A 115343-nucleotide genomic window follows, 5' to 3' on the forward strand; every position below is an offset into this window, starting at 1 on the left:
TCATGCCATCGCCTGGCGTCAGGAGGGGAAGGAGAACTGCGCGCCCTCGCGAACCCCGGCTGACGGCCAGCGCTGGGTGACGGTCTTGCGCTTGGTATAGAAGCGCACGGCATCCGGCCCGTAGGCGGCCAGGTCGCCGAACAGCGAGCGCTTCCAGCCGCCGAAGCTGTGGTAGGAGACCGGCACCGGCAGCGGCACGTTGATGCCGACCATGCCCACCTGGATATTGTCGCTGAAGTAACGGGCCGCTTCGCCGTCACGGGTGTAGAGGCAGGTACCGTTGCCGTACTCGTGGTCGTCGATCAGCTTCATGGCTTCCTCCATGGAGCCGGCGCGCACCACCAGCAGCACCGGCCCGAAGATCTCCTCCCGGTAGCAGGTCATCTCGGCGGTCACGCGGTCGATCAGGGTGCCACCCACATAGAAGCCGCTTTCGAAGCCCGGCACCTCAACGCCGCGGCCATCGACCACGATCTCGGCGCCCTGGGCCTCGGCGCTGTCGATGTAGCCGCACACCTTCTGCTGATGAGCCTGGGTGATCACCGGGCCGAAATCGTTCCCGGCGTCGGAGAAGGGGCCGACCTTGAGGGACGTCAAACGCTCGCGCATCTTGGCGACCAGGGCGTCGGCGGCAGCGTCGCCCACGGCCACCGCCACGGAGAGGGCCATGCAGCGCTCGCCCGATGAGCCGAAGGCGGCGCCGGTGAGCGAATCGACCACGTTGTCCATGTCGGCGTCGGGCATCACGATGGCGTGGTTCTTGGCGCCGCCAAGCGCCTGGCAACGCTTGCCGTTGGCGCTGGCGCGGCCGTAGATGTATTCGGCGATCGGCGTGGAGCCGACGAAGCTGACGGCCTGGACGCGCGGGTCGTCGAGCAGGGTATCGACGGCTTCCTTGTCGCCGTTGACGACATTCAGCACCCCGGCGGGCAGGCCCGCTTCCAGCGCCAGTTCGGCGATGAACAAGGCCGAGGTCGGGTCGCGCTCGGAGGGCTTGAGCACGAAGGTGTTACCGCAGGCGATGGCCATCGGGTACATCCACAGCGGGACCATGGCCGGGAAGTTGAACGGCGTGATGCCGGCCACCACGCCCAGCGGCTGGAACTCGCTCCAGGAGTCGATGCCGGGGCCGACATTCTTGCTGTACTCGCCCTTGAGCAGCTCCGGCACGCCACAGGCATACTCCACGTTCTCGATGCCGCGCGAGAGTTCCCCCTTGGCATCGTGGACGATCTTGCCGTGTTCCTGGCCGATCAGGCGGCAGATCGCGTCGGCATGCTCTTCGAGCAGCTGCTTGAAGCGGAACATGACGCGGGCGCGCTTGGCCGGCGGCGTGTTGCGCCAGGCCGGGAAGGCAGCCTGGGCGCTAGCGATGGCCTGTTCGACGGTGGCTTTGCCGGCCAGACTCACCTGGCCGCTCACCTCGCCGGTGGAGGGATTGAAGATGTCCTGGGTGCGTCCTTCGCCGGCGACGCGTGCGCCGTCGATCAGATGGCCGAGCGTGGTCATTTGCATTGCCTCTAGATAAAACGAGTGTCTGTTGTCTTCAGTCGAGTTCGCCGAGGGTCTCACCCAGCACGTTCACGAGACGGTCGATCTCGTCGCGCTCGACGATGAAGGGCAGGCCGAGCTGAATGGTGTCGCCGCCGTAGCGCACATAGAAGCCCTTGTCCCAGCACTTCATGGCGATCTCGAAGGGGCGCCGGGCCGGCTCGCCGGGGTAGGGCTCGATCTGCAGGGCCCCGGCGAGCCCGTAGTTGCGAATGTCGCTGATATAGCGGCTGCCCTTGAGCCCATGCAGGGCCTCCTCGAAGACCGGGCTCATCTCGCGTACGCGCTCGATCAGGCGATCGTTCTCGAGCACGTCGAGTGCCGCCAGCGCGGCGGCACAGGCCACCGGATGCCCCGAGTAGGTGTAGCCGTGGGGCAGTTCGAGCAGGTAGTCGGGGCCGCCCTGCTCCATGAAGGTGTGATAGATCTCTCCCTGCACGATGACTGCGCCCATGGGCACCGCGCCATTGGTCAGCTGCTTGGCCACGTTGAGGATATCCGGCACCACGCCGAACTCCTCGGCGCCGGTCATGGCGCCCATGCGGCCGAAGCCGGTGATGACCTCGTCGAAGATCAGCAGGATGTCGTGCGCATCGCAGATTTCTCGCAGCCGCTGCAGGTAGCCCTTGGGCGGCGGAATCACCCCGGCCGAGCCGGCCAGCGGCTCGACGATCACCGCGGCGATGTTGGACGCATCGTGCAGTGCAATCAGCTCCAGCAGTTCCTCGGCCCGCTCGGCGCCACGCTCGGGCATGCCCCGGGTGAAGGCGTTTTCCGCGAGCAGGGTGTGGGGCAGGTGGTCGGCATCGACGCCCTGTCCGAAGAGGGCGCGGTTGGCGCCGATGCCACCCAGGCTGAAGCCACCGAAGTTGACCCCGTGATAACCCTTGGCGCGACCGATCAGCTTGGTCTTGGTCGGCTTGCCCTTCTTGCGCCAATAGGCGCGGGCGATCTTCAGTGCGGTGTCGGCACTCTCCGAGCCGGAGCCGGTGAAGAACACATGGTCGAGGCCCTGGGGCATCAACCCACGGAGCCGATGGGCCAGCTCGAAGGCCTTGGGGTGGCCGAACTGGAAGGCTGGCGAATAGTCCAGCTCGGCTAGCTGGCGGGCCACCGCCTCGGTGATCTCGGGGCGACAGTGACCGGCACCGCAGGTCCAAAGCCCCGACAGGCCGTCGAAGACCCGGCGGCCCTGGGCATCGGTCAGGTAGCTGCCCTTGGCGCCGACGATGATGCGCGGGTCGCGCTTGAACTGGCGGTTGCCGGTGTAGGGCATCCAGTAGGCGTCCAACTGCTCCTGGCTCAGGCCGGCGCGCAGCGATTCATGAACAGACATGTCAGCACCTCGGTTGGCATTGCCGTTATTGGTGGCATTTAGTAGCAGGCTAGGTCGAACTGAGGATAAGTTAAATCCAGATATTTTGAAGCTTACGCAAGCGGTTGGTTAACTTTTCAGTCGGGCGGCGATATGCTCGAAGGCGAACGTCATGAACGAAGGGAGCGGCCCATGTCACGCCGCAAGGAGGCCCTGTCGGCCCAGCCCGGCGATGCCGATCTGCGCCTGCTGAAGATCTACCGCAAGGTGGTGGAGTGCGGCGGCTTTTCTGCTGCCGAGGTAGAGCTGAACATCAGCCGCGCCGCGATCAGCATGGCGATGAACGACCTCGAGACGCGGCTCGGCCTGCGGCTGTGTCAGCGTGGGCGCAGTGGCTTCTCGCTGACCGATGAAGGCGCGGAAGTCTACCAGGCGACCTTGCAGCTGCTGGCCGCGGTCGAAGGGTTTCGCACCCGGGTCAATGGCCTGCATGCCTGGCTCAAGGGCGAGCTCAACATCGGTATCACCGACAACCTGGTGACCATGCCGCAGATGCATATCACTCATTCCCTCAGCGCACTCAAGGAGCGCGGTCCGGACGTGCGCATCAACATCCGCATGATCCCGCCCAGTGAAATCGAGCTGGGCGTGCTCGATGGTCGCCTGCATACCGGCGTGATACCGTCGCTCAAGACCCTGCCGGGACTCGACTATCTCCCGCTGTACGCGGAAACCTCCCAGCTCTACTGCGCCTCGGGCCACCCCTTGTTCGAGGTCGAAGACGTGACCGAGCACCAGTTGGCGAACTGCGACGCGGTGGTGCCGGCCTATGCCCAGACGCCAGAGGTCAAGGCGCTGCACGAGCCGCTCAGGGCCGCTGCCTCGGCCACCGACCGGGAAGGGATCGCCTTTCTCATTCTCTCCAACCGCTTCATCGGTTACCTGCCGACCCACTATGCCGAACGCTGGGTGGGAAGTGGCCGGATGCGGGCCCTGAACCCCGCGCGCTGGCACTATCTCACCCACTACAGCGCCATCACCCGTAAGGGCGCCCCGCCCAACCTGGTGCTGGAAACCTACCTCGAAGAGCTGCGGCGGTTGCAAAAAGGCGAATGAAAAAAACCGGCAGGCCTGGCCTGCCGGGTGGCTGAACACAATCCCACCGAGGCGAGAAGCGGGTCAGCTGGTTCGTGTCGCCGGGGTGGCGCTCACGGAAGCCTCGCCGGCGGCGCCGAGGTCGGTGGCGATGGCTTCTCCCTGCTCCTCCCAGAGCTGGCGCTCCTCTTCGGTGGCGCGGGGTGAGAACATCCCGATCTGGGCATAGAGCAGGCCGATCACCGGCGACAGCCAGCAGGCGAAGGCCAGCGGAATGTAGAGCAGGTTCTCGACGTTACCGTCGGCGATTCCCAGCGCCAGGGCGCTGATCACGAAGGCACCGCCAGCGTTCCAGGGGATCAGCGGCGAGATGAGCGTGCCGCCTTCCTCGATGGCGCGCGACAGGTTCAGGGTCGAATAGCCCATGCCGCGATAGGTGGGGGCATACATGCGGCCGGGCAGGGCGATCGAGAGGTAGGGGTCGCCGGCGACCAGGTTGGTGGAGACCGAGGTCAGCACGGCCGAGGTCTGCAGCCCGGCGAAGCTTCGCACCTTGGTCATGATGGCGCGGATGATCGCCTCCAGGCAGCCGGTCTTCTCCAGTGCACCGCCGAAGCCCAGCGCGATGAGCACCAGCGAGATGGTCCACATCATCGACTGGATGCCGCCGCGGTTGAGCAGGCTGTCCATGGCCGCGACGCCGGTGTCGATCGAGTAACCGCTGTTGGCATAGGTCAGCACCTCATGCACGCCGGCCCCCTGCACGAGCATGGCGGTGACCGCACCGGCCAGGGCGCCGGCGAACAGCGACGGGATGGGCGGCATGCGCTTGACCGCGAGCACGATGACCAGCACCGCCGGCAGCAGCAGCCAGGCGGAAATGGTGAAGTTCGCCTGCAGCGCCGAGGTGATGGCCTCGATCCGCTCGAAGGAGGCGGAGTTGTCGTCGATCAGGGCGAAGCCGGCACCGAGATAGATGGCGAAGGCGATCAGCATGGCCGGCACCGTCGTCGGCATCATGTTCTTGATGTGCGAGAAGATGTCGGTGCCGGTGACCGCCGGGGCGAGGTTGGTGGTATCCGACAGCGGCGAGACCTTGTCGCCGAAGAACGCGCCCGAGACCACCGCGCCGGCGGTCCAGTACATCGGGATGTCGAAGCCGGCGCCAATGCCCATCAGGGCCAGGCCCACCGTGCCGACGGTGCCCCAGGAGGTACCCAGTGCCAGCGAGACGATCGAGCACAGCAGCATGGCCGCGGCCAGGAAGATGGTCGGCGAGAGGATCGTCAGGCCGTAGTAGATCAGGGTCGGCACGGTGCCGCTGGCGATCCAGACGCCGATGATCATGCCGACGCAGATCAGCACGGAAACGGAGGGCAGCGACACGTGGATGACGTGGAAGATGCCCTCTTCGATCTGCTTCCAGCGGAAGCCGAGCTTGACGCCGACGAGCGACGTGATGGCCAGGCCGATGGCCAGGGGGATATGGGGCGTGAAATCGCCGAAGTAGAACAGCTGAACTGCCAGTACCAGCAGTGTCAGGACGACGGGAGTCAGCGCCAGCGCCAGACTTGGCTGCTGGTACTGGATGGGCGTTGAACTTTTCATATTAAACTTTACCTTGGGACCAATGTGCGTTGTTCTTGGTTTGCTTATTCATCGATAAGCACGACTTAATCGATAAGCATTACGCAGTTTCCCAACCCTCATCGCCATGGGCAGGCGGCAGGGCCGATCACTGGGTTCGCTCCTGGAGTCGTCTTGGGCTCACCTCCTCGGGTCGTTGTCGCTTGTTGTCATGAGCACCGTCCTTCAAGCCTAATTGTTGGCCAATCTTGATAGGAATTGGCTCCAAATAACGCTAGATTGTTTTACCTTTGTCCTTAAAAACAAATATGAGTAGGCAATATGGCTGCCAAGCTGGACCGCATAGACCGTCGGATCCTGAACCAGCTGCAGGAGAATGGGCGGCTTTCCATCGTCGAACTCGCCAGCCGGGTCAATCTGACCAAGACGCCTTGCGCTCAGCGGGTGCGTCGGCTCGAGCAGGCCGGCATCATCCGCGGCTACCGTGCCGACCTCGACCCCGAGCAGCTGGGGGCGGGCCACGTGCTGGTGGTGCTGGTGACGATGGAAAAGACCAGCGAAGACGCCCTGGATCGTTTCAACGAGGCCGTGCGCCTCATCCCCGAGGTGCAGGGCTGCTACATGGTGGCGGGAAACTTCGACTACATGCTCAAGGTGAGAACTCACGATATCTCCCATTACCGGGCCGTGCTGGTCCAGCAGATCGGCCGGTTGCCGAATGTCCATCAAACGCACTCCTTCGTGGTGATGGAGCTGGTGAAAGACGAAGTGACGGTGCCGGTTCCCATCGATAACTACTTTCAGCCGTAAGCAGCTCAACCCAGCACTCTCAGGCATTGCCCCGTGTGATAGAGCGTGAAGCCGCTTTCGTAACCGGAGCTGCGTAGCGCCCTGGCCCGTATCGGCCGGGGTGTGCGAATCGGCAGGGGCAGGGCGCCCTCCTCGCCGGTCATCAGGTATTGGGCGAACCCCTTGCCCACCACGGTGCCAGTGGTGATACCGCGCCCGTTGTAGCCGGAAACGCCCAGCACACCCGGGGCGAGTTCGAAGAGGCGCAGCGTATGATCGGGCGTGAAGCCGATTCGCCCCGTCCAGCTGTATTCCCACTCGATGCTGCCCAACCGAGGGAAATAGTGACGCTGGATGCGATTGGCCCAGCAGCGCAGGAAGGCGGCAGGCTTGCCTTCCCCCTTGCCAAGACTACCGAGAATCAGTCGGCCTTCTGCATCGCGACGGAGGCTGCTCAGCACCATGCGGGTATCCCAGGCGCCCTGGCGCCCCGGCAGGATCTCATCGGCTGCCGCGCCGGATAGCGGTCGGGAGGCGACCTGGTAGAAGTGGCCGACGAAGAAGTGGCGGCGGACCTCGTTCCAGCGATCCTCGGTGTAGGCATTGGTGGCAAGTACCAGGCGCTGGGCCTGGACGCTGCCGTGAGCGGTGGTGATCCGCCAGCCGTCTCTCGCCCGGGCGACGGCGGTGGCGGCGCTATGGGTGTACAGGCGTGCGCCGGCCGCCTGCGCGGCACGTGCCAGGCCGCGGGTGTAGGCGGCGGGGTTCAGGGTCCCGGCACGGTGGTCGAGCAGGGCGCGGCGGATGCGCCGGGTGCCCACGTATTCCCGGCAGGCCGTTGCCTCGAGCAGTTCCACGGGTGCCCCACGCCGTTGCAACTGCTCCGCTCGTCGTGACAGTTCCTGCTCGCCCTTGCCATTGTGTGCCAGGTGCAGGGTGCCGGTACGGGTCGCCTGGCACGCGATGCCGTGCCGTTCGATCAGCGAGAAGACGACCGCGGGTGCGCCGCCGAGGATGGTGTTGGCGCGCTCGCCGATCTCCTCGCCAAGCACCGCGAGAATATCGTCCGGTGGAATCCACAGTCCCGCATTGACGAGGCCGACATTGCGTCCCGAAGCGCCGCTGGGTAGATCGCCCGCTTCGATCAGGGTCACGCTGACGCCAGCCTCGGCCAGGTGCAGGGCGGTGCTGAGACCGGTAATCCCTCCTCCGATCACCAGCACATCGGTGCGGTGATCGCCCTGCAGCATGGTCAGCTCCAGGGGCGGCTCCGGAGAGGTGTCGTGCCAGAGACAGCGTTCCTTCATTGTGCCTCCCGTACATGAAGTATTGGGGAAGACCTCGGCGAGCCGCTGCGCCGAGGCCGAGGGTGCCCTGCCGGTCAGTCGAACTTGATGCCCTGGGCGAGCGGCAGCTCCCTGGAGTAGTTGACGGTGTTGGTCTGGCGGCGCATGTAGCTCTTCCAGACATCGGAGCCCGATTCGCGGCCGCCGCCGGTCTCCTTCTCGCCACCGAAGGCGCCGCCGATCTCGGCGCCGCTGGGGCCGATGTTGACGTTGGCGATACCGCAATCGCTGCCTACCGCGGAGACGAAGGTTTCCGCCTCGCGCACGTCGGTGGTGAAGATGCAGGAGGAGAGCCCCTGGGGTACGTCGTTATTGAGTGCGATGGCTTCGTCGAGCGCTTCGTAGCCGATCACGTAGAGAATCGGTGCGAAGGTTTCGTGCCGCACCAGGTCGCTCTGGCCTTCGACCTCGACGATGGCCGGCGCCACGTAGTAGCCCTCGGGATACTGCTCGGCGAGCTGGCGCTGGCCGCCGAATACGTTGGCACCCTGCTCGCGGGCCTGGGTCAGCACCGCCTGCATGGTGTCGAAGGCCTGGCGGTCGATCAGCGGGCCGATCAGGTTGCCTTCGAGCGGGTCGCCGATACTGATGCCGGCATAGGCCTGCTTGAGCCGGGCGACGACCTCTTCCTTGATGGAGTGATGCACGACCAGGCGGCGCAGCGTGGTGCAGCGCTGGCCGGCGGTCCCCACCGCCGAGAAGAGAATGGCGCGCACGGCCATGTCCAGGTCGGCGCTGGGCGTCAGGATCATGGCGTTGTTGCCGCCCAGTTCGAGGATGCTGCGACCGAAACGGGCGGCCACGCGCGGCCCCACTTCACGGCCCATCCGCGTGCTGCCGGTGGCGCTGATCAGGGGAATCCTGGCGTCGTCGGTCAGCTGCTCGCCCGCGGCACGTTCGCCGATGATGACCTGGCTGAGGTGCTGAGGCGCGTCGTCGCCGAACTCGGCCATGGCGCGCTCGAGCAGCGCCTGGCAGGCCAGGGCGGTGAGAGGGGTCTTCTCGGAGGGCTTCCACAGCAGGCTGTCGCCGCATACCAGGGCCAGTGCCGCGTTCCAGGCCCAGGGGGCGACCGGAAAATTGAAGGCGGTAATCAACCCGATCGGGCCGAGCGGGTGCCAGCTCTCGCGCATATGGTGCCCGGGGCGCTCGGAGGCGATGGTAAGGCCATAGAGCTGGCGGGACTGCCCAACGGCGAGGTCGCAGATGTCGATCATCTCCTGCACTTCACCGAGCCCTTCCTGGAGGATCTTGCCGCACTCCCAGGTGACCAGTGCGCCCAGGTCCTCCTTGTGGCGGCGCAGCTGATCGCCGAACAGGCGCACCAGTTCGCCGCGACGCGGGGCGGGCACCTGGCGCCACGCTTCAAAGGCGCGCTGGGCGTTGGCGATGGCCGTGTCGATCTCCTGGGCAGTGGCCGTGCGCACACGACCGATCTCGCTGCCGTCGATGGGAGTGGCGACCGCGATATCGCCGTTTCGGTACTGTTCAGGCGCCACGCCGAGGCGCTGCATCAGGGAGTCGATCATTCTTTCTCCTATCGTTATCATCAGAGAATGTCGTGGCGCCCAGTATCGCTACCGCTGCCGAGCGGCAACAAGCGACGATTACGACACATATCATTCCTTAATTTCATGCTAGGCGGGCGAAATGAGTCGTCGACACCTTCCTTCCCTGGCCGGGCTGCAATGCTTCGAGGCGGCGGCCCGCCATCTGAGCTTCACCCGCGCGGCAGATGAGCTGAGCCTGACCCAGAGCGCCGTGAGCAAGCAGGTCGCACAGCTGGAGTCGATCCTGGAGCACCCGCTGTTCCGGCGCATTCGTCGGCGCCTGCACCTCACCCCCGAGGGGGCGATCTACCTTGGCGAGGCGCGCAAGATCCTCGCCCAGGTGGAGATGTCGACGCGCTACATGCAGTCCTACGGCGGCGAGGCGGACGTGCTCAACGTGGCGACCCTGCCCACCTTCGGGGCGCGCTGGCTGATCCCGCGGCTCAACGGTTTTCGCTTTCGCCACCCCAACATCAACCTCAACATCAGCAACCGGGTCGAGCCGTTCGACATGCAGCAGGAGCGGGTGGAGGTGGCGTTCTTCTTCGGGCACGGAGCCTGGCCCAAGGCCGAATGCATCCGATTGCTCGAGGAGGAGATCGTGCCGGTCTGCTCGCCGCAGGCGCTGGAGGGCATGAGGGTGGAAGAACCGCTGGCGCTGACGCGGCTCGTGCTGCTGCAGAGCGCCACCCGGCCGGAGGCATGGCACGACTGGTTCGATGCCCAGGGCCAGTACACCGAGCACAGCTATCATGGGCCGCGCTTCGATACCTTCTATATGGCGCTGCGAGCGGCGCAGGCCGGCTGCGGCGTGGCGCTGGTGCCGCGCTTCCTGGTCCAGGAGGAGATCGACGAGGGCAAGCTGGTGGTACCCTGGCCGTTCAGCCTGAAGAGCCGGGACGCCTATTACATGGCCTACCCGGAGCACATGGCGGACCTCTACAAGGTGCGTGCCTTCATCGACTGGATACGCGAGCGCATCGTCTGACGGCGAAACGCAAGCGCCCCTGCCGGGGCAGGGGCGTGACGGTCGTCAAGGCGTCGCCTGGTCAGCGGTTCAGGCCAGGCCCAGCTCGTGGGTGGCTTCCTCACGCATCTTGAATTTCTGGATCTTGCCGGTGACGGTCATCGGGAACTCGTCGACGAACTTCACGTAGCGCGGGATCTTGTAGTGGGCGATCTTGCCCTTGCAGAATTCCTTGAGCTCGTCGGCGGTGAGCTTCTGGCCATCACCGAGCTTGACCCAGGCCATGACCTCCTCGCCGTACTTCTCGTCGGGCACGCCGATCACCTGCACATCGGAGATGGCCGGGTGGGTGTAGAGGAAATCCTCGATCTCGCGTGGATAGATGTTCTCACCGCCGCGGATGATCATGTCCTTGATGCGGCCGACGATGGCCACATAGCCTTCCTCGTCCATGGTGGCGAGATCGCCGGTATGCATCCAGCCGGCGCTATCGATGGATTTGGCGGTGGCCTCCTCGTTGTTCCAGTAGCCGAGCATCACGCTGTAACCTCGGGTGCACAGCTCGCCGGTCTCGCCGCGGGGCACTACCGCGCCGGTTTCGGGGCTGACCAGCTTGACCTCGAGATGGGGGTGGATGGTGCCCACCGTGGTCACGCGTTTGTCCAGCGGGGCGTCGGTCTGGGTCTGGAAGCTGACCGGGCTGGTTTCGGTCATCCCGTAGCAGATGGTCACGTCCTCCATGTGCATCTTGTCGATGACCTTGCGCATCACCTCGATGGGGCAGATCGAGCCCGCCATGATGCCGGTGCGCAGGGTGGAGAGGTCGTACTGGGCGAAGTCGGGGTGTTCCAGCTCGGCGATGAACATGGTCGGCACGCCGTAGAGCGCCGTGGCCTTCTCGTCGGACACCGCCTTGAGGGTGGCCTCCGGGTCGAAGCCGTCGCCCGGATAGATCATGGTGGCACCGTGGGTCATGCAGCCCAGGTTGCCCATCACCATGCCGAAGCAGTGGTAGAGCGGTACCGGGATCACCAGGCGGTCCTTCTCGGAGAAGCCCATGGTGCGGGCGACGAAGAAGCCGTTGTTGAGGATGTTGTGGTGGGAGAGGGTGGCGCCCTTGGGCGCCCCGGTGGTGCCCGAGGTGTACTGGATGTTGATCGGCTCGTCGAACTGCAGCGTGGCCTGGACGTCGGCCAGGTGTTCTTCCGAGACCTCGTCGGCATGGGCCAGCATGCTCTGCCAGCTGAACATGCCGGTCAGGGCGCGGTCGGCGTCGAGGCAGACCACGCGCTTGAGCTCGGGCAGCTTGGCGCAGGAGAAGGTGGAGGGGGCGCCGTCGCGCAGCTCCGGGGCCAGCTCCGCCAGCGTGGCCACGTAGTCGGAAGTCTTGAACTTGCCCTGCAGAATCAGGGTGGAAGTGCCGGACTGCTTGAGCGCGTAGTCGAGCTCATGGGTGCGGTAGCTGGGGTTGATGTTGACCAGGATGGCGCCGATCTTCGCCGTGGCGAACTGGGTGATGGTCCACTCGGCGCAGTTGGGCGACCAGATGCCCACCCGATCGCCTTTCTTCACGCCCAGCGCGAGCATGGCCCGGGCGGCCTGGTCGACCGCCTGCTGCAGCTCCTTCCAGGTGTAGCGCAGCCCCTGGTGCAGGCTGAGCAGGGCCTCGCCATCGGGAAAGCGTGCCACGGTCGCGTCGAAGCAGTCGCCGATGGTTTCGCCCTTGAGAGGCGTATCGCTGATGCCGCTGACGTAACTGTTCGGGACGCGTTCTTGCAGTGCTTGGCGTGTCATCGTATTACCCGTCTTGTTGTGCAGTTGGCTGCGGTAGTCGATTGCCGATGGGCGCCGTGGCCGGGCGCCCATCCGTTGAACGGCGTGTCGGGACGTCAGGTTGCGGCGGCCCAAGCCCTACGCCTGGCCGAGGCGCTCGAGTACCTCGCGGGCGCGCATTTCCACGTCATCGAGTTCGCGTTGCATCAGGCGAATGTCCTCCAACTGACGCTCCATGTTGTTGCGCTTGTCGGCGAGGATCTCCAGCAGGCGCTTGAGCTGTCGAGCGTTGCCATCGGGCATGGCGTCGTACATCTCGATGACCTCGCGGATCTCGGCCAGCGAGAAACCCAGGCGCTTGCCGCGCAGGGTCAGCTTGAGGCGAACGCGGTCCTTCTCGTGGTAGATGCGGGTCTGGCCGCGACGCTCCGGTGCGAGCAGGCCCTCCTGCTCATAGAAGCGGATGGTGCGCGGCGTCACCTCGAACATCCGGGCCAGTTCGCCTATCAAATAGGTACGGCGCTGCCGGGGCAGGCTGCTGCCGTTGGCCGGGGGGGTGACTTCCGCTTTGGATATGCTCATGTCATTCGCTTCCTATGAGTTGGGCGGGGCCCTCAGGCGGTGTCCCTCCACTTATCGCAACACTAGACGACGTTAACGTTAACGTAAAGTGGTTGTCGACCAAGGGAGGTATGCGATAAAACCTAGCAAGTGCTAGGTTGGTTGGCGATGAGGTGCGGCCTCGACGACCCTGCCAGCCGGTTTCTGCTGGACGAACGGACCGCCAAACTTCTTGAGGACAGCGCAATGGATTTCTCCCTAACCGACGATCAGAAGGCGCTGGTGCAGGCCGCCGCGGATTTTTCGCGGGCGGAACTGGCCGAGCACGCCGCCGAATGGGACGCCACCTCCCACTTCCCGGTCGATGTCATCCGCCGGGCGGGCGAAGCGGGACTGCTCGGCATCTATATTCCCGAAGAGCGCGGCGGCCTGGGGCTGTCGCGTCTCGATGCCTCGCTGATCTTCGAGCAGCTCTCCCAGGGCTGCATCTCGACGACCGCCTATCTTACCATCCACAACATGGTGGCCTGGATGGTGGCCAGCTGGGGCAGCGAGGCGCTGCGCGAAAGCTGGGTGGAGCGGCTGATCAGCGGCGAGTGCCTGGGCTGCTACTGTCTGACCGAGCCGGGTTCCGGTTCGGATGCTGCCAGCCTGCGGACCAAGGCCGTGCGCGAGGGCGACGAGTATGTCATCAGTGGCTCCAAGATGTTCATCTCCGGCGCCGGGGCCAACGACGTGCTGGTGGTCATGGCGCGCACCGGTGCGCCCGACAGCGGTGCCGGAGGCGTGTCGGCGATCCTGGTGCCGGCGGATGCCGCGGGGATCGAGTACGGCAAGAACGAAGAGAAGATGGGGTGGAAGAGCCAGCCCACGCGGCTGATCAGCTTCGACGGCGTACGCGTGCCGGTGGGCAATCGGCTGGGCGAGGAGGGTGAAGGCTTCAAGCTGGCGATGAAGGGGCTTGACGGCGGCCGGCTGAATATCGCCAGCTGTTCGCTGGGCGCCGCTCAGCATGCGCTGACCCTGTCGCGCAACTACCTGCAGGAGCGCAAGCAGTTCGGCCGTGAGCTGGCGCAATTCCAGGCGCTGCAGTTCAAGCTGGCCGACATGGCGACAGAGCTGGCGGCGGCCCGGCTGATGGTGCGCCATGCCGCCTGGCGACTCGACCAGGGCGACCCGGAAGCCACGGCCTATTGCGCCATGGCCAAGCGTTTCGCCACCGACATGGGCTTCAACGTCTGCAACGAGGCGCTGCAGCTGCATGGCGGTTATGGTTACCTGAGGGAGTTTCCCCTGGAGCGCATGGTGCGCGACACCCGCGTGCACCAGATCCTCGAGGGCACCAACGAGATCATGCGTGTGATCGTGGCTCGCCGCCTGCTGGCGGACGGCGTGATCGAAGCGTTGCAATGAGCATTAGCGGCTATGAGCATAAGGAGAAAGCAGGCATGACGGAGCTAGCGGTCATCTTCGATGAGCTGCCGACCCGCGACGGCGGGCGGATCGGTGTCGCCACCCTCAACTCGCCCAAGTCGCTCAACGCCCTGTCGCTGGAGATGGCGCGACAGCTCGACGCCAAGCTCGCGGCCTGGGCGGTGGACCGCAGTATCGTCGCGGTGTGGCTGGAGGGGGCCGGTGAAAAGGCGTTCTGCGCCGGCGGCGACGTGGTGGCGCTGTACCGTTCGATGACCGAGGCGGGCGACGATCCCGGCGCCGGGCGCGACAGCCTCTTTGCCGAGACCTACTTCACCACGGAATATCGCCTCGATTACCGCATTCATACCTATCCCAAGCCGATCCTGGTATGGGGCGACGGCATCGTCATGGGCGGCGGCCTGGGCCTGATGGCCGGGGCGTCGCGGCGCCTGGTGACGGAGACCACGCTGATCGCCATGCCCGAGATCACCATCGGCCTTTATCCGGACATCGGCGCCAGCTGGTTCCTCAACCGCATGCCGCCGGGCGTTGGCGCCTACCTGGGCATCACCGGGGGCCAGCTCAATGCCCGCGATGCGCTCGACCTGGGGCTGGCGGACCACTTCGTGCCGCGCGAGCGGCGTGAGGCCCTGCTGGAAGCCCTGGGTGAGACCGATTACGGCACGCGCAGCCCCCGCGAGCTGCAGGCCGGGGTGCAGCGGGTTCTCGACGAGCTCGAGGCGCGCGACCGGGCTCCTGCGCCGCAGGTGGCGCCGCTGCTCGATCATCTTCAGGCGCTGGTCGGACAGGTCGATGCCGTCGCCGCGGTCGAGCGTATCCTCGAGGATCGCCGTGACGACGCCTGGCTCGTTGCCAATCGCAAGCGGCTGGCGGCCGGTAGCCCACTGAGCGCGCACCTGGTCTGGCGCATGCTCGAACGGCACCGTCACTCCAGCCTGGCCGATGCCTTCCGCGAGGAGCTGAACCTCTCGGTGCAGTGCTGCCGACGGGGCGATATCGCCGAGGGGGTCAGGGCGTTGCTGATCGACAAGGACAAGAGCCCGAAGTGGCAGCACGAAAGCGTCGCCCGCGTTCCCGAGGCGGACCTCCAGGCACTGCTGGCGCCGCTGTGGAGCGAGGAGGAGCATCCGCTTCGCGACCTCGGTCGCGAGTGACTCCTTGGACCCAACCGCATTCTCTTTCATAACGACAATCAGGAGCAGCTCGCATGAAAATCGCCTTTATCGGCCTGGGCAACATGGGTGCCCCGATGGCCCTCAATCTGGTCAAGGCCGGCCATGAGGTCAGCGTCTTCGACCTGGTCGATGCCGCCATGCGGCGCCTCGAAGAGGCCGGAGCCCGGGCCGGTGCCAGTGCCGAGGACGCGACCCGCGGGGCCGAGGTGGTCATCTCGATGCTGCCGGCCGGCCAGCACGTTCGGCGCCTCTACATCGGTCAGCCGGAGGCGCCGGGACTGTTCGGTGCGCTCGAAGGCAAGCCGCTGATCATCGACGCTTCCACCATTTCGCCGGAGGATGCACGCACTGTGGGCGAGGCTGCCGCCGAGCGCGGGCTGACCTACCTCGATGCCCCGGTCTCCGGCGGCGTGGGTGGCGCCCAGGCCGGCACCCTGACCTTCATCGTCGGTGGCAGCCAGGCCGGCTTCGAGCAGGCCAGGCCAGTGCTCGAGGGCATGGGCAAGAACATCTTCCACGCCGGTGAGATCGGCGCCGGGCAGGTGGCCAAGATCTGCAACAACATGCTGCTCGGCATCCTCATGAGCGGCACCGCCGAGGCCCTGGCCCTGGGGGTCAAGAACGGCCTCGACCCCGCCGTGCTCTCGGAGATCATGAAGCAGAGCAGCGGCGGCAACTGGGCGCTCAACGTCTACAACCCCTGGCCCGGGGTGATGGAGGGTTCCGCCGCCTCGCGCGACTACCAAGGCGGCTTCCTCACCGACCTGATGGCCAAGGATCTCGGGCTGGCGTGGGAGCTGGCGCTGGGCTGCAAGGCCACGGTGCCGATGGGCTCCCAGGCGCGCAACCTGTTTGCGCTGCACGCGGCCCAGGGCAACGGCGGGCTGGACTTTTCCAGTATTCAGAAGCTTTACCGCTCGGGCGAGGAGAGCTGAGCCCCCTTTTGGCAGCTTGGCGAGAAACGGGCACAATCTTGTGCCCGTTTCTCGTTTCGAGGTCCCATGCCGACGTCCCCCTCCACGGCTGACGGTGGCTCGCGACGCCCCATGCGGCGTGAGCTGCTCGAAGGTCCCATTGCCCTGACCCTGCTGCGCAAGTGCCTACCCGTCGTGGGCGGCATGATCGCCATGATGAGCTTCAACCTGGTCGATACCTGGTTCATCGCGCGGCTGGGGCCGCAGCCACTGGCGGCGGTGTCGTTCACGTTTCCCGTCGTATTCGCGGTGATCAGCCTGGCCATCGGCCTGGGCATCGGCACCTCGGCAGTGGTGGCGCGGCTATTGGGGCGGGGCGATCACGACACGGTGCGGCGAAGGGCGACGGATGCCGCGCTGCTGGCGCTGGCGGTCGGCGTGCTGCTGAGCGTGCTGGGCCTGGCCACCCTCGAGCCGCTGTTCCGCCTGCTGGGGGCCGACGCCGCCCTGATGCCGCACATCCGCGACTACATGGGCGTCTGGTACCTGGGGGCGGCCGCGGTGATCGTGCCGCGGGTGCTCAACAGCGTGCTGCGCGCCCAGGGCAACACCCTGATCCCCGGGCTGATGATGGCACTGGCCGCGCTGCTCAACGGACTGCTCGACTGGCTGCTGATCTTCGGCGTGGGGCCGCTGCCGGCGCTGGGCGTACAGGGCGCAGCCCTGGCCACGGTGCTGAGCTGGAGCGCCATGACCGCGGCGCTGTTCTGGCAGCGCGAGCTACGCGAGTGTCTCGACCTGCGCCATCTCACGCCGAGCGGGTTGATGGCGTCGTGGCGGGAGCTGGGCCGTATTGCCGTGCCGGCGGCGATCACCAGCGTCTTCACACCGCTGGCCCTGGCGCTGGTCACCCGCATCGTCGCCGGGCATGGCCACCATGCGGTGGCGGGCTATGGCGTGGGCACGCGTATCGAGGCCATCGCACAGATCGGCGTGCTGGCGCTGTCGATGACCCTGCCGCCGCTGGTCAGTCAGAACGCCGGGGCTGGGCAGCACGAGCGTGTGCGGCGGGCCATCTTCGGCTGCTTCGCCTTCGTGCTGGCGTGGCAGCTCGGCGTCTGGCTGCTGCTGCAGCTACTGGCCCCCTGGCTGATGGTCAGCTATGCCACGGGCGACGAGATGGCCGAGGTACTGCGCAGCTTCCTGTGGTGGGTGCCGCTGGGCCTGGGCGCCCAGGGCGTGGTCATTCTGGCGGTATCGTCCTTCAACGCGCTGCATGAGCCGGCCCGCGCCATGCGGCTCTCGGTGATCCGGCTGTTCCTGCTGACCGTGCCGCTGGCCTGGCTGGGGGGAGTGCTGGCCAGCACCCGGGGCATCTTCGTCGGCCTGTTCCTGGCCAACGCACTGGTGGGGATGGTGGCGTGGCGCGCGCTTCGCCGGCGGCTCGATGCCATGCGCGCGGAGGCACCAGCTCACGCTCACGATGGGTGAGAAAAAAGCGCGACAGGGGGTTGGCATTACGATTCCTGTGGTCTACATTTGCTTAAAATGTAGAAATTATTAGAGGAGAGTCACCATGAGCCAAATCACCCCCGTTACCTGGGAAGACCCGTTCCGCCTGATCGACCAGCTCGACGAAGACGAGCGCATGGTCCTGCAGACCGCCCACGACTACTGCCAGGACAAGCTGATGCCGCGGGTGCTCGAAGCCAACCGCCACGAGCGCTTCGACCGCGAGATCATGAACGAGATGGGCGAGCTGGGCCTGCTCGGCGCCACCATCGACGGCTACGGCTGCGCCGGCATGAACTACGTCAGCTACGGCCTGATCGCCCGCGAGGTGGAGCGCGTCGATTCCGGCTATCGCAGTGCCATGAGCGTGCAGTCGAGCCTGGTGATGTATCCCATCCATGCCTTCGGCAGCGACGCCCAGCGCGATAAGTACCTGCCCAAGCTGGCCAGCGGCGAGTGGGTGGGGGCTTTCGGCCTCACCGAGCCCGACCATGGTTCCGATCCGGGCAACATGTCCACCCGCGCCGTGCGTACCGACAGCGGCTGGCGCCTCAATGGCACCAAGACCTGGATCACCAACTCGCCCATCGCCGACGTGTTCGTGGTCTGGGCGCGGGACGAGGAGGGCGTGGTCAACGGCTTCATCCTCGAGAAGGGGATGAAGGGGCTCTCGGCGCCCAAGATCGAGGGCAAGTTCAGCCTGCGCGCCTCCGTCACCGGGCAGATCGCCATGCAGGACGTAGAGGTCTCCGACGAGCAGCGCCTGCCGGGCGTGACCGGGCTCAAGGGACCGTTCTCGTGCTTGAACCGCGCGCGCTACGGCATCGCCTGGGGCAGCATGGGTGCCGCCGAGGCGTGCTGGCATGCCGCCCGCCAGTACACCCTGGATCGCAAGCAGTTCGGCCGCCCGCTGGCCGCCAACCAGCTGATCCAGAAGAAGCTCGCCGACATGCAGACCGAGATTGCCCTGGGCCTGCAGGCCGCACTGCGAGTGGGCCGGATGATCGACGCCGGCCAGCTGGTGCCGGAGGCGATCTCGCTGATCAAGCGCAACAACTGCGGCAAGGCGCTCGACATCGCCCGGGTGGCCCGCGACATGCACGGCGGCAACGGCATTGCCGACGAATACCATGTGATTCGGCACGTGATGAACCTCGAGGCGGTCAATACCTACGAGGGCACTCACGACGTTCACGCGCTGATTCTCGGTCGCGCTCAGACAGGCATCCAAGCCTTCGCCAACTGATTCACCGAGATCCAAACGCTACCTCTAACGAGGAGCGACGGGGCAAGCCGAAGAAGAGGGTCCGATGCCATGGATGGCGTCGGTAGCGTACAGGGATGTATTCACAGCGCCTCTTCGAAGGTCCGACACTTCGGGGCTTGCCCACCGCAGCGACGAGTGTGGAAGGAGTCAAGATGAGTCGACCGCTGGAAGGCATCACGGTACTCGACATGTCGCGAGTGCTGGCCGGCCCCTGGGCCGGCCAGCTGCTCGCCGACCTCGGGGCGCGGGTGATCAAGATCGAGCATCCCGAGCGCGGTGACGACACTCGCGGCTGGGGGCCGCCATGGCTGGCCGCCGAGGATGAGGTCGAGCGCGTGGCGGCCTACTTCCTCTGCGCCAACCGTGGTAAGCAGTCGCTGGCCGTCGATATCGCATGCGACAGGGGGCAGGCGCTGGTTCGCCGGCTCGCGACGGGCGCCGACATCGTGCTGGAGAACTTCAAGGTCGGCGGCTTGGCCAAGTACGACCTCGACTACGCCAGCCTCAAGGCCCTCAACCCGCGCCTGATCGGTTGCTCCATCACCGGCTTCGGCCAGGACGGCCCCTATGCCCACCGCGCCGGCTACGACTTCATGATCCAGGCCATGGGCGGGCTGATGAGCATCGGCGGCGAGCCCGACGGCATGCCGATGAAGACCGGCGTGGCGATCACCGACGTGATGACGGGGCTCTACGCCACCATCGGCGTGCTGGCGGCACTGCACGAGCGCGAGCGCACCGGGCAGGGGCAGCACGTGGACGTGGCGCTGCTCGACGTGCAGGTGGCGGCGCTCGCCAACCAGGCGCTCAACGCCCTGGTCAGCGGCGTTTCGCCCGAGCGCCACGGCAATGCCCACCCCAACATCGTGCCTTACCAGGCCTTCGCCTGCGCCGACGGCCACCTGGTGCTGACCGTGGGCAACGACGGGCAGTTCTCGCGTCTGGCCGAACTGCTGGGCCACCCCGAATGGGCCACCGATACCGCCTACGCCACCAATGCCGCCCGGGTGGGCAGCCGCGAGGTGCTGGTGCCGCTGATCCAGTCGATCCTGCTGACCCGCGGACGTGACGAATGGCTGGCCGAACTGGAGGCGCGGGGCATTCCCGCCGGGCCGATCAACACCATCAGCGAGGTGTTCGACGACCCCCAGGTGAAACACCGCGGCTTGCGGCGGTCGCTCAGGCGCGGCGACCTCGAGGTACCCCAGGTGGCCTGTCCGCTGCGCTTCGACAGCGAGCCCGCCGTCAGCGAGGTGGCGCCGCCCCGGCTGGGCCAGGACAGTGACGCGATTCTCGCCGAAATGGGCCTGACCGCCGACGACATCGACCGCCTGCGGCGTGAGGGGATCGTCAACTGAGGTCTTCGGGCCGAGCGGGAAGTCGGCGGCCGGGCACGAGCCCGGCCGCCTTCGTTTAGGCGACGGGTGTCAGCGCGGCGAGAAGCGTCGCGTCAGTCCCGTCTCGGCGATCATGCGGGTGGAGATCTCCTCGATCGAGAAGCGCGTGGTGTCGATGTAGGGGATGTGCATCTGGCGGTAGAGCCCTTCGGCCTGTTCCACTTCCTGAACGCACTGGTCCAGCGAGCTGTAGCGGCTGTTGGGCCGTCGTTCATGGCGGATGGCGGCCAGCCGGCGCGGGTCGATGGTCAACCCGAACAGCTTGTGACGATACTGGGCGAGGGCGCGGGGCAGCTTGAGGGTTCCGTCCTCGTCGAGGTCGTCCTCGGTGAGCGGATAGTTGGCGGCGCGGATGCCGAATTGCAGGGCGAGGTAGAGCGAGGTGGGCGTCTTGCCGCAGCGCGACACCCCGACCAGAATCACGTCGGCCTGGTTGTATTGGTGGGTGCGGGCGCCGTCGTCGTTGTCCAGGGCGAAATGGACCGAGTGAATACGATCCATGTAGACCTCGTCCTGGCCGATGGAGTGGGTGCGGCCCACGGTATAGCTCGAATGGGTGCCAAGCTCCTTTTCCAGCGGCTTCAGGAAGGTCGAGAAAATGTCGATCTTGAAGCCGGGGGCACTGCGGATCACCTCGCGGATGGTCTCGTCGACGATGGTATCGATGATGATCGGCTCCTCACCGTCACGCACGGCGGTATCCGTGATGATCTCGACCAGGGTGCGGGCCTTGTCGACGGTGTCGATATAGGGCTTGGTCAGCATGCGCAGCTCGACGTTTTCGAACTGTGCGAGCAGGCTGCGTCCCAGGCTCTCGGCGGTGATGCCGGTGCCGTCGGAAATGAAAAAGGCGGTACGGGACATGGCGTCGGCGGTATCCGTATAGGGTTCGATGGCACATTGTCAGGGCTCGTGGCGCCGTCGGCAAGGCGCGGTTCCGCGGCTCTCGGGTGCTCCCGACTACAGAAACCGCCCGAAACGGTCGATTGTTGTAAAAAACCTCCAGTGACTTCGATGTTAGACCAATGGCGAATATGGCCGCTTGCGTTTAAGGTGGGCAGCATTGCGTTTTTCGCCTGAGGCGGCCCTGCCCGAAGAGCTGCAAGCGCAAGCGGTGCAACGACGGTAGGGCCTCGGCAACGAAGATCAAGGGGGTTACGTGGAAGACTATATCCTGTGGTTCGATCAGCTCGGCATGGACGATGTGGAGCGGGTAGGCGGCAAGAACGCCTCGCTCGGCGAGATGATCTCCAACCTGTCGGGAGCCGGCGTCACCGTCCCTGGCGGCTTTGCCACCACCGCCCATGCCTATCGTGAGTTCCTCGCCCACGAAGGGCTCAACGAGCGGATCAACCAGGCCCTGGCGCGGCTCGACGTCGATGATGTCGGCGAGCTCGCCCGGGTCGGTGCCGAGATCCGCCAGTGGGTGATCGACACTCCGCTGCCGCCCACCTTCGAGACGCACCTGCGCAGCGCCTACGACAAACTGGCTAGCCAGCACCCCAACCTCAAGGTCGCGGTGCGCAGCTCAGCCACTGCCGAGGATTTGCCAGACGCGTCGTTTGCCGGGCAGCAGGAGACCTTCCTCAACATCGAGGGTTTCGACAACGTCAAGCGCGCCGTGCATGAGGTGTTCGCTTCACTGTTCAACGACCGCGCCATCTCCTATCGCGTGCATCGCGGCTATGCCCACGAGAACGTGGCGCTGTCGGCGGGCATCCAGAAGATGGTGCGCTCCGAGACCGGCGCCTCCGGCGTGATGTTCACCCTCGACACCGAGTCGGGCTATCGCGATGCGGTGTTCGTCACCGCTTCCTGGGGCCTGGGCGAAACGGTCGTTCAGGGCTCGGTCAATCCCGACGAGTTCTACGTGCACAAGTCGACCCTGGCGGCGGGGCGTCCGGCCGTGCTGCGCCGAAACCTCGGCTCCAAGCTGATCAAGATGGTCTACGGCAGCGATGCCAGCGCCGGCAAGTCGGTCTCCACCGTCGACGTGCCGCTCAAGGATCGCGCGCGCTTCTGTATCAGCGACGAACAGGTGATGGCGCTGGCGCGCCAGGCGGTGACCATCGAAGAGCACTACGGCCGGCCGATGGACATCGAATGGGCGCTCGACGGCGACGACGGTGAGCTCTACATCGTCCAGGCGCGTCCGGAAACCGTGGTCTCGCAGCAGGAAGGAGGCAAGCTGGAGCGCTTCCACCTCAAGGAGAAGGGGCGCACCCTGGTGAGCGGCCGCGCCATCGGCCAGCGCATCGGTCGTGGCGCGGTGAAGATCGTCTTCACGCCCGAGGAGATGGACAAGGTCAACGCCGGTGACGTGCTGGTCACCGACATGACCGATCCCGACTGGGAGCCGATCATGAAGCGCGCCTCGGCGATCGTCACCAACCGCGGCGGCCGGACGTGCCATGCGGCGATCATCGCCCGCGAGCTGGGCATTCCCGCCGTGGTCGGCTGTGGCGATGCCACCGAGATCCTCGAGGACGGTCGCGACGTCACCGTCTCCTGCGCCGAGGGCGACACCGGCCATGTCTACGAGGGGCTGCTCGACTACGACCGTCGCGTCACCAGCGTCGACTCGATGCCCGAGATCCCGTTCAAGATCATGATGAACGTAGGTAACCCCGACCGCGCCTTCAGCTTCGCCAGCCTGCCTCACGCCGGCGTCGGCCTGGCGCGCCTGGAGTTCATCATCAACCGCATGATCGGCGTGCATCCCAAGGCGCTGCTCGAGTACGACACGCTGCCGCTGGACTTGCAGCAGACCATCAACCTGCGCACCGCCGGCTATGCCAGCCCCGTGGACTTCTACGTCGACAAGCTGGTCGAGGGCATCTCGACCCTGGCGGCGGCGTTCCATCCGCAGCGGGTGATCGTGCGGCTCTCCGACTTCAAGTCGAACGAGTACGAGAACCTGATCGGCGGCAAGCTCTACGAGCCGGGCGAGGAGAACCCGATGCTCGGTTTCCGCGGCGCCTCGCGCTACATCTCCGATGCCTTTCGTCCCTGCTTCGAGCTCGAGTGCCGGGCGCTCAAGCGGGTGCGCGACGAGATGGGGTTCGACAACATCGAGATCATGGTGCCGTTCGTGCGCACGACCGACGAGGCGCGCGAAGTCGTGGAGCTGATGGCCGCCAACGGGCTCAAGCGCGGTGACAATGGGCTCAAGGTCATCATGATGTGCGAACTGCCGGCCAACGCGCTGCTGGCCGAGGAGTTCCTCGAACACTTCGACGGTTTCTCGATCGGCTCCAACGACCTGACCCAGTTGACGCTGGGCCTGGATCGCGACTCGGGCATCGTGGCCCATCTGTTCGACGAGCGTAACCCGGCGGTGAAGCGCCTGCTGGCCATGGCCATCCAGGCCTGCAAGGCCCAGGGCAAGTACGTCGGCATCTGCGGCCAGGGCCCATCCGACCACCCCGACCTGGCCAAGTGGCTCATGGAGCAGGGTATCGACTCCGTTTCGCTCAATCCCGATGCGGTACTCGAGACCTGGTTCATGCTGGCCGGGGAAACGCTCGCGTAGTTAAGTTCTCTTAAGTTACAAACTTGCCCGATTGATGACTCTCAATCGGGCTTTTTTTCGCCTATGCTGTACACCTCTTACATGGAGTTACCGAGGGGCCCGCTCATGGACTTCCGATCAGTTTCCTTTCGTCGATACTGGTTAGTTACCGTTGCTTCAGTGTGCGTGCTGGGCACGCCGCTGCTGGCAACTTCCGAGGTGGCCTTTCAATACGAAGCCCCGGCCATCGCGCCGGAGGCCGCGTCCGGCTACAACGAAAAACCTGGCTGGGCCACCGAGCGCTTTGCCGTGGCGGCAGCCAACCCGCTGGCCACCGACGCCGGCTATCAGGTACTCAAGGCGGGCGGTTCGGCCGTGGATGCCGCCATCGCCGTGCAGATGGTCCTGACCCTGGTGGAGCCGCAGTCGAGCGGCATCGGCGGCGGTGCCTTCCTGATGCACTACGATGGCAGCGAGGTAAAGGCCTACGACGGTCGCGAGACGGCCCCGCGTGCCGCCAGCGAGTCGCTGTTCCTCAACGGTGGGGGCGAGCCCCTGGAGTTCATGGAGGCGGCGGCCAGCGGTCTCTCGGTCGGCGTGCCGGGAACCGTGCGCATGCTCGAGATGGCCCACGAGAAGCACGGCAAGCTACCCTGGGCGGATCTCTTCGCCCCCGCCATCACTCTGGCCCAGGATGGTTTCGAGGTCAGCCCGCGCCTGCATGCCAGCCTGGCCGCCGAGGAGCGGCTGCGCGACGATCCGCTGGCCAGCGTCTTCTACTACACCGATGAGGGCGAGCCGCTGCCTGCGGGGCATCGCCTGCAGAACCTGGCCCTTGCCGAGGTGCTGCGCAAGATTGCCGAGAACGGCAGCAAGGCGCTGCATACCGGGCCGGTTGCCGAGGACCTGGTCCAGCGGGTACAGGGACATGACGGCCGGCCGGGGGCGATCAGCCTGGAGGACATGGCCACCTACGTGGCGAAGGCTCGTGACCCGCTGTGCACCGACTGGCAGGACTACCGCGTGTGTGGCTTCCCGCCGCCGTCCTCGGGCCACCTCACCATCATGCAGATCCTCGGTATCCTGGAGCAACTGCCGGCCCTCGACGAGCCACTGGAGGAGGGGCGGCCCGGTACCGAATGGCTGCACCGCTTCCTCGAGGCGTCGCGTCTGGCCTTTGCCGATCGTAACAAGTTCATTGCCGACCCGGATTTCGTCAATCCTCCCGGTGGCGACTGGAACAGCATGCTGGACGAGGAGTACCTGGCCGAGCGTGCCGAGCTGATCGGCGAGCAGAGCGTGGGAGTCGACGGCGCCGAACCGGGCAATCCCGGCGAGGTGGAAACGGCCTGGGCCGTTCAGCCCATCCAGCCCGAATACGGCACCAGCCATATCAGCATCGTCGACGAGGAGGGCAATGCGGTGGCCATGACCACCACCATCGAGGCGGCTTTCGGCTCCCGCATCATGGCCGATGGCGGCACCGGATTACCGGGCGGCTACCTGCTCAACAACGAGCTCACCGACTTCTCGTTCCGTCCCCTCGACAGCGATGGCTCGCCGATCGCCAACCGCGTCGAGGCCGGCAAGCGCCCGCGCTCAAGCATGAGCCCGACGCTGGTGTTCGACCGCGAGAGCAATGAGCTGATCGCCAGCCTGGGCTCGCCGGGCGGTGCGGCGATCATCCACTACACCGCCAAGGCACTGGTGGCGATGCTCGACTGGGGGCTGGATGCGCAGGAGGCGCTCGACCTGCCGCATGCCATCACCCTGGGCGGCCCGGCCTATCTCGAAGAGGGGCGTTATCCGGCCCACGTGATCGAAGCCCTCAACGAGCTCGGCCACGAGGCCAGTGAGCGCGAGCTGGTGAGCGGCCTGCAGGCGATCCAGCGCACCGAGGAGGGCTTCTTCGGCGGTGCCGATCCACGTCGTGAGGGCGTGGTGATGGGCGACTAGCCCGGGCGGGCGGCGCCGTCAACGCCGCAGCCAGTTGCGCAGTTTCACCAGCAGGATTGCCCCGTCGCTCAGTTCGCGGCGGTCGCGGATGAGTTCGGCGAGGCGATCCGGATGATCGGTGATGATGGCATCGACGCCCAGATCGATCATCTGCGACATGCGCGAGCGGTCGTTGACCGTCCAGGCGTGCACTTCGTAGCCCAGCTCCCGTGCCAGCCGGATCTCGTTGTCGGTGATGCGGTTGTGGCGTAGTCCCAGCGCATCGAAACTGCGGCGATCCAAGGTGCCCGGCATGACCAGTTGGGCCAGCAGGGTCACGCGCAGGTCCGGCTCGCGCTCCTTGAGCATCTCCAGTACGCCGGTCGACATCACCGCCAGCCTGGTCTCGCCGCTGACGTCCGGGCTGCCGCAGCGGGCGGCCTGAGCCGGCGTCACGTGGGCCAGGCATTCACGCCGCGCTTCGGTTTCCCGCTGCAGTGCATCGAGCACGGCCTCCACCAGGTCGGCTTCCCTTCCCGGGTCCGGCTTCATGTCGATCATCAGCGCGCTCTTGCCGCGCACTGCGGCAAAGGCTTCGTCGAGGGTCGGGATGCGTTCGCCGACGAAGGCATCGCCGAACCAGCTGCCGACGTCGAACTGACGCAGCTCCTCCAGGGGTGTTTCGTGCAGCAGGCGCGGGTCGCCGGTCAGGCGCTGCAGGCTGCTATCGTGGTAGAGCACGACCTCGCCGTCGGCGGTCAGGCGAACGTCGATCTCCACGTAGTGAGCACGGTCCGCGGTGGCCCGCTCGATGGCCGGTAGAGTGTTCTCGGGCGCGGCGACCGAGCTGCCACGATGGGCGATGATGGCGACGTCGTCGCGCAATTCGAAACTGTTGACGATCCACCAGGCCTGGGCCACGGCGAACAGGAGCACGGCCAGTTCGACGCCCCAGGCCAGGCGTCCCGGGTGCGCATCGGGGGGCGGTGGGGCGGGGCGGGGCTCACGGTGGGCCAGGCGCAGGTAGAGGCAGGCCGAGAGCAGTGCGTTCGCCGCGATGCCGACGAAGGTAATGGCCAGGGTCGCCAGCACGTAGCCGGTCACGTAGGCCAGCATGGCGGGGATCAGCACGGCGTTGCGTTCCGGCAGCCACCACAGCATCGGGGTGAAGACGTGGTCGAACAGCGCGCTGGCCAGTAAGGGCAGGGCAACGATGACCAGCAGGACCGAGATCACCACCAGGGCGACCTTGCCGCGGTGGCCACGGGTCAGCTCACGGCTGCGCTTGAGCGCGGCGGTGGCCGGGAGGTTCTCCAGCGTGGCCACCGGCAGCGCCAGGATCCAGCGCACGTAGAGCCACCCCGCGGTAAGGGCCCAGGCGAGGGTCAGCGGCGCCGCGGTGGCGAGGAAGTACCACAGGGCCGGCGGACGCATGCGCAGCACGTAGTAGGGGTCGAGTCCGCCGATGATCATCTCGTAGAGCCAGCCGAGCAGCAGGGCGACGGGAATCAGCAGCAGCAGATGCGTGCCTACCTGAAGCACGACCAGGCCGGCCAGCACGGGGAGCCGGCGCAGGGTCTGCCACAGCGCGATGAACGCCAGCTGATAGTGGTTGTCGCGACGCTTGACCGCCACCAGGATCATGCCGGCCTGCTGCAGGTAGAGCACCAGGAAGGTCAGGCCGATGGCCGCCAGGAGCCACAGAACCCCGCCCGGGCTGAGCAGCAGGTCGAGCAGCGCGGCATTAGTGACGACGGGACGATCGAAGCGCCGGAGCAGGCTGGTCAGTGACCAGGCCACGCCCGGCAGCAACAGGCTCGAGGCGAGCAGGGTGAAGAACAGATGGTACGCCACCAGCGGACGCAGGTGCTCTCGCAGGCTGCGCAGCACATCCACGCCTAGCGTCGTCATCGATGCGAGGGGTCAGGGTGCAGGTTCATGCCCTTAGCGTGGCACCGCGGCAGCCAGCTGGGCAAGTTCCGTTGCGATGACGATGGGCTCAGGTGTCGATGGGCAGGCGCTGGTGCGCCACCACGATGCCGTTATTGTCGGCGTACAACCACTGGCCAGGGCGCAGGGTCACGCCGGCGAAGGTGACGGCGACGTCGCGACTGCCCTCGCCGCGCTTCTCGCTCTTGCGCGGGTGGGCGCCGAGCGCCTGGACGCCCAGGTCGGTCTCGGCCAGCACGTCCACGTCGCGCACGCAGCCATACATGACGACGCCCGACCAGCCGTTGTTCGCCGCCTGCTCGGCCAGCATGTCGCCGAGCATGGCGCAGCGCTGGGAGCCGCCGGCATCGACCACCAGTACGGCGCCCTCGCCGGGTTCGCCGACGGCCTGCTTGACCAGGGAGTTGTCCTCGAAGCACTTGACGGTGCGAATCGGCCCGCAGAAGGCGTCCCGACCGCCAAAGTTGATGAAGATCGGATCGAGAACCTGTACGTCCGGATGGGCGTCGCAGATATCGGGCGTGATGATGGCACTCATTCGAAGGCTCCTTGCCTGGGCGGATGTTGCCCCCATGATGCCATGGCCTGCCTGGCACGGCCTTCGTCGATTCGTCTGAGGCCGGGCCGGCCCCGGGTGGGACCGGCTCGGCGAGGTGGAGCGGCTAGAAGCGCAGCCCCACCGAGGCGGTGAAGGTATCGATGGTGTAGTCGCTGTCGAAGTCGTAGCGCTCGTATTCGGCGCGGATCAGTACCGGGTTGAAGTTGAACTGGGCGCCGAGGCCGTAGACCGGATCGAAGCCGTCGTTGTCCTGCAGGTCGAGTTCGGCATCGCCCAGGTTGCCTTTCACATCGGTTTCCCAGCTGGCCGCACCGACCTTGGCATAGGGCGTGAACCAGCTCGTGACCGGCAGCTGGCCGATCAGGCTGGCGCCATAGGCGGTCGATTCCAGATCGGTGCTGGCGCCATCGGTTCCACGCAGGCGCACACGGCCAAGGTCGGCATAGAAAGCTTCGGCGGCCAGGTAGCGGTTGAACTGGTAACCGGCGAAGCCTTTCCAGACGTTGTCATCGTCGTCGAGATCGAAGTCGCTGCTGCCGCTCTCGATGAAGTTGTCCACCTCTTCGCGGTCGTTTTCCAGCGAGCTGAAACCGGTGCCCAGCCCCAGGTAGGCATACTGCTCATGGGGCTGGCCGGCCTGGGCCTGCGCGACGCTGGCCGTGAGCAGCGAGGCGGAGGCGAGCGCGATGGTAAGAAGCGTTCTGTTTGGCATGTTCTGTCTCCTTGAATCCCTTAGGCTTTGCCCGACGTCTCAAGCAAGTCCTTGCCTTAAATCCCTCTTTTTTCTATGCGCCTTGTCGCCGCCCAGAGCGGCGGAATCGGCGCACTCAGGCTCCTTAAACGTAGCCTTGGCGTTAACCGCGCTCAAGGCAGGGAGGGTAAAAAAACGTAGCGAGGCGTCGCCGGTCGACGACGGGAGATTAGTCAGTTCAGACACTTACAAAAAAAGCGCCCCATTCGGGGCGCTTCGATCATCGGCTCAGGTACCGGGTACCAACGATGTTGCGAGCATCGGAGTCGAACCTGAGGCTATCAGAACTCAGGATATCAGGCTTCCTGGGCGACCGGAATCACGTTGGAAGCGGCGTTCTGATACTCCTCGATCTCATGGAAGTTCATGTAACGATAGATCTCGCCGGCCATGGCGTCGAATTCGCCCATGTAACGCTGGTACTCCTCGACGCTCGGCAGGCGACCCTCCACCGCGGCCACGGCGGCAAGCTCGGCCGACGCCAGGTAGACATTGGCGCCGTCGCCCAGGCGGTTGGGGAAGTTGCGGGTGGAGGTGGAGACCACGGTGCTCTTGGCGGCAACGCGGGCCTGGTTACCCATGCACAGCGAGCAGCCGGGCATCTCCATGCGCGCGCCGGCGCGACCGTAGATGCCGTAGTAGCCCTCTTCGGTCAGCTGGTGCTGGTCCATCTTGGTCGGTGGGGCGAGCCACAGACGGGTCTTCAGGCTGCCGGCGGGCTGCTTTTCGAGCAGCTTGCCCGCGGCGCGGAAGTGGCCGATGTTGGTCATGCACGAGCCGATGAAGACCTCGTCGATCTTCTCGCCGGCGACCTCGGAAAGCAGGCGGGCGTCGTCCGGGTCGTTCGGCGCGCACAGTACCGGCTCCTTGAGTTCGGCCAGGTCGATCTCGATGACTTCCGCGTACTCGGCGTCCTTGTCCGCGCGCATCAGGCTCGGGTTGGCCAGCCACTCCTCCATCGCCAGGATGCGGCGCTCGATGGTACGACGGTCGCCGTAGCCGTTGGCGATCATCCACTTGAGCAGGGTGATGTTGGACTTCAGGTACTCGGCGACGCTCTCCTCACCCAGGGTGATGGTGCAGCCCGCGGCGGAGCGCTCGGCGGAGGCGTCGGAGAGTTCGAAGGCCTGCTCGACGGTGAGATCCTCGAGGCCCTCGATCTCCAGCACGCGGCCGGAGAAGGCGTTCTTCTTGCCCGACTTCTCGACGGTCAGCAGGCCCTGCTTGATGGCGTAGTAGGGGATGGCGTGGACCAGGTCGCGCAGGGTGACGCCGGGCTGACGCTTGCCCTTGAAGCGCACCAGCACCGATTCCGGCATGTCCAGCGGCATCACCCCGGTGGCGGCGGCGAAGGCGACCAGGCCCGAGCCGGCCGGGAACGAGATGCCCAGCGGGAAGCGGGTGTGCGAGTCGCCGCCGGTGCCCACGGTGTCGGGCAGCAGCATGCGGTTCAGCCAGCTGTGGATGATGCCGTCGCCCGGGCGCAGCGAGACGCCGCCGCGGTTCATGATGAAGTCGGGCAGGGTGTGGTGGGTCTCCACGTCGACCGGCTTCGGATAGGCGGCGGTGTGGCAGAACGACTGCATCACCAGGTCGGCCTGGAAGCCCAGGCAGGCGAGGTCCTTGAGCTCGTCACGGGTCATCGGGCCGGTGGTGTCCTGGGAGCCCACGGTGGTCATCTTCGGCTCGCAGTACATGCCCGGGCGTACGCCCTCCATGCCGCAGGCCTTGCCGACCATCTTCTGGGCCAGGGTGAAGCCCTTGCCGGTGTCCTTGGGCTGCTCGGGCAGGCGGAACACGTCGGACTGGGGCAGGCCCAGCGATTCGCGCGCCTTGCCGGTCAGGCCGCGGCCGATGATCAGCGGGATGCGGCCGCCGGCGCGCACCTCGTCGAGGATCACCTGGGTCTTGAGTTCGAAGGTGGTGAGCACCTCGTCGGTGCCGTGCTTGCACACCTTGCCCTCATAGGGATAGACGTCGATGACGTCGCCCATCTCGAGCTTGGAGACATCCATCTCGACCGGCAGGGCGCCGGCGTCTTCCATGGTGTTGAAGAAGATCGGGGCGATCTTGCCGCCGAAGCAGAAGCCGCCGGCGCGCTTGTTGGGCACGTTGGGGATGTCGTCGCCGAAGAACCACAGCACCGAGTTGGTGGCGGACTTGCGCGAAGAGCCGGTGCCGACCACGTCGCCGACGTAGGCGACCGGGAAGCCCTTGGCCTTCACTGCCTCGATCTGCTTGAGCGGGCCGGTGGTGCCGGGGACTTCCGGCTCGATGCCGTCGCGCTCGTTCTTGAGCATGGCGTTGGCGTGCAGCGGGATGTCGGGGCGCGACCAGGCGTCGGGCGCGGGGGAGAGGTCGTCGGTGTTGGTCTCGCCCGGCACCTTGAATACGGTGAGGGTGATCTTCTCGGCCAGCGCCGGCTTGGACAGGAACCACTCGGCGTCGGCCCAGGACTGCAGCACGTCCTTGGCCACGGCGTTGCCCGCCTTGGCGCGCTCTTCCACGTCGTGGAAGGCATCGAACATCAGCAGGGTGTGCTTGAGCTGCTCGCCGGCCTCCTTGGCGAGTTCGCTGTCGTCCAGCAGCTCGACCAGGGTGGCGATGTTGTAGCCGCCTTGCATGGTCCCCAGCAGCTTGACGGCGTGCACCTTGTCGACCAGCGGCGACTGGGCCTCGCCCTTGGCGACGGCGGTGAGGAAGCCGGCCTTGACGTAGGCGGCCTCGTCGACGCCGGGGGGCACGCGATTGGTCAGCAGGTCGAGGACGAACTCTTCTTCGCCAGCGGGCGGATTCTTCAGCAGTTCGACCAGCGCGGCGGCCTGTTCGGCATTCAGGGGCTTCGGCGGGACGCCCTCGGCGGCGCGTTCTTCGACATGTTGGCGATAGGCTTCAAGCACGTTGGGGCCCTCATCTGGTGTGTTGCCCAGGGCGGCTCGGTACGGCGACGAACATCGGCGAAATGGCCGCCCTGGCAGGAAAACAACCGTAGTCACTGGGTGGCGCGATTCTACGGGAAACTGTCGACAATGTTAAGTTGGGCCGCCGCGGCGAAGCCTAGACTTTGGTCGTCGCGCTGTTTGCTTAACTACAGCGTGCCAGGCAGGGCAGGGCGCGTTACCATTGGCCGAACGACCAACGGGGAGAGTGGGATGTGCGCACGTATCGCCTCACCCTGCGTGGGGCTCTGTTCGACCACGTTGGGCGACCCGGTGTGCCGGGGCTGCCAGCGAACGGAAGATGAGATCTGCGCATGGATGGCGCTTTCCGCCGAGCAGCGGAACCGCCGCATCGCGCAACTGGACGCCTTGCGCGAGCGGGTTGCCGCGCGGTTCCTGCGTGTCACTGACGAAGCCTGCCTCGAAGCGCAACTGCGCCGTCACCGTATCCGCTTCCGTCCGGAGCAGCCGCCGCTGTCGCGTGCGGTGGAGTTGCTGCGGGTCGGGCGCGACCGCATCCACGAGCTGCCTCGCTATGGCCTGGTTCCGCTGGGCAGTGCCGCCGCGCTCAGCGCCGCCGACCTGCATGCACGGCTCAGCGAGCAGCTGCGGGTGGAGGCTGACGAACGCCGGCGCGCCGACCGGGTGCCGCTCCCCCGCCATTGACCGCACGAGCAGAATACCGAGCCTGAATCATGCCTGAGACCATCGAAGCGCCCCTCCACGACGTCGAGCTGCCAGCGGGGCTGCTCGCCTTCCTTGCCTGCCCCACGCCTGACACCTGGGTCGAGTGGGCGCTGGACAATCCCGAATTGCTGTTGATCGACCACGCCCAGTGCGAGAAAAAGGCCGCCTCGACCGCCATGAGCCTGCTCTATCGCTACGTCGACCAGCCGCTGCTGCTGACCAAGATGTCGCAGCTGGCCCGCGAGGAACTGCTGCACTTCGAGCAGGTGGTGAAGCTGATGGCGGCGCGGGGCATCGAGTACCGGCACCTCAGCGCGTCGCGCTATGCCGAAGCGCTACGTCGGCACGTCCGCTCTCAAGAACCCGGGAGGCTTGTCGATATTCTCATCATAGGGGCCTTCATCGAGGCGAGAAGCTGTGAGCGTTTCGCCAGGCTGATCCCGCACCTGGACGCCGAGCTGGCCCGGTTCTATCGCTCGCTGGTGAAGTCGGAAGGCCGACACTACGAAGACTACCTCCTGCTGGCGCGGTATCTTTCGTCGGATGCCATTGACAAGCGGGTGGATTTCTTTGCCGAATGCGAAGCACAACTAATAGTCACGCCGGACACGGCGTTTCGTTTCCATAGTGGCGTGCCGGCCTGATGCCGCCACTTTGCCATGCAGGGTTCCGTCATGCAGGACGCTTCAGTAACCGAGCATAACAGTGAAGAGGGTGATCATCTGGCGCTGTTCGGCCAGTTCTCGCTGGCACTGGGTGATGATGTGTTGACCCAGTTCAGCTATGACAAGGTCAAGGCGCTGCTGGTCTACCTGCTGTTGCACCACCAACCGGTCAACCGGGCCAGCCTGGCCGAACTGCTGTGGCCCGACCAGGGGCTCTCCTCGGGGCGCACCAACCTGCGCCATGCGCTGCACTGCCTGCGCCAGTCGCTCGGTGAGCAGGCCGAGCGCGTACTGGTCGTCTCGCGTCAGACCATCGCCTTCCGCCGCCCCGAGAGCTGGCGCTTCGACCTGCACGAACTCCAGCAACTGCTGGAAGGCGCGCAGGATGTCGTGACGCTCGAACGGCTGCTGCGGCGCTACCGCGGCGACCTGGTGGAGGAGCTTCAGCTTCCCGCCTGCACCGAATTCCAGCGCTGGCTGGTGCAGTTGCGCAACGAGTGGCGCCAGCGCGTGATTCGCTTCGCCGAGGGCGTACTGGAGCGCAACGAGGAAGTACCCGATGCGCTGCTGCAGACCCTGGTCAGCCGCTTCTCGGGCTATGGGCCCTTCCATGAGCGCCTGGTGCGCCAGCTCGCCGAGCAGGGCCAGCTGGCCGCGGCGCACGAGCAGTACAACGCCTACCTGCAGCTGCTGGCGCTCTCCGGCCAGCAGCCCGAACCCAACTTCCTGCAGCTGGCGCGCTACTGGTCGGATGGCAGCCCCGACCTGCAGAGCCTGTCGCCGCAAGGCGCCTTCTCGCGCACGCTGGCGGCCGGCAGCTCACCGCTGCGCGAGGACGAGATCGAGCAGCGTCAGCTGTCGGTGATGGCGATCCGCCTGCGCGTCAAGGGTGAGTTCTCGGCCCGCGACGAGATCCGCGCCTGCCTGTCGCTGCAGATCGAGCTGATGCGTTGGCTGGAACAACAGTGCCACCATCTGGGAGGCTTCTGGCTGCCCGGTGCCACCGGCGGCCTGGGCCTGGCCTGCTTCGGCACCCACGGCCCGGCCCATCAGCTGGCCGAGCTGGTGGCGCTCTACGAGCACTGTCGGCGCGTGCTGCCCGACGAGGTGGCAAGGCACTGGAGCGGCGAGGACGAGCCACCACGCATCGAACTGGCGGCCGGCCTCAACAGCGGGCGTGTCGTCTATCTGCCCGAGCGGCAGCTGGTCGACCCACTGGGCCAGGTCACCCAGGGGGCGCTGGACCTGATGTGTACCGCGGAAGGCAGCGAGCTGGTCATCTCTCAGGAAGCCAGCCAGCACATGCCGCCGGCGCTGGACCTGCAGCCGCGACTCTCCTCGCGGCTGGTGGCGAGCGACGGCCGGGTACGGCTGCGGGCGCTGGTGCTGGGCCACAACGAAGGCGGCCGCGATGCCATGCCGCCGAGCCTGGTCGGCCGCGAGGCCTCGCTGCGCGTGCTGCGCGACGCCCTGGCCCGTGCCGGCATCGGCCTGCGCCAGAGTGTGCTGGTCAGGGGCGCTTCGGGCATGGGCAAGTCGGCGCTGATGGTGGGGTTTCGTCAGCTCGAGCTGAGCCGCGACGCGGCGATCTGCTGGCAGCCCACCACGCGCCTGTCGGTGCTGGAGCCTTACGGCGTGGCGCGCACGCTGCTGCGCTGGCGGCTCGATGGCAAGCTCGACCAGGAGTGCCTCGAGGAGCTGGTCGACCAGTGTGAACTCGCGCTGACACCGGAACAGCTGGGGTTGTTGGAGGAGGCCCTGGGCGTCAGGGAGTCGCCCGAGGTGGCGCAGCTGGCCAAGAGCGGCGAGGCGGTGGACCTGGTCGTGGCGCTGCTGTGCCGGGCCATCGAGCGCCAGGCCATCGAGCGCACCCAGGTGCTCATGATCGACGACCTGCAGTGGCTCGACGAGCCGTCGTTCCGCGTATTGGCGGGGCTGCAGGCACGCCTGCCGATCAACTGCGCCTTCCTGCTGGTCGCCAGTCATCATGGGCGCGAGACCCTGCCCACGCGCCTGCATTGGGATCAGCAGGTTACCCTGAGTCATCTCGATGCGATGCAGTCGTCGCGGCTGCTGTCGCAGCTGGCCAGGCGCTACCGCCTGCACCTCAGCCCGCGCCTGCGGGGCCAGATCATCGAACGCTGCGATGGCGTACCGCTCTACATGCAGGAGATCTGTCGGCGCCTGGAGATGGATCGCCGCGAAGGGCGCAGCGTCCAGCTCGATGAACTGCCTCGCGGACTCCTCGGCCTGCTCGCCGGGCGCATCGACCAGCTCGACGGCGACCGCGAGGTCGCGCATGTCGCCGCGGTACTGGGGCGCCGTTTTCGGTTCGACTTCCTGGCCGAGTGCAGCGGCTGGGAGATGTCGCAGCTTCACCGCGCCCTGGAGCAGATGCGCCGGCTCGAGATCATCGAGCCCGCCGGCGGTGAGGGTGGCTGTCGCGAGTACCAGTTCAGTCACCAGCTACTGCAGGAAGCCGCCTATCTCTCCTGTCCCCGCGACGTGCGGGTACGTATCCACCGCCAGGTCGTCAGCCTCATCGAGGAGCGCTTCCCGATGTGGATCGGCCGGCATCCGGGTGATTTCGCCACCCACCTGCGGCGCAGCGGGCACTATGCCCGCGGCGCCCGTTACTTCGAGCTTGCGGCGCGCGAGGCGCTCAAGGTCAGCGCCAACCGTACCGCGCTGAAGATGGCCGACTTCGGTCTTGCCAGCCTGCGCCACGTGGAGGGCCAGGAGGAGCGCGAGATCAGCCTGCTGACGGTACGTGGCCAGGCCGCCTTCGCGCTCGAGGGGCACGGTTCGCCGACCGCCCACGAGAGCTTCGTGCGCGCCCGCGAGCTGCTGGTGGAGCATGGCGGCTGCCACGCCGAGGACGCCGAGGATCTCGAGCAGGCCTTCCTGGTCAAGTGGGGGCTGTGGGTCGGTTGCAGCCAGCGCCATGCCCACGCCGATGCCTTCTCGCTCGCTGCCAGCCTGGCTTCGATCGCCGGTCGTCTCGAGGACCCTCGCTACCAGCGTCTCGCCGACTACGCCCGGGCCAACTGCGAGTACTGGGCGGGCCGCATCCGCCAGGCCTTCGAGCACCTCGACGAGATCGCCCCGCTGGAGCAGGCGATGCTCATCGAGTGGCTGCCGTTCTCCGAGCATCCTCAGGTGGCCGCGGCCTGCTTCCAGGGCTGGGCGATCTGCCTGCGCGGCGACTACCGGCGTGCCGAGCAGCAGGTCGAGGCGGCGATTCGCCTGGCCGAGCGGATCGGGCACCCCGGTTCGCTGGCCATGGCGCTGCTGTTTGCCGCAGCGCTCTATCGTCAGCTCGGCCACGTGCACCTGGCGGCGCGGCGCGCCGAGCAGGCCGTGGCCCTGACCGAGACGCCCGACCTGCATCTGTGGCAGGTGTCGGCCCAGGCCATCCTCGGGTGGCGCCGGGCGCTCTCCGGCGATCGCGATGGCCTGACGATGATGGAGCTGGCCCAGGAGGAGCTGGGTGAGATCACCGGCCGCGACCGCTACCATCGCCCGACGCTGTGGTACAGCGACGCCTGTCTGGCGCTGGACGAGCTTCCCCGGGCCGAGGATTACCTGGATCAGTGCCTGATGATCGCGCGTGAACGCAGCACCCTGTTCGTTTCCGAGCTGGCTGTCCAGCTGGCGCGTGTGCGTCATCGGCTCGAGCGTCCGGCGAGCGAGGTGAGGCGGCTCGTGGAGCAGGCGCTGGAGTGCGCACGCCTGCACGAGAACCGTCATCAGGAGCTGTGCGCGCTCGAGGCCTGGCTGACGTTGGTCGATGGCCAGGACGAGAGCATGCGCGAGCAGTTCCGGTTGCTGCTCGACAGCGTGAGCCACAGCGATGCCCCGGTACTGATCCGCTGGCGCATGCTGCTCGACCGGCAGCTACCTCAGCGGGACACCGGTGGACGCGTGGCCGTCGGCAACGGCTGAGGCTTCACGCAGAGGTGCCGCATTCGAGCACGGCAATTCGCTGCAGTGCCTGATTGCGGTCCTCGCCGCACAGCTCGCTATCGAAGGCGAAGCGCAGGCATACCGCGGGGCGGCGGGGGTCGCCGAACAGGCGGCAGAGATGGTTCTCGTCGAGTTGTACGCAGCGTACGCCGGCCGGCTTGCCGTGGGGCATCCCGGGTATCGGTGAGCTGATCGAAGGCGCAATGCAACAGGCGCCGCAGCCGGGGCGGCATTGCGCGCGGGTGGGTGTGTCCCCGGCCGCCCGTGCGGTCCCGGTGCTCACGGTCGCGCCTCGGCAATCGCCCCCTTGTCGATCCCCTCGAACGCCTGTACGCGCGTGGGCCTTCCCGTCTCTTCGGCAATCTGCCGGGCCAGCCAGCGGGCGATGTGCTCGACCGTGGTCGGCGAGTCGAGCACGATGCAGCGCTCCAGCGGCAGCCGCAGCTGGAAGCGGCCCTGTTCGGCACGATAGCGGCTGGTCAGGCTGGGATGCATCTCGGGTTCCACCTGGTCGATGATGTCGCTCTGGTCGACCAGGTAGCGATCGTCCAGGTAGCCGGCCCACTGTGCCTCCAGCGCCGGACAGCGCTCGCCGCGCTGCCAGACGTGCAGGCGCGAGCGATGCCCGTGGGCGATACGCTGACAGTTGCCGCCGTGGTGCTTGAGCCCGTGGCTGTAGGTGTAGACGGCACCATCGACGACCTCTGGACGCAGGCGCAGGCGGATGTCGCTGACCCGCGGCGGTGGCCGCTTCATCAGCTCCCGGGCGAGGAAGTCGGCGAGCCGCTCGGGGGTGATCTCGGCCCAGGGCAGCAGGGTGAAGGCCTGGCGCGGGGCGCGAACCACCAGCGGGTAGGGCAGCGAGGTGCGAATGCAGATTCCCTCGCTGCACTCAGCGATGCTGATGCCGGCGGCACGCGTCGGCACCAGCAGCGTGTGGTCGGCGCCGGCGTCGAGGCGCGACTTGATCCATGGCTTGACCTCACCGAAATCGAACAGCATGCCATCCTCGCCGAGTTCGCCGTCGAGCTCGGCATCGACGAACCAGCTGACGCCGATGAGGCCGCGCTGCGGGCACCAGAGTGAGGCGTCGAGCTGGGTCAGCCGGTTGACGAATAGGGTCATCAGTCGATTCCCGTGATCTTGTGGGTTTGCAGCGAGAGCCGCCACTGCGGGTGAGCCAGGCAGTAGGCCACTGTCGCGTCCAGATGGTGGCCGCCGGCAGCCAGCGGCGCGGTATCCATGGGTTGCAGGAAGAAGTGCCCGAAGTCGAGGTCGATGAAGCGCTCGGGAGGGGCTTCCGCCTGGGGGTAGACCAGCTTGAGTTCGTCGCCGTGGGTCAGTACCAGGGACGTGGCGGCCTTGGGGCTCACGCACAGCCAGTCGATGCCGGCCGGGACGGGCAGGGTACCGTTGGTTTCCACCGCGACTTCGAAGCCCCGCGCATGCGCAGCTTCGATCAATGCCTCGTCGAGCTGCAGCAGCGGCTCACCGCCGGTGAACACCACGTAGGGTTTCGCCCGCGTGCTGTCCATGGGCCACAGCGCCACCAGGTGGTCCGCCAAGGCCTCGGCGGAGGCGAAGCGCCCGCCGTGCTGGCCGTCGGTGCCGATGAAGTCGGTGTCGCAGAAGCGGCAGGCGGCGCCTGCCCGGTCCTGCTCGCGCCCCGACCAGAGATTGCAGCCGCTGAAGCGACAGAAGACGCTGGCGCGCCCGGCACGTGCCCCTTCTCCCTGCAGCGAGTAGAAGGCTTCCTTGACGTGATACATCAGACCCCTCCGCCGGCAAGGTCGGGGCGCGGCGCATCGGCGGCATACGCGAGCGGGTCGCTCACGCCGTTGGCGGCGAAGGCGGCGAGTCGTTCGCGGCAGCTGCCGCAGCGGCCGCAGGCAAGCGCCTCGCCGCGATAGCAGGTCCAGGTCTCGGCGTAGTCGAGCCCCATGGCCAGGCCATCGGCAAGAATCTCCGCCTTGCTCGAGCGCAGGAAGGGCGCATGAATCTCGACCGGCGCAAAGTTGGCGATGCCGGCCACCGCGCCCATGGCTTCGACGAACTCGGGGCGACAGTCAGGGTAGAGCACGTGGTCACCACCGTGGGCGCCGTAGTCGACACGCCCGGCGCCGACGTTGACCGCCTTGGCGATGGCCAGCGAGAGCAGGATCATGTTGCGGTTGGGCACGACCGTGGCGGTGAGGTTCTCCTCGCCGTAGTCGCCTTCGGGCATGTCGCGGCTGGCATCGGTCAGCGCCGAATTGTCGATCAGGCCATGGATGGCGCGGATGTCCACCACCTGGTGCGGTACGCCGAGCGCGGCGCAAACGCAGGCGGCCACCTCGAGTTCGCGGGCGTGGCGCTGGCCGTAATCGAAGGAGAGGGCATGGACCTCGAGCCCTGCGCGCAGGGCGCGGTGCAGCACGGTGAAGGAGTCCATGCCGCCGGAGTAGATCACCACGGTGGCGCTGGGGGAAGATATCGGGGGCATAGTGAGACTCTGTATCGGAGAATTTGTCGTTCCCGCCTTGGGCGGGCGCCGGGATCCGGTCCGGCGCGCATCATTCTACTTGACCGGAAAGCCTAGTGCACGTCGCTCGGTGGTGCTGGCGAGGTGCCCGTGCTGTTATAATGCGGCCCCTATCAGCGCCCGAGCGCTGTCTGAAAAGTCGGCGAACGCAGCCAGTTTTCAGGCAGTGACCCGCCATCGTCCTGAAAACGGTGACCCCAATGAAAGCTCCCGAACTGCTCTCCCCCGCGGGAACGTTCAAGAACATGCGCTATGCGTTCGCCTATGGCGCCGATGCCGTCTATGCCGGTCAGCCGCGCTATTCGCTGCGCGTGCGCAACAACGACTTCAAGCTCGACAACCTCCATCGTGGCATCGCCTATGCCCACGAGCGCGGCAAGCAGTTCTACGTGGCGTCGAATATCGCGCCGCATAACAGCAAGCTCAAGACCTACCTGCGCGACATGGAGCCGGTCATCGAGGCGGGGCCGGACGCACTGATCATGTCCGACCCGGGGCTGATCATGATGATCCGCGAGCGCTGGCCAGAGCAGGTCATTCATCTCTCGGTGCAGTCCAACGTGGTCAACTGGGCGGCGGCGAAGTTCTGGCAGCGGCAGGGCATCAGCCGCATCATCCTGTCGCGGGAGCTGTCGCTCGAGGAGATCGCCGAGATCCGCGCCGAGTGCCCCGACCTCGAGATCGAGACCTTCGTCCATGGTGCCCTGTGCATCGCCTATTCGGGGCGCTGCCTGCTCTCCGGCTACTTCAATCACCGCGACCCCAACCAGGGTACCTGCACCAACGCCTGCCGCTGGCAATACAACACCGTGGCCGCGGCCCAGGACGAGACCGGCGACCTGGTGCCGGCCAACTCGGCGGCGGCGCATGCGGCAAGCGGTGTGTGGACGCCCGGCCAGGGCGGCCTGATCGCGTCGGGCGGCGGCAGTACCACCCTCAGCACGGCCACCGCCGGCGGCGTGGAGGGGCAGGACGAGCTTTCGGCGCTGATCGAGGACGCCACCCGGCCGGGCGAGCTGATGCCAATCTTCGAGGACGAGCACGGCACCTACATCATGAACTCGAAGGACCTGCGCGCCGTGCAGCACGTGCCCAGGCTCGCCGAGATGGGGGTGACCTCACTCAAGATCGAGGGCCGCACCAAGTCCCACTACTACGTGGCACGCACCGCCCAGGTCTATCGTCGTGCCATCGACGATGCGGTGGCCGGCAGGCCCTTCGACATGCGCCTGATGGATGAACTCGACAACCTGGCCAACCGTGGCTACACCGAGGGGTTCTATCGGCGCCACGTGCACGACGAGTACCAGAACTACGAGCGCGGCAATTCGGTCGGCGTGCACCAGCAGTTCGTCGGTGAGGTGATCGGCTACGATCCCGATCGCGGCGTGCTCGAAGTCGACGTCAAGAACCGTTTCGAGGTAGGCGACGGCATGGAGCTGATGCTGCCCGGCGGCAACCGGCGCTTCAAGCTCGAGCACATCGAGAACAAACGAGGCGAATCGGTCCAGGCGGCGCCGGGCTCGGGTCATGTGGTGCGCATTCCCGTGCCGGGCGAGGCCATCGCGGCGGAGCGAATCGAATTTGCTTTGCTGATGCGCGATCTGCCGGGCTAGTCCCGGGGCGGCCGGTGGCCGGCACTCTATCACGACGAAGGCGGCCAGATGGCCGCCTTCGTCGTCTTGTTTGGTTCGCTTGGCGGCGACTGAATTGCCGCCTGGTGAATCGTGATTCAGGCGGAGGGATCTGACTCCTCGTAGTGGCCCACGCCGTCGCGGCCGCCATGCTTGACGCGGTACATGGCGTGATCGGCCGCGTCGACGAGGGCGGCGGCATCGTCGAATTCACCGTCCTCCAGGTCGGCGATGCCGATGGAGGCGGTCACGTGCAGCGGCTTGCCGTCGGCCTGGGCCAAGGGCTGGGTGGCCAGGTATTCGCGGATGCGATCGGCCAGGATGCCGGCATGCTGGCGCCGCGTGTTGGGCATGATCACGAGGAACTCCTCACCGCCGTAGCGCCCCGCGATATCGCTCTCGCGCACCATGTTGTTGAGCGCGGCGGCGAAGTGGATCAACACCTCGTCGCCGAAACGGTGCCCGAAGCGATCGTTGATGCGCTTGAAGTGATCGAGATCGATGAACATCACCGACAGCGGCTGCCGGGTCTGGCGGGCGCAGTCGAAGTGCTGCGCGAGACGTTTCTCCAGCCAGGGACGATTGGCCAGCTGGGTGAGGTGGTCGGTGCGGTGCTGCTCGTCGAGCACGACGTGGCTGGCGTGGAGCGCCTCCAGTTCACGCTGTTGCTCGGCCAGCCGAATGGTCATGCGCAGGTTCTGCTCGAAGAGCAACTCCTTGGCTTCTGCCAGCAGGTGGGTGCTGTCGATGGCGGGCGGGCAGGTAATCTCGAACAGGCGGGCCAGCGAGGGCAGGCGATGCTGGAGCTCCTGCATGACCGTCATCAGCATGACGATGTCCAGCGAAGCGACGGAAGCGAGCTGGCGCAGCAGGGCGCTGAAGGCGGAGGCCGAGTCGGCGGCGAGCCAGCAGTCGGCGATACGGCAGGAGAGGCGCAGGCAGAGCTTGCGCGCATCGCCGTCGGCGAGCTGGCCATGGCTGTCGATGATGCCGAGCGCGATGGGGGCGGGCACTCCCCAACTGGCGGCCAACCAGGCGCCCACCAGGGCGTGGTCGCAGCCGTAGCGTTCATGCTCGGCCTCGCTCAGCCTGTGGTGCTGGCGAAGTTCGGGGATGTGGGAAGCATAGGCATCGCCATCCAGCGCCTCGAACGCCAGGATGCCGATGTCCTGCAGCAGGGCGGTGGTGAACAGCTGCGAGGCTTCCTGGGGACAAAGGTGCTGGGCCAGCTCCTGCGTGGCGCTAGCGGCGATGATGGCGCGCTGGCATAGGTATTCGTGGTCGAGCACGGTGCCGGCGCCGGGGCGGGGTAAGCCGAAACTCAGGGCGATCGCCAAGGTGGCGTCCAGGCCGATGCGCGAGACGCCATCCAGGCAGGTGGAGACGGCATTCCCGCCGCGCGAATAGGAGGCGCTGTTGGCCATGGAGAGGAGCCGCAGGGTGAGCGCGGGATCCTGCTCGATGGTGCGGGCGTAGTCGGCAAGACAAGGGTCGGACGAGCGGGCGATGGCGATCACGCGCGCCGCCGCTGCCGGCAGGCTGGGCAGCGTGCGGCATTCGGCCAGTCGGGTGCGCAGGGCTTCGGGCAAGGGCGGTAGCTGTAGATTGGCGAGGCCGGCCACGCCAGATGATTCCGCTATCGATATCCTATCGATCGGCATATTGTTCCCGCCCATGCTGGTTCTTGTTGTCCCCGGCCAAGCCTAGCAGAACGGTTAGCTGCCAAGCGTTTGAGACACTAGGGCTTCCTCAACGATGCATCGAGGTGGTCGACGACTTCCGCCCAGTCGGCATCCTCCTCCAGCGCCGTATACAAGAACTCGGCCTGGCTGGGGTTCCAGAAGGGTGCCTGGTATAGGGCCATCTCGGGCGGAAGCGGAGCGTGGCGCTCGAGAAATGCCTTGATCGAGGCCTCATCGGCCGCAAGGCCCAGCTGTTCGAATAGCTCGCTGAAGGGGTGGTCGGGATGCTCCATGTCACAGCTCCTTACGCCTGGGATTCCGGTTCGTTACGTTCACCTTAGCCCGGCTGCGGGGGGACGCCAGCCGGTATGCCGGGCATGGCCGGCCGCTGCCGCAGGGGTCAACGCTCGCCCACCAGCGGGGTGAGAAAGCGTCGGCGACGCTCCTGCTCATCGAGGGGTTGGGCCAGGAGATGCACCAGCTTGGTCAGGGCGGCCTCCGGGGTCATGGCATCCCCCGACAGCACACCGGCCTGCAGCAGACCCTGTCCGGCTGCATAGTGGCCCGGGGCGATGCTGCCGATCGGGCACTGGCTGATCGCGGCGATCAGCTTGCCCTCGCCGCTGGCCTTGGCCAGCACGCCGATCAGTTCAGGGTCCGCTGGGATGTTGCCCCCACCCCAGACTTCGAGCAGCGCGCCGCGAACTCGCGCGTCGCTGAGCCAGGCGTCGAGCTGCCAGGCCTGGATGCCGGGCCAGAGCGCGAGCCTGGCCACGCCGCCCACGGCCAGTGCCGTGTAGTCGGGAAGTTCGAAGCGGGGAGCGCCGCGCTGCTGGGTTTCTAGACCGCGGCCGGGATAGAGGATCACGTCGTCCTCGACACGCTCGCCGAGAATCGGGTAGTTGGGGCTGGCGAAAGCGTCGTCGGCCTCGCTGTGGGTCTTGCGGGTGCGTACGCCCCGCAGCAGGCGCCCACAGAAGGCCACGGCGACTTCCTGCAGCTCCGGCCTGGCGGCGAAGCGCAGGGCGAGCTCGATGTTGTCCAGGGCATCGCTGCCCTCGGCCTCGAGCGGATGCATGGCCCCGGTCACCACCACGGAGCGGTCCAGGCCCTGAAGCTGATAGGCCAGGCTGGAGGCGGTCCACGACAGGGTATCGGTGCCGTGCAGTACGACCACGCCGGCATATTCACCCACTTGGGCGGCGATGGTCCCCGCCAGGCGCTGCCAGTCACGCGGTGTCGCCGCACTCGAGTCGATGGGATCGTCCGCCGCCTGGACCGCGAAACTGGGCAGGCGGGCCTGGCGCGTGGGCGGGAGAGTGGCCAGGGCGCGCCGCAATCGAGCCTCGATGTCTCCACCGGGTGCCAGCCCCTGGTCGCTGGGCAGCATGCCCAGGGTGCCTCCCGTGTACAGTACCAGCACGGGGCGATCGGCGAAGGGGGACTCGTTCATGGCGGCTCCTGCATTGTCGTGTTCGAGGGCGCGGCTGGGCGCGCGAGCGACATGATAGCGGGACTCGCCGGGGAACTCACTCGTCGGCGCTGACTCTGACGCCCTCTGCGACTCGTTCGCCGGGATGGGTGATCACCGTGTCGCCCGCCTCGAGCCCCGAGAGTACTTGGCTGACGAGCCCCTGGCGTCGCCCCGGTTCCACTGACCGGCGCACGGCACGCCCCGCTTCGATCACGAAGACGCTCCACTCTCCCTGGTGGCGAAACAGCGCGCTGGTGGGCATCTGCAGGACCTCATCGGCCGCCCAGACCAGGAATTCGGCATCGACGCGAAAGCCGCTCCCCAGGCCCAGCGTGGCCAGATCGAGCCCATCGGCGAAGTCCACAATCACCGGGACCCGCTGTTCGTCCACGCCGAGCGCCGAGGTGCGGGTGAAGCCGGATGGCGCGATGCGCCTGACGTGGCCTGTCAGCGGTTCGCCGCCCCAGCCGGTGATGTTCACGCTCATGCCGGGACGAAGGCGCACGGCGTTCATGGAGAGCAGGTCGACCTGGATCTCCAGGTCGTCGAGGCTGCCCAGCTCCAGGATCGGATCGCCGGCCGAGACGCTGCCCTCGCAACAGCGGTAGCGGGTCAGCACCAGCCCCGACACCGGAGCGCGAACCTGCAGCACCGGTTGGTCCGATTCGCTGCGCTGGCCGCTGGCCACGGCGAGCAGTGCCCTGGCGCTCTCCACCTCGAAGCGCGCGACCTCGACCCCGGAAGCCGCGGAATTTTCCAAGGCCCGAAGCCGGTCACGCAGGTTCTGGCGCTGCTCCAGCTCGGCGGTGGAGATGAGATTGCGTTCATGAAGCTGGCGGTAGCGCTGATACTCGGCCTCGGCGAAGCGCCGGTCGGCGCGTGCCGTCTCGAGGTTGGCCTGGGCGGCACGTAGCCGGGCCTGAGCGGCCTGCAGGCTGTCCTCTGCCTGCTGTCGCGTACGCACGTCCAGCGCCGGTGCTGGATTCGGCTCGAGGCGGAACAGCGTATCGTCTTCCGCGACCCGGTCGCCTTCTTCGATCGTCACGCGCTGGAGAAAGCCGGCGATCGGTGCCGAGACGTTCCAGGTATCGCGCAGGCGGGTGCGGCCCTCTTCGATGATCGAATCGGTGAAAGGCCCCACGCTGACCCTCGCCACGTTGACCGGCACCGGCATGGGGCGCAGTGCCCAGGCCAGCAGGGCGAGCAGCCCGAGTCCCAGCGCGGCCCAGATGGCGTAGCGTATCCAACGGCGACCTTTCTTCATGTTCTTCCCCTGTTGTGCTGGAGACTTGGACCGTCACTCCACGGCCTTGAGGACGCGCAGCTTGTCGAGCCGGCCGAGGCGGCGGAAGACGAGTACGCCGACCACTGCGGAAGCGGTCAACACGCCGGCGGCGGCGAAGCCGAAGACCTGGGAGCTGAAGACCAGCGGTATGCGGAACAGGTCGTTGCTGAAGGCGGCGTGCAGCAGGCGAATGAAGACGGTGCCGATGGCCCACCCCAGCGGGATGGCCGCCAGGGTGAGCAGGGCGATCTCCCCCAGCAGTACCCGCGCGACTTCCGCCCGGGTGTAGCCCAGCACCTGCAGGGTCGCCAGCTCCCGGGCGCGCTCGGCGAAGGCGATGCGGGCGTTGTTGTAGACCACGCCGAAGGCGATGGAGGAAGCGATGGCAACGAAGATGACCGCGAACGTGCGCAGGGTCTCGCCCATGTACTCACGTATGCCGCGCTCGGCCTCGTTGAGCAGGCCGATCGACGCCACCGCGGGCATCTCCCACAGGGCGGCGTGCAGCTCCGCGGCGTGCGCGGGGTCGACCAGCAGCCACGCGCCGCTTATCGCAGGGCCTTCATGCACCAGGGCGTTGAGCGTATCGCGGCGCAGGTAGGCACCGACACCCAGCGGCTCGTCCACCACGGCGACGAGAGCCAGGCGCAGGCGCTCGCGCCGTCCCTCCATGACCGCGACTTCGAGCATATCGCCGATGCTTGCATCGAGTACCCCGGCCAGATGGCGTGTCAGCATGATGCCCGCTTCGGGCACGGGCTGGGCCTGGCCACGAGAGTCGAGTACCCGGCGCAGCTGCGGCTCGGGGTCCAGGCCAAGCAGGCTGGTGCGGTACTCGCGATGGCCATGGACCAGGGTGGCAGGCACCCGACGCCAGGTTTCCACCGCCAGTACGCCAGGCTGGTGGCGCAGTTCACCGGCGGCACGGGCCGGTGTCGGGTCGTTGAAGGTGAGTTCGACATCCATCCGCAGTACCTGGCGGTACTGCTGGTCGATCATCTTGTCCACCGCGGCGAGCTGGTAGGCGCCGATCATCAGCAGGCCGGCGGACAGGGCAATCCCCACCACGGAGAAGCCGGCCTTGGCCGGATGCCGGGCCAGGTTGCGCAGCACGATACGACCTTCGTTACCTAGCAGTGTCGAGGGCACCAGGCTTTCGAGCCAGCTGCGGCGAAAGCGATGCGGTGCCGGCGGCCGCATCGCCTCGGCGGGTGGGCGACTGACCGCTCGCCACACCGCGTGCCAGGTGCCGGCCAGGGCGGCACACAGCGTCACCCCAAGCGACAGGGCCAGCGCCCAGGGCGGCACGCCGAAGCGCATCTCGGGGAAACGGAAATAGGCGCGATACACCTCGGCCAGGCCGCTGGCGGCCCAGCCGCCCAGCGCCACGCCCACGGCCCAGCCGAACAGGACGATCGCAGCCGCCAGCAAACCGTAGTGCCGGGCCAGCTCGGTGTCGCGATAGCCGAAAGCCTTGAGGATGGCCAGCTGCTCGCGCTGGGTCTGGATGATACGCCCCATCACCACGTTGAGCAGGAAAGCCGACACCGTCAGAAAGATCGCCGGCAGTACGGTGGCCATGAGGCGCTGCTGGTTGAGCTCCTCCTCGATGAAGCGGTGCGACTGCTGGTCATGGCGGGTCTGCGCCCCGATGGCGCCATAGCGGGCCAGCGCCAGGTCGAGGGCGTCGATGACATCGTCCCGACTGGCCCCCGCCTGCAGCGTCAGGCTGAGGCTGTTGAAAGCACCCTCCATGCCGTAGGCGCGGGAGAGCGAGCGCTGGTTCATCCACAGCACCGCATAGCGGCGATAGTCAGGCATCAGGTCGGTGGGGGCGGCTTGGTAGAGATACTCGGGACTCAGCGCGATACCCGCGATCGTCAGCCGGGTATGACGGCCGTTGACGATCGCCTCCAGAGTGTCGCCCGGTCGCAGACCATGCGCCTCGGCAAAGGCGTCGGAGACGATGGCCTGGTCGTCGCGCCCGGCTTCCGGCAGGCTGCCGCTCAGCAGATGGAGCCGATTGAGCAGCGGCTGGCGACCGTCGGGCAGCGACAGCAACAGGCCGCGTACCGGATCGCCGTAACCGGGTACCGCCAGCCGAACCGCGGCGCGAACCCGGGGTTCGATCAGGTTGACGCCATCGAGCCGCTGCAGCTGCTCGAGCACGCCCAGGGGGGCGCGCTTGACCTCGGCGAAGATCTCGGCGAAGTGATGGCTGGCGTAGAACCGGTCGCGGGCACCGGACAGCGCCTCCAGCGTGGTCACGGCGAGAATCAGCGTCATCACGCCGCTGGCGATGACCAGGGCGATGGCCAGCGCCTGCCCCTTGAGACGCCACAGGTCGCGATACAGTTTGCGGTCGAGTGTCTGCATACCTGCGTCCGGCTACCAGCGCAACTCTTGCGGCATGCGGCGCCGGGCATTGGCCTGCAGCCGTTCGACCCTGCCGTCGCGCAGGCGCACGATGCGATCGGCCATGTCGCCGATCACCTCGTTGTGGGTGATGATCGCCACGGTGGTGCCGGTTTCGCGATTGATGCGCTCGAGGACTTCCAGCACCCGGATGCCGGTCTGGAAGTCGAGGGCGCCGGTGGGTTCGTCGCATAGGAGCACGTCTGGCTGCTTGGCCACGGCGCGGGCAATGGCAACCCGCTGCTGCTCGCCGCCAGAGAGCTGCGAAGGAAAGTGGTCGAGACGATGCTCTAGCCCCACCAGCGCCAGGGCCTCCTCGGGGAGCAGCGGGTGACGGCTGATATCGGTGACGACGGCGACATTCTCCCGCGCGGTGAGGCTCGAGATCAGATTGTAGAACTGAAACACGAAGCCGACGTGATGTCGCCGAAAGCGGGTCAGCTCGCGCTGGTTGGCATGTGCCAGGTCAATGCCCTGGGCCTGTGCGGGCGAAGTCGTACCCGAGTGGCGAGGGACGGAGTGATGAGGGTCGCGTGGGTCGCTCGGATAGTAGAGCAGCGAGCCCTCGCTGGGACTGTCCAGGCCGCCCAGGATGTTGAGCAGGGTGGACTTGCCCGAACCTGAAGCCCCCAGCATCACCACCAGCTCCGCCGCATGCAGCTCCAGATCGACGCCGCGCAGCGCCTGGATGGTGATTTCGCCCATCGGATAGAAGCGCTTCAGGCCGCGGGCCTGGAACACGACGCGGGACATGGCGTAGGGGCTGCCTCGTGGAAAGATTAGAGACAGGCTAGCATGCCGGGGCGCCGGCACGGTGTTGATCGAGGTCAAGAAGCGTTCAGGTTGGCGGGGGTTAGCGCGTGAACAGCCTACCGCTCTGATCCAGATCCAGGCGACGGTTGCGTCCTGCCAGCAGGGCGAAGGTAATGGCGACGGCCACGATCAGCAGCAGCACGATGGTGATGGCATCGATGGAGACCTCGAACTGCAGCAGCACGCCCACCGCCAGCGGTCCCATGGCGGCAAGGGTGTAGCCGCCGCCCTGGGCCAGGCCGGAGAGCTTGCCGGCCAGGCGTGAATTGGCCGTACGCAGCACGATCAGGGTCAGCGCGAGGCTGAAACTGCCGCCCTGGCCGAGCCCCAGCAGCACCACCCCGGGCCAGCGCCAGTTCTGCCCGGCCTGCAGCAGCAGCCACAGGCCGCCCGCCACGCAGCCCAGTACCAGCAGCAGCGCCGGGCGTTGGTCACGGCCGAAACGCGCCAGCCATGGCGCACCCAGCGCCGAGATCAGTTGCACCATGACCGAAGCGCCCATCAGCCAGCCGGCCTCGGCTTCGCTGTAGCCGCGGCTCTGGAGCAGGGTTGGCAGCCAGCCGAAGACGATGTAGGCCAGCGAGGATTGCGTGCCCATCAGCAGCATTACCTGCCAAGCGAGCGGCTGCCCGAGCAGCTCGCGCATGCTGCCGCCCGGGGGCGGCGCGGGCAGGTTGCGAGGCGTGCGCGGCATCAACGACACCCAGGCGAGCAGGGCCACCGCGGCCAGCAGCCCCCAGCTCACCAGACTCCAACGCCAGCTGTCCATGAGATCGGCCAGGGGAATGCTCAGGCCGGCGCCGAGGGCGCCGCCCAGGCACAGGGCCATGGTATAGACCCCGGTCATCAGGTCTGCCCCGCCGGGCAGCTCGCGCTTGACCAGCGCTGGCAGCAGCGTGCCGGCAACGCCGATGGCGGCGCCCACCAGCAGGGTGCCGCCGAACAGCAGCACCACGGCCGGGAGGCCGCGCAGCAACAGGCCGAGAATCAACAGGCCCAGTGCCAGGGCGAGCGTGTTTTCTGGCCCCGCGCGCTTGGCGAGCCAGGGCGCCAGCGGCGCGAAGACACCCAGGCAGAGCACCGGCAGGGTGGTCAGGGCCCCGATGGCCAATGGCGACAGACCGGTATCGGCCCGAATTCGCAGCAGCAGGGGCGCGAGCGAGGAGAGGGCGGGCCTCAGGTTGAGGCCCACCAGTACCATCAGCAACAGGAAGAGGACGAGGCGTCGGCGATCGGGACGGGCGTCAGTCGTCATGGCCTCGCCACTTGTCGGTTCCTCTGCTGGTGTCATTTCGTACGGCAGCGTCGTCCACGTCGCGGCGGGCAATCAGGGGGTGCTCGTTGACGCCGCGCGGGTCGTAGTTGACCCGCCCGGGAGCGGAGGCGCCCTGCAGCTGGCGACGAATGTCGGATACGTCCTCGACGCTGATCAGCTGCTCCTGGTTGCCCAGCACCTGGCGCTGGGAGACCAGCCGGCCTTCGAAGGTCCAGCAGCGCTGCGGCACTTGGGCGACGTACCAACTGCGGCCGTTCCAGTGGGCGTGGCCCTGTTCGTCCAGCTGCAGGGACTCGAGCGGCACCAGGGCAGCGAACAGGCGGGCATTGAGCACCAGACCGCCACAGGCCATGGTGACGGCGCCTTCGTAGCGCCCGGCATGCAGGCACTCAACGACGCTGCTGCGCTTGGCTCGGGGCTCGACGCTGCCCTGGCCGCAGAGATGCAGCAGGCTGTCATCGATCTGCTTGATGACCCAGACCGGAATCGGTTGCTTTCCGGTCAGCCATTTGAGCATGCTCGAGTCTCCTTGCGTCACCCGGCGAGGTGGGATGGGAATCAGTGGCTTGCGGCGTGTCGGGGTTGGATCCGCCAGCCGTCAAACCGTATACCATCCCGCACCTCTCGCCAACCACCAAGCCGCCGCGTGCGTGTCGCTCAGGCCCGGCGAGTGCGCGGCCCGCGGCTGCGCCGGCGTCGTGGCGCCTGAGCGTCGCCGCCGGCCGCGTTGCCGTCACGTTGTCCCGACTGGCCCCGGTTGGCGCCGCCCTGGCCCGAACGGCCGCCGCGACGGTTGCGCCCGTTCTCGATCGGTTCGGGCTTGGCGTTCGGGTCGGGCTCGAAGCCGGGCTCGATGTGCTTTTCCAGGTCGCGCTTGATCAGCCGCTCGATGCCCTTCAGCAGCCCGTGCTCGTCGACGCAGACGAGCGAAACGGCCTGGCCCTCGCTGCCGGCACGGCCGGTGCGGCCGATGCGGTGGACGTAGTCCTCGGCGACGTTGGGCAGCTCGAAGTTGACCACGTGAGGCAGCTCGCTGATGTCCAGGCCGCGGGCGGCGATGTCGGTCGCCACCAGCACCTGCAGGTCGCCGCTCTTGAACGCCGCCAGCGCCTTGGTGCGTGCCGACTGGCTCTTGTTGCCATGGATCGCCATGGCCGGGATCTCCTGCTTGGAGAGCTGCTCGGCCAGGCGGTTGGCACCATGCTTGGTGCGCGTGAAGACCAGCACCTGATGCCAGGCGTGGCGGGTGATCAGATGCGCCAGCAGGTCGCGCTTCTTCTCCCGGTCGACGCGGTAGACCGCCTGGTCGACGGTTTCCGCCGTGGTGTTGCGGCGAGCCACCGAGATCTTCTCGGGATTGTCGAGCAGCTTGGCGGCCAGCGCCTGGATCTCGTCGGAGAAGGTGGCCGAGAAGAGCAGGTTCTGGCGTTTCTCGGGCAGCACCCGCAGCACCTTGCGAATGTCGTGAATGAAGCCCATGTCGAGCATGCGGTCGGCTTCGTCAAGCACCAGAATCTCCACGCGGGAGAGGTCCACGTGCTTCTGCTGGTGCAGGTCCAGCAGCCGGCCGGGGGTAGCCACCAGCACGTCGAGGCCGGGGCGAATGGCGTCGACCTGGGGTTGCTGGCCGACGCCGCCGAAGATGACGTGGCTCTTCAGGGTCAGATGACGGCCGTAATCGGCGACGCTTTCGCCTACCTGGGCGGCTAGCTCGCGGGTCGGGGTCAGCACCAGTGCGCGTACCTGACGCGGGCCGGGGCGTGGGCCATCGGCCAGACGCTGCAGCATCGGCAGGGTGAAGCCGGCGGTCTTGCCGGTGCCGGTCTGGGCGCTGGCGAGCAGGTCGCCGCCCTTGAGCACGGCGGGAATGGCCTGGCGCTGGATCGGGGTCGGGGTGGTGTAGCCCTGGGCCTCGACGGCACGCAGCAGTTCGGCACGCAGGCCGAGATCGGAAAAGAGGGTCATGCGGTCTCCGCAGATACGTCATGGCCTCGTCGTGTGCGACATGCACATGACCAGTCCCGGGCCAGGACGCGAGAAATTCGGTTCAGGGGCGCGGCAGGAGGGACCACGAATCGCCGCGAGGCACCAGTATGCCACAGCCATCTCGAATATGCAGTAAGACCGTGCCTCAGCGCGCCTGCCTGATGCCGGCGGCGATCTCGCCGGCCACCTGGTCCCAGCTGCTGCCCAGCGCGCGCACCAGCGCCGGGTAGCCGTCGTCGTCGAGCACCGTCTCCGCATGGAAAGGCTCCATGGCCAGCAGACGTCCATCGGGTGCCAACAATTGCCACTGGCCGCTGGCGATGGCCAGGCCGTCATGACGCCCCTGGAAGCGGTCCACCTCGAGGCGCAGGCGCAGGGCCTCGCTGCGCCCGAGGCTGGCATCGTCGCGCATGACCCGGGTATCGGTGAGGCGCTCGCTCAGCCTGGCGCGCAGGCCGCGCTCCAGCTGGCGCCCCAGCGGCTCGGCCCAGAGGTGCTGGCGCGCGGCGTTGAGCGTGATGTCGTCGAGTTGCAGGACGATGCCATCGGTATCCAGGTAGTGCGCCAGGCGCGGCGAGTGCACGATCAGCAGGTGCTCGGTGGTAGGGTTGCCGTCCTTCGCTGCGGTACCGGCGTCGGGTAGCAGGTATCGGTTGGCCGGCGCCGAGGACGAGGCGCAGCCGCTGGCCAGCAGCAATATGCCCGCCACCAGGGCGAGCCGGATCATCCGCCTCATGCAACACTCCCTTCCGATACGACGACAACAGCATAGCGATTCATGGGCTGGCTTCCTCAGTTGGTTCGCGGTGCGCGCGGCGTCGGGTCCTCGGCGTCGAGGCTGTCGAACAGCAGCGCCCTGGGGTTCTCGTTGAGCGTACGGGTCACCGGCTGCAGCTCGCGCAGGGTGCGCTCCAGCCGTTCGGCGGCGCCGGTCAGCTCGCGATAGGCACTGGACTCCGGCGACATCCCCTCCAGCGTCTCGCGCAGGGCTTCCAGCGAGGCGTTGAGGTTGGCCGGCAGGTTGCGCGTGCCGGGGTCGTCGAGCACGCCCTGCAGCGAGGCGCTCAGCTCGCGGACTTCACCGAGCATGGCCTCGGAGGCGGCCAGGTTGCGCTCCAGGCCGGTGAGCAGCGGCTGGATCTCGAGCGCGTTGAGCTTCTCCAGCAGGGCCGTGACCTGGGACTCGATCTGGGCGAATCCGGTCGAGGTGGTGGGGAACACGGTGCGCTCGCTGAACGTCTCGGCAACGTAGTCGTCGGCCTCCTCGCGGTAGAAGTTGATGTCGACGAACATCGCCCCGGTGAGCAGGTTGCCCGACTTGAGCGAGGCACGCAGGCCGCGGCCGAAGAGGCGCCGGAAGCGCTGGTCCCACTCCTCCAGGTCGACTTCCTGGTTCTCGATCCCGAGGCGCTGCGGTTCGATGCGGATCAGCACCGGGATGGCGAAACCGCCGCGGGTCTCCGGCTGGGTCGCGGTGAACTCCCAGGGCACGCTGGCCACGGTACCGATGCGTACGCCGCGGAACTCCACCGGGGCGCCGCGGGAGAGCCCGCGCACGCTGTCCTCCACCAGCAGGACGTATTCGAGATAGCGATTGAAGGTGCCCTGACGAGCGCTCTCTTCGTCGGGGTAGAGGTTGAAGGTGGCACCATCCTCGACCGGGCGGCCGCGGGGCAGGTCGTCGGGAACGCCGAAGGTGACGCCCCCGCCCAGCAGTGCCTCGATCGATTCCACGTTGACGCGGATGCCGTCGGCATCGAGGCGCAGGTCGACGCCGCTGGCCGACCAGAAGCGGGTGCCGTCGGTGACCAGGCGGTCGTAGGGGCTCTCGATGAAGATGCGCTGGTTCATGCGCCGCAGGTCGGGGTCGAAGTCGACCTCCTCGACGCGTCCCACGGTGTAGCCCTGGTAGGTGACCGGATCCCCCGTACGCAGCGAGTTGCCAAGCTGGCTGACCAAATTGACGCGGATCCCGGCCGCGTCGGCGGGGGCGACGGGGGGCTGGTCGCTGACCTGGAACTCGCGCACGCCGGACTCGCCGCCGCCCGGCTCGAGCTGGATGTAGGCCCCCGAGAGCACCGTACCCAGGCCGCTGATCCCCTCGCGGCCGATACGCGGCTTGACCACCCAGAAGCGGCTGCCCTCGGTCAGCAGGTCATCGGTATCGGGGGACATGCGCGCGGTGATCACGGCGTGCGACATGTCGTCGGAGAGCTGCACGCGCTCGACCCGGCCGACCTCGACGTTGCGGGTCTTGATCAGGGTGCTGCCGGCCTCGATGCCGTCCGCGCTGCTCATGGTCAGAGTGATCAGCGGGCCGCGGCTGCGATAGTTGTCGTAGACCAGCCATAGCCCGATCAGCATCGCCACGATGGGCACGATCCAGATTGGCGAGAGGCGCCGCTGCGGCGTGGGGCGGGCACGGTGCATGTCGCGGGAGGCCTCGTTGTCGCGAGGAGTGTCGCTCATCCGGTGGTTCCTTGCGTTGCAGGTCGGTCACGCGGCAGGGGCGTGTCCCAGATCAGGCGGGGGTCGAACGTCATGGCGGCCAGCATGGTCAGCACCACCACGGCGGCGAACGCCAGGGCGGCGGGGCCGGGGGTGATCGACATCAGCGAGCCGGCGCGAATCAGCGCCACCAGGATGGCGACCACGAAGACGTCGACCATCGACCAGCGACCGATGAACTCGGTCAGGCGGTAAAGCCAGGTGCGGTGGCTGGCGTTGAGCTCGCTGCTGCGCTTCACCACCAGGCAAAGCCAGGCCAGCGCCACCAGCTTGCCCACCGGCACGATGACGCTGGCCATGAAGATCACCGCGGCCACCGGCCACGAGCCCATCTGGATCAGTTCCACCACGCCGCCGATGATGGTGGATGGATCGCTGTGACCGAGGCTGGTGGTGGTCATGATGGGGTAGACGTTGGCCGGAATGTACATCAGCGCGGAGGCGGCCAGCAGCGCCCAGGTGCGCTGGAGGCTGTGCGGCAGCCGGGCGTGCAGTCGTTCCCCGCAGCGCCGGCAGTATCCGCCGCCGCCGGCCTCCAGCCGGTTGACCAGCCCGCAGGTGGGGCAGCCGGTCAGGCCCTGGCCGGCGGCCGTGGTGCCGGTACGGGCTCCTTCGGGGGCGAGCGGTTCGCCGGCGAGCGAGAACCACATCCAGTCCGAATCGATCGACTGGGTGGTGAACAGCAGCAGCAGGGCGAAGGCGCAGAAGGCCCAGAACGAGAGGCCGAGCTCGATCTGGGCCAGGTCCGCCACCTTTATCAGGCTCACCAGCGCGCCAATGATGAATACGTCGGCCATCATCCATGGGTTGAGATGGGCCAGGGTGCGGGCAATGGTGCGGCTGGCCGGCAGTGGCTGACCCTGCAGCAGGCCCAGTTGCAGCCACATGACGCCGAGCAGGTAGAGGCCCGGCAGCACGGCGATCGTCATGATCACCGCGATCGCCACCAGCGGCTGGTCGAAGCCGATCAGCGTCGTGGCCGTATGGGTCAGTTCGATACGGTTGCCGACCCCGCTGGTGCTGAAGCTGACGAACGGAAACGAGATCGCCAGCAGCAGTGCGACCATCGCCGCCATGGCCAGCGCCATGCTGCGCTGGGCAGGTTGCCGGTGGCGTGTCGCCAGGGTGTGTCCGCAGCGGGGGCAGTCCGCCCGCTGGCCGGGCCGCAGCGGGGGCAGCGCCACCAGCCAGTCGCATTCGTGGCAGGCACGCAGCCGGCGGCGCGAGGTGCGTGCCTCGGGCGGGGCCTGATCGACCAAGGGGGCGCTCGGGACGAGCGGTGGGCGCGAAAACCTGTAGGGCACTGGCGAGTCGACTCGAATGCTGGTGGAGCGAGGCTGCTCGCATCCTGTCTTAGGAAAGCCGTGTCGGCTGCTTCCAAAGTGTGGCATGTTGACGCCCCGCGTACCATATACAAACATTCGCCCCTGAATGTTCCTCGAGGAGACGACCTTGTTACTACCCCTATTGGCCGTGCTGGCCGGTCTCGTGCTGTTGGTCTGGAGTGCCGAACGCTTCGTCGACGGAGCGGCGGCGACATCAAGGCGGCTGGGCGTGTCGCCATTGCTGGTCGGCATGCTGGTGATCGGCTTCGGCACCTCGGCGCCCGAGCTGATGGTCTCCTCGCTGGCGGCGGGGCAAGGCAACCCGGGCCTGGCGCTGGGGAACGGCTACGGCTCCAACATCGCCAACATCGGCTTGATCCTGGGGCTGGTGGCGGTTGTTTCGCCGCTGGCGGTGCACTCCAGCGTGGTGCGGCGCGAGCTGCCGATTCTGGTCGCCGTTACGCTCTTGTCGGCGCTGCTGCTGTGGGGCGGGATGATCGGCCGGCTCGAAGGCGGCCTGCTGCTCGTGCTGCTGGCGGCCATGGTCGGCTACAGCATCTGGCAGGCCCGGCGCAGCGGCTCCGACCCGCTGGCCGACGAGACCGAGGAGAGCCTGCAGGCGCACCCCATGTCGCTGCGCACCGGGATCATCTGGACCTTCGTCGGCCTGCTGCTGCTGGTGCTGAGTTCGCGGCTGCTGGTATGGGGGGCGGTGGAGATCGCCGTCGCCTTCGGGGTCAGCGACCTGATCATCGGGCTGACCATCGTTGCCGTCGGCACCTCGCTGCCGGAGCTGGCGTCCTCCTTCAGCGCCCTGCGCAAGGGAGAACACGACCTGGTGGTGGGCAACGTGGTCGGCTCCAACCTGTTCAACACGCTGGGCGTGGTGGGCCTGGCCGCGGTGATTCATCCGATCGAGGCGGCCACCGAAGTGCTGATGCGCGATTGGACCCTGATGACCGTCATGACGCTGTTGATGACGGTCTTCGCGATCGGCTGGAAGGGGCGCCCCGGGCGGATCAACCGGCTCGAGGGGGCAATGCTGCTGGCGCTGTTCGTCGGTTATACCGTTTTCATGGTGCACCTGGTCCTGCGCAGCGCCGGGGCCTTCTAGCCAAGGGGCGGCTCACCCTGCTGCGACATCCCGACACAGCAGGAAACAGGGACCGGGCGCCCGGGCTCTAGTAGGCTGTATGACAAGCACAAGATGCAGTGACGAGTATTGATCCAGGACAGTGTCAAGGCATGTAGGGTTTTGTAAGTCTCGTCACCCTGCATGTCTCACTGTTCTAGGCTCTTGGGACACCCCTAGCCGAGTGTCGAGGTGAAATGCGTCACGACATGTCCAGGAAGGACGTGGTCGGAAGCACAACAACGGCACCCCGCGTGCTTTCGCATCCCTTGAGACGTTGACTCTTTCGCAGCCAAGAGGTACGTCATGGAGCTTGATCCCGTAGTGCTTTCGCGACTGCAGTTCGCCTTCGTCGTCTCCTTCCACGCCATCTTCCCGGTCTTCACCATCGGCCTGGCGTCCTATCTCGCCGTGCTCCATGGGCTCTTCTACAAGACGCGCAATCCCGCCTGGGACCGCCTGGCGCAGCTGTGGACCCGGGTCTTCGCGGTGGCCTTCGGCATGGGGGTGGTGTCCGGCATCGTGATGTCCTTCCAGTTCGGCACCAACTGGAGCAACTTTTCCCAGGCCAGCGCCAATTTCATCGGGCCGCTGCTGAGCTACGAGGTGGTCACCGCCTTCTTCCTCGAGGCGGCCTTCCTCGGCGTGCTGCTGTTCGGCCGCGGCCGGGTGCCCCAGGGGGTCCACCTGTTCGCCGCCGTCATGGTCGCCCTCGGCACCTTCATCTCCACGTTCTGGATCCTGGCCGCCAACAGCTGGATGCACACCCCGGCCGGGGTCGAGCTGGTGGAAGGAACCTTCCGGGTCACGTCATGGAGCGAGGCGATCTTCAACCCCTCGTTCCCGTTCCGCCTGGCCCACATGGCCATGGCCTCGTTCATCACCGGCGGCTTCGTGGTGGCCGGGGTGAGCGCCTGGTACCTGCTGATCGGGCGCGACGTCGAGGCCAACCGCAAGGCGCTGTCGATGTGCCTGTGGATGCTGCTCGTGCTGACGCCGACCCAGGCGCTGGTGGGCGATTTCCACGGCCTCAACACCTTCGAGCACCAGCCGGTCAAGCTCTCCGCCATGGAGGGCAACTGGGAGACCCGGCGCGGTGCGCCATTCCTGGTCTTCGCCCTGCCGGACCAGGAGGCGCAGCAGAACCGCTTCGAGATCGGCATCCCCTATGCGGCGAGCCTGATCCTGACCCACGAGCTCGACGGTGAGATCCCCGGGATCGTCGAGGCGCCGCCCGAGGAGCAGCCTCCGGTGGCCATCGTGTTCTGGGCGTTTCGCGTGATGGTCGGTCTCGGCCTGCTGATGATCGCCGTGTCGCTGGTGGGGCTCTACCTGCGCCGCGGCGGGCGGGTCTACCATTCGCGACCGTACCTGCAGACGCTACGGCTGATGTCCGTCACGCCGTTCGTCGCGGTGCTCGCCGGCTGGATCACCACGGAGTCGGGACGCGCGCCGTGGCTGGTCTACGGCATGATGACCCACGCGGAGGGCGTCACGCCGTCGCTGACCGGCGGCATGGCGTTGTTCACCCTGCTCGGCTACGTGGCGGTCTACGGCGTGATCTTCTACGCCGGGACCTACTATCTCACCCGTGTAATCCGCTACGGCATGCAGCCGAAGGACGAGGAGGTGGTGGTCGACGACTTCGAGACCCCCAAGCGGCCCTGGTCGGCGACCCATACCCCGTTCGATGACGACCCGTCCAGGGAAGGAGCCTGACCATGGAAATGTTCGACTTGTCGCTGATCTGGGCGCTGATCATCGGCTTCGGCATCATGATGTACGTGCTGATGGACGGCTTCGACCTGGGGCTCGGCATCCTGTTTCCGTTCGCCCCGGATGAGGATGCCCGCGACGTGATGATGAACTCCGTCGCCCCGGTGTGGGACGGCAACGAGACCTGGCTGGTACTCGGCGGCGCGGGGCTGCTGGCGGCCTTCCCGCTGGTCTACTCGGTGTTCCTGCCGGCGCTGTACATCGGCGTGTTCCTGATGCTGGCGGGGCTGGTGTTCCGCGGCGTGGCCTTCGAGCTGCGCTTCAAGTCGCGCCGCGATCGGCGCGGCCGGCGGCTGTGGAACCTCGCCTTCAGCGGCGGTTCCGCGGTGGCGGCCTTCGCCCAGGGCGCCGTGGTGGGTACCTACATCCAGGGTTTCGCCACCGAGAACCGGGTCTACGTGGGCGGTCCGTTCGACTGGCTGACGCCGTTCACGGTGCTCACCGGCATCGGCATCATGATCGGCTACGCGCTGCTCGGTACCACCTGGCTGATCCTCAAGTCGGAAGGTTACATCCAGCGGTGGGCCTACCGGTTGACCACGCCGCTGCTGCTGGCCGTGCTCGTCATCTTCGCCATCATCAGCATCTGGACGCCGCTGGTGAACGACGTCGTGTGGGAGCGTTGGTTCGGCCACCTGCATGTGATCTGGGTGCTGCCGGCGCTGACGCTGCTGTGCATGTTCACCGTGTACTGGGCGTCGCGCCGGGGCTACGAAGTGCTGCCGTTCATTGCCACGCTGGGTACCTTCCTGTTCACCTACCTGGGGCTGGTGGTGAGCAAGTGGCCGTGGATCGTACCGCCCAACTACACCATCTGGGACGCGGCCTCGGCGCCGGAATCACAGCTCTTTCTGCTGATCGGCGTGCTCTTCGTGCTGCCCTTCGTGCTGGTCTATACCTTCTGGTCCTACTGGGTATTTCGCGGCAAGGTGCGGGCCGGCGAAGGCTACCACTGAGCAATGAATTCCGACGCACGTTCGGACCTCACGCCGAGACGCTGGCTGGCGGCTCATGCCGCCGCCCAGCGCCGCTGGCTCGGCCTGGCCGCCCTGGCCGGGATTGCCGTCGGCGCGCTGACGGTGGTTCAGATGACTCTGCTGGCCTGGATCGTCAGCCGCCTGCTGGTCGCTGGCGATTCCCTGGCCGCGCTGACCTGGGCCTTCGTCGCGCTGGTCGCCGCACTGCTGGCCAGGGCGCTGTGCCAGTGGGGGCAGGAGGCGGCCGGCCAGGAGGCCAGCCTGAACATTCGTCAGTCGGTGCGTGACGAGCTGTTGGAGCATCTTGACGCGATGGGGCCGGTGCGGGCCGGCGCCCGCCATTCGGCGAGCCTGGCCAGCCAGTTGATCGAGCAGGTCGAGGCGTTCGACGGCTACTTCGCCCGCTTCCTGCCGCAGCTGCGGCTGAGCGTGGCCATCCCGTTGCTGATTCTCGTCGTGGTGCTCTGGCTCGACTGGCTGGCGGCCCTGTTCCTGCTGCTGGCGGCCCCCTTGATCCCGCTGTTCATGGCGCTGGTGGGCATGGGGGCGGAGCGCCTCAACCGCGAACAGTTCGCCGCCGTCACTCGCCTCGCGGGCCACTTCCTCGATCGCGTGCGGGGCATCGCCACGCTGCAGCTCTTCCACCAGACCCGCGAAGCCGGCGCGGAAGTCCATGCGGCCGCGGACCGCTATCGGCGCCTGAGCATGCGCACGCTGCGGGTGGCGTTCCTCTCCTCGGCGGTGCTCGAGTTCTTCGCCTCGGTGTCGATCGCCGTCGTCGCCATCTATGTGGGCTTCGGCCTGCTCGGCTATATCGAATTCGGCCCGGCGGAGGACCTCACGCTGTTCAGCGGCCTGCTGGTATTGCTGCTGGCACCGGAATTCTTCCAGCCGCTGCGCAGCCTGGCGCAGCACTATCACGACCGTGCCGCGGCGCTGGGAGCCGCCGACGGCATGCTGGCGCTGCTCGCCGAGCCGGTGCGCCGGGCCGACGGCGGTGCAGCGCTGCCGTCGTCCGACGAGCGGCTGGTGGCCCTGGAAGGCGTGACCCTGTCGCACCCGGGGCGCGGCCAGGTGCTGGGGCCGCTCAGTGTCGCGGTGGCCGCCGGCGAGACGCTGGTGATCGCGGGGCCCTCGGGGGCGGGCAAGTCGGCCTTGCTGCAGCTGCTGGCGGGCTTCGTGGCCCCCGACGAGGGCGAGCGCTGCACTCAGGCGACGCTGAGGATCGCCTGGATGGATCAGCGCCCGGTGCTGATCCACGGCAGCCTGGCCGACAACCTTCGCCTGGCCGCGCCCGATGCGAGCGAGGCCGAACTGCAGCAGGCGCTCGAACGGGCCGGGCTGGCCGAGCTGGTGGCTGCGCTGCCTCAGGGGATCGATACCGGTCTGGGCGAGCGGGGTTCCGGTCTGTCGGGTGGCCAGGCGCAGCGCCTGGCGCTGGCGCGCGTGTTCCTCTCGAACGCCGACCTGGTGCTGCTCGACGAGCCCACCGCGAGCCTGGATGCGGAAAGCGAAGCGCGGGTCGTCGAATCGCTGCGCCGGCTGGCCGAGGAGGGCCGGGCGCTGGTCATCGCCACCCATCACCCCGCCCTGATGGCCTTGGCGAGTCGGCGGCTCGAACTCGACGGAGGCGCCGTCAAGGCCCAGGCAACGGGAGTGCGTCTCCATGAGTGAGTCGCTGAAAGCCACGCTGTCCCCTTGGCTGCGTTTGCTTGCGCGTCGCCCGCGGCGGCTCGCCATTGGCGTGCTGTTGCTGGCGGCGACGCTGTTCTCGGCGGTGGGGCTGTTGGCGCTATCGGGCTGGTTCATTGCCGCTAGCGCGCTCACCGGCATTGCCTTGTCGATGGGCCTCGCGGCCAGTCTCGACGTCTACGTACCTGGCGGTGGGATACGCTTCTTCGCCGTCAGCCGGACCGTGGCGCGCTATCTCGAGCGACTCTACAACCACGACACCGTGCTGCGCCTGCTGGCCGACTTGCGCGTTCGGCTGTTCGCCGCCATGGCCAGGCTCGACGACCGCAGCCTGGCCCGGCAGCGTGCCAGCGACTGGCTCAACCGGCTGACCGCCGACATCGACACCCTCGACAGCCTCTACCTGCGCCTGCTGGCGCCGCCGCTGGTGGCGCTGGCAGCGGTGCTGCTGCTGGCCGCCTTCCTGGCGCTGTGGGTCCCGCCCGTGGGGGTGGCCCTGCTGGCGCTACTGCTGCCCGCCTGGGCCTGGCTGACGGTTGGCCAGGCGTGGCTGGGCATGGCCGCGAGCCGGCGCCAGGTGGGCCATCTTCAGCGCCTGCGTAGCCAGGCCATCGAGTACCTGACCGGGCTGGCGGAGCTGGAGGCTTACGGCAGCCGGGCCTGGCATCGGCGCGGGCTGCGCCAGCGCGAGCAGGCGCTGTGCCGGGACCAGCGTCGCGTCGGCAGGGTCGCCGGCTTCGGCATTGCCTTGGGGAACCTGGCGGTCGGGCTGGGCATGGTGGCGGCGCTGTGGCTGGCAGCCTTGGCCTGGCAGCGGGGCGCCATCAGCGGTGCCGTGATGGTCATGATGCCGCTGGCGGTGCTCGCCATCGGCGAGGCGCTGGCACTGCTGCCGGCGCCCTTCACCCAGCTGGGCGCGACCCGCGGGGCCGCCGAGCGGCTCAACGCGGTGGAGCGGGCAAGCGTGGGCGGCTACGAGAAGGGAGACGCCAGTCTGCCTGGCGGCCCGTTGGCGGTACGCCTGGAAGACGTCGGGCTGCATTATCCCGGTGCGCTCACGCCCGCGCTGCGGGAGATCCAGCTCGAGCTGAGGCCCGGCGAGCGGCTGGCCTTGACCGGCGCCTCCGGCGCGGGCAAGAGCAGTGTGGCGGCCCTGCTGACCCGGCGCCTGCCGCCCGACCATGGAAGCATCCTGCTAGGCGGCGTGCCCCTCGCTCAGGTCGCGGAGCGCGATCTGCGCGAGCGTGTCGCGATGCTCGGCCAGCGTATCGATCTGCTGCAGGACAGCCTGGCCACCAACCTGCGGCTGGCGGCACCGGATGCCGACGACGACCGGCTCTGGCAGGCCCTGGCCTGGGTCGAGCTGCAGGAATGGGCGGCGAGCCTGCCGCACGGCTTGGCTACCGCGGTGGGCGAAGGCGGGCGGGCGCTTTCCGGCGGCCAGGCGCGCCGCCTGGCGCTGGCCCGGCTGTGGCTGCGCGACCCCGGGCTGGTGATCCTCGACGAGCCCTTCACCGGCCTGGATGCCGCCACCGTGGCGCGGCTGTCGCGACGCATGGACGAGTGGCTGCGCGGCCGCAGCGTGCTCTACCTGGTGCACCAGCTCGATGGCGGGGCTTTCGATCCTCCCGGGATCACCCTGGTCGGGCATCTCGAGCAGGGTAGATTGACCGTTTGCGCAAAACCCGGGTATCCATCAGGATAAGGACATGAAGCCGATGAGGTGCACCATGCGCGATTTCCTGAAGCGGCTGCCGAAGGCCGAACTCCACCTGCATATCGAGGGCTCGCTGGAGCCGGAGCTGATGTTCGCTCTGGCCAGGCGCAACGGCGTCGCGCTGCCCTTCGACTCGGTTGAAGCGGTGCGGGCCGCCTATGACTTCGACGATCTCCCCTCGTTTCTCGACCTCTATTACCAGGGCATGAGCGTGCTCAAGCGAGCCGAGGACTTCCACGACCTGGCGATGGACTACTTCCGTCGCGCCCATGCCGAGGGCGTGGTGCACGTCGAGATGCACTTCGACCCCCAGGCCCACCTGGCCCGCGGCGTCGAGCTCGACGTCGTCATGGAGGGGCTCAGCCTGGCCCGCCGCGAAGCCGAGCGCGAACTGGGCATGTCCACGGCGCTGATCATGGCCTTCCTGCGCGATCGGCCCGCCGAGGAGGCGATGAAGGTGCTGGAGAGCGCCGCGCCGTACTGGGAGATGCTCGATGCCGTGGGGCTCGACAGCGCCGAGCGTGGCCATCCGCCCTCCAAGTTCACCGAGGTCTTCCAGCGCGCGAAGATGCTGGGCATTCCCCGGGTCGCCCATGCCGGCGAGGAGGGGCCTGCCGACTACATCCGCGAGGCCCTCGACCTGCTCGACGTGTGTCGCATCGACCACGGCGTGCGCTGCCTGGAGGATCCCGAGCTGGTCGCCCGGCTGCGCGACGAGGGCGTGGTGCTCACCGTCTGCCCGCTCTCCAACGTGCGCCTCAAGGTGGTGGAGCGAATGGAGGAGCACCCGTTACCCCGGCTGCTCGATGCCGGCCTGAGGCTCACCCTCAATTCGGACGATCCGGCCTATTTCGGTGGCGGCATGCTGGATAACTTCATGGTTTGCCACGAGGCGTTCGGCTGGTCGCGCGAGACCTTCATCCAGCTCGCCGGCACTGCCATCGAGTCCGCCTTCGTGAGCGACACACGCCGGCTGGAGTTGCATCGGCAACTGGCCGAGAGCGTCTGACCGATCCTTGGGGGGAAGAGTGAAGGGGGCCGGCTTTGCCGGCCCCGCGCTTTCTTACTGGGTGGTTACGAGCATCACCACGCTGAGCGCGGCGGAGACCCACATCGCCGGCTTGATCTCGTAGAGCTTGCCGGTAGCGAGCTTGATCAGCACGAAGCTCAGGAAACCGAAGGCGATGCCCAGCGTGATCGAGTAGGTCAGCGGCATCAGGATGATGGCGAGGAAGGCGGGGAAGGCCTGCTCGAACCGCGACCAGTCGATCTTGCTGATCGGCGCCAGCATGAACAGCCCGACCAGCACCAGCGCCGGCGCCGTGGCGATGCCGGGCACCAGCGACAGCAGCGGCGAGAGGAACAGGAACGGCAGGAACAGGAAGGCGATGGTCACCGCCACCAGCCCGGTACGGCCGCCCTGGGCCACGCCGGCGCCGGACTCGATGAAGGTCTGCGCGGCGCTGGTGCCGAGCGGCGCGGCGATCATCGAGGCGAAGGCATCCACGGTCATCGAACGCTTGAGGTTACGCGGGTTGCCGTTCTTGTCCTTGAGGTCGGCCGACTCCGAGAGCGCCATGAAGCAGGAGAGCGCGTCGAAGAAGTTCGTGAACAGCATGACGAAGATGAACGGCAGGTAGGCGACCTTGAGCGCGCCCCAGATATCCACCTTCATTACCGCGCTGAAGTCCGGCCAGGCGGCCAGGCCGCTCCACTCCACCACCACATCGCCGCCCCACAGGCGCCCCATGGGCGTCGCCAGCAGGGTGGTCAGGGCGATGCCCAGGATCAGCGCGCCGTTGAAGCGCATGATCACCAGGATGGCGGTGGCCATCATGCCGATGAAGAAGGTGATCAGCGAGGCGTCCATGCTGCCGAGCGTGACCAGGGTGGCGTCGCTACCGACGATGAAACCGGCGTTCTTGAAGCCGATGAAGGTGATGAACAGGCCGATGCCGCAAGTGATGGCATAGCGCAACGAGGGCGGAATGGCCTCGATGATCGCCTCGCGCACGTTGAACATGGCCAGGGTGGCGAACAGCACGCCGGACCAGAACACGCAGCCCAGCGCCACCTCCCACGACAGGCCGGCACCCAGCACCAGGGTATAGGTGAACAGCGCGTTCATGCCCATGCCCGGCGCCACCAGGATCGGGTTGCGCGCATAGAGCCCCATCGCCAGGCTGCTCATGAAGCTGATCAGCACGGTGGCGGAAAGCGCCGCAGAGAAGGGGATGCCGGCGTCGGAGAGGATCGCCGGGTTGACCACGATGATGTACATCGAGGCCAGGAAGGTGGCGATGCCCGCGAGTATCTCGGTCTTCAGGCTCGAGCCACGACGGCTCACGCCGAAGTAGGTATCCAGCCAGTGGGCCTTGCCGGTGGCCTGCCCGAGGGTCTGGCCTTCTGCCTTGCCGGCCAGGGTGGAGGAGGTCGGTTCCATAGCATGTGTCCGTTGTTGTTGGATGGCGTTGTCGAATAAGCGTTGTAGGTTGCGGCAGCGACATGCCTGACCGTTTGGTCAGGCGTGTCCGGCTACAGCCTAGAAGATATTTGACCGATTGGACAGATGGGTTGCGACTATGGTCGTAGTAGCGGCAAGCAATGCTTCTACGAGACATGCCAGTCCTCTCCCACTAGACTCCCTGGATTCAAACTCGTATGACGATTTTGCCGAGCTGCTCGTTCGATTCCAGGTAGCGATGTGCCTCAACAATCTGGTCGAACTCAAAGGTTCTGGCGATGACCGGCTTTAGCGCCCCAGAGGCGAGCCCGTCGAGGATGAAACGTTTGGCGGCCTCGAGTCGCGCCGGATTCCCGGTGATCTCGTGGACAAGGTAGCCGCGAAGCGTCAGCGACTTGCTCAGCGCGGTAAACAACGGGAATGGCGTGGGTTCGTTGCTCAGGCCGCCGTATTCGATCAGTATTCCCTCACGAGCCATCGCGGCCGTCAGTGGTTCGAAGATCGAGCCGCCTACCGGGTCCAGCACAACCCTTGCTCCCTCTGGCCCGGCAATCGCCGACAATCGTGCCGCCAGGTCTTCCTCACCTGAAACCACAACATGGGCTGCCCCTTGTTCGAGCAGGACATCCCGCTTGGCGGATGTGCGGGTAACGGCGATGGGAATAGCGCCGATGCTGTTGGCGATCTGGATCGCGGCCAACCCTACGCTACTGGAAGCGGCTGTCACCACGACGTGCTCGCCTTTGCCAAGTCCGGCAATGTTGATCAGCGCACCGTAAGCAGTCAGGTACGGCATCCAAACGGCAGCGGCGGTCGTCCAGTCGAGTGACGCAGGGTGCTTGACGACGAGCTCGGCTGGGAAGTTGATTCGTTCGCCATAGGTTGGCCACTGGACCATCGACAACGGTGGCACCACGCTGATGGCATCGCCCTGAGCGAAGCCCACCACGCCCTCACCGGTTGCTTCGACGATGCCGGCTGCCTCTAGCCCAAGGCCTGAGGGCAGTGTCGGCGTTTCAATGTACTTTCCTGCGCGCAGCAATGCTTCCGCGCGGTTCAGTCCCAGCGCCTTTACCCGGATCTGAACTTCTCCCTGTGCAGGGGGCGACAGTTCGACGTTCTCGATGCGAAGGACATCCGGGCCGCCATGTTCGTAAAAGCGAATGACACGTGTCATCTCGTTTCGACTCCTGAATGAATGGAACGAATAGACTATGAAGCGGTGTCATTGACGGATAAATCTGCTATTAGGGAGAACAGTAGAAACCATTGGTTTTTAATATGGACCGACTTACTAGCATGGCCGTCTTCGTCAAAGCCGTTGAACTGGGCTCCTTCACGGCTGCCGCGGAGGCTTTGGAACTTTCCGGGCCGATGGTTGGCAAGTACGTGAGATTTCTCGAGGAGCGCCTGGGTGTGCGACTCATCGCCCGTACTACGCGCCGCCAGAGCTTGACGGACTTCGGCCGGGCGTACTACGAGCGATGCCGGATGGTGCTGGCAGAAGCGGATGCGGCCGATGCCCTCGTCATCGATCAATTGAACGAGCCGCACGGAAAGTTACGTGTGACCATGCCCGTGCATTTCGGCCGCCGCTGTGTGGCGCCGGTGCTGCTGAAGCTCGCTCAGCAATACCCAGCGCTTGAGCTGGATCTATCGTTCAACGATCGCTTCACCGACCTTGCCGACGATGGCTATGATCTGGCGATTCGAACCGGCTGCTCGGAGACAAGCCCGGGGTTGGTCGCCCGCCGCGTTGCACAGCAGCGTATGGTCGTCTGCGCGTCGCCCAGCTACATCGAACGACATGGTGAGCCGCAGCAGATCAATGAACTCGCCAGTCACCAGGCGGTTATCTACCGGCGCTCCGGCAGGGTCCGTCCTTGGCTGTTTCCCCAGGAAGGCCTGCCGGCAGCGGCGGTAACCCCCATTCACCGCGTGCGATTCGACGATCTCGCCGCCGTCGCCGATGCGGCGACCCTAGGCATGGGGATGGCGTGGCTCCCTTACTGGCTGGTGCGCGAACGTATCGAATCTGGTGCCTTGATACTGTTGCTGCCCGAGGAGCCCTGTTTCCTTTACGACGCCCATGCAATGTGGCTGCCGACGCCCCACCTCCCGCGTCGGGTGCGTCTCGCGGTCGAGGCTCTCACTGAGGCGCTACCGGCCATGATGGGCTGAATCGACAGACAGCGATGCTGGTAGCGCCTCCCCGCGCACGAAGCTACCTAAGCGTTTTCTCAGTGGCGAGTAGTCCTCTTGAAGGCTGTTGTGAAACGGCCGATTGAGAACCACTCGCCATTTTCTTTTCAGGCTTGACCTAGGCTTGGTCGCGGCGATGCTGGCAGCGTCCGCCGGCCCAGGTTTCCAGAATACTGCGGTCGTCGCCCAGCACCATCAGGGCGAACAGCCGCTCGCCGAGGGTCTTGCAACGTGCGTGACGTCGCCCAAGCAGCGGTGAGCCGTCGGGGTCGATGACGACGAAGTCGGCTTCCATGCCGGGGGCGAGGCGGCCGATCTTGTCGTCCAGCGAGAGCGCCTTGGCGTTACCCAGGGTGAGGCCGTAGAGGCCTTGCCAGGCGGTGAGCGGTTGGCCGCGCAGTTGGCCTACCTGGTAGCCGGCCTTGAGCGTGGCGAGGCCGGAGAGGTCGGTGCCGCCGCCGATGTCGCTGGCGTAGGTGATGTTGAGGCCGACCTCGCGTGCCGCCAGGCGGTCGAACAGGCCGCTGCCGAGGAACATGTTGGAGCTGGGGCAGAAGGCGATGTTGGCGCCGCGCTCGGCCAGCCTGCAACGCATCTCCTGGTCGAGGTGAATGCCGTGGGCGAAGGTGCTGCGCGGGCCGACCAGCCCGGACTGCTCGTAGACTTCGAGGTAGTCGCGGCTCTCGGGGAACAGCTCGGCCACCCAGTCGAGTTCGCCGGGGTTCTCGGAGAGGTGGGTCTGCAGCCACAGGCTCGGGTCGTTGCGCAGCAGGCCGCCGGTGGCGTCGAGCTGCTGGCGGGTGGAGGTCGGGGCGAAGCGCGGGGTCAGGCTGTAGCCCAGGCGCCCTCTGCCGTGCCACTCGTCGATCAGCCGTTCGGTGTCGCGAATGCCGCCGTAGGTGTCGTCGCACAGCGCCTCGGGGGCGTTGCGATCCATCAGCACCTTGCCGGCCAGTATGCGCAGATCGCGCTCGCGGCAGGCCGAGAAGAAGGCTTCCACCGAGGTGGGGTGGCTGGAGCAGAACACCTGGGCGGTGGTGGTGCCGACCCGCAGCATCTCGTCGAGGAAGGCGTTGGAGATCACTTCGGCCCGCTCGCGCTGGGCGAAGCCGCACTCTTCGGGGAAGGTGTACTCGTTCAGCCAGTCCAGCAGCTGACGCCCGTAGGAGGCCATGATCTCCAGCTGCACGTAGTGCACGTGGCTGTCGATGAAGCCGGGCATCACCAGCTTGCCGCGATGATTCACTGTCTCGATGCCTTCGGGCAGGCGCGGCGCCAGCGCTGCGTAGTCATCGATGGCCTTGATGCGGCCCTTCTCCAGCCACAGCGCGCCGTCGGCGTAGTGACGCACGCTGCCTTCGGCGGGGCTGTCGCCTTCGCCGGGGTCGGCATCGAAGCTCAGCAGTTCGGCGCGTATCACGCGGGAGTCGTTGTTCGTCATGATGTCAGGAGCTCATCCGTGTCTGCGGTAGTCGGAGCTGATCCGGCGGCAGGCCTGCGAGGAGGCGCTGTGAATCCTTCCCTGGACGCTACCTTCGCCATCCATGGCGAAGGACCTCCTCTTTGGCCTGCCCCCGGCGCTCCTCAGATGCGTTCGGTGGAATTGCCTTTGGTATTGATCAGTTAAAACAGAGCACGCAGCTCTGTCGGCTCCAGGCCGCGCTGGTCGGCACGCTCGGCATTGCCCACCATCGGCAGCAGCTCGGCCAGGGCGGCGATGGCGATGGCGTAAGGCGTCTTGTCGCCGCCTCTGATCGGTTCGCCATTTGCGTCCCTGGTCATGCCGATGGGGCAGCGCACCCGGGCCAGGGCCGCGTCGTCGTGGCCGGCATCGGTGAGCCGCGAGCGGAAGCTGGCCCACTTGCTCTTGGAGCCGATCAGGCCGATGGAGGCGATGTCGTCCCGCCGGAGCAGGGCGTCGACCAGGGCACGGTCCTCTGCATGATCATGGGTCAGTACCAGCGCGTGGCTGCCCGCCGGCAGCGCCGCCACGGCGGCCTGCGGGTCCGGCGCGTGGCGGCAGGCCAGGCGTGGTTGTTCCGTGGTCCAGGCCGGGAATACGCCCTCACGGCTGTCGTGCCACAGCACACGCCAAGGCAGCGGGGCGGCCAGGCGCACCAGTTCGTTGCCGACATGGCCGGCACCGAAGATGGCTAGCGTAGTCGCGCTGTCGGGGAATACTTCCAGCAGCACGTTGACGAAGCCGCCGCAGCACTGGCCGCTGCGCCCGCCCAGGGCGAAGGCCTCGAGGCTCATGCCGGCTTCGCCCTGTGCCAGCTTCTCGCGGGCGGCGTCGATCACCTGGAACTCGAAGGTGCCGCCACCCAGGGTGTCGAACACGTCGCTCTCGCTGATCACCATGCGCGCACCGGGCTCGCGGGGCGTGGAGCCGGCGCTGGTCACCACCGTGGCCAGCGCGTGGGGCAGCCCCTCGCGCTGCAGCCGGTGCAGCGCCTCGTGCCAGGCCTGCGGACGCGGCGCGTTCATCACACCGCTCCCTGTGCCTGTGCGGCATCATAGCGGCTGCGCAGCTCCTCGGCGGCCATCAGCACCCGCTCCGGTGTGGCCGGGGTGTCGAGTCGCGGCGCTTCGGCGTAGTCGGCGAGGCTCGCCAGGGCGTCGCGCAGCGCCGACCACACCGCCATGCCGAGCATGAAGGGCGGTTCGCCCACCGCCTTGGAGCGGTAGATGCTGGCCATGGAGTTGGGGTGGCCCTCCATCAGCTTGACGTTGAACACCGGCGGCAGATCGCCATAGGTCGGGATCTTGTAGGTAGCGGGGCCGTCGGAGATCAGCCGGCCGGCCTCGTTCCACTTGAGCTCCTCGCTGGTCAGCCAGCCCATGCCCTGGATGAAGCCGCCCTCCACCTGGCCGAGGTCGATGGCCGGGTTCAGCGAATCGCCCACATCGTGCAGGATATCGACCCGCTCGACCTGATACTCGCCGGTCAGGGTGTCGACGCTGACTTCCGCCACGGCGGCGCCGAAGGCGTAGTAGTAGAAGGGGCGGCCTTGGCCGACGTTGCGGTCGTAGTGGATCAGCGGCGTGGCGTAGAAGCCCTTCTCGGAGAGCGAGATGCGGTTGAGATAGGCCGCCTGCACCAGCTCGCCCCAGGGAATGCGGCGCTCGCTCTCGCCGTAGCCGGCGACCAGATGGCCGGCCTCCATGCGCATCTCCTCGCGATCGAGGCCCTGATCCTTGTACAGGTGCTCGTGGGCGAAGTCGAACAGGCGCTGCTTGAGCCTCACGCAGGCGTCGCGGGCGGCCTGGCCGTTGAGGTCGGCGCCGCTGGAGGCCGCGGTGGGCGAGGTGTTGGGTACCTTGTCGGTACGGGTGGCGGTGATGCGCACCTCGTCGACGTCGAGCCCCAGCTCGCGGGCCACCACCTGGCAGATCTTGGTGTGCAGGCCCTGGCCCATCTCGGTGCCGCCGTGATTGATCATCACGCTGCCGTCGGTGTAGACGTGCAGCAGGGCGCCGGCCTGGTTGAGATGCTTGGCGGTGAAGGAGATGCCGAACTTCACTGGCGTCAGCGCCAGGCCGCGTTTGACGATCGGGCTCTCGGCGTTGAACTCGGTGATGGCGCGGCGCCGCGCCCAGTAGTCGCTGCTGGTCTCGAGCTGCTCGACCAGCTCCTTGAGCAGGCCGATCTGGTCCACCTGCTGGCCGTAATGGGTCATCTGGCGGCCGGGGCGATAGAAGTTGCGCTTGCGCACCGTGAGCGGGTCTTCGCCGATACGCCGGGCGATGTCGTCCATCGCCGCTTCGATCACCATCATGCCCTGGGGGCCGCCGAAGCCGCGGAAGGCGGTGTTGGAGGCGGTGTGGGTGCGCGCGCGATGGCCCGTCACGCGGGCTTCGCCCAGCGAGTAGGCGTTGTCGCTGTGGAACATGGCGCGGTCGACGATGGCGTCCGAGAGGTCGGGTGAGTAGCCGCAGTCGCCGATCACGGTGATCTCGCCGCCCTGGATCACGCCCTGCTCATCCACGCCGAGGCGGTAGCGGTTGTGAAATGGGTGGCGCTTGCCGGTGACGCGCATGTCATCGGCGCGCGGCAGGCGCACGCGGGCGCTGCGACCGGTGCGCCGGGCGATCAGCGCGGCGATGCAGGCCCAGGGCGATGCCTGGGTTTCCTTGCCGCCGAAGCCGCCGCCCATGCGCCGCACTTCCACGGTCACGGCATGGAAGGGGATGCCCAGCACCTCGGCCACCAGCTTCTGGGTCTCGCTGGGGTGCTGGTTGGAGGTGTGGACAATGACGCCTTCGTCCTCGGTGGGCTGCACCAGGCAGGCCTGGCCTTCCAGGTAGAAGTGCTCCTGGCCGCCGACGAACTGCTCGGCCTCGACCACGTGGGCGGCGTTGGCCAGCGCCTGCTCCCAATCGCCGCTCTGCTGCACGTGGGTGGGGCGCACGAACTCGCCGCGCTCGGCGGCAGCCACCGGGTCGAGGCAGGCCGGCTGTTCGTCGATCTCGATCACTGCGGCCTTGACCGCCTCGCGGGCGGCGCGGTGGCTCTCGGCGGCCACGGCGAACATCACCTGGCCGACGTAGCTGATCTCCTCCTCGACGAAGATGGGGTCGCCGGGGAAGACGGGGCCGATGTCGGTATGGCCCGATACGTCATGGAAACCGATGACATCGACCACGCCAGGCATGCTGCGCACCTTGTCCAGGTCGAGCCGGGTCAGGCGACCGTGAGCGACGGGGGAGAGGCCCAGCGCCACGTGCAGGGTATCGGCCGGCGCCTTGAGATCGTCGATATAGGCGGCGCGGCCGGTGACGTGCTTGACCGCGCTCTCGTGGGCGCGGGCGTGCGGATGCGGCGCGGCATGGACGGTATCCCGCGCCAAGGGGCTCGAACCCTTGATGCGTCCGTCGAGCTCGTGGCGGGCTGTCGCGGACTCGGCGCTCACGTCGGCAGCCATCTCTGTCGATTTGTTCAGCTTAGTGAGCGTACGCATGGAGCATCACCTCCCGGGGGCTGTCGGTCTCGGCCTGGGCGATCACAAGACGCAGGCGCTCGAGCAGGTTGGCGGCGGAGAGCCGGCGATATTCGGCGCTGCCGCGCACGTCGGACATGGGCTGGAAGTCTTCGGCCAAGGCCTCGCGGGCGGCGCGGAAGGCGGCCGCATCGGGCGCCTGGCCCTCCAGCGCGGCTTCGGCATGCGCCGCGCGCTTGGGGATCGCCGCCATGCCGCCGAAGGCGAGCCGCACGTCGCGTATCACACCGTTCTCCATCCGCCAGGCGAAGGCGCCCAGCACGGCGGAAATGTCATCCTCACGACGCTTGGACAGCTTCCACACCTTGAGCGTTTGGCCCGCCACGGGACGGGGCAGGAAGATCGCGCGGATGGCTTCTCCCTCGCGCAGCGCGGTGCGCTTGTAGTCGAGGAAGAAGTCGTCCAGCGGCAGCTCACGCTCACCCTCGGGGCCAACCAGGCGCAGGCGCGAGCCCAGCGCCAGCAGCACCGGCGGGGTGTCGCCGATGGGCGAGGCATTGGCGATGTTGCCGCCCAGGGTGCCACGGTTGCGCACCTGCTGGGAGCCGAGGCGGTGCAGCAGGTGGGCGAAGGCGTCGTAGTGCTCTTCTAGCAGCGGCTCGAGGCGCGAGTAGGTGACGGCGGCGCCGATCCACCAACCGCTGCGGCCGTCCTGCAGTTCAGCTTCCTCGACGACGTTGAGTTCGGCGACCCGGGTCACGTCGATGACGCGCTCGAAGCGCGCCAGACGCTGGGTGGACTCCAACCACAGGTCGGTGGCACCGGCGACGAGTCGCGCCTGGGGATGCCGCGCGAGGCAGTCGGTCAGCTCGTCGAGGGAGCCGGGCTGCAGGAAGCTGGCGTCGAGATCGAGGCCGGTCCTGTCTGCCTCGCTGTCGCGAGGTGCGGCAGCGTCGAGCCACAGCGGGCGATTATCGGGATGGGAATCCATGCTCATGGCGGCATCGCGGATCGGCCTATAGCCGGTACAGCGGCACAGGTTGCCGCCCAGTGCGGCCTCCAGGCGCTGGGGAGTCAGCGGAGCCGGAGCCTGGCGTTGCTGCTCGTGCAGGGTGAACAGCGACATGACGATGCCTGGCGTGCAGAAGCCGCACTGGCTGCCGTGGCAGGCGACCATGGCGGCCTGGGCGGGATGCAACGCGTCGCCCTGGGCGAGGCCATCTACGGTGACCAGGTAGCGTCCGTTGAGCTGATGAGCGGGCGTAATGCAGGCGTTGGCGCTGTGGTAGCGCAGCTCGCCGTCGGGGCCGGGCTCGCCGATGGCTACCGTGCACGCACCGCAGTCACCCGAGGCGCAGCCCTCCTTGGTGCCCGTGACGCCAAGCGTTTCGCGCAGCAGCTCGAGCACGCTGGTCTCGGGTGAGGCCTCGCTCCGGCATGGCTGCCCGTTGAGCATGAAGTCGATCATCGCCTTGTCTCTTGTTGACGTTGTGATAGCTGACCCGTCGCCACGCAGCGGATGTCGGCATCAGACCTTATCGCCACGAGTTGACCAAATGGTCAGGATGATCTCAGCATGGGCCAGATTGTCGCACTTTGCAAGGGCAAAATGGGCACGGCACGGCAGCATGCTGACCAAGAGGGGGCAGGGCACCTGGTGCGCCACCGATGGTCTCATTTGCAGGAAGCCTCGCGGTGGGGCACTCTCTTGGCTTTCCCCCATTCACAGGGCAGGGGCCTGTCAATGACAGACGTGACTGAAACCGAGACCTTGCAGTCTCCTCGGCAGGGTGGCGAGAGCAATGGCGCCACTCGCGAACGCAACGAGCGTGAGATTCTCGAAGCCGCCGAGCGGGTCTTCGCCCAGTACGGTTACCGTGGCGCCAGCGTACAGGCCATCGCCGAGGAGGCGGGGCTGCCCAAGTCCAACGTGCTCTACTACATGGGTAACAAGCGCGGCCTCTACGTGCGGCTGCTCGAGCGCATGATGGCGCGCTGGAATGCCCTGCTCGACGACATCAGCGTGGAGGACGACCCCGCCGATGTACTCGAGGCGTTCATCCGCAGCAAGATGCAGCTCTCCCGTCGTCATCCCGAGGGTTCGAGGCTGTTCGCCGCCGAGATCCTGGGTGGCGCACCTTTCCTGCAGGACTATCTGCGCGGCGAGTTGCGCGAGTGGGTGCAGACCCGGGCCAGGGTCTTCGAGCAGTGGGAGGAGCGGGGCCTGATGGACCCTGTCGATCCGGTATGGCTGATCTTCCTGATCTGGTCGGCCACCCAGCACTACGCCGACTTCGAGGCTCAGGTGCTGGGCATTACCGGCAAGGACGAGATCAGCGATGCCGACGTCGAGCGCATCACTCAGTTCCTGACCCAGGTGATCCTCAAGGGGTGTGGAGTACGACCGCCTCGAAGCGGGGCATGATAGAGTGTTGTCAGGCGCATGTTGAAAAGGTGAAGCCATGAATACGGCAAAGGATGATGTGCGGCAACTGCTCGAGTCCCTCCCTGAAGACTGTACGATGGAAGATATCCAGTACCATCTCTACGTCGTGGAAAAGGTACAGCGAGGCAGTCAGCGTGCTGAGGCCGAGGGGGCTCTGAGCCAACAACAGGTCGAGAGGAAGCTGGCAAAGTGGCTCGAGCGCTAGCCTGGTCTCCAGAAGCGCTCGAGGATCTGGAACTCATCGCCGAATACATCGAGCGAGATTCGGCCTTCTATGCACGGGCTGTCGTGACCAAGTTGGTGGATACGGCTCGGGCGCTAGGGGAGTTTCCTGAGCTAGGCAGAGTAGTGCCCGAGCTTGGTGAGGCGAATATTCGTGAGCGCTTTGTCTATAGCTACCGCCTGATTTATCGCGTGGAGGCTGAGCGAATTCTGATTCTGGCCGTCATTCATGGGCGTCGTCTGTTGGAAAATACAGAGCGCTTCCCTCAATAGGCGTCAAGCCTCCCTTGGCAACGCCAGGCTGATCGCCACCGTGGCCGTGAGCATGGCGCTCGACACCCACAGCGTGGCAGTGAGGCCGCCGGTCATGTAGAGCCAGCCGGAGAGCAGGGTGCCGATCAGCCGGCCCATGGCGTTGGCCATGTAGTAGAAGCCCACGTCCAGCGAGACCCCGTCCGAGCGTGCCATGCGCACGATCAGGAAGCTGTGCAGGCTGGAGTTCACCGCGAACACTGCGCCGAACAGCAACAGCCCGCCCAGCAGTACCACATAGGACAGCCATTCCAGGCCCTGTACTTGAAGCCCGAGCGCGATCAGTGCCGGCAGGGCCGCCAGCGCCGTGGCCCAGGCGATGGCGGCGCCGCGTCCTGCCGTGTGCCCGGTGATGCGTGGCGCCACCGCCTGCACCGCCCCGTAGCCGATCACCCACAGCGCCAGAAAGCCGCCGACCCGCCAATGGTCCCAGCCAAACTGGGTGGCGAGAAACACCGGCAGCGCCACCACGAACCACACGTCGCGAGCGCCGAACAGGAACATGCGCGCCGCCGAGAGAATGTTGATTGCCCGGCTCTTGGAGAGGATCTCGCGAAACTTCGGCTTGGCCTTGGCGCGACCCAGGTCGGCGTCGAGGCGGGCGAGCGAGAGGCCGAGCACGCCGGCGAGCATCAGCGCCATGGCAAGGATCGCGCCCTGGAAGCCGATCAGCGTGAGCAGCAGCCCGCCGAGAAAGAACCCCACCCCCTTGAGCGCATTCTTCGAGCCGGTGAGCAGCGCCACCCAGCGGTAGAGCGAGGTGTGCCCCTCGTCGCCCGCCGGTACCAGGCCCTTGATCGCGCTCTTGGCGCTCATCTTGTTGAGGTCCTTGGCGATGCCCGAGAGCGCCTGGGCCGCCATCACCCAGGGCACCGTGAGCCAGGCCGTGGGAAGGAGCAGCATGGCCAGGGCGACGATCTGCAGGCCCAGCCCCAGGTTCATGGTGCGGTTGAGCCCCAGTCGCGCGCCCAGCCAGCCGCCTACCAGGTTGGTCACCACGCCGAAGAACTCGTAGAACAGGAACAGCAGCGCCACTTCCAGCGCCGAATAGCCGAGCTGGTGGAAGTGGAGCACCACCAGCATGCGCAGGGCGCCGTCGGTGAGCGTGAAGCCCCAGTAGTTGCCGGTGACCAGCAGATACTGGCGCACCTCGCGGGGCAAGGCGGCAACGCGGGCGATCATCTTCCGCCGCTCTCCACCCCGGTGGCTTTCCCCACCTTGGCGGCCAGCTCCGCGGTGCGACAGGCGTAGCCGTACTCGTTGTCGTACCAGGCGTAGAGCTTCACCTGGGTGCCGGCCACCACCATGGTGGAGAGCGCGTCGAGGATGGAACTGCGCGGGTCGCTGCGATAGTCGATGGAGACCAGCGGGCGCTCCTCATAGCCCAGGATGCCGGCCAGCTCGCCCTCGGCTGCCTGCTTGAGCATTGCGTTGACTTCCTCGACCGTGGTCTCGCGCGCCACCTCGAACACCATGTCGGTGAGCGAGGCGTTTGCCAGCGGCACGCGCACGGCGTGGCCGTTGAGCTTGCCGGTGAGCTCCGGGAAGATCGCGGTGATCGCCTTGGCCGAGCCGGTGGTGGTGGGTATCAGGCTCATGCCGCAGGCCCGGGCCCGGCGAAGGTCCTTGTGCGGACTATCCAGGATCACCTGGGTGTTGGTGATGTCGTGAATGGTGGTCATCGAGCCGTGGCGGATGCCGAGGCGCTCGTGGATCACCTTGACCACCGGCGCCAGGCAGTTGGTGGTGCAGCTCGCCGCGGTGACGATGCGGTGGCTAGCCGGGTCGAAGCGATGGTCGTTGACCCCCATGACCACGTTGAGCACGCCTTCCTCCTTTACCGGCGCGCTGACCACCACGCGCTTCACGCCCTGGTCCAGGTAGCCCTGGAGCTTGGCGCTGGTCTTCATCTTGCCCGAGGCCTCGATCACCACGTCGCAGTCGGACCAGTCGCTGTCGGCGATCTCGCGGTTGGCACAGAAGGCGATGCGCTTGCCGGCCACCACGATGGCGCCCTCGGCCGACGTGATATCATCGCCGCCGCCGCTCCACTGGCCGTGTACCGAGTCGAACTGCAGCAGGTGGGCGAAGGTGGCGGCGTCGCCGCCCGGGTCGTTGATGCGCACGAACTCGAGGTCCGGGTTGGTCCAGCCGGTGCGCAGCGCCAGGCGGCCGATGCGTCCGAAACCGTTGATGCCGATGCGTAGGGTCATGTCGGGGCTCCTGCGAGCGAAATATATGGCAAATCGTATATGAAGCGAGATGACAATTCGATGACGCCCGGCGGCGAACTGCCCATCGACGCCCAGCTGCCGGCGATCCGCCAGGCACTGGCCGCGCATTCTAGGGCGCTGCTCGTCGCCGAACCCGGGGCGGGCAAGACCACCCGGGTGCCGCTGGCGCTGCTCGACGAGGCCTGGTGCCGGGGCGAGCGCGGCGCAGGCCGCCTGCTGCTGCTGGAGCCGCGGCGGGTGGCCGCCCGCCTGGCCGCCGGCTACATGGCGGAGAGCCTGGGCGAGCCCGTGGGGCAGACCGTGGGCTACCGCATGCGCGGCGAGAGCCGGGTGGGGCCCGGCACGCGGCTCGAGGTGGTCACCCAGGGCGTGCTGACGCGCATGCTGCAGGACGATCCGCTGCTCGACGGAGTGACCGGCATCGTCTTCGACGAGTTCCACGAGCGCAGCCTGGAGGCCGACCTGGGGCTGGCCCTGGCGCTGGATGCCCAGTCGGTGCGTGACGACCTGCGCCTGCTGGTGATGTCGGCCACCCTCGACGTCGAGGCGCTGCTCGGCGTGCTCGGCGAAGCCACGCCGCTGCTCGAGAGCCAGGGGCGCAGCTTCCCGGTGGAGACCCGCTATCGTCCGCTCAGCTTTCGCTCCAACTCCAGCTCTCGCGACGACGCCGCAGGCCAGCAGGCCAGGGCGATAGGGGAAGCGTTGGCCCTGTGCGAAGGCGATGCCCTGGTGTTCCTGCCCGGGGTGGCCGAGATCCGCCGCCTGGCGCGGGAGCTGGCCAGCCGTCAGCCCGAGCTGGCGGTACGCGAGCTGCACGGGCGCCTGCCGCTGGAGGAGCAGCGTCGCGCCTTGAAGCCCGAGCCCGACGGCCGGCGGCGCGTGGTGCTCTCCACCGCCATCGCCGAATCGAGCGTGACCGTGGATGGCGTGCGCATCGTCATCGACGCCGGCCAGGAGCGGGTGCCGGTGTTCCAGCCGCGCAGCGGGCTCAGCCGGCTGGAGACCCGGCGTGTCAATCGCGCCAGCGCCGATCAGCGCCGTGGCCGGGCCGGGCGCCAGGGGCCGGGGCTTTGCCTGCGGCTGTGGGCCGAGGAGCAGCCGCTGCAGGCCCACGGCGAGCCCGAGATGCTGCAGGCCGATCTCGCTCCGCTGGCCTTCGAGCTGGCGCGCTGGGGGATTGTCGAGCCGGCCGAGCTGGCCTGGGTCACGCCGCCGCCCACCGGGGCGCTGGCGGCGGGGCGGGAGTTGCTGCAACGACTCGGCGTGCTTGACGAGACCCTCCTGCTCACCGCGCTGGGCCGTGCCTGCGTGCGCTGGCCCACCCATCCGCGCCTGGCCGCGATGCTGGCGCGTGCCGGCGAACTCGACGCCGTGCCGCTGGCCTGTGCCCTGGTGGCGGCGCTGGAGGGGCGAGACCTCGACGGTGAACAGGACCTGGAGCGCACGCTGCAGGTCCGCCTGGCGCAGCCCGCCGCTCACCGTCAATGGCAGCGCGAGGCCCAGCGCCTGGCCCGCATTGACGGCTTGAGTCTGGAAGTGCCGACCCTGGCGCCGCTGGGGGAACTGCTGGCCCTGGCCTATCCGGACCGGGTGGCCCAGCGCATTCACCACGACGCGGGGCCGGGACGCTTCCGCCTGGCGTCGGGCGGGCTGGCGACGCTGCCGGAGCGCCATCCACTGGCCCATGCCGAGCTGCTGGTGGCCGCCGATCTCGACGGCCAGGCCAGCGGTGCGCGTATCTTTCGCGGCGTGGCCATCGCGCGGTCACGGCTCGAGGCGCTGTTTCCCCAAACGCGAGAGTGGCGGGCGAGCCTGGAGTGGTCGGAGGAGCAGGGGCGCCTGGTCGGCGAGCAGGTACGCGGCCTGGGGGCGGTGGTACTCGAGCGCAAGCCGCTGCAGACGCTGCCGCCCGAAGCGGTACGCCAGGCGCTGCTGGATGCGCTGCGCCGTCGCGGCGAGCTGCCCTTCGGCGACAACGACGAGCAGCTGCGTGGGCGTGTGGCGCTGCTGCGTCGAGATCTGGGCGACACCTGGCCCGATTGGTCGCTGCCGGTGCTGCTGGATACGCTCGAGACATGGCTGGGGCCGCACCTCGACGGTGTCAGAAGCCTCGACGCGGTGGCGCGGCTGCCGCTGGGTCGCTTCCTGCTCGACAGCCTGGCATGGCCCCAGCGCCGCCAGCTCGACGAACTGGCACCGGAGCGTCTCGCGGTGCCCAGCGGCTCACAGATCAGGCTCGACTACACGCCGTGCCTGGAGGGCCGGGCGCCGGTGCTGGCGGTGAAGCTGCAGGAGGTGTTCGGCTGGCGCGACTCGCCGCGGATCGCCGAGGGGCGAGTCGCGGTGCTGCTGCACCTGCTCTCGCCGGCGCGGCGTCCGCTGCAGGTCACCGCGGATCTCGCCAGCTTCTGGGCCAACGGCTACCCCGAGGTGCGCCGCGAGATGCGCGGCCGCTACCCCAAGCACCCCTGGCCGGAGGACCCCGCCACTGCCGAGGCCACCGCGCGGACCAAGCGCCGAGGGTAGCCTTTGCACGCTGCCGCGCTCAGGCTTGACTAGGCCGCCGCTCCGGTAGGCCAGCGACCCGCCGGGGCAACCGTTCGCCGAGTCAATCTGCCGTTCACCGAGTTCTCGTGGCAGCCGTCGCGATGACGCCATATGGTTCAGGCATCGGCGCCAGTGGCGCGCCAATGCATGAGCGAGGCGAGACAATGCTGTCGGCGATTCGGGATGTCCTGTTGCCACTGACCCTGTCGCGGGGCGATAGCGTGGCACTCTACGATCGGCTGGCGCCGCGGTACGACCGCATGCATCGCCGCTGGCTGGAGCGGGCAGGCGCCGAATCGCTGGCAGCGCTCCAGGGGTGCCTCGCTGCCGAGCTCGAGCCCGGTCGCCGGGTGCTCGATGCCGGTTGCGGTCCCGGGACGCTGGCGCGCTGGGTCATGGGGGCGGAGCCCGGGGCAGACTTGACCCTGGTCGACCTTGCGCCCGCCATGCTGGAACGGGCGAGCAGCGTGCCGGGTCGACATGTCCACGCGGACCTGCTGGCCTTGCCCTTCAGCGAGGCGGAATTCGACATCGTGATCTGTGCCTGGGCGCTGGAAACCACTGCGGAACCGGAGCGGGCCGTCGCGGAGCTCGTGCGCGTGTTGGCGCCGGGTGGCCTGCTGTGCCTCTGCTTCTGTCGCCAGCCGGAGGCCAGGAGCGAACGACTCCGCTCATTGCGGCTGCGTCTGTCGGTCAGGCACGGCTTCGGGGGCCTGTTCCTGCAGGGCAACTTCCCGCAGTGGCTGCCTCACCGCCAGCCGCGCCGGCTGGTATCGCGGCACCAGCTTGCCTCGTTCGCCTGCTGGCGGAAACCGCCGGGTTCGCCATCTGGGGTGGAACCGTGAAAGCGAGGCTCGACGGCTGGCGCCGAATGCCCATCCTGCTGACCCTCGTCGCCCTGGCGGGGTCTGCTCTGCTGGTACCCGTCTACCTCGGGCAGGGGCTGCCCTGGGGGCACGCGATCGCGGCCGCCCTGATGGTGGCCGTGCCCGGCGTCTTTCTCGGCGGCTGTGCCTGGCGCTTCGCTCGACGGCCACGGCAGGGGCTCGGTCGGAGGCGAGCGCTCGTCGTCCATGGCCTGGCCGCGATGGGCTTCGCCGTCGCCTGGACGGTTGCCATCTATCTGCTGGCATTGCCGGTGCACCGCGAGGCCGCCCAGGCCTTCCTGTACAACGGCGCCCCCTGGCAGCTAGTGGGCGGGCTGATCCTCTACGCGGCGATTGCGGCCAATGCGCAATGGCTGCGGACGCGAGAACAATTGACCGAACAGGCTCTTGTCGCCTCGCGCGCTGAACTCCAGGCGCTACGCGCGCAGCTCGACCCTCATTTCCTGTTCAACACCCTGCACTCCTTGACCCAACTGGCCCGGGACGACAGTGCGGCCACCGAACAGGCGCTCGAGCGTTTCGGCGATCTCATGCGCTATGTGCTGCATAGCGGCCGTAGCGACACGCCGGAGGTGACCTTGGAAGACGAACTCGCTTTCATCCGTCATTACCTGGCCCTGGAACAGCTGCGACTGGGGGAGCGGCTGGGCGTCGAGGAAGCGCTGGACCCGGAGGCCCTCGAACTTGCCGTGCCCTCGCTGCTGCTGCAGCCGCTGGTCGAGAATGCCGTGCGCCACGGCATCGCGCCAAGGCTAGAGGGCGGTACGTTTCGCCTGGCGGCCGCCGTGGAGGAGGGCTCCCTCGTCGTCGAGGTCGCGGACGACGGCCAGGGTGCCGATGCCGAAGCATGCCGGCTTGGCGCGGGGCTCGGCCTCTCGACCGTGCGGCGCCAGCTCGAGCTGCACTACCCGGGCCGCAGCCGGATGCAGGTGACGACCGCACCGGGGCGTGGGTTCGCGGTCCGCCTCGTGCTGCCGGGGCACCTGCCGCAAGGGAGGGCATCATGAGCCTGTCGGTACTGGTGGTGGATGACGAGCCGCTGGCGCGCCGGCGGCTTCGCGCGCTGCTCGCCGAGGTGGCGTGGGTCGAGCTGGTGGGCGAGGCCGGCGACGGTGCCACGGCCCTGGCCGAGATCCGGCGCCTGCGTCCCGATGTCGTGTTCCTGGACATCCGCATGCCGGGGCTCTCCGGCCTGGAGGTCATCGAGCGGTTGCACGCCTTCGATGAGGTGCCGGCGGTAGTCTTCACGACGGCATTCGACGAGTACGCGGTGACTGCCTTCGAACTGGAGGCGGTCGACTATCTGCTGAAACCCTTCGGCGCGCAGCGGTTGCAGGCGGCCGTCGAGCGGGCGCGCCTGACCGTCGAGAGCCGGGCGGCCGTCGCGATGCTCGAGCGCGCGCGTGGCGTGCTCGGTGAACGGGAGGAGCCGGCGCCCCTGGCGCGCATCCTCGTGCGCGACCGGGGGGCGGTGGTGCCGATCGCACCGCATGAGATCGTGCGTATCGAGGCCCAGGACGACTATGTCATGGTGCACGCCCGCGGTCGGGGCTATCTGGTCAGCGTGCGGCTCGGCAAGCTGGCAGGGCGCTTGCCGCGTCCTCCCTTCCTCCGTGTGCACCGCTCCCACCTCGTCAACCTGGACCACGTCGAACGCATGGAGCCGCAGGAGGACGGCCGCTACCTGGTCAAGCTGAAGGATGGTAGCCGCGTTCAGGCCAGCCGCGCCCGCTCGCAGGAGATTCGTCGGCAGTCCCGCTGACGGTGAGGTGCGGGTTGCACAGGCCTACAGCCAACGAGAGGAGGGAGCCGCATGCCGGCTGGTCGTTTCTGCCATCGGGTCGTGATCGTCGGCGCGGGGCTGTCCGGGCTCGCCTTGGCCTATCGGCTGGAGCGCCGCGGGGTCCGCCCCAGGCTCCTGGAGGCGGCACCACGGATCGCCGAGCCCTGGCGGCGCCGGCATCCTCAGCTTCGGCTCAACACGCACCGACACTTCTCGCGACTGCCCGGGCGGCCGCTCCCGCGCAGCGCGGGGGTGTTTGCCGGCCGCGACAGCGTGATCCGCTACCTCGAAGCCTATGCGCGGGATCTCGCCTCGCCCATCGAGTTCGGGGTGTCGGTGTCGCGGATCGAGCCCGGCGATGACGGCTGGTGCCTCGAGACGAATGTCGACGAGATCAAGGCACGTCACGTCGTGGTCGCCACCGGACGGGAACGCGTCCCGGTCATTCCCGACTGGCCGGGGCGCGAGGGGTTCCACGGGAGGGTGCGGCACGCCGCCGACTTCGGCTCCCTCGACGACTACCGCGATCGGCGCGTGCTCGTCGTCGGCGCAGGCAACTCCGGCGTGGACGTGCTGAACCATCTCGTGCGCCAGCGCACGCGCCGCCTGTGGGTCGCCGTTCGCGGGGGCACCGCCATCCTGCCCAAGCGCTTGCTGGGTGTTCCCGTGCAGCGGCTGTCCGGTGTGATCAGTTGCCTGCCAACGGCAGTCGCCGATGGCCTGCTCGCCATGACCGAGCGCATTGCCTTCGGCGACCTGCGCCGGCTGGGCCTGCCCCGAGGTGAGATCGGCGCGGCCACTCGTCTGGCACGGCGCGGTGTGGCTCCCGCCATCGACGACGGTTTCGTCCGTGCGCTCGAGGGTGGCAGCGCGACAGTGGTTCCCGGGGTCGTCGCGTTCGAGCCGCGGGCGGTAGTGCTCGAGGACGGGCGGCGGCTGCGGCCGGATATCGTCATCTGTGCCACGGGGTACCGGCCGGGCCTGGAGGGCTTGGTGGGACACCTCAAGGTGCTCGACGACCGCGGCATCCCCCGGTGCCAGGGCGCCGAGTCGCTTCCCGGGCTACCGGGTCTCTGGTTCCTCGGCATGCAACCGCGCCTGTTCGGCCAGTTCCAAGCCGCCTGCCGTGACAGCCGCAAGCTCGCGCGATGCCTGCTGCGCAGCTGATTTATCCGGCGGCGGCTTTCTCCTTGCGTGTAGGGGGCGACTCCGCTGCCGTGTCGGCCTGGCGCCGGCGCAGCAGCCATTTCTCCGCTTCCACGATCAGGAATACCGCCACGCTGGCGACGGCGATCACCGCCCAGTGCAGCAGGGAGAGGCCCTCGGTGCCGAAGATCACCTGCATGAAGGGCAGGTAGGTCCAGCCGAGCTGGAACAGCACCACCAGTGCAATGGCGATCAGCGCGGCGCGGCTGCCGAACAGGCCGCGCCACGACAGGCTGCTGTCGAGCAGGTAGCGGCTGTTGATCAGGTAGACGATCTCGCCCGCCACCAGCATGTTGACCGCCCCGCTGCGCGCCAGCGCCTCGCTGCCGCCCTGGCCGTGCAGGATCCAGGCGAAGATGCCGAACACACCCAGCACCAGCAGCAGCGAGACGAGAATCACGCGCCACAGCATGAACATGTCGAGCAGCGGGGCGTGAGGGTCGCGCGGCTGGCGCGTCATGACGTTCTCCTCGGCGGGCTCGAAGACCAGCGCGATGCCCAGCGTCACGGCGGTGATCATGTTCACCCACAGCACCTGCAGCCCGGTGATCGGCAGCGTGAAGCCCGCCACGATGGCCAGCAGGATGGCCAGGCTCTCGGCGCCGTTGGTCGGCAGGATGAAGGTGATCGACTTGCGGATGTTGTCGTAGACCTTGCGCCCTTCGGCCACGGCGCCGACGATGGTGGCGAAGTTGTCGTCGGTGAGCACCATTTCGGCGGCCTCCTTGGCGGCCTCGGTGCCCTGGACGCCCATGGCCACGCCGACGTCGGCGCGCTTGAGCGCAGGGCCGTCGTTGACGCCGTCGCCGGTCATCGCGCAGATGCCGCCGCGGGCCTGCATCGCCTTGACCAGGCGCAGCTTGTGCTCCGGGGCGGCGCGGGCGTAGACGTCGACCTCGGTGATCTCCCGTTCCAGTTCCTCGTCGCTCATCGCTTCGATCTCGTGGCCGCTCAGGGCACGATCGGTGCGGGCGAAACCGAGCTGGTCGGCGATCGCCCGCGCGGTGACCGCATGATCGCCGGTGACCATCACCGGGCGGATGCCGGCGCGCTGGCAGTTCTTGACCGCCTCGATGGCGGCCTCCCGGGGCGGGTCGAGCAGGCCGACGATGCCGAGCAGCACCAGCCCCTCCTCGGCGTCGCTGTCGCTGAGTTCTCCCGTCAGGTCGTCGGCCGGCTTCTCGGCCAGGGCGAGCACGCGCAGGCCGCGTGACGAGAGCTCATGTATACGCTCTTCCCAGGCGTCGCGGTCGAGCTCCGCGTCTTCGTCACGGCCACGCTCCTTCGTGCACATCTCGAGCAGGCGGTCGGGCGCGCCCTTGACCAGCAGGCGCTTGCCGTCGTGCTCGTTGAGGGTGGCCATGTACTTGCGCTCGGAGTCGAAAGGGATGGCATCCTCGCGGCCATGCGAGTCGCGCAGCTCACGCGTGTCGATGCCCGCCTTGGCGGCCGCGACGACCAGGGCGCCTTCGGTGGGATCGCCATCGATGCACCAACCCTCTTCCCCTTCGTTGAGGTCGGCGTCGTTGCACAGCGCCCCCACTTCGAGAAAATGGGCGAGGGCAGGGTAATCCTGTAGCGAGATCGACTCGCCGGACGCTTCGTCCGTGTCCTCGGTGTCGCGCGGCGCCAGGCGCAGTTCGCCCTCGGGAGCGAAGCCGATGCCGGTGAGGCGGAACTCGCCCTCGGGCAGCCAGATGGCCTGGGCGGTCATCTCGTTGCGGGTCAGGGTGCCGGTCTTGTCGGAGAAGATGGTGGCGATGGAGCCCAGGGTCTCCACCGCCGGCAGGCGGCGCACGATGGCATTCTTGCGCGCCATGGCCTGCACGCCGAGAGCCAGCGAGATCGTCACGATGGCCGGCAGCCCCTCGGGAATGGCGGCCACGGCAAGCCCGACGCTGGCCATGAACATCTCGGTCCACGGTTGGCCGTGCACCAGCACGCCGAAGGCCCCGGTGAGCAGCGCGGCGCCGACGATGAACAGCGCCAGGACGCGCCCGGCGCGGTCGAGCTGTTCGACCAGCGGCGTCTTGAGCTGCTCCACGCCCCTCAGCATTTCGGAAATGCGGCCGATCTCGGTCTGCTCGCCCGTCTCGACTACCACCCCGGTGGCGGTGCCCTTGGCCACGATGGTGCCGGCGAACAGCATGTCGCTGCGCTCGGCCAGCTCGGTATCCTCGTCCACCGCCTCGTCGGCCTTGTCGACCGGCGTGGATTCGCCGGTCAGGGCCGCTTCCTCGGCATTCAGTCGCTTGGCGTCGAGGATGCGCAGGTCGGCGGGCACGCGGTTGCCGCTCTCAACCTTGACGATATCGCCGGGGACGAGCTCCTCGGCGTCGATCTGCGCCTCGCGCCCGCCGCGCAGCACCGAGGCCTGGGGGGAGAGCATGCCGCGTATGCTCTCCAGGGCCTTCTCGGCCTTGCCCTCCTGGAAGAAGCCGATCAGGGCAATGATCACCACCACGCCGAGAATGACCGCCGCATCCAGGGGCTTGCCCAGCAGCAGGCTGGCGACCGCCGCGACGACCAGGATCAGCATCAGCACGTTGTTGAACTGCGCCAGCAGTCGCTTCCACCAGGGCTGGGCCTCTTCCTGCTGCAGTCGGTTGGGGCCGTACTGCTCCAGGCGCCTTCTGGCCTCGCCGTCGTCGAGCCCGCTCGCTTCGGCTTCGAGCCGCTTGAGCGCCTCGTCGCCGGACATGGCGTGCCAGGGCGTACGTGCTTCCTGTTCGTCGCGGTCGGGCATGCTGCTCCTCCTGAGCTTCAAAACCTCCGTGTGCCTCTAGGGGTAGCACACTCGGGGCGAAGCTGCAGGCGGGGCGCGTAGCGTAATGTCACTGTGTCCTGGGCGTGGTGCCTCGCGGCCGTTCGCCGCCGTGTCGCTTCTTCGCGGCTCGGGCGTTCCGGCGCAGCAGCCACTTCTCCAGCTCGACGACGAGAAACAGGGCGACGCCACAGCCGATGACCAGCAGCCAGTGGCGCAGGTCGAGGGCGGCGCTGTCGAACACCGCCTGCATGAAGGGCAGGTAGGTCCAGGCGAGCTGCAGCAGGAGCACGAGCCCGATGGCGATCCACACCGGACGACTGCCGAACAGGCCCTGCCAGGAGAGGTTGCTGCGCAGCAGGTAACGGCTGTTGATCAGGTAGGCCGCGCTGCCCATGACCAGCGCGTTGACGGCGCCGGCGCGGGCGACGGCCTCGTTGCCTTCGACGCGCAGCAACCAGCTGAACATGCCGAACACGGCGATCAGCAGCAGCAGGGAGACGAACACCACGCGCCAGAGCAGGAACAGGTCGAGCAGGGCCGCGGCGGGGTCGCGCGGGCGCCGGCGCATCAGGTTCTCCTCCCCGGGTTCGAAGGCCAGGGCCAGGCCCAGGGTCACGGCGACCACCATGTTGACCCACAGCGCCTGCAGCGGCGTGATGGGCAGCAGCGTACCGGCCAGCACCGCCAGCATGATCGCCAGGCCCTGGGCGCCGTTGGTGGGCAGCAGGAAGGTGATGGTCTTGCGGATGTTGTCGTAGACCTTGCGGCCCTCCTCGATGGCGCCGACGATGGTGGCGAAGTTGTCGTCGGCGAGCACCATCTCGGCCGCTTCCTTGGCCGCCTCGGTGCCCTGGATGCCCATCGCCACGCCGACGTCGGCGCGCTTCAGTGCCGGGCCGTCGTTGACGCCGTCGCCGGTCATCGCGCAGATGCCGCCGCGGGCCTGCATTGCCTTGACCAGGCGCAGCTTGTGCTCGGGGGCGGCGCGGGCGAACACGTCCACCGTGTCGATGCAGCGCTCCAGCTCGGCGTCGCTCATGGCTTCGACCTCGCGGCCGGTCAGGGCGCGCTCGGTGTTGGCGAAGCCGAGCTGCCGGGCGATGGCCAGCGCCGTCACGGCGTGGTCGCCGGTGACCATGATCGGGCGGATGCCGGCCGAGAGGCAGCGCGAGACCGCGCGTACCGCCTCTTCCCGGGGCGGGTCGAGCAAGCCGACGAGACCCAGGAGGACCAGGCCTTCCTCGGCATGTGTCTCGTCAAGTTCCGAGACGGCATGGATCGGCTTCTCTGCCAGCGCCAGGACACGCAGGCCGCGGGCGGAGAGGGCATGGATCCTCTGCTCCCATTCGCTCGTATCGAGCACGACGTCGCCAGCCTCGGTGCGCACTCGGTGGCACATCTCGAGCAGCCGGTCCGGGGCGCCCTTCACCATCAGCGTGGGCTGGCCGTCCACCTCGTGCAGGGTGGCCATGTACTTGCGCTCGGACTCGAAGGGGATGGCATCGTGGCGGTCGTGGCAACCCCGCAGCGTGGCGACATCCAGCCCCGCCTTGGCGGCCGCCACCACCAGGGCGCCCTCGGTGGGGTCGCCGTGGATGTGCCAGGCCCCGGCCTCGTCCCTGGCCAGTTCGGCATCGTTACAGAGCACCCCCACCTTGAGGAAGTGGCGCAGGGCGGGGTGCGCGTCCAGCTCCAGCGGCCCGCACGCGGCCGTGTCGTCGCCACCGGGCAGGAACTCCCCCTCGGGGGCGAAGCCGACGCCGGTCACGGCGATCTCGCCCTTCGGCAGCCAGATGGCCTGGGCGGTCATCTCGTTGCGGGTCAGGGTGCCGGTCTTGTCGGTGAAGATGGTGGAGATGGAGCCCAGCGTCTCGACCGCGGGCAGGCGGCGAATGATGGCGTTGCGCCGGGCCATGGCCTGGACACCCAGCGCCAGGCCGATGGTGACGATGGCCGGCAGGCCCTCGGGGATGGCCGCCACCGCGAGCCCCACGGCGGCCATGAACATCTCGCTGACGGGCTGGTCGTGGACGAGTGCGCCGATCGCCGCGGTAATCGCGGCCGCGCCGAGAATGAAGATGGCCAGCACGCGACCGGCCCGGTCGAGCTGGCGCAGCAGCGGCGTCTTGAGCTTCTCCACGCCGCGCAGCATCTCGGAGATGCGCCCGATTTCGGTGTCGATCCCGGTGGCCACGACGATGCCCTGGGCGGTGCCCTGGGCGACGAGGGTGCTGGCATAAGCCATGCTGCTGCGCTCGGCCAGGTCGGTCGCCTCGTCGACCGGCGCGGCCTGCTTGTCGACGGCCACCGATTCACCGGTCAAGGCGGCCTCCTCGGTGCGCAGCCGGTTGGCCTGGAGCAGCCGCAGGTCGGCGGGCACCCGGTCGCCGCTCTCGAGCAGCACGATGTCGCCCGGCACCAGGGTTTCGGCCGGGACGGTCTGGCGACGCCCGTCGCGCAGCACCTTGGCCTGCGGCGAGAGCATGCCGCGAATGCTCTCCAGGGCATGCTCGGCCTTGCCCTCCTGGACGAAGCCGATCAGCGCGATGATCGTCACCACGCCGACGATGGCCAGGGCATCTAGACGGTGCCCCAATGCCAGGCTGGCGATCGCGGCCACTATCAGGATCAGCATGAGCAGGTTGTTGAACTGCTCCAGCAGGCGCTTCCATCCGGGCCGCGCGGCCTGCTCCCGCAGCCGATTGGGGCCGTGCTCGGCGAGGCGTGCGTCGGCGGCCTCGCTGGCGAGTCCTTCGGGGTGGCTCTCGAGCGTCGCCAATGCCTGGTCGCCGGTCACGGCGTGCCAGGGAGGGCGTGAAGGGGTGGGCTGGACGGGCATGTCCCGGTCTCCGCAGATCGATGCTTTCGTTGTAGCACGGCCGATGCTGCATCGCAGTGACACAGGACAAGAATCGCAGCGCAAGCCAAGGTGGCAAGCGGGAGATGCCAGCCGCCGGCGAGCCGGGTATCCTGCGGCCACCTGTACCGACGCGGAGACCGCCATGCCCACCCACGATACTCCCGCCGCGAGCGTCGACAAGCGCTGCCCATGCGGCAGCGGTCGGCCCTATGCGGCGTGCTGCGGCCCTTGCCACGGCGGCGAGCCGGCCACCACGCCCGAGGCGCTGATGCGGTCGCGCTACAGTGCCTTCGTCCTCGGCCTTGACGACTACCTGCGTGACACCTGGCATGCCAGCACGCGCCCGACCGCGCTGGATCTCGATGCGTCGACCCGCTGGGTGCGCCTGGAGGTGCTGGATCATGGACAGGATAGTGACGGGGGCCGCGTGCACTTTCGGGCGACCTTTCGCGAGGGCCGCCGCTGGGGCGTGCTGGAGGAGGATTCACGCTTCGTGCGTGAGGCGGGGCGCTGGTTCTATGTCGATGGCAAACCCGCCATTGAACGCCTCAAGCCGGGCCGCAACGACCCTTGCCCCTGCGGCAGTGGGCGCAAGTTCAAGAGTTGCTGCGGCCTGGGATGATCCCGTCAGATGAGTTCTGTGGGTGAGACCTGTCAAAGCACCATGGCGGCCAGCCAGCCGAAGGCGATCAGCGGCAGGTTGTAGTGCAGGAAGGTCGGCACCACGGTGTCCCAGATGTGGTCGTGCTGGCCGTCGGCGTTGAGCCCGGCGGTGGGGCCGAGGGTCGAGTCCGAAGCCGGTGAGCCGGCGTCGCCCAGCGCGGCGGCGGTGCCCACCAGGGCGATGGTGGCCATGGGCGAGAAGCCGAAGCCGAGCGCCAGCGGCACGTAGAGCGAGGCGATGATCGGCACGGTGGAGAACGACGAGCCGATGCCCATGGTGATGAACAGGCCGACCAGCAGCATGATCAGGGCGGCCAGGCCCTTGTTGTCACCGATCAGTTCCGCCGAGCCTTCCACCAGCGCCGCCACTTCTCCGGTTGCCTTCATCACCCCGGCGAAACCCGCCGCGCTGATCATGATGAAGCCTACCTGCGCCATCATGCGCATGCCTTCAGTGAAGATGCCGTCCTGCTCGTGCCAGCGGAACACGCCGCTGACCGAGAGCAGGGCGAAGCCGAACAATCCGCCGAGCACCATGGAGCCGGAGAGTAGCTGGGTTACCACGGTGCCCACCAGTGCCGCGGCGAGCACGGCCATTTGCCAGGGCGCCAGATGCCGGGCGGCCTGGGCCGGGGTCTCGTCGCCGTGGGCCAGGTCGCGATCCTCGTAGCGGCGCGGGCGGCGATAGCTCAGCAGCGCTGCTATCGCGAGCCCCAGTGCCATGCCGCCGATGGGCATCAGCATGGCCATGGGCACCATGCCGCGAGTGACCTCGAGACCGAGCTCGGCGCCGCTCTCATTGAGGTTGGTGAGCAGGATGTCGTTGAGGAAGATGGCGCCGAAGCCCACCGGCAGCAGCATGTAGGGTGCGGTGATGCCGAAGGTGATGACGCAGGCGGCGAGGCGGCGATCCAGGCGCAGGTGGTTCATCAGCTTGAGCAGCGGCGGCACCAGCACCGGGATGAAGGCGATGTGCACCGGGATCAGGTTCTGCGAGCTGACCGCGGCGGCGAGCAGGGCGCCGAGCAGGGTGAAGGCGACCCAGCGCCGGCTCGACGGCTGGTCGTCGAGGTGCAGCCCGCGAATGGCACGCTCGGCCAGCAGCTCCGTGACCCCGGAGCGCGACAGGGCCACGGCGAAGGCACCCAGCACGGCGTAGGCCAGGGCGACGGTGGCGCCATTGCCCAGGCCATCGTTGAATGCGCTCATGATGTCGCCGATCGGCAGGCCTGCGGCCAGTCCTCCTACCAGGCTGGCGGCGATCAGGGCGAAGACGACGGAAACGCGGGCGAGGCTCAGGGTGACCATGACCAGGATGGCCAGAACGATGGCATTCATGTGCGGCTCTTGGCTGAATGAACGGATGTCGAAATGAGGGTCAGGCAGAATAAAGCCCCGGGCCGAAGCGCCGGGGCAGCGTATCTTACCTCAGCCGGACTGCCGGGTCAGTGGCTCGGCAGCAGTTCCACCGGCACCAACTCGTTGAGCGTCCGCGACGCGAGCAGCTGGGTGGCCCGCTCGATGTCGGGGGCGAAGAAGCGATCACGGTCGTAGTAGGCGACCGCGCTGCGCAGCGCCTGCCTGGCCCGCTCCAGGCGCGGCGTGCTCTTCATGCGCTGCTGATGCGCATCCAGCCGGAAATCGAGGCCCTGGCAGGCGGCCAGCCATTCGATGGCGACGATGCCGCGCACGTTGTCGGCCATCTCCCACAGCCGCTTGCCGGCGGCCGGCGCCATGGAGACGTGATCCTCCTGGTTGGCCGAGGTGGGCAGGCTGTCGACGCTGTGCGGGTGGGCCAGGGCCTTGTTCTCGCTGGCCAGCGCCGCGGCGGTGACCTGCGCGATCATGAAGCCGGAGTTGACCCCGCCGTTCTCCACCAGGAACGGCGGCAGCTGCGACATGTGGGTATCCATCATCAGCGACACGCGGCGCTCGGTGAGCGAGCCGATCTCGGCCAGTGCCAGGGCCAGATTGTCGGCGGCCATGGCCACCGGCTCGGCGTGGAAATTGCCGCCGGAGAGGATGTCGCCTTCGTCGCTGAACACCAGCGGGTTGTCCGATACCGCATTCACCTCGACGGCCAGCACCTCGGCGGCCTGGCGGATCTGTGTCAGCACGGCGCCCATCACCTGGGGCTGGCAGCGCAGCGAGTAGGGGTCCTGCACCTTGTCGCAATGGGCGTGGGAGTCGCTGATCTCGCTGCGCTCGCCCAGCAGGTGGCGGTAGGCCGCGGCGGCATCGATCTGGCCGCGCTGGCCGCGGGCGTCGTGGATGCGGGCATCGAAGGGCGCGCGGGAGCTGAGCGTGGCCTCCACGGTCAGTGCGCCGCACACCGTGGCGGCGGCGTAGAGGTCCTCGGCCTCGAACAGGCCCTTGAGCGCATAGGCGCTAGAGACCTGGGTGCCGTTGAGCAGCGCCAGGCCCTCCTTGGGGGCGAGCCTGAGCGGCTCGAGCCCGGCGATCTCGAGGGCCTGGCGGGCGGGGATCCATTCGCCACGTTGACGCGCCTTGCCTTCGCCGAGCAGCACCACGCTCATATGGGCCAGCGGCGCCAGGTCGCCGGACGCGCCGACGGAGCCCTTCAGTGGAATGTGCGGGTAGACCTCGGCGTTGACCAGGGCGAGCAGGGCGTCGAGCACCTCGCGGCGGATGCCGGAGTAGCCGCGGGCCAGGCTGTTGACCTTGAGCACCATGATCAGCCGTACCAGAGCGTCTTCCATGGGCTCGCCGACACCGGTGGCGTGAGACAGCACCAGCGAGCGCTGGAGATCCTCCAGGTGGTCATGGTCGATGCGGGTCTGGGCCAGCAGGCCGAAGCCGGTGTTGATGCCGTAGACGGTGCGATCCTCGGCGACGATGCGATTGACGCAATCGACGCCGCGTCGGATGGCGACGTCGGCGCTGTCGGGCAGCGTCACGCGCAGCGGCGCCTCGTAGACCTGGCGTGCCTGGGCCAGGGTCATCTTGCCGGGTTGGATGTCGAGTTGGGACATGGAATCTCTCTTCAGAAAAGGCGTTGGCAGCTGAAGCGATGAGCGCTCATCGCGCCGAACCCCGAGGCTCTTAGTTATCGAGCATCGGCAGATCCAACCCATTTTCCCGGGCGCACTGCTTGGCGATATCGTACCCGGCATCGGCGTGGCGCATCACCCCGGTGCCCGGGTCGTTGCGCAGCACTCGGCCCAGGCGGGCGTGGGCGTCGTCCGTGCCGTCGGCAACGATCACCACCCCGGCATGCTGGGAGTAGCCCATGCCCACGCCGCCGCCGTGGTGCAGCGAGACCCAGGTGGCGCCGGAGGCGCAGTTGAGCAGGGCGTTGAGCAGTGGCCAGTCGGAGACGGCGTCGGAGCCGTCGAGCATCGCCTCGGTCTCGCGGTTGGGGCTCGCCACCGAGCCGGAGTCGAGGTGGTCGCGACCGATGACCACGGGGGCCTTGAGTTCGCCGTTCTTTACCATTTCGTTGAAGGCCTGGCCGAGGCGGGCGCGATCCTTGAGGCCCACCCAGCAGATGCGCGCCGGTAGCCCCTGGAAGCTGATGCGCTCCTGGGCCATGTCGAGCCAGCGGTGCAGGTGCGGGTCGTCGGGGATCAGCTCCTTGACCTTGGCATCGGTCTTGTAGATATCCTCCGGGTCGCCGGAGAGCGCCGCCCAGCGGAACGGGCCGATACCCTGGCAGAACAGCGGGCGGATGTAGGCCGGCACGAAGCCAGGAAAGTCGAAGGCGTTGACGACGCCTTCTTCCTTGGCCATCTGGCGAATGTTGTTGCCGTAGTCGAAGGTGGGCACGCCCATCTTCTGGAAGTCGAGCATGGCCTGCACGTGCACCGCCATGGACTGTTTGGCGGCCTTGACCACCGCTTCGGGCTCGGCCTTGCCGCGCTCGACGTACTCGTCCCAGTTCCAGCCGGCGGGCAGGTAGCCGTGCAGCGGGTCGTGGGCGCTGGTCTGGTCGGTGACCATGTCCGGCTTGACGCCCCGCTTGACCAGCTCCGGCAGCACCTCGGCGGCGTTGGCGCACAGGCCGATGGAGACCGCCTTGCCCTCGGCGGTGTAGCGCTCGAGGCGCGCCAGGGCGTCGTCGAGGTCGTCGGCCTGCTCGTCCAGGTAGCGGGTGCGCAGGCGGAAGTCGATGCGCGACTGCTGGCATTCGACGTTGAGCGAACAGGCGCCGGCCAGGCTCGCCGCCAGCGGCTGGGCGCCGCCCATGCCGCCGAGGCCGGCGGTGAGGATCCAGCGGCCGGTGAGGTCGCCGCCGTAGTGCTGGCGCCCGGCCTCGACGAAGGTCTCGTAGGTGCCCTGGACGATGCCCTGGGAGCCGATGTAGATCCACGAGCCGGCGGTCATCTGGCCGTACATCATCAGGCCCTTGCGATCCAGCTCGTTGAAGTGCTCCCAGGTGGCCCAGGCCGGCACCAGGTTGGAGTTGGCGATGAGGACCCGCGGGGCGTCCTTGTGGGTCTCGAACACCCCCACCGGCTTGCCCGACTGGATCAGCAGGGTCTGGTGGTCCTCCAGGCGCTTGAGGGTCGCGACGATGGTGTCGAAGCACTGCCAGTCGCGGGCCGCGCGGCCGATACCGCCGTAGACCACCAGGTCCTCGGGGCGCTCGGCGACGTCCGGGTGGAGGTTGTTCATCAGCATGCGCAGCGGCGCTTCGGTGAGCCAGCTCTTGCAGCTGAGCGTGCTGCCGCTGGGGGCGGCAATATGGCGGCTGGGATCGTGGCGGGTGTCGGTGAGGGGGGAATGACTGTTCATGAACGTCTCTCTCGTTGTCTGGTGCTGATTCGGGGTGGCTCAGCTCTCCAGCGTGAGCTGGTGGATCAGGCGCGCCGCGGCGCGGGCGGTGCGGGCATCGATATCGAAGCTGGGGTTGAGCTCGGCGATGTCGGCCAGGCGCAGCTTGCCGCTGTCGCGCACCGCCTCGATCAGCGGTTCGAGCAGCGCCAGCGATACGCCACGGGCGGCGGGGGCGCTGACGCCAGGCGCCTCGGCGGCCGGCAGCACGTCGAGGTCGACCGTCAGGTAGAGGTGGTCACAGTGCGCCATGAAGCGCTGCAGGTCGCGCACGATGGCGTCCAGGTGCTGCGCCGTGAACTCGCGGTCTTCGCGTACCAGTACGCCGAGTTCGCGTGCGCGGGCGAACAGGGCGCGGGTATTGCTGGCGCGGCTGACCCCCAGGCAGGCGTAGCGGAACGGCCAGCCACGACGGTCGCACTCGGCGGCGATCTGGGCGAAGGGCGTGCCGGAGGAGACCGTCCGACCCGGGTCGCGCAGGTCGAAGTGGGCGTCGAGGTTGATGATGCCGACCCGCGGCCGCGCCTCGGCCTGAGCTTGGAGATGACGGGCCAGGCCCGACCAGCTGCCGAAGGCGACTTCATGACCGCCGCCGAGAATCAGCGGCAGGTGCGACGCCGACAGCAGGGCGGCGACCCGTTCGGCCAGGCGCTGCTGCGCCGCTTCGAGATCGTCGTTGCCATGGCAGTTCACGTCGCCGGCATCAAAGACGGGAGCGGTCCGATGCCAGGCCAGCGGGGCCAGCGCGCGGCGAATGGCGCGCGGCCCTTCGGCGGCGCCGATGCGCCCCTGGTTGCGTGCCACCCCGGCGTCGCAGGCGAAGCCGAGCAGGGCGATGCCCGTGCTGACGCCCCGCTTCAGCGGGGTGACGACTTGATGCCAGCGCAGGCTGTCGGGCTCCGGGTCCTCGCGCCCGGCCCAGAGGGACATGTCGATGGCCGGGTCGGCCAGATGCGGATCAGTGCTGGTCTTGACCATGGGTCAGCGCTCCCCGGTAGATACGTTGGCGAAGACGGCCGGGCTGCACGGCATAGGCCAGCTCGGCAGGCGTGGCGACGTCCCACAGACACAGGTCCGCCGGGGCGCCTTCCACGATGCGACCCAGCGAGCGATCGTGCAGGCCCAATGCACGAGCACCGTGGGCGGTCATGCCGGCCAGGGCCTCCCGCGGTGTCAGGCGGAACAGGGTGCAGGCGAAGTTGAGCATCAGCGTCGGCATGAACAGCGGCGAGCTGCCGGGGTTGGCATCGGTGGCGACGGCCATGGGCACGCTGGCCTCGCGTAGCGCGGCGATGGGCGGCAGCTGCGTCTCGCGCAGGGTATGGAAGGCGCCGGGCAGCAATACAGCGACGCTTCCCGCCTCGCGCAGGGCGGCGACGCCGGCTGCGTCGAGGTATTCGATATGGTCGGCGGAAAGTGCACCGTGGCGGGCCGCCATGGCGCTGCCGCCCAGGTTCGAGAGCTGCTCGGCATGGGCCTTGATCGGCAGGCCATGGGCCTTGGCCGCTTCGAAGACGCGCTCGCACTGGGCGACGGAGAAGGCGATCTTCTCGCAGAACACGTCCACCGCATCGGCCAGGCCCTGCGCGGCGGCGGCCGGAATCATCTCGTGGCACACGAGGTCGATGTAGCCGTCGCTGTCGCCCTGGTACTCCGGCGGCAGGGCATGGGCCCCCAATAGCGTGGTGACCACCCGCACCGGCAGTGCCTCGCCGAGGCGGCGCGCCACGCGCAGCATCTTCAACTCGTCGGCCACGCTCAGCCCATAGCCGGACTTGATCTCCACCGTGGTGATCCCCTCGCGCATCAGCGCCTCGAGCCGCGGCCGGGCCAGGGCGAACAGTTCCGACTCGCTGGCTTCACGTGTAGCGCGCACGGTGCTGAGAATACCGCCTCCCTGGCGGGCGATTTCCTCGTAACTCACTCCTTCCAGCCGCTTCTCGAACTCATCGGCCCGCGAGCCACCGAACACCAGGTGGGTATGGCAGTCGATCAGACCGGGGGTCATGACGCCACCACGGCCCAGCGTTTCGCAGGCGACGGCCTCGGCGGGATCGAGTTCGCTCATGGGAACCACCCGTTCGATTCGATCTCCCGCGACCACGACCGCCATCGGCTGGGGCTGGGTATCGAGGCCGTCGAACAGCGTGACGTCGCGCCAGAGTCGGCGTGTGATTGAAGGCGTGGACATGATGGCTCCTGATATTCGTATTGTATATACATTTAAGTCGTCATGGGCGCGAGGTCAAGTCGCTCTCGGTGTCCCGGTGGCAGTGAATCGAATCCGGCTCGCCGAAAATTGCATTAAACTAAGTAGAATCAGTCCACTAAAAGAGTGGCGTGTTGCCTTCATGGGGCTGGTTTCAGACTAAGGTCTAAAGGGCTTCGGCAAAACGTCATTGGTGCGTGGGTGGGGTTTATTGTATATACAATAGGCGTGTCCATGCCGATCCGCAGGACGAGCCCTACGATCACAATCACAACGCGAGGAAACGACCATGGCGATACCGGAACCGGCCACCCGCAAGTTGCACGGTGGCGCCTGGATCACAGCGGCCAAGCTGCTTCTGCCCAGCGCGCTGGGCATCCTGATCTTCTTCGTTCCCGTCACCCTTGGCGGGAGACACACGATCCTGCTCGACCATATGGTGACCGTGGCTCGGGGCTTGCTGGGCGAAGCCGCCGGTCTCTATGCCTTGGTATTGATACTCGCCGGGGCGATCTATCCGCTGTGGAAGGGCACCTGGAAACGCAGCCTGACCGATCGGATCTTTACCGCCCTGAAGCTGGCCGGGGTGGCGGTAGCCGTCATGGCGCTGACGGGCTGGGGGCCGACGCTGCTGCACGAGCCGGACATGCTGCCGTTCCTGTTCGACAAGCTGGTGATACCGGTCGGGCTGATCGTGCCGATCGGGGCGGTGTTCCTGGCGCTGCTGATCGGCTACGGGCTGCTGGAGCTGATCGGCGTGCTGCTGCAGCCGGTCATGCGTCCGGTCTGGCGCACGCCGGGGCGCTCCGCCATCGATGCGGTGGCGTCGTTCGTGGGTAGTTACTCGATCGGCCTGCTGATCACCAACCGGGTCTACCAGGCGGGGCAGTACTCGGCACGCGAAGCGGCCATCATTGCCACCGGCTTCTCCACGGTCTCGGCCACCTTCATGATCATCGTGGCGAGAACCCTGGAGCTGATGAGCGTATGGAACCTCTATTTCTGGTTGACGCTGGCGATCACCTTCGTGGTCACCGCCATTACCGTCCGCCTGCCGCCTCTGTCGCGACTGGACGATAGCAGGCGCGACGGTGAACCCGAGGCGCCGGCCGGCAAGCGGTTGGCCACCGCCTGGCGTACCGGCCTGGCGGTAGCCGACCGGGCGCCGGGGCTGCATCGCAGCGTGGCGCTCAACGTGCGCGAGGGCATGCTGATGGCGATCAGCATCCTGCCGTCGATCATGTCGGTGGGGCTTCTCGGGCTGCTCGCCGCCAAGTACACCCCGCTGTTCGAGTGGCTGGGGTGGCTGTTCTACCCGTTCGTGGCGATCTGGGGGCTCGAGGATGGGGTGGCGCTGGCCCAGGCGACGGCAGCGGGGCTGGCCGAGATGTTCCTGCCGGCGCTGCTGATGGCGGAAGCCGAGTTCGTCGCCCGCTTCGCCGCCGGCGTGGTGTCAGTCTCGGCGGTGCTGTTCTTCTCCGCCTCGATTCCCTGCATCCTGGCGACCAGCATTCCGCTGTCGGTAGGGCGCATCGTGGCGGTGTGGTTCCTGCGCGTGGCGTTGAGCCTGACGTTGGCGATACCGGCCGCCTACCTGGTCCAGGCGCTGGGCGTCAGCTAGACGCCACGCCCGCGCCCGGTGTGACTGTAACCCCGGGCGCAGCCTGGCTCGTCAACCCACTTGTGCCTCAGTAGCCACGGTAGGATTAAAAAAATGAGGCGACAACGGTGATTTCAACGCGACCCGAACGGCGACCTCCTTGATGCGATACCTGGCGCCGCCCTGCGAATCGAATCCGCGGCGGGCGGCGCTCAGCTGCGGCGCAACGATGAACGAAGCTTGTAGCGTTCACCGGGATGGAGGAGACGGGCATAGCTGATCAGATGATCGCCCGACCAGGTGCGGCGCGTCATGCTGAGGCAGGGACGATTGACTTCGATCTCGAGTCGTCGGGCGGTGGCGGCATCGACCAGGACCGCTTCGACCACGTGTTCGATGTCGGTGATGGGGCACGCCGCCACCAGCACCTCGTTGGGCGTGTGGCGGCTGAAATCGGTCTCCAGGTAATCGGGCACCCAGCGCGGATTGACGAAGCGCTCCTCGAGCTGGATCGGCACGCCGTTCTCGCGATGCACGATACGCGTATGGAAGACCCGGGTGCCGAGGCGAACGCCCAGACGCAGTGCCACTTCGTCGTCGGCGGCGATGGCTTCGGCGAGCAGCACGTCGTTGCTGTAGAGATGGCCGCGGCCGCGCACTTCTTCGGCAATGTTGTGCACGTCGACCAGCGACGACTCCACCTTGCGATCCGCGACGAAGGTGCCTAGTCCCGGCTGTCGCGTCAGGTAGCCCTGCTGCACGAGATCGCGGATCGCCTTGTTGGCGGTCATGCGGCTGACGCCGAAGTCCCGTGCCAGCTGTTCCTCGGGGGGGATCTGGTGATGCGCCTCCCACTCGCCTCCCTGGATCTTTTCCAGCAGGTGCTGCTGAATCTGCAAGTAGAGTGGAGGGGTGCTGCCCATGAATCGGTTCCCTGTGCCGGTTTGTATATACATAGTCTACCTGGCCTGGCGTGAGGAGACAGCCTATGGATGAGCGCGATATGAGCGGGAGCGCGGCGTCGTGTCAATGGAATTAACGAGGCAGGTCCGGCATGTCACGTACCACGCGGCTGCTTGAGCTGATGCAGGTGCTGCGGCGCCATCGCCGTCCGGTCAGCGGCAATGCGCTGGCTCGCGAGCTGGGGGTCTCGCTGCGCACCCTCTATCGCGACATTGCCTCGCTACGCGCCATCGGCGCCGAGATCGACGGCGAACCGGGGATGGGCTACCTGCTCCGCCCCGGCCTGATGCTGCCGCCGCTGATGTTCACGGAAGAGGAGCTCGAAGCGCTCGCCCTGGGGCTCAGGTGGGTGGGTCGCCGTGCCGACGATGGCCTGTCGCTTGCGGCAGGGGATGCCCTGGCCAAGCTGACCGCCGTGCTGCCGGGCGAACTGCGGCACAGGATGCAGGACTCAGCGCTGTGGGTGGGGCCCGGCTGGGAGCGACCCCAGGTCGTCGACCTCGAAACGCTGCGTCGCGCGATCCGCCGCGAACGCAAGCTGCACATCGACTATCGCGACCAGCAGGGGAAGCGCTCGTCACGTCTGATCTGGCCTTTTGCGATTGCCTTCTTCGAGTCGACGCGTCTCGTGGTCGGCTGGTGTGAACTGAGACAGGCCTTCCGCAGCTTCCGAACCGATCGCATCGAGGCGGCCAGTCCGCTCGAGGAGCGCTACCCACGGGCGAGGGCAGTATTGGAGAGGGAGTGGCTGGACTCACTGCTGCCAGAATCTGTCAGTGTCGAGTCGTATGCTGGTGCTACCTCAAACCGAAGGGAGGAGTGCCACATGCAACACGACATCGTTTTCTACACCAACCCGCTGTCACGGGCCGGCATCGTGCACTGGATGCTGGAGGAGATCGGCCAGCCCTACCGCATGGAGGTGCTCGAGTTCGGGGCGCCGATGAAGTCGCCGACGTACCTGGCCGTCAATCCGATGGGCAAGGTGCCGGCGATACGCCATGGCGATACCGTGGTGACCGAGGCCGCAGCGATCTGCGCCTACCTTGCCGAAACCTTCCCCGAGGCCGGGCTGCTGCCGGCAGCCGAGGCTCGCGGGGACTACTATCGCTGGCTATTCTTCGCCGCAGGCCCGGTGGAGATGGCCCTGTCGCTCAAGCATGCCGGTTTCTCGCTCACGGCGGAGCACGAGATGCAGTTCGGCTGCGGCTCCTATGAAGCCGTCGTCGAAACCCTGGCCAAGGCGGTAGCGGGGCGCCGATACATTGCGGGCGATACCTTCACGGCCGCGGACGTCTATGTCGGCTCGCATATCGGCTGGGGCATGCAGTTCGGTACGCTGGAGAGGCGCCCCGAGTTCGAGGCGTACTGGGCCGGTCTCAGGGATCGCCCGGCCAATCGGCGCAGCGAGGCGTACATCGCCGAGGCCATGCAGGCCCAGGCGGCGGCCGGCAGTGCGCAGCCGACATCCTGAGCGAGAGAGTTCGGATACGCAGCCCGGCGTGCCATGCGAGCGGCAACGCCGGGTACGTTGCATCAGATCTCCTTGCCGCCCTGGGGATCGGAGGCGTCGTAATCCTGAGTGTCGTCGGGGGGTGACCCGGGTTCGAGCGAGGTCTCGTGCTCATATTGCCGGGCGGCCTCGATGGCCTCCGGTTCGGTATCGTGGCGCGAGATCTCCTGTGGCAGGTCGGGATCGGTGACGTCGAGCACCCGCCAACCGCTTACCAGAACCGCCTCGCGACTCTCTTCCCTGATCGGCTCGACACGTGCCGTTCGCGTCATGACTTCCTCCATGGTGGTTGAACCACCTTAACCATGGCAGAGGAAGCCATGCTTGGCGAATGACGGCGTGGCGGGAGACCTGGCCGGAAGGGGCCGCTACGCTTGACCTGACCCGTGCCGCGGTCCATACAGGAAGAGTCACTCGCCCGACAACAGGAGGTCAGGTATGAAGAGGCTGATAGGACTCGCGGCCGCATGGTGGCTGCGCAAACCGGAAAATCGTGAGAGGCTCAAGCGCAAGGGCAAGGGCAAGCAGATGATCGACGGCTTTCGTGGTCGTCAGGCGCGCTCGACGGCAGAGCACCAGCGTCGCCGCCATCCGTGAGTTGCCATGCGTGAGATGCTGGCCCCGGCTGACACCGGGGCCTTGTTCGTATCCATTGACCGACCATGAACAGCGAGGCCGACCGAGACCATGAGCCGCCGCATGATGAGCCCAGCCGCGGCTCGCAATCGCCAGCCGATACTCGATGTCCTGAGCGTGATCCTGCCCGAACGGGCCCGGATCCTGGAGGTGGCCAGCGGCAGCGGGGAGCACGGGGTGCACTTTGCCGCGGCAAGGCCCGGCTGGGAGTGGCAGCCCAGCGACCCCAATCCCGAGGCGCGTGACTCGATTACCGCCTGGCGCGAACACGCCGGCCTCGCCAACCTGCGCGCGCCCTTGCCGCTGGATGTCGGGGGAATCTGGCCGGCCGGTCCCTTCGACGCCGTGGTGGCGATCAACCTCGTGCACATCTCGCCGTGGGAAGTGACCGAAGCGCTGATGGCGCGAGCGGCGCAGCGGTTGCGAGAGGGCGGGGTGCTCTATCTCTACGGACCGTACCGCCGTGACGGTCGCCATACCGCGCCGAGCAACGCCGCCTTCGATGCCGATCTCAAGGCGCGCGACCCGCGCTGGGGAGTACGCGATCTCGAGAGCGTCGTGACCGAGGCCCAGGCGCATGGCTTCATGCTGGAACAAACCATCGAGATGCCGGCCAACAACCTCAGCGTGGTGCTGCGCCTGCATGCCTGAGCGGTGTCACTGCTCCGCTTCGCTGCGGGTCTCATCGACCTGCCCAGGTACGCGATAGCGTACGCCTTCGGCCTGGCGATCGTCCTCGTAGCGCCGGGTTTCCTCCTCGGCCGGGACGCCCCATAGGGTCTCGCGGTTGCCGTCTTCGTAGGTGTAGGTGGTGCAGCCCGCGAGCAGGGCGAGGCCAAGGGCAAGACCAAGAGGAAATGCAAGGCGCAGCATGGTAATCACGTGGAATCCCTTCGATGGGTGGTTCAGCGGCCAGCCTGAGGCCAGGCCGCAAGGTCGTCAAGTGGTTGAAGCGGCTTCATCCCGACCAGCCCAGCAGGATCGGGACATAGACCACCAGCAGCAGGACCGCGATCAGGCCCAGCAGGTAAGGCAGGATGGCGCGAGTGATCCGCTCCAGCGGTAGCTGGGTCACCGACGAGGCGACGTAGAGGTTGATGGCCACCGGCGGCGTGATCATGCCGATCGCCAGGCCCATCACGATGATGATGCCGAAGTGGATCGGGTCGATGCCGAGCTGGCCGACCAGCGGCAGCAGCACCGGCGTGAGGATGATCAGGGCGCTGGCGGTTTCGATGAACACGCCGGTGAGCAGGATCACCGCCACTACCAGCAGCATGATCACGTGGGGGTTGGTCGAGAGAGACAGCACCGCCTGGGCGATGGCGCCGGGGACCTGCCAGCTGGAGAGCGTCCAGCTCAGCACGGCTGAGGTGGCGATGACCAGCATGATCACCGCAGTGGTGATCGCCGAGCGGATCAGGATGCGATAGACGTCGGCCAAGGAAAGATCGCGATAGACGAACAGCGAGACGAGCAGGGCGTAGTTGACGGCTACCACGGCCGCTTCGCTCGGCGTGAAAATGCCGGAAAAGATGCCACCGAGAATGATCACTGGCGTCATCAGGCCCCAGCTGGCCCCCTTGAAGGTGCGCCAGATCGTCGCCGGTGACAGCGCGGTACCGCGCGGGTAGTTGCGCCGATAGGCCTGGACGATGGCGATGGCGGCCAGCCCGATCCCCATCAGGATGCCCGGCACGATGCCGTTCAGGAACAGCTTCGATACCGACTGCTGGGCGATGACGGCATAGATGATCATCGGCACCGAAGGCGGTATCACCACGCCGATGGTGCCGCTGGCGGCGATCAGGCTGGCCGCCGAGGCCGGATCGTAGCCCTTGCGCTTGAGCTCCGGCACCAGGCTCGAGCCCACCGCGGCGGTGGTAGCGGCACCGGAGCCGGAAATGGCCGCGAAGAACATGCCGGCGCCCACCGACACGATGGAGAGACCGCCCTTGAGGAAGCCGAACAGCGAGTCGGCGAAATCGACCAGTTTCTCGCTCACCTTGCCCTGGGCCATCAGGTCGCCGGCCAGGATGAACATGGGCACGGCCACCAGGGCGAAGGAGTTGATGCCCTGGAACATCTGCTGGGTCACCACCATCAGCGGCACGCCCTGGGCGTTGAGGGCGAGCAGCGTACTGGCACCGATGGCGAGCGCGATCGGTACGCCCAGCAGCATGAAGGCGAAGAACAGCACGAACAGCAGGGCGGTCATGGCGGCGGCTCCTCGGCGGTGTCACTGCCGGTCTCGCCTGCCTTGGGTCCCTTGACGATGAATTCGACGATGTCGATCAGGGCGTACCAGGCCATGATGGCGGCGGCGAGGGGGATCACGGCGTAGACATAGGTCATCGACAGCCGTAGCGAAGCCGAGCGCTGGAAGCTCTGCACCTGCATGTAGCGGTAGCCGATCACGACCAGCGCGATCATGAAGCCCAGTGCCACCAGTACCGCGGCGATACGCGCCAGCTGGGCCAGGCGCGGGGGCAGGGCGTCGACGACGAAGGTCACGGCGATATGGCGACCACGCTGGAACGCCAGGGTGGCGCCGAGGAAGGTGATCCAGATCAGCAGGAAGCGCGCGACTTCCTCGGTCCAGCCCACCGCGGTGAAGAAGACGCGGGAGACGATCTGCAGCGTGATCACGCCGATCAACGCCGCCATGCCCAGGAACACGATGGGCTGGATGACGGCGTCGAGGGCGCGCTCGCTACGCTGCAGCAAGCTCGTGAGAGCGTGCAGCGGAGCGTTCACTTATTGCAGGGCCTCGCGGATGCGGGTGAGGTAGTCGCCGAACTGGTCGCCGTATTTCTCGTAGACCCCCTCCACGGCAGCCTGGAACGCCTCGAGGTCGGGATCCTCGACGATCTCCATGCCGGCGGCGCGCAGCTCGTCGAGCTGGTCGGCCTCCATCTCGGCGTTCATGCGGCGCTCGTGCTCGGCGGCCTCCTGGGCGGCTTCGATCAGCACCTCCTGGGCGGCTTCCGGCAGCTGGTTCCAGGCCGGCATGCCCATGACGAAGATGGCCGGCGCGTAGGTGTGGCGCGACAGCGTCATGTGATCCTGGGTCTCGTAGAGCTTGAACGAGTGGATGACGTTGACCGGGTTCTCCTGGCCGTCGATGGTACCCTGCTGCATGGCCGTCAAGGCCTCGGTCCAGGCCATGGGAATGGCGTTGGCGCCGAGTTCGCGGAACGTGTCGGTGTAGACGGGGTTTTCCATAACGCGAATGCGCAGGCCGTCGAGGTCATCGGGGCTGCGTACCGCATGCTCGCTGTTGGTCAGGTTGCGGAAACCGCGCTCGGCGTAGGCCAGGCCCTTGAGGTTGACGTCGGCGAGCTTGTCGAGCAGCTCCTGGCCGATCTCGCCGTCGAGGACCTCGTAGGCGGCTTCGGGCGAGGGGAACAGGAACGGCAGTTCGAACACCGCCATCTCCTCGACGAAGTTGGCCACCGGGCCGTTGGTGATCACGCCCATGTCGACGGTACCGATCTGCATGCCCTCGAGCAGGGTGCGTTCATCGCCTAGCGAGGCATTGGGGTAGATGTCGATGGAAATGGTGCCATCGGTGCGCTCGGCGACCAGTTCCTGGAACTTGACCGCGGCGATGTGGAAACCGTCCTGCTCGTTGACCACATGGGCCAGGCGCAGGGTGACGGGATCCATGTCCTCGAAATCGGAGGCCTGGGCAGCGGAAACCAGGGCGAGAGAGAGGCCGAGTGCCAGCGTGCTGCGTGCGAACGTTTTCATTTTTAATTTTCCTTTGTCGGGTCAAACCGTTGTGGAGGATGCCCCAGCCAGCCCGACAGGGTCAATCATTAGACCATTATCAAGTAACAGGCTAACTACCGAGTTGGTGGCCATGGCGCGGCGATTCGCTCGCGCCGGCCTTTCTCACAGCAGGCGGTACATCACATGGGCGTCGACCAACCCCAACTGGGGATGGCGGAAGGCGCAGGGCAGGGTGCCGACGATCTCGAAGCCGTGCTTCTGCCACTGACGGATCGCCACTTCGTTGGTCGAGACCACCATGTTGAACTGCATGGCGGTGAAACCCAGCTCACGCGCGACACGCAGCGAGTCCTCGCACAGCTTGTTGGCGATGCCCTGGCCGCGGGCCTGCTCGGCCACCAGGTAGCCGCAGTTGCACACGTGGTCGCCGGGGCCCGGCTGGTTGGGCTTGAGGAAATAGGTGCCGAGAACGCGCCCGCGGGCATCCTCGGCCACGCGCACGGCGCGCGGCAGCTCGACCCACATGCGGTAGGCGTCGGATTCCCCGATGTCACGCGGTACGGCGTAGCTGTCGCCGGCGTGCAGCACCGGGGCAATGAAATCCCACATGGCGGGCCAGTCACCCGACTGGTAGGGGCGGATGCGGATCATCGGTGTCCTCCTTGATACCTGGCATCGGCCCGATTCTACGGCATGTCAGCGTGGAAAGGGCGTCCTCCCATGTCAGGCCGGGCCAACGAGATGCTTGACCGCCAGGTAGGCGGAAAGCCCCCAGGGCCCAAGCTCGCGACCGATGCCGCTGCGCTTGAAGCCGCCCCAGCCGGTTTCGGGCAGCACCAGTTGCTCGCCGTTGAGCCAGACGCTGCCGGCCTGCAGGGCGCGGCCGATGCGCGCGGCCCGCTCCCGGTCGGCGCTCACCACCGTGGCGGCCAGGCCGAAGTCGCTGTCGTTGGCCAGCATGATCGCTTCCTCCTCGCTCGCGACGCTGCGTGCGCACAGCACCGGGCCGAAGATCTCCTCGCGCCACAGGCGGCTCTGCGTCGGCACGTCGCGGTAGAGAGTGGGGGCGAGGAAATAGCCCCGTGACGGCAGTGTGCGGTGGCTGGCGTCGCGCACCGCCCTGAGCCCCTCCTGCTCGGCGACGGCGAGATAGGCCTGGACGTTCTCGCGCTGGCGGGCGCTGGTCAGCGGCCCCATGTCGCTAGCCTCATCCAGGGGGTCGCCCAGCACCAGGGCGTCGATACGTGCCGCCAAGGCGTCGTACAGGCTTTCGGCGACGGCTTGGTGGACGATCAGCCGCGAGGTGGCCGAACAGATCTGGCCGGCATTGAAATAGATACCGGCCATGACCCAGTCGGCGGCCTGCTCGGGGTCGGCATCTTCCATTACCAGGATCGGCGACTTGCCGCCGAGTTCCAGCGAAATGTCGGCGGCGCGTTCGGCGGCGGCGTGCATCACCGCTTCTCCGACCCGGTTGCTGCCGGTGAACGAGACCTTGTCGATGCCGGGGTGGGCGGCCAGCGGTGCACCGATGCCCTCGCCATCACCGAACAGCAGGTTGAAAACGCCGGCTGGCAGGGCGATCTCCTGGGCGATCTCGGCCAGGGCCCGCTCGGGCAGCGGGGTGACCTCGGAAGGCTTGAGCACCACCGTGCAGCCGGCGGCAAGCGCCGGGGCAAGCTTCCAGGCGCTGGTCACCAGCGGGAAGTTCCACGGCGTGATCAGCCCGACCACGCCCACCGGGTCGTGATAGCAGCGTGCCTCCACGCCCGCCGTCTCCAGCTCGACGAGCCGGCCCTGGCGCTCGTCCAGGGCGCGGGCCTGGCCGGCGTAGTAGCGGTAGCAGGCGATGGCGTCATCGAGATCGATGCCGGCCTCGGCCAGTACCTTGCCGTTGTTGGTCGAGGAGAGCCTGACGAGCTGCTCCCGGCGCCGGCTCAAGCCATCGGCGAAACCCTCCAGGTAGATGGCGCGCTGGGCGCCGGACAGCTCCCGCCAGGCCGGTAGGGCGCGACGTGCTGCGGCAACGGCATCGTCGACGTCGTCCGGATGGCCGGCGGTGACGTCGGCGATCGTCTCTTCGCGATAAGGGTTCATCACCGGCAAGTAGCGCTCGCCTCGCGATGACACCCAGCGGTTGTCGATGAATTGTCTGTCGAGTTGCGGCATAGGAACACTCTTCATGATTCGGTGGCCTCGAGCCAGGCGCTGGCGTCCACTTCGATCAGCAAGGGGCCGCCGTTGGGGCGAACGGCAAGGGCCCGGGCCAGCTCGGCGGGATTGCCGACCCGGGTGGCCAGGCAGCCGAAGCCGGCGGCAACGGTCTGGAAGTCGGGCGCCTGGATGTCGACACCGCAACGCGCGACGCCATGGGCATCCATGTAGCGGCGGATCTCCTCATAGCCCTGGTTGTGCCACAGCACGATCACTACCGGCAGGCGCTCTTCCACGGCGGTGGCGAGCTCGCTGAGGGTGAACATCACGCCGCCGTCGCCGACCAGGGCCACCACGGGAAGTGTGGGCTGGCCCAACTGGGCGCCCAGCGCGGCAGGCAGCCCATAGCCGAGGGTGCCGTAGCCGGTGGAGGCGTTGAAGTAGCGGCGCGGCTCGGGCTGCGAGACCAGGTGATTGCCGGCGTAGACCGGGGCGGTGGAGTCGCCGACCAGGATCGCCTCGGGCAGTGCCTCGCGCAGGACGGCATAGAAGGGTACGAAGGGGGCGAAGGCCGGGTCGGCAGCGAGCCCCAGCGCCGCGAGGGTGGCCGCGGTGCGTTCCCTGCCGGCGCGTGAGAGCGCCTCGGGGAAGAACTCGGCGAGCAGTGCCAGGCTGCGCCCGGCATCGCCCACCAGGCCCAGCGAGACCTGCTGGTTGCGCACCAACTGCTGGGCTTCGAGGTCGATGCGGATCAGCCTGCCGTGCAGTTCGAAGCCGTCGTCGAAGACCACGTCGTAGTCGGTCTCGCCGAGCTCGGTGCCCACGGCCAGGATGACGTCGGCATGGCGGGCCAGCTCGCGCACGGCGGGCAGCGCCGCGTTGGCGCCCAGATCGAGAGGGTGGTCGCGCCCCAGCACGCCCTTGGCGTTGATGGTAGTAACGGTGGGTGCGTCGAGCCGCTCCACCAGGGTGCGGGCCGCCGCGGGGGCCTCGACGCAACCGCCGCCCAGCAGCACCAGGGGCCTTTGCGCCTCACGTAGCCAAGCGGCGGCCAGGGCCAGCCCCTCGGGATCCGGTGCCGGACGGAACAGGCGAGCCGGGGGCGGCAGTTCGGCTGAGGTCACCGGGGCGTCGAACAGGTCGATGGGAATCTCGATATGCACCGGCCCCGGTCGTTGGCTCTCGAACACCGCAAAGGCGCGGGCCAGCACTTCCGGCAGTGCGGCGGGGTCGAGCAGGGTATGGCTGAAGCGCGAAACCCCTGCCATCAGTTGCTGTTGGCTCGGCAGCTCGTGCAAGCGGCCCTGACCGCGCCCCAGGGTGTCGCGGCGGTTGACGCTGGAGATCACCAGCATGGGGATCGAATCGGCCAGCGCCTGACCCATGGCGGTGGCGATATTGGTCATGCCGGGGCCGGTGATGATCAGGCACACGCCGGGCTTGCCGGTAGCGCGGGCATAGCCGTCTGCCATGAAGCCGGCGCCCTGCTCGTGGCGCGGAGTGACGTGGCGCACGCCGCCATTCTCCAGCCCGCGATAGAGCGCCACGGTATGCACGCCGGGAATGCCGAACACGGTGTCGACGCCATAGGTATCGCGTAACAGGCGCAACAGCAACTGGGCACAAGTCATGGGTAAACCTCTCTGGCTACGGGCTACGGGCTACGGGCTACGAACTGCTCGATGCTCGAAGCCCGTTGCTTGCGGTATCAAAAGAAGAAAGTGTGGGCCATGAAGGCAATGATCGGCAGCGTGATGGCGGTGCGCAGCAGGAAGATGGCCACCAGCTCCCACAGCTTGAGCGGGATCTTCGACTTGAGCAGCAACGCGCCGATCTCCGACATGTAGATCAACTGGGTCAGCGACAGGCAGGCGATGACGAAGCGGGTCAGCTCGCTCTCGATGTTGGTCGCCAGTACCGCCGGCAGGAACATGTCGGCGAAGCCCACCAGGGTGGCGGGAGCGGCCGCCTGGGCCTCGGGAATGCGCAGCAGCTCGAGCACCGGCACCATGGGGTAGGAGAGCCAGGTGAACAGCGGCGTGAACTCGGCCAGGATCAGTGCCACGGTGCCGATGGCGAACACCAGCGGCAAAAGGGCGAGGAAAATGTCGGCGACGTTGAACAGCGCGTTGCGCACCAGTTCCCTGGGGCCGGGTGCATGTTCGGCACGACGTACGGCCTGGGTCAGGCTATAGCGCAGCAGGCCCATCTCCTCGGTGCGTTTCTCGGCCAGCTGACAGCCCACCGGCTCGTAATAGGTGTTCGGCTTGCGCGACAGCGGCGGCAGGCGCGGCACGATCACCGCGGCGATCAGTCCGGCCACCACCACGGTGAAATAGAACTGCACGAACATGTGGTTGATGTCGACGAAGCTGGTGATCAGCAGGCTGAAGGCGATCGAGACGATGGAGAAGTTGGTGGCGATCACCGCCGCCTCGCGACGATTGTAATAGCCTTTTTCGTACTGCTGGGTGGTGATCAGCACGCCGACCGTGCCCGAGCCCATCCATGAGGCGGTGGCGTCGATGGCGCTGCGGCCGGGCAGGTTGAAGATGGCTCGGAAGGGCTTGCGCACCAGGCTGCCGATGAACTCCATGAAGCCGAATTCGACCAGGAACGGCAGCAACAGGGCGGCGAAGAAGAAGAAGGTCAGCAGCACCGGGGCCAGGTCGTTGAGCATCACGCCTCCGGTGAACGAGGCGGTGACGAACTCGGGGCCGAACTGGAAGAAGGTCATCAGGGCGAAGGCGGCCCCCAGGATACGCATGCCGAACCACACCGGGCCGACGTGGAACATGTCGCGCAGCACGCCATTCTCGGCCCAGCCCGGGCGGGCCAGCTTGACCCAGCTGGTGGCCAGGACCGAGAGCACCAGCACGACCACGGCGATGGCCGGCAGGGCGCCGGCAAGCAGCGCCTTGAGACCGTCGGCCATCAGGCCCATGCCGATGTTGATGGTGTCGCCGACCTGGAACGGAATCAGGAACAGGCCGACACCGAGCGCGGAGGGAAGCAGGAATTTCAGCAGGCTGCCACGCTCGAAAGGCGCCTGGGCGGCAACGTTTCGCGGGGTGGTATCAGTGGAGGACATGGGATTTCCCTTTGGGTTGTCGTTGTAGGATCAGGTGGTGTCGGGTCAATTGCGACGCTTGTGTCAGTCGCGTCGCTTCACGCTTGTGTCAGTCGCGACGCTTCACGCCGGGCAGGGCGCAGAGCATTTCGTAGAGCAGGGTGGCACCCATCAGCGCCGTGTTGCCGCTCGGGTCGTAGGGCGGCGAGACCTCGACCAGATCGCCGCCGACGATGTTGAGCCCGGCGGTGCCACGCACGATCTCCAGCCCCTGGGCGGAGGTCAGCCCGCCCATCTCGACGGTGCCGGTGCCGGGAGCCACGGAGGGGTCGAGCCCGTCGATATCGAAGGTGACGTAGACCGGCGTGTCGCCCATCTGCTCGCGCACTTCCGCCATCAGCGGCTCGAGCGAGCGGTACCAGCACGCTTCGGCGGTGACGACGCGGAAGCCCTGCTGGCGGCACCAGTCGAAGTCTTCGGCGGCGTAGCCGGTGCCGCGCAGGCCGATCTGCACCACCTTGCCGTGGGCCAGCAGCCCCTCCTCCTGGGCGCGTCGGAATGGCGTGCCGTGGGCGATGGGTTCGCCGAACATGTGCTCGTTGACGTCGGCATGGGCGTCGATATGGATCAGCCCCACCGGGCCGTGCCTCTTGGCGATGGCGCGCAGGATGGGCAGGGTGATCACATGATCGCCGCCCAGCGTCAGCGGCGTGCAGCCATGGCCGAGCACCTCGTCGTAGAAGGCGCTGATGATGTCCACCGTCTTGGGCAGATGGAAGGTGTTGATCGGCACGTCGCCGATGTCGGCCACCTGCAGGCTGTCGAAGGGCGCGGCGCGGGTGGCCATGTTATAGGGGCGCAGCATGCGCGACTCGTCGCGGATCTGGCGCGGGCCCAGGCGCGTGCCGGGACGATTGGAGGTGGCGATGTCCAGCGGTACGCCGATGAAGGCCACGTCGAGCCCTGCAGCGGTAGGCTGGGTGGGCAGGCGCATCATGGTGGCGGGTCCGCCGAAGCGCGGCATCTCGTTGCCGCCGAGCGGCTGGTTGAAGTCGGGCATGGTCGGCTCCTTGCGTAACGTTGGGTCTGGGAACGTCTCTCCCCTGCCTATAGCAGCTTTCGTGCCAACCCCGTGCGGCCCGCCATCATGGGATTTTGCCGCCCCGGGCGATGCAAGATTGAATCGCCATCGCCGCTCATGTGATGCATGATTGAATCAGGATTCATATTTGCATCGGTGGAACGCATGAGCGACATCGACCGGGAAGTGATCAGGACCATCGTCGAAACGGCCAACGACCATTTCTTCATCGTCGACGGTGAGGGGCTGGTATTGGACGTCAGCCCGGGAGCGGCGGCGGTCTACGGCATGGCGCGGGAGCGCCTTATCGGCAGTACCGTTCAGCGGCTCGAGGCGGAGGGAGTGCTCAAGCCCTCCATCAGCCTGGAGGTGATCCGCAACGGCAAGCCGGCTCAGCTGATGCAGGTGACCGGTACCGGCAGGCGGGTCATTGCCGAGGCCCATCCGGTGTACGTCGAGGGCAAACTTGCACGTATCGTCAGCCGCTCTCGCGACCTCACCGACCTGCAGCTGCTACAGGACGAATACGCACTGCTGCAAAAGCGCTTCAGTGAGCACCTCAAGCGCAGCCAGGGCGGCGGCAATGCCGAGGATGGCCAGCTCGAGGCGGCGCTGGACGAGCTCCAGGTGCGCAGCGACGTGATGCGGGAGCTGGCCCTGCTGCTCAAGCGCGTGGCACCGTCGGATGCCACGGTATTGATGCTTGGCGAGTCGGGCGTGGGCAAGACCGCCTTCGCTCGCCAGCTGCATCGCTGGAGCCGGCGTCACGCAGGGCCGTTCGTCGAGGTGAACTGCGGGGCGATACCGGAGAACCTGTTCGAGTCGGAGATGTTCGGCTACCAGCCGGGCGCCTTCAGCGGGGCGGCGCGACAGGGCAAGGCCGGGCTGCTGGAACAGGCGGAGGGCGGCACGCTGTTTCTCGACGAGATCGGCGAGCTGCCGCTGCCGATGCAGACCAAACTGCTCAAGGTGATCCAGGACGGCAGCGTCACCCGGCTGGGCGACACCCGCCCGCGGCGGGTCGACTTCCGCCTGGTGGTGGCCACCAACCAGGACCTGGCCAGGCGCGTGGAGAGCGGCGCCTTCCGCCTCGACCTCTACTATCGGTTGAACGTCATTCCGGTGACCCTGCCGCCCCTGCGCGAGCGTCGCGAGGACATTCCGGCCCTGGTCGAGGCGTGCCTGGAGCGGCTCAACCAGCGCTATGGCCAGCGCAAGCTGTTGCATGGCAGCACCTGGTCCGAGCTGATGGGCGGTGACTGGCCGGGCAACGTGCGCCAGCTCGAGAACTGGCTGGAGCGCGCCTGGCTGTCGAGTCCGGGCGACCTGATTCACTCACCGACCCGCGCCGAGACGGCGGCTCCGGTGGCGGTCTCGTCGCCCGATCGGGCCACGGCGGCCGTTCCGACGCTGACGCAGGGCGAAGGCCTGAACGATTATCTGGCCCGTGCCGAACGCAGCGTGCTGGAGGAGATGTGCCGTACGCTAGCGAGCACCTATGCCATTGCCGAGCGGCTGGGGGTCAGCCAGCCCAGCGTGGTGCGCAAGTTGAAAAAGCACGGGCTCAGGATCGAACGCTAGGCTTTATCCGAAAAGTGCCTGCGCTCGGCCATACGGCGTTAAAAATCGGCTCAAAGTACTCATTTACAACCTGTAAACTCCGTCTTTTCACCGATTTTTGCCTTGTCTGACCATCGCTCGTCGACTTTTCAGACAAAGCCTAGTCGGCCCCGTTCGTGGTGATGGCACGCTCGAGGATCTCGAAGCGACCGGGCACCAGGGCATCCTCCACGGCGGTGATACGCAGCACGTGGCCGAGATCCGGATGCGCGGGGCGGGCGATGAGACGGCCGGCTTCGAGCAGCTCCTGATTGAGTCGTCCCGCCAGCTCCGCGCTGGGCAGGCGGATGGCGATGAAGTTGGTCGCACTGGGCAGCACGTCGGCACCCAGGTCGCGAAAATGCCGGGCAAGGCGTTCGCGGCGCTGCTTGACGTCACGAATGTGCGCTTCCACCTCGCTGTGGTGATCGAGCACGGTCTCGGCGACGGCCAGCGTCAGGGCGGATACGGCGTAATGGATGCGTACCTTCATCATCATGGCCAGGGTTTCCGGCTCGGCAATGGCGTAGCCGATGCGCATCCCGGCCAGCCCGTGGGCCTTGGACAGCGTGCGCAGCCGGATCACCCCGGGCAGGACCTCGCGACTGAACGGCGAGTCGGCGTCGTCGCGAAAGTCGTGGTAGGCCTCGTCGAGCAGCAGCCAGCAGTCATCGGGAAGTTCGGCACGCAGCCGGCGGATCTCCTCGTCGCTGTGGAGATGTCCGCTGGGATTGTCGGGGTTGGCGACGTAGACCAGCCGGGCCCGGTGCTCGTGGGCGCTGGCCAGCAGCGCCTCGAGGTCGGGCGAGAGCAGGCCCGGCGCCTCCCGATAAGGCCGTTCGACGAGATGACAGCCCTGGCCACGGGCGAAGTAACCGAAGGTGGGATAGGTGCCGCTGGCGCTCACCACCGTACAGCCGGACGTGGCCACGGTGCGCAGCGCCAGGGCGATCAGGCTGTCGGCGCCGGCGTCCACCAGGATGGCCTCCAGCGGCAGGCCATAAAGGGAGGCAAGCCGCTGGCGTACCCCGAGCGCTTCCGAAT

The 115343-nt window shown here is 67.3% G+C and carries 91 protein-coding genes (1 of these 91 cut by a window edge); 36 read left to right on the forward strand and 55 right to left on the reverse strand.

Translation table 11 applies throughout. The features are described from left to right. Nucleotides 1–18 precede the first annotated feature (18 nt). On the reverse strand, nt 19–1509 hold the full coding sequence (locus tag I4484_RS09870) for a CoA-acylating methylmalonate-semialdehyde dehydrogenase (protein ID WP_197450765.1): 1491 nt from the start codon (nt 1507–1509) through the stop codon (nt 19–21). 37 nt (nt 1510–1546) lie between these two features. Continuing rightward, nucleotides 1547–2887, reverse strand: a complete 1341-nt coding sequence (locus tag I4484_RS09875) for an aspartate aminotransferase family protein (protein ID WP_197450766.1) — start codon at nt 2885–2887, stop codon at nt 1547–1549. Nucleotides 2888–3058: 171 nt separating this feature from the next. Between I4484_RS09875 and I4484_RS09880 the strand changes: the two genes are divergently transcribed. Further along, nucleotides 3059–3982 carry a LysR family transcriptional regulator gene (locus I4484_RS09880; RefSeq protein WP_197450767.1) on the forward strand — a complete coding sequence of 308 codons (924 nt, stop codon included), beginning with the start codon at nt 3059–3061 and terminating at the stop codon, nt 3980–3982. Between the two features lie 63 nt (nt 3983–4045). On the opposite strand, the gene nhaC is transcribed toward I4484_RS09880, so the two are convergent. Then, nucleotides 4046–5569, reverse strand: a complete 1524-nt coding sequence (gene nhaC / locus I4484_RS09885) for a Na+/H+ antiporter NhaC (protein WP_197450768.1) — start codon at nt 5567–5569, stop codon at nt 4046–4048. Nucleotides 5570–5869: 300 nt separating this feature from the next. Between nhaC and I4484_RS09890 the strand changes: the two genes are divergently transcribed. Then, nucleotides 5870–6358 (forward strand): Lrp/AsnC family transcriptional regulator, encoded by a 489-nt coding sequence (locus tag I4484_RS09890; RefSeq protein ID WP_197450769.1) that lies wholly within the window; start codon nt 5870–5872, stop codon nt 6356–6358. A gap of 5 nt (nt 6359–6363) precedes the next feature. On the opposite strand, the gene I4484_RS09895 is transcribed toward I4484_RS09890, so the two are convergent. Further along, a complete protein-coding gene (locus I4484_RS09895; protein ID WP_197450770.1) occupies nt 6364–7644 on the reverse strand; it encodes an FAD-binding oxidoreductase in 1281 nt (426 codons plus the stop codon). Between the two features lie 74 nt (nt 7645–7718). Then, nucleotides 7719–9212, reverse strand: a complete 1494-nt coding sequence (locus I4484_RS09900) for an aldehyde dehydrogenase family protein (RefSeq protein WP_197450771.1) — start codon at nt 9210–9212, stop codon at nt 7719–7721. Between the two features lie 121 nt (nt 9213–9333). Here I4484_RS09900 and gcvA point away from each other — a divergent pair, with 121 nt between their 5' ends. Next, nucleotides 9334–10221, forward strand: coding sequence for a transcriptional regulator GcvA (gene gcvA, locus I4484_RS09905; RefSeq protein WP_197450772.1), 888 nt, complete (start codon nt 9334–9336; stop codon nt 10219–10221). A 69-nt stretch (nt 10222–10290) separates the two neighbouring features. Here the strand turns inward: gcvA and I4484_RS09910 are convergent, their stop codons facing one another. Both I4484_RS09910 and I4484_RS09915 read right to left on the reverse strand, forming a co-directional pair. Further along, the gene (locus I4484_RS09910; protein ID WP_197450773.1) at nt 10291–11994 is read right to left on the reverse strand and encodes an AMP-binding protein; all 1704 of its coding nucleotides are present in this window, start codon (nt 11992–11994) and stop codon (nt 10291–10293) included. A 117-nt stretch (nt 11995–12111) separates the two neighbouring features. Next, nucleotides 12112–12555: a MerR family DNA-binding transcriptional regulator gene (locus I4484_RS09915; RefSeq protein ID WP_197450774.1), complete on the reverse strand. Its 444-nt coding sequence runs from the start codon at nt 12553–12555 to the stop codon at nt 12112–12114. 225 nt (nt 12556–12780) lie between these two features. Here I4484_RS09915 and I4484_RS09920 point away from each other — a divergent pair, with 225 nt between their 5' ends. The 6 genes from I4484_RS09920 to I4484_RS09945 all read left to right on the forward strand — a co-directional run bounded on the left by I4484_RS09920 (nt 12781) and on the right by I4484_RS09945 (nt 20197). Further along, nucleotides 12781–13947: an acyl-CoA dehydrogenase family protein gene (locus I4484_RS09920; RefSeq protein ID WP_197450775.1), complete on the forward strand. Its 1167-nt coding sequence runs from the start codon at nt 12781–12783 to the stop codon at nt 13945–13947. 35 nt (nt 13948–13982) lie between these two features. Continuing rightward, nucleotides 13983–15125: an enoyl-CoA hydratase/isomerase family protein gene (locus I4484_RS09925; protein ID WP_197450776.1), complete on the forward strand. Its 1143-nt coding sequence runs from the start codon at nt 13983–13985 to the stop codon at nt 15123–15125. A 53-nt stretch (nt 15126–15178) separates the two neighbouring features. Next, nucleotides 15179–16081 carry a 3-hydroxyisobutyrate dehydrogenase gene (gene mmsB, locus I4484_RS09930; protein ID WP_197450777.1) on the forward strand — a complete coding sequence of 301 codons (903 nt, stop codon included), beginning with the start codon at nt 15179–15181 and terminating at the stop codon, nt 16079–16081. Between the two features lie 66 nt (nt 16082–16147). After that, nucleotides 16148–17551 carry an MATE family efflux transporter gene (locus I4484_RS09935; RefSeq protein ID WP_234283498.1) on the forward strand — a complete coding sequence of 468 codons (1404 nt, stop codon included), beginning with the start codon at nt 16148–16150 and terminating at the stop codon, nt 17549–17551. Between the two features lie 85 nt (nt 17552–17636). Continuing rightward, nucleotides 17637–18818, forward strand: a complete 1182-nt coding sequence (locus I4484_RS09940; RefSeq protein ID WP_197450778.1) for an acyl-CoA dehydrogenase — start codon at nt 17637–17639, stop codon at nt 18816–18818. Between the two features lie 173 nt (nt 18819–18991). Continuing rightward, entirely contained in the window at nt 18992–20197 is a 1206-nt protein-coding gene (locus I4484_RS09945; protein WP_197450779.1) for a CaiB/BaiF CoA-transferase family protein, read from the forward strand. 69 nt (nt 20198–20266) lie between these two features. Here the strand turns inward: I4484_RS09945 and I4484_RS09950 are convergent, their stop codons facing one another. Continuing rightward, on the reverse strand, nt 20267–21100 hold the full coding sequence (locus I4484_RS09950; RefSeq protein ID WP_197450780.1) for a pyruvate, water dikinase regulatory protein: 834 nt from the start codon (nt 21098–21100) through the stop codon (nt 20267–20269). Nucleotides 21101–21395: 295 nt separating this feature from the next. Between I4484_RS09950 and ppsA the strand changes: the two genes are divergently transcribed. Both ppsA and ggt read left to right on the forward strand, forming a co-directional pair. Further along, nucleotides 21396–23768 carry a phosphoenolpyruvate synthase gene (ppsA, locus tag I4484_RS09955; RefSeq protein WP_197450781.1) on the forward strand — a complete coding sequence of 791 codons (2373 nt, stop codon included), beginning with the start codon at nt 21396–21398 and terminating at the stop codon, nt 23766–23768. Between the two features lie 105 nt (nt 23769–23873). After that, nucleotides 23874–25703 (forward strand): gamma-glutamyltransferase, encoded by a 1830-nt coding sequence (gene ggt, locus I4484_RS09960; protein ID WP_197450782.1) that lies wholly within the window; start codon nt 23874–23876, stop codon nt 25701–25703. A gap of 18 nt (nt 25704–25721) precedes the next feature. Here the strand turns inward: ggt and I4484_RS09965 are convergent, their stop codons facing one another. The 4 genes from I4484_RS09965 to acnB form a co-directional block, all read right to left on the reverse strand. After that, the gene (locus I4484_RS09965) at nt 25722–27593 is read right to left on the reverse strand and encodes a glycerophosphodiester phosphodiesterase family protein (RefSeq protein ID WP_197450783.1); all 1872 of its coding nucleotides are present in this window, start codon (nt 27591–27593) and stop codon (nt 25722–25724) included. Between the two features lie 88 nt (nt 27594–27681). Continuing rightward, nucleotides 27682–28170 (reverse strand): ribonuclease E activity regulator RraA, encoded by a 489-nt coding sequence (gene rraA / locus I4484_RS09970; protein WP_197450784.1) that lies wholly within the window; start codon nt 28168–28170, stop codon nt 27682–27684. A gap of 124 nt (nt 28171–28294) precedes the next feature. Then, nucleotides 28295–28903 carry a porin family protein gene (locus I4484_RS09975; protein WP_197450785.1) on the reverse strand — a complete coding sequence of 203 codons (609 nt, stop codon included), beginning with the start codon at nt 28901–28903 and terminating at the stop codon, nt 28295–28297. Between the two features lie 335 nt (nt 28904–29238). Beyond that, a complete protein-coding gene (acnB, locus tag I4484_RS09980) occupies nt 29239–31842 on the reverse strand; it encodes a bifunctional aconitate hydratase 2/2-methylisocitrate dehydratase (protein WP_197450786.1) in 2604 nt (867 codons plus the stop codon). 252 nt (nt 31843–32094) lie between these two features. Between acnB and I4484_RS09985 the strand changes: the two genes are divergently transcribed. The 3 genes from I4484_RS09985 to I4484_RS09995 are packed head-to-tail and all read left to right on the forward strand — an operon-like array spanning nt 32095 to nt 37178. Then, nucleotides 32095–32547 (forward strand): DUF1289 domain-containing protein, encoded by a 453-nt coding sequence (locus I4484_RS09985; RefSeq protein WP_197450787.1) that lies wholly within the window; start codon nt 32095–32097, stop codon nt 32545–32547. 29 nt (nt 32548–32576) lie between these two features. After that, nucleotides 32577–33212, forward strand: coding sequence for a tRNA-(ms[2]io[6]A)-hydroxylase (locus I4484_RS09990; RefSeq protein ID WP_197450788.1), 636 nt, complete (start codon nt 32577–32579; stop codon nt 33210–33212). 30 nt (nt 33213–33242) lie between these two features. Continuing rightward, nucleotides 33243–37178: an AAA family ATPase gene (locus tag I4484_RS09995; RefSeq protein ID WP_197450789.1), complete on the forward strand. Its 3936-nt coding sequence runs from the start codon at nt 33243–33245 to the stop codon at nt 37176–37178. A gap of 4 nt (nt 37179–37182) precedes the next feature. On the opposite strand, the gene I4484_RS10000 is transcribed toward I4484_RS09995, so the two are convergent. The 4 genes from I4484_RS10000 to queC are packed head-to-tail and all read right to left on the reverse strand — an operon-like array spanning nt 37183 to nt 39681. Then, nucleotides 37183–37482, reverse strand: a complete 300-nt coding sequence (locus I4484_RS10000; RefSeq protein WP_197450790.1) for a YkgJ family cysteine cluster protein — start codon at nt 37480–37482, stop codon at nt 37183–37185. Then, on the reverse strand, nt 37479–38324 hold the full coding sequence (locus I4484_RS10005) for a 6-carboxytetrahydropterin synthase (RefSeq protein WP_197450791.1): 846 nt from the start codon (nt 38322–38324) through the stop codon (nt 37479–37481). Before I4484_RS10005 ends, I4484_RS10000 begins: the two co-directional genes overlap by 4 nt. After that, nucleotides 38324–38968: a 7-carboxy-7-deazaguanine synthase gene (gene queE, locus I4484_RS10010; protein WP_197450792.1), complete on the reverse strand. Its 645-nt coding sequence runs from the start codon at nt 38966–38968 to the stop codon at nt 38324–38326. The genes I4484_RS10005 and queE overlap by 1 nt, the downstream gene beginning before the upstream one ends. Continuing rightward, entirely contained in the window at nt 38968–39681 is a 714-nt protein-coding gene (queC, locus tag I4484_RS10015) for a 7-cyano-7-deazaguanine synthase QueC (RefSeq protein WP_197450793.1), read from the reverse strand. Before queC ends, queE begins: the two co-directional genes overlap by 1 nt. Nucleotides 39682–39920: 239 nt before the next feature. Between queC and yegQ the strand changes: the two genes are divergently transcribed. Beyond that, nucleotides 39921–41336, forward strand: coding sequence for a tRNA 5-hydroxyuridine modification protein YegQ (yegQ, locus tag I4484_RS10020; protein WP_197450794.1), 1416 nt, complete (start codon nt 39921–39923; stop codon nt 41334–41336). 116 nt (nt 41337–41452) lie between these two features. Here the strand turns inward: yegQ and I4484_RS10025 are convergent, their stop codons facing one another. The 12 genes from I4484_RS10025 to I4484_RS10080 all read right to left on the reverse strand — a co-directional run bounded on the left by I4484_RS10025 (nt 41453) and on the right by I4484_RS10080 (nt 56052). Continuing rightward, a complete protein-coding gene (locus tag I4484_RS10025) occupies nt 41453–42976 on the reverse strand; it encodes a GGDEF domain-containing protein (RefSeq protein WP_197450795.1) in 1524 nt (507 codons plus the stop codon). A 116-nt stretch (nt 42977–43092) separates the two neighbouring features. Further along, nucleotides 43093–43329, reverse strand: coding sequence for a DUF2789 domain-containing protein (locus I4484_RS10030; protein WP_197450796.1), 237 nt, complete (start codon nt 43327–43329; stop codon nt 43093–43095). Nucleotides 43330–43436: 107 nt separating this feature from the next. Next, nucleotides 43437–44489, reverse strand: coding sequence for an asparaginase (locus tag I4484_RS10035; protein WP_197450797.1), 1053 nt, complete (start codon nt 44487–44489; stop codon nt 43437–43439). 76 nt (nt 44490–44565) lie between these two features. Beyond that, a complete protein-coding gene (locus I4484_RS10040) occupies nt 44566–45774 on the reverse strand; it encodes an efflux RND transporter periplasmic adaptor subunit (protein WP_197450798.1) in 1209 nt (402 codons plus the stop codon). Between the two features lie 33 nt (nt 45775–45807). Beyond that, the gene (locus tag I4484_RS10045) at nt 45808–48171 is read right to left on the reverse strand and encodes an ABC transporter permease (protein WP_197450799.1); all 2364 of its coding nucleotides are present in this window, start codon (nt 48169–48171) and stop codon (nt 45808–45810) included. A 12-nt stretch (nt 48172–48183) separates the two neighbouring features. Further along, a complete protein-coding gene (locus I4484_RS10050; protein ID WP_234283497.1) occupies nt 48184–48963 on the reverse strand; it encodes an ABC transporter ATP-binding protein in 780 nt (259 codons plus the stop codon). 100 nt (nt 48964–49063) lie between these two features. Then, entirely contained in the window at nt 49064–50278 is a 1215-nt protein-coding gene (locus I4484_RS10055) for an MFS transporter (RefSeq protein ID WP_197450800.1), read from the reverse strand. Then, nucleotides 50268–50816, reverse strand: a complete 549-nt coding sequence (locus tag I4484_RS10060) for a hypothetical protein (RefSeq protein WP_197450801.1) — start codon at nt 50814–50816, stop codon at nt 50268–50270. Before I4484_RS10060 ends, I4484_RS10055 begins: the two co-directional genes overlap by 11 nt. 140 nt (nt 50817–50956) lie before the next feature. Continuing rightward, entirely contained in the window at nt 50957–52264 is a 1308-nt protein-coding gene (locus tag I4484_RS10065) for a DEAD/DEAH box helicase (protein WP_197450802.1), read from the reverse strand. Nucleotides 52265–52430: 166 nt separating this feature from the next. Next, entirely contained in the window at nt 52431–53021 is a 591-nt protein-coding gene (locus tag I4484_RS10070) for a membrane integrity-associated transporter subunit PqiC (RefSeq protein WP_197450803.1), read from the reverse strand. A gap of 56 nt (nt 53022–53077) precedes the next feature. Continuing rightward, nucleotides 53078–54754, reverse strand: a complete 1677-nt coding sequence (gene pqiB, locus I4484_RS10075; protein ID WP_197450804.1) for an intermembrane transport protein PqiB — start codon at nt 54752–54754, stop codon at nt 53078–53080. Continuing rightward, the gene (locus I4484_RS10080; RefSeq protein WP_197450805.1) at nt 54751–56052 is read right to left on the reverse strand and encodes a paraquat-inducible protein A; all 1302 of its coding nucleotides are present in this window, start codon (nt 56050–56052) and stop codon (nt 54751–54753) included. The genes pqiB and I4484_RS10080 overlap by 4 nt, the downstream gene beginning before the upstream one ends. Nucleotides 56053–56245: 193 nt before the next feature. On the opposite strand from I4484_RS10080, the gene I4484_RS10085 reads away from it, so the two are divergent. The 6 genes from I4484_RS10085 (at nt 56246) to I4484_RS10110 (ending at nt 64421) form a co-directional block, all read left to right on the forward strand. After that, nucleotides 56246–57232 carry a calcium/sodium antiporter gene (locus tag I4484_RS10085; RefSeq protein WP_197450806.1) on the forward strand — a complete coding sequence of 329 codons (987 nt, stop codon included), beginning with the start codon at nt 56246–56248 and terminating at the stop codon, nt 57230–57232. A gap of 324 nt (nt 57233–57556) precedes the next feature. Continuing rightward, on the forward strand, nt 57557–58969 hold the full coding sequence (locus tag I4484_RS10090; RefSeq protein ID WP_197450807.1) for a cytochrome ubiquinol oxidase subunit I: 1413 nt from the start codon (nt 57557–57559) through the stop codon (nt 58967–58969). Nucleotides 58970–58971: 2 nt separating this feature from the next. Next, the gene (cydB, locus tag I4484_RS10095) at nt 58972–59982 is read left to right on the forward strand and encodes a cytochrome d ubiquinol oxidase subunit II (RefSeq protein WP_197450808.1); all 1011 of its coding nucleotides are present in this window, start codon (nt 58972–58974) and stop codon (nt 59980–59982) included. 3 nt (nt 59983–59985) lie between these two features. After that, nucleotides 59986–61677 (forward strand): thiol reductant ABC exporter subunit CydD, encoded by a 1692-nt coding sequence (gene cydD, locus I4484_RS10100; RefSeq protein ID WP_197450809.1) that lies wholly within the window; start codon nt 59986–59988, stop codon nt 61675–61677. After that, the gene (gene cydC / locus I4484_RS10105) at nt 61670–63400 is read left to right on the forward strand and encodes a thiol reductant ABC exporter subunit CydC (protein ID WP_197450810.1); all 1731 of its coding nucleotides are present in this window, start codon (nt 61670–61672) and stop codon (nt 63398–63400) included. Before cydD ends, cydC begins: the two co-directional genes overlap by 8 nt. A gap of 25 nt (nt 63401–63425) precedes the next feature. Continuing rightward, entirely contained in the window at nt 63426–64421 is a 996-nt protein-coding gene (locus I4484_RS10110) for an adenosine deaminase (protein WP_197450997.1), read from the forward strand. A gap of 54 nt (nt 64422–64475) precedes the next feature. On the opposite strand, the gene I4484_RS10115 is transcribed toward I4484_RS10110, so the two are convergent. Continuing rightward, nucleotides 64476–65855 (reverse strand): NCS2 family permease, encoded by a 1380-nt coding sequence (locus I4484_RS10115; RefSeq protein WP_197450811.1) that lies wholly within the window; start codon nt 65853–65855, stop codon nt 64476–64478. Nucleotides 65856–66063: 208 nt separating this feature from the next. Then, nucleotides 66064–67053 (reverse strand): zinc-dependent alcohol dehydrogenase family protein, encoded by a 990-nt coding sequence (locus tag I4484_RS10120; RefSeq protein ID WP_197450812.1) that lies wholly within the window; start codon nt 67051–67053, stop codon nt 66064–66066. 122 nt (nt 67054–67175) lie between these two features. On the opposite strand from I4484_RS10120, the gene I4484_RS10125 reads away from it, so the two are divergent. After that, complete coding sequence (locus I4484_RS10125; RefSeq protein WP_197450813.1) at nt 67176–68057, forward strand: LysR family transcriptional regulator; 882 nt, start codon at nt 67176–67178, stop codon at nt 68055–68057. 139 nt (nt 68058–68196) lie between these two features. Here I4484_RS10125 and guaD read toward each other — a convergent pair whose 3' ends face one another. The 4 genes from guaD to xdhA all read right to left on the reverse strand — a co-directional run bounded on the left by guaD (nt 68197) and on the right by xdhA (nt 74486). Continuing rightward, nucleotides 68197–69519 (reverse strand): guanine deaminase, encoded by a 1323-nt coding sequence (gene guaD, locus I4484_RS10130; RefSeq protein WP_197450814.1) that lies wholly within the window; start codon nt 69517–69519, stop codon nt 68197–68199. A gap of 182 nt (nt 69520–69701) precedes the next feature. Then, nucleotides 69702–70565, reverse strand: coding sequence for a xanthine dehydrogenase accessory protein XdhC (gene xdhC, locus I4484_RS10135; protein ID WP_197450815.1), 864 nt, complete (start codon nt 70563–70565; stop codon nt 69702–69704). Further along, a complete protein-coding gene (xdhB, locus tag I4484_RS10140) occupies nt 70565–73039 on the reverse strand; it encodes a xanthine dehydrogenase molybdopterin binding subunit (protein WP_197450816.1) in 2475 nt (824 codons plus the stop codon). The genes xdhC and xdhB overlap by 1 nt, the downstream gene beginning before the upstream one ends. Further along, the gene (gene xdhA, locus I4484_RS10145) at nt 73023–74486 is read right to left on the reverse strand and encodes a xanthine dehydrogenase small subunit (protein WP_197450817.1); all 1464 of its coding nucleotides are present in this window, start codon (nt 74484–74486) and stop codon (nt 73023–73025) included. The genes xdhB and xdhA overlap by 17 nt, the downstream gene beginning before the upstream one ends. A 276-nt stretch (nt 74487–74762) precedes the next feature. On the opposite strand from xdhA, the gene I4484_RS10150 reads away from it, so the two are divergent. The 3 genes from I4484_RS10150 to I4484_RS10160 are packed head-to-tail and all read left to right on the forward strand — an operon-like array spanning nt 74763 to nt 75959. Continuing rightward, nucleotides 74763–75443: a TetR/AcrR family transcriptional regulator gene (locus I4484_RS10150; protein ID WP_197450818.1), complete on the forward strand. Its 681-nt coding sequence runs from the start codon at nt 74763–74765 to the stop codon at nt 75441–75443. 37 nt (nt 75444–75480) lie between these two features. Beyond that, nucleotides 75481–75669, forward strand: a complete 189-nt coding sequence (locus I4484_RS10155; protein ID WP_181513075.1) for a hypothetical protein — start codon at nt 75481–75483, stop codon at nt 75667–75669. Further along, the gene (locus I4484_RS10160) at nt 75654–75959 is read left to right on the forward strand and encodes a type II toxin-antitoxin system RelE/ParE family toxin (protein ID WP_197450819.1); all 306 of its coding nucleotides are present in this window, start codon (nt 75654–75656) and stop codon (nt 75957–75959) included. The genes I4484_RS10155 and I4484_RS10160 overlap by 16 nt, the downstream gene beginning before the upstream one ends. Before the next feature lie 3 nt (nt 75960–75962). On the opposite strand, the gene arsJ is transcribed toward I4484_RS10160, so the two are convergent. Together arsJ and I4484_RS10170 are read right to left on the reverse strand one after the other, a co-directional pair. Next, on the reverse strand, nt 75963–77180 hold the full coding sequence (gene arsJ, locus I4484_RS10165; protein WP_197450820.1) for an organoarsenical effux MFS transporter ArsJ: 1218 nt from the start codon (nt 77178–77180) through the stop codon (nt 75963–75965). After that, complete coding sequence (locus tag I4484_RS10170; RefSeq protein ID WP_197450821.1) at nt 77177–78211, reverse strand: ArsJ-associated glyceraldehyde-3-phosphate dehydrogenase; 1035 nt, start codon at nt 78209–78211, stop codon at nt 77177–77179. Before I4484_RS10170 ends, arsJ begins: the two co-directional genes overlap by 4 nt. A gap of 39 nt (nt 78212–78250) precedes the next feature. Between I4484_RS10170 and hrpB the strand changes: the two genes are divergently transcribed. The 5 genes from hrpB to I4484_RS10195 all read left to right on the forward strand — a co-directional run bounded on the left by hrpB (nt 78251) and on the right by I4484_RS10195 (nt 84616). Beyond that, nucleotides 78251–80758 (forward strand): ATP-dependent helicase HrpB, encoded by a 2508-nt coding sequence (gene hrpB / locus I4484_RS10175; RefSeq protein ID WP_234283496.1) that lies wholly within the window; start codon nt 78251–78253, stop codon nt 80756–80758. A gap of 185 nt (nt 80759–80943) precedes the next feature. After that, nucleotides 80944–81624: a class I SAM-dependent methyltransferase gene (locus I4484_RS10180; RefSeq protein ID WP_197450822.1), complete on the forward strand. Its 681-nt coding sequence runs from the start codon at nt 80944–80946 to the stop codon at nt 81622–81624. Beyond that, complete coding sequence (locus I4484_RS10185) at nt 81621–82673, forward strand: sensor histidine kinase (RefSeq protein WP_197450823.1); 1053 nt, start codon at nt 81621–81623, stop codon at nt 82671–82673. Before I4484_RS10180 ends, I4484_RS10185 begins: the two co-directional genes overlap by 4 nt. Beyond that, nucleotides 82670–83428: a LytTR family DNA-binding domain-containing protein gene (locus tag I4484_RS10190; protein ID WP_197450824.1), complete on the forward strand. Its 759-nt coding sequence runs from the start codon at nt 82670–82672 to the stop codon at nt 83426–83428. The genes I4484_RS10185 and I4484_RS10190 overlap by 4 nt, the downstream gene beginning before the upstream one ends. Before the next feature lie 51 nt (nt 83429–83479). Beyond that, complete coding sequence (locus tag I4484_RS10195; RefSeq protein WP_197450825.1) at nt 83480–84616, forward strand: NAD(P)/FAD-dependent oxidoreductase; 1137 nt, start codon at nt 83480–83482, stop codon at nt 84614–84616. A gap of 1 nt (nt 84617) precedes the next feature. Here the strand turns inward: I4484_RS10195 and I4484_RS10200 are convergent, their stop codons facing one another. Both I4484_RS10200 and I4484_RS10205 read right to left on the reverse strand, forming a co-directional pair. Next, complete coding sequence (locus tag I4484_RS10200; protein ID WP_197450826.1) at nt 84618–87401, reverse strand: HAD-IC family P-type ATPase; 2784 nt, start codon at nt 87399–87401, stop codon at nt 84618–84620. Nucleotides 87402–87489: 88 nt separating this feature from the next. Next, the gene (locus I4484_RS10205; RefSeq protein ID WP_197450827.1) at nt 87490–90261 is read right to left on the reverse strand and encodes an HAD-IC family P-type ATPase; all 2772 of its coding nucleotides are present in this window, start codon (nt 90259–90261) and stop codon (nt 87490–87492) included. A gap of 163 nt (nt 90262–90424) precedes the next feature. Here I4484_RS10205 and I4484_RS10210 point away from each other — a divergent pair, with 163 nt between their 5' ends. Further along, a complete protein-coding gene (locus tag I4484_RS10210) occupies nt 90425–90904 on the forward strand; it encodes a YchJ family protein (protein WP_197450828.1) in 480 nt (159 codons plus the stop codon). A 32-nt stretch (nt 90905–90936) separates the two neighbouring features. Here the strand turns inward: I4484_RS10210 and I4484_RS10215 are convergent, their stop codons facing one another. The 5 genes from I4484_RS10215 to hutI form a co-directional block, all read right to left on the reverse strand. Beyond that, nucleotides 90937–92283, reverse strand: a complete 1347-nt coding sequence (locus tag I4484_RS10215; protein WP_197450829.1) for a Na+/H+ antiporter family protein — start codon at nt 92281–92283, stop codon at nt 90937–90939. Nucleotides 92284–92390: 107 nt separating this feature from the next. Beyond that, on the reverse strand, nt 92391–93938 hold the full coding sequence (gene hutH, locus I4484_RS10220; RefSeq protein WP_197450830.1) for a histidine ammonia-lyase: 1548 nt from the start codon (nt 93936–93938) through the stop codon (nt 92391–92393). A 70-nt stretch (nt 93939–94008) separates the two neighbouring features. Further along, the gene (hutU, locus tag I4484_RS10225; protein ID WP_197450831.1) at nt 94009–95700 is read right to left on the reverse strand and encodes a urocanate hydratase; all 1692 of its coding nucleotides are present in this window, start codon (nt 95698–95700) and stop codon (nt 94009–94011) included. A gap of 39 nt (nt 95701–95739) precedes the next feature. After that, nucleotides 95740–96717, reverse strand: a complete 978-nt coding sequence (hutG, locus tag I4484_RS10230; RefSeq protein WP_197450832.1) for a formimidoylglutamase — start codon at nt 96715–96717, stop codon at nt 95740–95742. Beyond that, nucleotides 96698–97930 carry an imidazolonepropionase gene (gene hutI, locus I4484_RS10235; protein WP_197450833.1) on the reverse strand — a complete coding sequence of 411 codons (1233 nt, stop codon included), beginning with the start codon at nt 97928–97930 and terminating at the stop codon, nt 96698–96700. The genes hutG and hutI overlap by 20 nt, the downstream gene beginning before the upstream one ends. A gap of 307 nt (nt 97931–98237) precedes the next feature. Here hutI and I4484_RS10240 point away from each other — a divergent pair, with 307 nt between their 5' ends. Next, nucleotides 98238–99569 (forward strand): YjiH family protein, encoded by a 1332-nt coding sequence (locus I4484_RS10240; RefSeq protein WP_197450834.1) that lies wholly within the window; start codon nt 98238–98240, stop codon nt 99567–99569. A gap of 191 nt (nt 99570–99760) precedes the next feature. Here the strand turns inward: I4484_RS10240 and hutC are convergent, their stop codons facing one another. Beyond that, on the reverse strand, nt 99761–100471 hold the full coding sequence (gene hutC / locus I4484_RS10245; protein WP_197450835.1) for a histidine utilization repressor: 711 nt from the start codon (nt 100469–100471) through the stop codon (nt 99761–99763). Between the two features lie 131 nt (nt 100472–100602). On the opposite strand from hutC, the gene I4484_RS10250 reads away from it, so the two are divergent. Continuing rightward, entirely contained in the window at nt 100603–101985 is a 1383-nt protein-coding gene (locus tag I4484_RS10250) for an HTH domain-containing protein (protein WP_197450836.1), read from the forward strand. Nucleotides 101986–102047: 62 nt separating this feature from the next. Here I4484_RS10250 and I4484_RS10255 read toward each other — a convergent pair whose 3' ends face one another. Beyond that, on the reverse strand, nt 102048–102296 hold the full coding sequence (locus I4484_RS10255; protein WP_197450837.1) for a hypothetical protein: 249 nt from the start codon (nt 102294–102296) through the stop codon (nt 102048–102050). A gap of 166 nt (nt 102297–102462) precedes the next feature. Between I4484_RS10255 and I4484_RS10260 the strand changes: the two genes are divergently transcribed. Beyond that, a complete protein-coding gene (locus I4484_RS10260; RefSeq protein WP_197450838.1) occupies nt 102463–102621 on the forward strand; it encodes a hypothetical protein in 159 nt (52 codons plus the stop codon). A gap of 102 nt (nt 102622–102723) precedes the next feature. After that, complete coding sequence (locus I4484_RS10265) at nt 102724–103311, forward strand: DUF938 domain-containing protein (RefSeq protein ID WP_234283495.1); 588 nt, start codon at nt 102724–102726, stop codon at nt 103309–103311. 6 nt (nt 103312–103317) lie between these two features. Here the strand turns inward: I4484_RS10265 and I4484_RS10270 are convergent, their stop codons facing one another. From I4484_RS10270 to speB, 9 genes are all read right to left on the reverse strand, one after another. Further along, a complete protein-coding gene (locus I4484_RS10270; protein WP_159551913.1) occupies nt 103318–103533 on the reverse strand; it encodes a hypothetical protein in 216 nt (71 codons plus the stop codon). A gap of 85 nt (nt 103534–103618) precedes the next feature. Next, nucleotides 103619–104878, reverse strand: a complete 1260-nt coding sequence (locus tag I4484_RS10275; protein WP_197450840.1) for a TRAP transporter large permease — start codon at nt 104876–104878, stop codon at nt 103619–103621. Beyond that, nucleotides 104875–105417, reverse strand: a complete 543-nt coding sequence (locus I4484_RS10280) for a TRAP transporter small permease (RefSeq protein ID WP_234283494.1) — start codon at nt 105415–105417, stop codon at nt 104875–104877. The genes I4484_RS10275 and I4484_RS10280 overlap by 4 nt, the downstream gene beginning before the upstream one ends. Next, entirely contained in the window at nt 105418–106413 is a 996-nt protein-coding gene (locus I4484_RS10285) for a TRAP transporter substrate-binding protein (RefSeq protein ID WP_197450842.1), read from the reverse strand. It lies immediately after the preceding gene. Nucleotides 106414–106557: 144 nt separating this feature from the next. After that, nucleotides 106558–107046, reverse strand: a complete 489-nt coding sequence (locus I4484_RS10290; protein WP_197450843.1) for a GNAT family N-acetyltransferase — start codon at nt 107044–107046, stop codon at nt 106558–106560. A gap of 72 nt (nt 107047–107118) precedes the next feature. After that, entirely contained in the window at nt 107119–108564 is a 1446-nt protein-coding gene (locus tag I4484_RS10295; RefSeq protein ID WP_197450844.1) for an aldehyde dehydrogenase family protein, read from the reverse strand. Between the two features lie 11 nt (nt 108565–108575). Continuing rightward, complete coding sequence (locus tag I4484_RS10300; protein ID WP_197450845.1) at nt 108576–110180, reverse strand: 5-guanidino-2-oxopentanoate decarboxylase; 1605 nt, start codon at nt 110178–110180, stop codon at nt 108576–108578. A 77-nt stretch (nt 110181–110257) separates the two neighbouring features. Next, complete coding sequence (locus I4484_RS10305) at nt 110258–111640, reverse strand: YjiH family protein (protein ID WP_197450846.1); 1383 nt, start codon at nt 111638–111640, stop codon at nt 110258–110260. A gap of 88 nt (nt 111641–111728) precedes the next feature. Then, entirely contained in the window at nt 111729–112679 is a 951-nt protein-coding gene (gene speB / locus I4484_RS10310; protein ID WP_159551923.1) for an agmatinase, read from the reverse strand. 186 nt (nt 112680–112865) lie between these two features. On the opposite strand from speB, the gene I4484_RS10315 reads away from it, so the two are divergent. Next, a complete protein-coding gene (locus tag I4484_RS10315) occupies nt 112866–114281 on the forward strand; it encodes a sigma-54-dependent Fis family transcriptional regulator (protein ID WP_197450847.1) in 1416 nt (471 codons plus the stop codon). Between the two features lie 139 nt (nt 114282–114420). On the opposite strand, the gene I4484_RS10320 is transcribed toward I4484_RS10315, so the two are convergent. After that, nucleotides 114421–115343 carry the 3' portion of a histidinol-phosphate transaminase gene (locus I4484_RS10320; protein WP_197450848.1) on the reverse strand. The gene runs 193 nt beyond the window's last position, so only the last 923 of its 1116 coding nucleotides appear in the window; the start codon falls outside the window, past its right edge — the gene reads right to left on this strand; its stop codon occupies nt 114421–114423.

The sequence above is a fragment of the Halomonas sp. SS10-MC5 genome (assembly GCF_015992245.1).
Classification (GTDB): domain Bacteria; phylum Pseudomonadota; class Gammaproteobacteria; order Pseudomonadales; family Halomonadaceae; genus Halomonas; species Halomonas sulfidoxydans.

Bases quoted from the DNA above. Each gene is read 5' to 3' on its own strand.
- I4484_RS09870 (WP_197450765.1), bottom strand. From the start codon at position 1,509: ATGACCACGCTCGGCCATCTGATCGACGGCGCACGCGTCGCCGGCGAA.
- I4484_RS09875 (WP_197450766.1), bottom strand. From the start codon at position 2,887: ATGTCTGTTCATGAATCGCTGCGCGCCGGCCTGAGCCAGGAGCAGTTG.
- I4484_RS09880 (WP_197450767.1), top strand. From the start codon at position 3,059: ATGTCACGCCGCAAGGAGGCCCTGTCGGCCCAGCCCGGCGATGCCGAT.
- nhaC (WP_197450768.1), bottom strand. From the start codon at position 5,569: ATGAAAAGTTCAACGCCCATCCAGTACCAGCAGCCAAGTCTGGCGCTG.
- I4484_RS09890 (WP_197450769.1), top strand. From the start codon at position 5,870: ATGGCTGCCAAGCTGGACCGCATAGACCGTCGGATCCTGAACCAGCTG.
- I4484_RS09895 (WP_197450770.1), bottom strand. From the start codon at position 7,644: ATGAAGGAACGCTGTCTCTGGCACGACACCTCTCCGGAGCCGCCCCTG.
- I4484_RS09900 (WP_197450771.1), bottom strand. From the start codon at position 9,212: ATGATCGACTCCCTGATGCAGCGCCTCGGCGTGGCGCCTGAACAGTAC.
- gcvA (WP_197450772.1), top strand. From the start codon at position 9,334: ATGAGTCGTCGACACCTTCCTTCCCTGGCCGGGCTGCAATGCTTCGAG.
- I4484_RS09910 (WP_197450773.1), bottom strand. From the start codon at position 11,994: ATGACACGCCAAGCACTGCAAGAACGCGTCCCGAACAGTTACGTCAGC.
- I4484_RS09915 (WP_197450774.1), bottom strand. From the start codon at position 12,555: ATGAGCATATCCAAAGCGGAAGTCACCCCCCCGGCCAACGGCAGCAGC.
- I4484_RS09920 (WP_197450775.1), top strand. From the start codon at position 12,781: ATGGATTTCTCCCTAACCGACGATCAGAAGGCGCTGGTGCAGGCCGCC.
- I4484_RS09925 (WP_197450776.1), top strand. From the start codon at position 13,983: ATGACGGAGCTAGCGGTCATCTTCGATGAGCTGCCGACCCGCGACGGC.
- mmsB (WP_197450777.1), top strand. From the start codon at position 15,179: ATGAAAATCGCCTTTATCGGCCTGGGCAACATGGGTGCCCCGATGGCC.
- I4484_RS09935 (WP_234283498.1), top strand. From the start codon at position 16,148: ATGCCGACGTCCCCCTCCACGGCTGACGGTGGCTCGCGACGCCCCATG.
- I4484_RS09940 (WP_197450778.1), top strand. From the start codon at position 17,637: ATGAGCCAAATCACCCCCGTTACCTGGGAAGACCCGTTCCGCCTGATC.
- I4484_RS09945 (WP_197450779.1), top strand. From the start codon at position 18,992: ATGAGTCGACCGCTGGAAGGCATCACGGTACTCGACATGTCGCGAGTG.
- I4484_RS09950 (WP_197450780.1), bottom strand. From the start codon at position 21,100: ATGTCCCGTACCGCCTTTTTCATTTCCGACGGCACCGGCATCACCGCC.
- ggt (WP_197450782.1), top strand. From the start codon at position 23,874: ATGGACTTCCGATCAGTTTCCTTTCGTCGATACTGGTTAGTTACCGTT.
- I4484_RS09965 (WP_197450783.1), bottom strand. From the start codon at position 27,593: ATGACGACGCTAGGCGTGGATGTGCTGCGCAGCCTGCGAGAGCACCTG.
- rraA (WP_197450784.1), bottom strand. From the start codon at position 28,170: ATGAGTGCCATCATCACGCCCGATATCTGCGACGCCCATCCGGACGTA.
- I4484_RS09975 (WP_197450785.1), bottom strand. From the start codon at position 28,903: ATGCCAAACAGAACGCTTCTTACCATCGCGCTCGCCTCCGCCTCGCTG.
- I4484_RS09985 (WP_197450787.1), top strand. From the start codon at position 32,095: ATGTGCGCACGTATCGCCTCACCCTGCGTGGGGCTCTGTTCGACCACG.
- I4484_RS09990 (WP_197450788.1), top strand. From the start codon at position 32,577: ATGCCTGAGACCATCGAAGCGCCCCTCCACGACGTCGAGCTGCCAGCG.
- I4484_RS09995 (WP_197450789.1), top strand. From the start codon at position 33,243: ATGCAGGACGCTTCAGTAACCGAGCATAACAGTGAAGAGGGTGATCAT.
- I4484_RS10005 (WP_197450791.1), bottom strand. From the start codon at position 38,324: ATGACCCTATTCGTCAACCGGCTGACCCAGCTCGACGCCTCACTCTGG.
- queE (WP_197450792.1), bottom strand. From the start codon at position 38,968: ATGTATCACGTCAAGGAAGCCTTCTACTCGCTGCAGGGAGAAGGGGCA.
- queC (WP_197450793.1), bottom strand. From the start codon at position 39,681: ATGCCCCCGATATCTTCCCCCAGCGCCACCGTGGTGATCTACTCCGGC.
- yegQ (WP_197450794.1), top strand. From the start codon at position 39,921: ATGAAAGCTCCCGAACTGCTCTCCCCCGCGGGAACGTTCAAGAACATG.
- I4484_RS10030 (WP_197450796.1), bottom strand. From the start codon at position 43,329: ATGGAGCATCCCGACCACCCCTTCAGCGAGCTATTCGAACAGCTGGGC.
- I4484_RS10035 (WP_197450797.1), bottom strand. From the start codon at position 44,489: ATGAACGAGTCCCCCTTCGCCGATCGCCCCGTGCTGGTACTGTACACG.
- I4484_RS10040 (WP_197450798.1), bottom strand. From the start codon at position 45,774: ATGAAGAAAGGTCGCCGTTGGATACGCTACGCCATCTGGGCCGCGCTG.
- I4484_RS10045 (WP_197450799.1), bottom strand. From the start codon at position 48,171: ATGCAGACACTCGACCGCAAACTGTATCGCGACCTGTGGCGTCTCAAG.
- I4484_RS10050 (WP_234283497.1), bottom strand. From the start codon at position 48,963: ATGTCCCGCGTCGTGTTCCAGGCCCGCGGCCTGAAGCGCTTCTATCCG.
- I4484_RS10055 (WP_197450800.1), bottom strand. From the start codon at position 50,278: ATGACGACTGACGCCCGTCCCGATCGCCGACGCCTCGTCCTCTTCCTG.
- I4484_RS10060 (WP_197450801.1), bottom strand. From the start codon at position 50,816: ATGCTCAAATGGCTGACCGGAAAGCAACCGATTCCGGTCTGGGTCATC.
- I4484_RS10065 (WP_197450802.1), bottom strand. From the start codon at position 52,264: ATGACCCTCTTTTCCGATCTCGGCCTGCGTGCCGAACTGCTGCGTGCC.
- I4484_RS10070 (WP_197450803.1), bottom strand. From the start codon at position 53,021: ATGAGGCGGATGATCCGGCTCGCCCTGGTGGCGGGCATATTGCTGCTG.
- pqiB (WP_197450804.1), bottom strand. From the start codon at position 54,754: ATGAGCGACACTCCTCGCGACAACGAGGCCTCCCGCGACATGCACCGT.
- I4484_RS10090 (WP_197450807.1), top strand. From the start codon at position 57,557: ATGGAGCTTGATCCCGTAGTGCTTTCGCGACTGCAGTTCGCCTTCGTC.
- cydB (WP_197450808.1), top strand. From the start codon at position 58,972: ATGGAAATGTTCGACTTGTCGCTGATCTGGGCGCTGATCATCGGCTTC.
- cydD (WP_197450809.1), top strand. From the start codon at position 59,986: ATGAATTCCGACGCACGTTCGGACCTCACGCCGAGACGCTGGCTGGCG.
- cydC (WP_197450810.1), top strand. From the start codon at position 61,670: ATGAGTGAGTCGCTGAAAGCCACGCTGTCCCCTTGGCTGCGTTTGCTT.
- I4484_RS10110 (WP_197450997.1), top strand. From the start codon at position 63,426: ATGCGCGATTTCCTGAAGCGGCTGCCGAAGGCCGAACTCCACCTGCAT.
- I4484_RS10115 (WP_197450811.1), bottom strand. From the start codon at position 65,855: ATGGAACCGACCTCCTCCACCCTGGCCGGCAAGGCAGAAGGCCAGACC.
- I4484_RS10120 (WP_197450812.1), bottom strand. From the start codon at position 67,053: ATGACACGTGTCATTCGCTTTTACGAACATGGCGGCCCGGATGTCCTT.
- I4484_RS10125 (WP_197450813.1), top strand. From the start codon at position 67,176: ATGGCCGTCTTCGTCAAAGCCGTTGAACTGGGCTCCTTCACGGCTGCC.
- guaD (WP_197450814.1), bottom strand. From the start codon at position 69,519: ATGACGAACAACGACTCCCGCGTGATACGCGCCGAACTGCTGAGCTTC.
- xdhC (WP_197450815.1), bottom strand. From the start codon at position 70,565: ATGAACGCGCCGCGTCCGCAGGCCTGGCACGAGGCGCTGCACCGGCTG.
- xdhB (WP_197450816.1), bottom strand. From the start codon at position 73,039: ATGCGTACGCTCACTAAGCTGAACAAATCGACAGAGATGGCTGCCGAC.
- xdhA (WP_197450817.1), bottom strand. From the start codon at position 74,486: ATGATCGACTTCATGCTCAACGGGCAGCCATGCCGGAGCGAGGCCTCA.
- I4484_RS10150 (WP_197450818.1), top strand. From the start codon at position 74,763: ATGACAGACGTGACTGAAACCGAGACCTTGCAGTCTCCTCGGCAGGGT.
- I4484_RS10155 (WP_181513075.1), top strand. From the start codon at position 75,481: ATGAATACGGCAAAGGATGATGTGCGGCAACTGCTCGAGTCCCTCCCT.
- arsJ (WP_197450820.1), bottom strand. From the start codon at position 77,180: ATGATCGCCCGCGTTGCCGCCTTGCCCCGCGAGGTGCGCCAGTATCTG.
- I4484_RS10170 (WP_197450821.1), bottom strand. From the start codon at position 78,211: ATGACCCTACGCATCGGCATCAACGGTTTCGGACGCATCGGCCGCCTG.
- hrpB (WP_234283496.1), top strand. From the start codon at position 78,251: ATGAAGCGAGATGACAATTCGATGACGCCCGGCGGCGAACTGCCCATC.
- I4484_RS10180 (WP_197450822.1), top strand. From the start codon at position 80,944: ATGCTGTCGGCGATTCGGGATGTCCTGTTGCCACTGACCCTGTCGCGG.
- I4484_RS10190 (WP_197450824.1), top strand. From the start codon at position 82,670: ATGAGCCTGTCGGTACTGGTGGTGGATGACGAGCCGCTGGCGCGCCGG.
- I4484_RS10195 (WP_197450825.1), top strand. From the start codon at position 83,480: ATGCCGGCTGGTCGTTTCTGCCATCGGGTCGTGATCGTCGGCGCGGGG.
- I4484_RS10200 (WP_197450826.1), bottom strand. From the start codon at position 87,401: ATGCCCGACCGCGACGAACAGGAAGCACGTACGCCCTGGCACGCCATG.
- I4484_RS10205 (WP_197450827.1), bottom strand. From the start codon at position 90,261: ATGCCCGTCCAGCCCACCCCTTCACGCCCTCCCTGGCACGCCGTGACC.
- I4484_RS10210 (WP_197450828.1), top strand. From the start codon at position 90,425: ATGCCCACCCACGATACTCCCGCCGCGAGCGTCGACAAGCGCTGCCCA.
- I4484_RS10215 (WP_197450829.1), bottom strand. From the start codon at position 92,283: ATGAATGCCATCGTTCTGGCCATCCTGGTCATGGTCACCCTGAGCCTC.
- hutH (WP_197450830.1), bottom strand. From the start codon at position 93,938: ATGTCCCAACTCGACATCCAACCCGGCAAGATGACCCTGGCCCAGGCA.
- hutU (WP_197450831.1), bottom strand. From the start codon at position 95,700: ATGAACAGTCATTCCCCCCTCACCGACACCCGCCACGATCCCAGCCGC.
- hutG (WP_197450832.1), bottom strand. From the start codon at position 96,717: ATGGTCAAGACCAGCACTGATCCGCATCTGGCCGACCCGGCCATCGAC.
- hutI (WP_197450833.1), bottom strand. From the start codon at position 97,930: ATGTCCACGCCTTCAATCACACGCCGACTCTGGCGCGACGTCACGCTG.
- I4484_RS10240 (WP_197450834.1), top strand. From the start codon at position 98,238: ATGGCGATACCGGAACCGGCCACCCGCAAGTTGCACGGTGGCGCCTGG.
- hutC (WP_197450835.1), bottom strand. From the start codon at position 100,471: ATGGGCAGCACCCCTCCACTCTACTTGCAGATTCAGCAGCACCTGCTG.
- I4484_RS10250 (WP_197450836.1), top strand. From the start codon at position 100,603: ATGTCACGTACCACGCGGCTGCTTGAGCTGATGCAGGTGCTGCGGCGC.
- I4484_RS10255 (WP_197450837.1), bottom strand. From the start codon at position 102,296: ATGACGCGAACGGCACGTGTCGAGCCGATCAGGGAAGAGAGTCGCGAG.
- I4484_RS10260 (WP_197450838.1), top strand. From the start codon at position 102,463: ATGAAGAGGCTGATAGGACTCGCGGCCGCATGGTGGCTGCGCAAACCG.
- I4484_RS10265 (WP_234283495.1), top strand. From the start codon at position 102,724: ATGATGAGCCCAGCCGCGGCTCGCAATCGCCAGCCGATACTCGATGTC.
- I4484_RS10270 (WP_159551913.1), bottom strand. From the start codon at position 103,533: ATGCTGCGCCTTGCATTTCCTCTTGGTCTTGCCCTTGGCCTCGCCCTG.
- I4484_RS10275 (WP_197450840.1), bottom strand. From the start codon at position 104,878: ATGACCGCCCTGCTGTTCGTGCTGTTCTTCGCCTTCATGCTGCTGGGC.
- I4484_RS10285 (WP_197450842.1), bottom strand. From the start codon at position 106,413: ATGAAAACGTTCGCACGCAGCACGCTGGCACTCGGCCTCTCTCTCGCC.
- I4484_RS10290 (WP_197450843.1), bottom strand. From the start codon at position 107,046: ATGATCCGCATCCGCCCCTACCAGTCGGGTGACTGGCCCGCCATGTGG.
- I4484_RS10295 (WP_197450844.1), bottom strand. From the start codon at position 108,564: ATGCCGCAACTCGACAGACAATTCATCGACAACCGCTGGGTGTCATCG.
- I4484_RS10300 (WP_197450845.1), bottom strand. From the start codon at position 110,180: ATGACTTGTGCCCAGTTGCTGTTGCGCCTGTTACGCGATACCTATGGC.
- I4484_RS10305 (WP_197450846.1), bottom strand. From the start codon at position 111,640: ATGTCCTCCACTGATACCACCCCGCGAAACGTTGCCGCCCAGGCGCCT.
- speB (WP_159551923.1), bottom strand. From the start codon at position 112,679: ATGCCCGACTTCAACCAGCCGCTCGGCGGCAACGAGATGCCGCGCTTC.
- I4484_RS10315 (WP_197450847.1), top strand. From the start codon at position 112,866: ATGAGCGACATCGACCGGGAAGTGATCAGGACCATCGTCGAAACGGCC.